Source organism: Pseudomonas sp. TE31087 (genome assembly GCF_057284075.1).
On record NZ_JBXVNN010000001.1, the window covers coordinates 5,045,172 to 5,160,514 of the forward strand.

At 65.2% G+C, this 115,343-nt stretch carries 89 protein-coding genes, 2 tRNA genes, 3 rRNA genes and 7 pseudogenes (1 of these 101 only partly in view); 56 read left to right on the forward strand and 45 right to left on the reverse strand.

The genetic code is table 11. The features are described 5' to 3' along the window. From ACZ899_RS22775 to ACZ899_RS22805, 7 genes are all read left to right on the forward strand, one after another. Positions 1–1,076 carry the 3' portion of a type II and III secretion system protein family protein gene (locus tag ACZ899_RS22775; RefSeq protein WP_234562283.1) on the forward strand. The gene continues 214 nt to the left of window position 1, outside the view, so the window shows 1,076 of its 1,290 coding nt (coding positions 215–1,290); the start codon falls outside the window, past its left edge; it ends in the stop codon at positions 1,074–1,076. Then, on the forward strand, positions 1,073–2,263 hold the full coding sequence (locus ACZ899_RS22780) for a CpaE/TadZ family protein (protein WP_234562284.1): 1,191 nt from the start codon (positions 1,073–1,075) through the stop codon (positions 2,261–2,263). Before ACZ899_RS22775 ends, ACZ899_RS22780 begins: the two co-directional genes overlap by 4 nt. After that, positions 2,260–3,516, forward strand: coding sequence for a TadA family conjugal transfer-associated ATPase (locus tag ACZ899_RS22785; protein ID WP_110739121.1), 1,257 nt, complete (start codon positions 2,260–2,262; stop codon positions 3,514–3,516). Before ACZ899_RS22780 ends, ACZ899_RS22785 begins: the two co-directional genes overlap by 4 nt. Further along, a complete protein-coding gene (locus ACZ899_RS22790) occupies positions 3,513–4,394 on the forward strand; it encodes a type II secretion system F family protein (RefSeq protein WP_232857070.1) in 882 nt (293 codons plus the stop codon). Before ACZ899_RS22785 ends, ACZ899_RS22790 begins: the two co-directional genes overlap by 4 nt. A 2-nt stretch (positions 4,395–4,396) precedes the next feature. Then, complete coding sequence (locus tag ACZ899_RS22795) at positions 4,397–5,284, forward strand: type II secretion system F family protein (protein ID WP_203650365.1); 888 nt, start codon at positions 4,397–4,399, stop codon at positions 5,282–5,284. A gap of 151 nt (positions 5,285–5,435) precedes the next feature. After that, entirely contained in the window at positions 5,436–6,137 is a 702-nt protein-coding gene (locus tag ACZ899_RS22800; protein WP_232857069.1) for a tetratricopeptide repeat protein, read from the forward strand. A gap of 13 nt (positions 6,138–6,150) precedes the next feature. Further along, the gene (locus ACZ899_RS22805) at positions 6,151–6,411 is read left to right on the forward strand and encodes a DUF3613 domain-containing protein (RefSeq protein ID WP_232857068.1); all 261 of its coding nucleotides are present in this window, start codon (positions 6,151–6,153) and stop codon (positions 6,409–6,411) included. A gap of 214 nt (positions 6,412–6,625) precedes the next feature. Here the strand turns inward: ACZ899_RS22805 and ACZ899_RS22810 are convergent, their stop codons facing one another. Both ACZ899_RS22810 and ACZ899_RS22815 read right to left on the reverse strand, forming a co-directional pair. Next, the gene (locus tag ACZ899_RS22810; RefSeq protein WP_267967213.1) at positions 6,626–7,408 is read right to left on the reverse strand and encodes a response regulator; all 783 of its coding nucleotides are present in this window, start codon (positions 7,406–7,408) and stop codon (positions 6,626–6,628) included. A gap of 113 nt (positions 7,409–7,521) precedes the next feature. Continuing rightward, on the reverse strand, positions 7,522–7,992 hold the full coding sequence (locus tag ACZ899_RS22815) for an A24 family peptidase (protein WP_028691368.1): 471 nt from the start codon (positions 7,990–7,992) through the stop codon (positions 7,522–7,524). A 75-nt stretch (positions 7,993–8,067) separates the two neighbouring features. Between ACZ899_RS22815 and ACZ899_RS22820 the strand changes: the two genes are divergently transcribed. Together ACZ899_RS22820 and ACZ899_RS22825 are read left to right on the forward strand one after the other, a co-directional pair. Beyond that, complete coding sequence (locus ACZ899_RS22820) at positions 8,068–8,511, forward strand: TadE/TadG family type IV pilus assembly protein (protein ID WP_234562285.1); 444 nt, start codon at positions 8,068–8,070, stop codon at positions 8,509–8,511. Beyond that, positions 8,508–11,144: a PAS domain-containing sensor histidine kinase gene (locus ACZ899_RS22825; RefSeq protein WP_234562286.1), complete on the forward strand. Its 2,637-nt coding sequence runs from the start codon at positions 8,508–8,510 to the stop codon at positions 11,142–11,144. The genes ACZ899_RS22820 and ACZ899_RS22825 overlap by 4 nt, the downstream gene beginning before the upstream one ends. Here ACZ899_RS22825 and ACZ899_RS22830 read toward each other — a convergent pair. From ACZ899_RS22830 to ACZ899_RS22860, 7 genes are all read right to left on the reverse strand, one after another. Then, positions 11,129–13,081: a pilus assembly protein TadG-related protein gene (locus ACZ899_RS22830; RefSeq protein ID WP_234562287.1), complete on the reverse strand. Its 1,953-nt coding sequence runs from the start codon at positions 13,079–13,081 to the stop codon at positions 11,129–11,131. The genes ACZ899_RS22825 and ACZ899_RS22830 overlap by 16 nt on opposite strands. Positions 13,082–13,264: 183 nt before the next feature. Continuing rightward, positions 13,265–13,825, reverse strand: coding sequence for a DUF4136 domain-containing protein (locus ACZ899_RS22835; protein WP_234562288.1), 561 nt, complete (start codon positions 13,823–13,825; stop codon positions 13,265–13,267). Positions 13,826–13,844: 19 nt separating this feature from the next. Next, complete coding sequence (locus tag ACZ899_RS22840; protein ID WP_234562289.1) at positions 13,845–14,477, reverse strand: DUF4136 domain-containing protein; 633 nt, start codon at positions 14,475–14,477, stop codon at positions 13,845–13,847. A 20-nt stretch (positions 14,478–14,497) separates the two neighbouring features. Beyond that, positions 14,498–15,247, reverse strand: coding sequence for a methyltransferase domain-containing protein (locus tag ACZ899_RS22845; RefSeq protein ID WP_110739130.1), 750 nt, complete (start codon positions 15,245–15,247; stop codon positions 14,498–14,500). After that, a complete protein-coding gene (locus ACZ899_RS22850; protein ID WP_234562290.1) occupies positions 15,244–15,549 on the reverse strand; it encodes a MazG-like family protein in 306 nt (101 codons plus the stop codon). Before ACZ899_RS22850 ends, ACZ899_RS22845 begins: the two co-directional genes overlap by 4 nt. Before the next feature lie 56 nt (positions 15,550–15,605). Continuing rightward, positions 15,606–16,457, reverse strand: a complete 852-nt coding sequence (locus ACZ899_RS22855) for a MaoC family dehydratase (protein ID WP_234562291.1) — start codon at positions 16,455–16,457, stop codon at positions 15,606–15,608. A 2-nt stretch (positions 16,458–16,459) separates the two neighbouring features. After that, the gene (locus tag ACZ899_RS22860; protein WP_234562292.1) at positions 16,460–17,812 is read right to left on the reverse strand and encodes a 3-oxoacyl-ACP reductase; all 1,353 of its coding nucleotides are present in this window, start codon (positions 17,810–17,812) and stop codon (positions 16,460–16,462) included. Positions 17,813–17,927: 115 nt separating this feature from the next. On the opposite strand from ACZ899_RS22860, the gene ACZ899_RS22865 reads away from it, so the two are divergent. After that, on the forward strand, positions 17,928–19,205 hold the full coding sequence (locus ACZ899_RS22865; RefSeq protein WP_234562293.1) for an acetyl-CoA C-acetyltransferase: 1,278 nt from the start codon (positions 17,928–17,930) through the stop codon (positions 19,203–19,205). 191 nt (positions 19,206–19,396) lie between these two features. Further along, positions 19,397–20,173 carry an AraC family transcriptional regulator gene (locus tag ACZ899_RS22870; protein ID WP_050703629.1) on the forward strand — a complete coding sequence of 259 codons (777 nt, stop codon included), beginning with the start codon at positions 19,397–19,399 and terminating at the stop codon, positions 20,171–20,173. 158 nt (positions 20,174–20,331) lie between these two features. Here the strand turns inward: ACZ899_RS22870 and cueR are convergent, their stop codons facing one another. From cueR to ACZ899_RS22885, 3 genes are read right to left on the reverse strand one after another with little or no spacing between them, the layout of a single operon-like run. Continuing rightward, a complete protein-coding gene (gene cueR, locus ACZ899_RS22875) occupies positions 20,332–20,736 on the reverse strand; it encodes a Cu(I)-responsive transcriptional regulator (protein ID WP_186734472.1) in 405 nt (134 codons plus the stop codon). Then, entirely contained in the window at positions 20,733–23,132 is a 2,400-nt protein-coding gene (locus ACZ899_RS22880; RefSeq protein WP_234562997.1) for a heavy metal translocating P-type ATPase, read from the reverse strand. Before ACZ899_RS22880 ends, cueR begins: the two co-directional genes overlap by 4 nt. A gap of 54 nt (positions 23,133–23,186) precedes the next feature. Next, positions 23,187–23,573: a hypothetical protein gene (locus tag ACZ899_RS22885; protein WP_203650397.1), complete on the reverse strand. Its 387-nt coding sequence runs from the start codon at positions 23,571–23,573 to the stop codon at positions 23,187–23,189. Between the two features lie 146 nt (positions 23,574–23,719). Between ACZ899_RS22885 and ACZ899_RS22890 the strand changes: the two genes are divergently transcribed. Further along, positions 23,720–23,917 carry a heavy-metal-associated domain-containing protein gene (locus tag ACZ899_RS22890; protein ID WP_028691383.1) on the forward strand — a complete coding sequence of 66 codons (198 nt, stop codon included), beginning with the start codon at positions 23,720–23,722 and terminating at the stop codon, positions 23,915–23,917. Between the two features lie 248 nt (positions 23,918–24,165). Continuing rightward, positions 24,166–25,347: a multidrug effflux MFS transporter gene (locus tag ACZ899_RS22895; protein ID WP_198744452.1), complete on the forward strand. Its 1,182-nt coding sequence runs from the start codon at positions 24,166–24,168 to the stop codon at positions 25,345–25,347. Here ACZ899_RS22895 and ACZ899_RS22900 read toward each other — a convergent pair. Next, on the reverse strand, positions 25,298–25,495 hold the full coding sequence (locus ACZ899_RS22900; RefSeq protein ID WP_082337625.1) for a hypothetical protein: 198 nt from the start codon (positions 25,493–25,495) through the stop codon (positions 25,298–25,300). The two genes, ACZ899_RS22895 and ACZ899_RS22900, sit on opposite strands and share 50 nt — an antisense overlap. 491 nt (positions 25,496–25,986) lie before the next feature. On the opposite strand from ACZ899_RS22900, the gene ACZ899_RS22905 reads away from it, so the two are divergent. Continuing rightward, complete coding sequence (locus ACZ899_RS22905; RefSeq protein WP_203650400.1) at positions 25,987–26,697, forward strand: ArsR/SmtB family transcription factor; 711 nt, start codon at positions 25,987–25,989, stop codon at positions 26,695–26,697. Here ACZ899_RS22905 and ACZ899_RS22910 read toward each other — a convergent pair. The 5 genes from ACZ899_RS22910 to ACZ899_RS22930 all read right to left on the reverse strand — a co-directional run bounded on the left by ACZ899_RS22910 (position 26,694) and on the right by ACZ899_RS22930 (position 31,115). Next, positions 26,694–27,644 carry an adenosine deaminase gene (locus ACZ899_RS22910; RefSeq protein ID WP_234562996.1) on the reverse strand — a complete coding sequence of 317 codons (951 nt, stop codon included), beginning with the start codon at positions 27,642–27,644 and terminating at the stop codon, positions 26,694–26,696. The genes ACZ899_RS22905 and ACZ899_RS22910 overlap by 4 nt on opposite strands. A gap of 89 nt (positions 27,645–27,733) precedes the next feature. Continuing rightward, a complete protein-coding gene (locus ACZ899_RS22915; RefSeq protein WP_234562995.1) occupies positions 27,734–28,420 on the reverse strand; it encodes an SDR family oxidoreductase in 687 nt (228 codons plus the stop codon). 435 nt (positions 28,421–28,855) lie between these two features. Next, positions 28,856–29,440 carry an IMPACT family protein gene (locus ACZ899_RS22920; protein ID WP_234562994.1) on the reverse strand — a complete coding sequence of 195 codons (585 nt, stop codon included), beginning with the start codon at positions 29,438–29,440 and terminating at the stop codon, positions 28,856–28,858. Positions 29,441–29,449: 9 nt separating this feature from the next. Next, positions 29,450–30,112, reverse strand: coding sequence for a TetR/AcrR family transcriptional regulator (locus ACZ899_RS22925; protein WP_023629633.1), 663 nt, complete (start codon positions 30,110–30,112; stop codon positions 29,450–29,452). Between the two features lie 85 nt (positions 30,113–30,197). Then, complete coding sequence (locus ACZ899_RS22930; protein WP_234562993.1) at positions 30,198–31,115, reverse strand: LysR family transcriptional regulator; 918 nt, start codon at positions 31,113–31,115, stop codon at positions 30,198–30,200. Between the two features lie 119 nt (positions 31,116–31,234). Between ACZ899_RS22930 and aptA the strand changes: the two genes are divergently transcribed. The 13 genes from aptA to yfiB all read left to right on the forward strand — a co-directional run bounded on the left by aptA (position 31,235) and on the right by yfiB (position 51,976). Further along, entirely contained in the window at positions 31,235–32,581 is a 1,347-nt protein-coding gene (aptA, locus tag ACZ899_RS22935; RefSeq protein WP_234562992.1) for an omega-aminotransferase AptA, read from the forward strand. A 71-nt stretch (positions 32,582–32,652) separates the two neighbouring features. After that, positions 32,653–34,146, forward strand: a complete 1,494-nt coding sequence (locus tag ACZ899_RS22940; RefSeq protein ID WP_234562991.1) for a CoA-acylating methylmalonate-semialdehyde dehydrogenase — start codon at positions 32,653–32,655, stop codon at positions 34,144–34,146. A 767-nt stretch (positions 34,147–34,913) separates the two neighbouring features. Then, a 16S ribosomal RNA gene (locus ACZ899_RS22945) occupies positions 34,914–36,450 on the forward strand. Positions 36,451–36,536: 86 nt separating this feature from the next. After that, positions 36,537–36,613: transfer RNA gene (locus tag ACZ899_RS22950), tRNA-Ile, on the forward strand. A gap of 24 nt (positions 36,614–36,637) precedes the next feature. Next, positions 36,638–36,713: transfer RNA gene (locus tag ACZ899_RS22955), tRNA-Ala, on the forward strand. Between the two features lie 245 nt (positions 36,714–36,958). Continuing rightward, positions 36,959–39,851: ribosomal RNA gene (locus tag ACZ899_RS22960) — 23S ribosomal RNA — on the forward strand. A 136-nt stretch (positions 39,852–39,987) separates the two neighbouring features. Next, positions 39,988–40,103, forward strand: a 5S ribosomal RNA gene (gene rrf, locus ACZ899_RS22965). The 16S, 23S and 5S rRNA genes sit together here with 2 tRNA genes alongside, the layout of an rRNA operon. Positions 40,104–40,339: 236 nt before the next feature. Further along, complete coding sequence (gene recC, locus ACZ899_RS22970) at positions 40,340–43,819, forward strand: exodeoxyribonuclease V subunit gamma (RefSeq protein WP_234562699.1); 3,480 nt, start codon at positions 40,340–40,342, stop codon at positions 43,817–43,819. Next, the gene (gene recB / locus ACZ899_RS22975) at positions 43,816–47,487 is read left to right on the forward strand and encodes an exodeoxyribonuclease V subunit beta (protein WP_234562700.1); all 3,672 of its coding nucleotides are present in this window, start codon (positions 43,816–43,818) and stop codon (positions 47,485–47,487) included. The genes recC and recB overlap by 4 nt, the downstream gene beginning before the upstream one ends. After that, positions 47,484–49,559 carry an exodeoxyribonuclease V subunit alpha gene (gene recD, locus ACZ899_RS22980; protein ID WP_232855755.1) on the forward strand — a complete coding sequence of 692 codons (2,076 nt, stop codon included), beginning with the start codon at positions 47,484–47,486 and terminating at the stop codon, positions 49,557–49,559. The genes recB and recD overlap by 4 nt, the downstream gene beginning before the upstream one ends. A gap of 69 nt (positions 49,560–49,628) precedes the next feature. Next, a complete protein-coding gene (yfiR, locus tag ACZ899_RS22985) occupies positions 49,629–50,204 on the forward strand; it encodes a regulatory sequestration protein YfiR (protein ID WP_203650418.1) in 576 nt (191 codons plus the stop codon). Continuing rightward, on the forward strand, positions 50,201–51,472 hold the full coding sequence (dgcN, locus tag ACZ899_RS22990; protein ID WP_234562701.1) for a diguanylate cyclase DgcN/YfiN: 1,272 nt from the start codon (positions 50,201–50,203) through the stop codon (positions 51,470–51,472). Before yfiR ends, dgcN begins: the two co-directional genes overlap by 4 nt. A gap of 6 nt (positions 51,473–51,478) precedes the next feature. Next, complete coding sequence (yfiB, locus tag ACZ899_RS22995; protein ID WP_420713674.1) at positions 51,479–51,976, forward strand: outer membrane lipoprotein YfiB; 498 nt, start codon at positions 51,479–51,481, stop codon at positions 51,974–51,976. 110 nt (positions 51,977–52,086) lie between these two features. Here yfiB and ACZ899_RS23000 read toward each other — a convergent pair whose 3' ends face one another. Continuing rightward, the gene (locus ACZ899_RS23000; RefSeq protein WP_234562702.1) at positions 52,087–53,037 is read right to left on the reverse strand and encodes a LysR family transcriptional regulator; all 951 of its coding nucleotides are present in this window, start codon (positions 53,035–53,037) and stop codon (positions 52,087–52,089) included. A 131-nt stretch (positions 53,038–53,168) separates the two neighbouring features. Between ACZ899_RS23000 and ACZ899_RS23005 the strand changes: the two genes are divergently transcribed. Together ACZ899_RS23005 and mmsB are read left to right on the forward strand one after the other, a co-directional pair. Next, the gene (locus ACZ899_RS23005; RefSeq protein ID WP_234562703.1) at positions 53,169–54,695 is read left to right on the forward strand and encodes a CoA-acylating methylmalonate-semialdehyde dehydrogenase; all 1,527 of its coding nucleotides are present in this window, start codon (positions 53,169–53,171) and stop codon (positions 54,693–54,695) included. A 10-nt stretch (positions 54,696–54,705) separates the two neighbouring features. Beyond that, entirely contained in the window at positions 54,706–55,596 is an 891-nt protein-coding gene (gene mmsB, locus ACZ899_RS23010; protein WP_234562704.1) for a 3-hydroxyisobutyrate dehydrogenase, read from the forward strand. Positions 55,597–55,794: 198 nt separating this feature from the next. Here the strand turns inward: mmsB and ACZ899_RS23015 are convergent, their stop codons facing one another. The 8 genes and pseudogenes from ACZ899_RS23015 to ACZ899_RS23050 form a co-directional block, all read right to left on the reverse strand. Further along, positions 55,795–56,139 (reverse strand): cupin domain-containing protein, encoded by a 345-nt coding sequence (locus ACZ899_RS23015; RefSeq protein WP_023631693.1) that lies wholly within the window; start codon positions 56,137–56,139, stop codon positions 55,795–55,797. A 96-nt stretch (positions 56,140–56,235) separates the two neighbouring features. Continuing rightward, entirely contained in the window at positions 56,236–56,994 is a 759-nt protein-coding gene (locus ACZ899_RS23020; protein ID WP_203650439.1) for an aminoglycoside adenylyltransferase family protein, read from the reverse strand. 10 nt (positions 56,995–57,004) lie between these two features. Continuing rightward, on the reverse strand, positions 57,005–57,937 hold the full coding sequence (locus ACZ899_RS23025) for a phosphatidate cytidylyltransferase (RefSeq protein WP_232855751.1): 933 nt from the start codon (positions 57,935–57,937) through the stop codon (positions 57,005–57,007). Position 57,938: 1 nt separating this feature from the next. Beyond that, positions 57,939–58,562, reverse strand: a complete 624-nt coding sequence (locus ACZ899_RS23030) for a lysophospholipid acyltransferase family protein (RefSeq protein WP_203650441.1) — start codon at positions 58,560–58,562, stop codon at positions 57,939–57,941. A gap of 10 nt (positions 58,563–58,572) precedes the next feature. Continuing rightward, positions 58,573–58,993: pseudogene (locus ACZ899_RS23035) on the reverse strand (hypothetical protein). After that, positions 58,990–60,366 (reverse strand): phosphatase PAP2/dual specificity phosphatase family protein, encoded by a 1,377-nt coding sequence (locus ACZ899_RS23040; protein ID WP_234562705.1) that lies wholly within the window; start codon positions 60,364–60,366, stop codon positions 58,990–58,992. Before ACZ899_RS23040 ends, ACZ899_RS23035 begins: the two are co-directional and overlap by 4 nt. Next, positions 60,366–62,120: a bifunctional alpha/beta hydrolase/class I SAM-dependent methyltransferase gene (locus tag ACZ899_RS23045; RefSeq protein ID WP_234562706.1), complete on the reverse strand. Its 1,755-nt coding sequence runs from the start codon at positions 62,118–62,120 to the stop codon at positions 60,366–60,368. The genes ACZ899_RS23040 and ACZ899_RS23045 overlap by 1 nt, the downstream gene beginning before the upstream one ends. 30 nt (positions 62,121–62,150) lie before the next feature. After that, the gene (locus ACZ899_RS23050) at positions 62,151–62,756 is read right to left on the reverse strand and encodes a CDP-alcohol phosphatidyltransferase family protein (RefSeq protein WP_203650449.1); all 606 of its coding nucleotides are present in this window, start codon (positions 62,754–62,756) and stop codon (positions 62,151–62,153) included. Positions 62,757–63,274: 518 nt separating this feature from the next. On the opposite strand from ACZ899_RS23050, the gene ACZ899_RS23055 reads away from it, so the two are divergent. Further along, positions 63,275–63,682: a type II toxin-antitoxin system HicB family antitoxin gene (locus tag ACZ899_RS23055; RefSeq protein WP_234562707.1), complete on the forward strand. Its 408-nt coding sequence runs from the start codon at positions 63,275–63,277 to the stop codon at positions 63,680–63,682. Between the two features lie 21 nt (positions 63,683–63,703). On the opposite strand, the gene ACZ899_RS23060 is transcribed toward ACZ899_RS23055, so the two are convergent. Next, positions 63,704–64,591, reverse strand: coding sequence for a LysR substrate-binding domain-containing protein (locus ACZ899_RS23060; protein WP_234562708.1), 888 nt, complete (start codon positions 64,589–64,591; stop codon positions 63,704–63,706). A gap of 77 nt (positions 64,592–64,668) precedes the next feature. Between ACZ899_RS23060 and ACZ899_RS23065 the strand changes: the two genes are divergently transcribed. Next, positions 64,669–65,433, forward strand: a complete 765-nt coding sequence (locus ACZ899_RS23065) for a sulfite exporter TauE/SafE family protein (protein WP_232855745.1) — start codon at positions 64,669–64,671, stop codon at positions 65,431–65,433. On the opposite strand, the gene ACZ899_RS23070 is transcribed toward ACZ899_RS23065, so the two are convergent. Next, positions 65,423–65,737, reverse strand: a complete 315-nt coding sequence (locus ACZ899_RS23070; protein WP_232855744.1) for a putative quinol monooxygenase — start codon at positions 65,735–65,737, stop codon at positions 65,423–65,425. The genes ACZ899_RS23065 and ACZ899_RS23070 overlap by 11 nt on opposite strands. Before the next feature lie 160 nt (positions 65,738–65,897). Between ACZ899_RS23070 and mdaB the strand changes: the two genes are divergently transcribed. The 3 genes and pseudogenes from mdaB to ggt all read left to right on the forward strand — a co-directional run bounded on the left by mdaB (position 65,898) and on the right by ggt (position 69,365). Further along, the gene (gene mdaB, locus ACZ899_RS23075; RefSeq protein WP_203650465.1) at positions 65,898–66,485 is read left to right on the forward strand and encodes an NADPH:quinone oxidoreductase MdaB; all 588 of its coding nucleotides are present in this window, start codon (positions 65,898–65,900) and stop codon (positions 66,483–66,485) included. A 196-nt stretch (positions 66,486–66,681) separates the two neighbouring features. Continuing rightward, positions 66,682–67,578 carry a LysR family transcriptional regulator gene (locus ACZ899_RS23080; RefSeq protein WP_203650468.1) on the forward strand — a complete coding sequence of 299 codons (897 nt, stop codon included), beginning with the start codon at positions 66,682–66,684 and terminating at the stop codon, positions 67,576–67,578. 118 nt (positions 67,579–67,696) lie between these two features. Then, positions 67,697–69,365, forward strand: a pseudogene (gene ggt / locus ACZ899_RS23085) (gamma-glutamyltransferase). A 79-nt stretch (positions 69,366–69,444) separates the two neighbouring features. Here the strand turns inward: ggt and ACZ899_RS23090 are convergent. From ACZ899_RS23090 to ypfJ, 3 genes and pseudogenes are all read right to left on the reverse strand, one after another. Then, positions 69,445–70,308, reverse strand: a complete 864-nt coding sequence (locus ACZ899_RS23090; RefSeq protein WP_371877790.1) for a methyl-accepting chemotaxis protein — start codon at positions 70,306–70,308, stop codon at positions 69,445–69,447. A 39-nt stretch (positions 70,309–70,347) separates the two neighbouring features. Beyond that, positions 70,348–71,229, reverse strand: a pseudogene (locus ACZ899_RS23095) (methyl-accepting chemotaxis protein); the annotation flags it as partial. A gap of 362 nt (positions 71,230–71,591) precedes the next feature. Continuing rightward, positions 71,592–72,476: a KPN_02809 family neutral zinc metallopeptidase gene (gene ypfJ, locus ACZ899_RS23100; RefSeq protein ID WP_232855741.1), complete on the reverse strand. Its 885-nt coding sequence runs from the start codon at positions 72,474–72,476 to the stop codon at positions 71,592–71,594. A gap of 200 nt (positions 72,477–72,676) precedes the next feature. Between ypfJ and pcaH the strand changes: the two are divergent. Together pcaH and pcaG are read left to right on the forward strand one after the other, a co-directional pair. Continuing rightward, positions 72,677–73,398, forward strand: a pseudogene (gene pcaH / locus ACZ899_RS23105) (protocatechuate 3,4-dioxygenase subunit beta). 11 nt (positions 73,399–73,409) lie between these two features. Beyond that, positions 73,410–74,015 (forward strand): protocatechuate 3,4-dioxygenase subunit alpha, encoded by a 606-nt coding sequence (gene pcaG / locus ACZ899_RS23110; protein ID WP_234561956.1) that lies wholly within the window; start codon positions 73,410–73,412, stop codon positions 74,013–74,015. Positions 74,016–74,184: 169 nt separating this feature from the next. Here the strand turns inward: pcaG and trmA are convergent, their stop codons facing one another. From trmA to ACZ899_RS23125, 3 genes are all read right to left on the reverse strand, one after another. Continuing rightward, positions 74,185–75,270 carry a tRNA (uridine(54)-C5)-methyltransferase TrmA gene (gene trmA, locus ACZ899_RS23115; RefSeq protein WP_234561958.1) on the reverse strand — a complete coding sequence of 362 codons (1,086 nt, stop codon included), beginning with the start codon at positions 75,268–75,270 and terminating at the stop codon, positions 74,185–74,187. Then, positions 75,267–76,562: an NCS2 family permease gene (locus ACZ899_RS23120; RefSeq protein WP_203650481.1), complete on the reverse strand. Its 1,296-nt coding sequence runs from the start codon at positions 76,560–76,562 to the stop codon at positions 75,267–75,269. The genes trmA and ACZ899_RS23120 overlap by 4 nt, the downstream gene beginning before the upstream one ends. 413 nt (positions 76,563–76,975) lie before the next feature. Continuing rightward, positions 76,976–78,196, reverse strand: coding sequence for an MFS transporter (locus ACZ899_RS23125; protein ID WP_234561959.1), 1,221 nt, complete (start codon positions 78,194–78,196; stop codon positions 76,976–76,978). A gap of 343 nt (positions 78,197–78,539) precedes the next feature. On the opposite strand from ACZ899_RS23125, the gene ACZ899_RS23130 reads away from it, so the two are divergent. The 3 genes from ACZ899_RS23130 to ACZ899_RS23140 are packed head-to-tail and all read left to right on the forward strand — an operon-like array spanning position 78,540 to position 81,138. Next, on the forward strand, positions 78,540–79,976 hold the full coding sequence (locus ACZ899_RS23130; RefSeq protein WP_110739371.1) for a cytochrome ubiquinol oxidase subunit I: 1,437 nt from the start codon (positions 78,540–78,542) through the stop codon (positions 79,974–79,976). 1 nt (position 79,977) lies between these two features. Further along, positions 79,978–80,985: a cytochrome d ubiquinol oxidase subunit II gene (gene cydB / locus ACZ899_RS23135; protein ID WP_110739372.1), complete on the forward strand. Its 1,008-nt coding sequence runs from the start codon at positions 79,978–79,980 to the stop codon at positions 80,983–80,985. A gap of 12 nt (positions 80,986–80,997) precedes the next feature. Next, positions 80,998–81,138, forward strand: coding sequence for a DUF2474 domain-containing protein (locus tag ACZ899_RS23140; protein ID WP_036986195.1), 141 nt, complete (start codon positions 80,998–81,000; stop codon positions 81,136–81,138). A gap of 91 nt (positions 81,139–81,229) precedes the next feature. Here ACZ899_RS23140 and ACZ899_RS23145 read toward each other — a convergent pair whose 3' ends face one another. Both ACZ899_RS23145 and ACZ899_RS23150 read right to left on the reverse strand, forming a co-directional pair. Continuing rightward, positions 81,230–82,354, reverse strand: coding sequence for a methyltransferase (locus ACZ899_RS23145; RefSeq protein ID WP_234561981.1), 1,125 nt, complete (start codon positions 82,352–82,354; stop codon positions 81,230–81,232). A 78-nt stretch (positions 82,355–82,432) separates the two neighbouring features. Beyond that, a complete protein-coding gene (locus ACZ899_RS23150) occupies positions 82,433–83,137 on the reverse strand; it encodes an autoinducer binding domain-containing protein (RefSeq protein ID WP_234561961.1) in 705 nt (234 codons plus the stop codon). 216 nt (positions 83,138–83,353) lie between these two features. Between ACZ899_RS23150 and ACZ899_RS23155 the strand changes: the two genes are divergently transcribed. After that, positions 83,354–84,130 (forward strand): ferredoxin--NADP reductase, encoded by a 777-nt coding sequence (locus tag ACZ899_RS23155; RefSeq protein WP_232855737.1) that lies wholly within the window; start codon positions 83,354–83,356, stop codon positions 84,128–84,130. A gap of 68 nt (positions 84,131–84,198) precedes the next feature. Here ACZ899_RS23155 and mscL read toward each other — a convergent pair whose 3' ends face one another. Further along, positions 84,199–84,612, reverse strand: a complete 414-nt coding sequence (mscL, locus tag ACZ899_RS23160) for a large-conductance mechanosensitive channel protein MscL (protein ID WP_110739376.1) — start codon at positions 84,610–84,612, stop codon at positions 84,199–84,201. Positions 84,613–84,789: 177 nt separating this feature from the next. On the opposite strand from mscL, the gene radA reads away from it, so the two are divergent. The 8 genes from radA to ACZ899_RS23200 all read left to right on the forward strand — a co-directional run bounded on the left by radA (position 84,790) and on the right by ACZ899_RS23200 (position 95,979). Next, positions 84,790–86,157: a DNA repair protein RadA gene (radA, locus tag ACZ899_RS23165; RefSeq protein WP_203650487.1), complete on the forward strand. Its 1,368-nt coding sequence runs from the start codon at positions 84,790–84,792 to the stop codon at positions 86,155–86,157. Between the two features lie 72 nt (positions 86,158–86,229). Continuing rightward, complete coding sequence (locus ACZ899_RS23170) at positions 86,230–86,733, forward strand: RNA polymerase sigma factor (protein ID WP_203650489.1); 504 nt, start codon at positions 86,230–86,232, stop codon at positions 86,731–86,733. Positions 86,734–86,801: 68 nt separating this feature from the next. After that, positions 86,802–87,791 carry a FecR family protein gene (locus tag ACZ899_RS23175; RefSeq protein WP_234561962.1) on the forward strand — a complete coding sequence of 330 codons (990 nt, stop codon included), beginning with the start codon at positions 86,802–86,804 and terminating at the stop codon, positions 87,789–87,791. A 204-nt stretch (positions 87,792–87,995) separates the two neighbouring features. Continuing rightward, positions 87,996–90,665 (forward strand): TonB-dependent receptor, encoded by a 2,670-nt coding sequence (locus ACZ899_RS23180; RefSeq protein WP_234561983.1) that lies wholly within the window; start codon positions 87,996–87,998, stop codon positions 90,663–90,665. Between the two features lie 82 nt (positions 90,666–90,747). After that, complete coding sequence (locus ACZ899_RS23185) at positions 90,748–91,365, forward strand: heme acquisition protein HasA (RefSeq protein ID WP_203650496.1); 618 nt, start codon at positions 90,748–90,750, stop codon at positions 91,363–91,365. Positions 91,366–91,534: 169 nt separating this feature from the next. After that, on the forward strand, positions 91,535–93,301 hold the full coding sequence (locus ACZ899_RS23190) for a type I secretion system permease/ATPase (RefSeq protein WP_234561965.1): 1,767 nt from the start codon (positions 91,535–91,537) through the stop codon (positions 93,299–93,301). 4 nt (positions 93,302–93,305) lie between these two features. After that, entirely contained in the window at positions 93,306–94,637 is a 1,332-nt protein-coding gene (locus ACZ899_RS23195) for an HlyD family type I secretion periplasmic adaptor subunit (protein WP_234561967.1), read from the forward strand. 4 nt (positions 94,638–94,641) lie between these two features. Then, a complete protein-coding gene (locus tag ACZ899_RS23200; RefSeq protein WP_234561970.1) occupies positions 94,642–95,979 on the forward strand; it encodes a TolC family outer membrane protein in 1,338 nt (445 codons plus the stop codon). A 210-nt stretch (positions 95,980–96,189) separates the two neighbouring features. Here the strand turns inward: ACZ899_RS23200 and ACZ899_RS23205 are convergent, their stop codons facing one another. Both ACZ899_RS23205 and ACZ899_RS23210 read right to left on the reverse strand, forming a co-directional pair. Next, positions 96,190–97,707, reverse strand: coding sequence for a nucleobase:cation symporter-2 family protein (locus ACZ899_RS23205; RefSeq protein ID WP_050706911.1), 1,518 nt, complete (start codon positions 97,705–97,707; stop codon positions 96,190–96,192). A 261-nt stretch (positions 97,708–97,968) separates the two neighbouring features. Then, complete coding sequence (locus tag ACZ899_RS23210; RefSeq protein WP_028691346.1) at positions 97,969–98,337, reverse strand: PilZ domain-containing protein; 369 nt, start codon at positions 98,335–98,337, stop codon at positions 97,969–97,971. A 166-nt stretch (positions 98,338–98,503) separates the two neighbouring features. On the opposite strand from ACZ899_RS23210, the pseudogene ACZ899_RS23215 reads away from it, so the two are divergent. The 5 genes and pseudogenes from ACZ899_RS23215 to ACZ899_RS23235 all read left to right on the forward strand — a co-directional run bounded on the left by ACZ899_RS23215 (position 98,504) and on the right by ACZ899_RS23235 (position 102,710). Beyond that, positions 98,504–100,571 (forward strand): annotated as a pseudogene (locus ACZ899_RS23215) (carbon starvation CstA family protein). Between the two features lie 13 nt (positions 100,572–100,584). Then, the gene (locus ACZ899_RS23220; RefSeq protein ID WP_050706909.1) at positions 100,585–100,782 is read left to right on the forward strand and encodes a YbdD/YjiX family protein; all 198 of its coding nucleotides are present in this window, start codon (positions 100,585–100,587) and stop codon (positions 100,780–100,782) included. A gap of 183 nt (positions 100,783–100,965) precedes the next feature. Beyond that, complete coding sequence (gene yjiA / locus ACZ899_RS23225; RefSeq protein ID WP_234561972.1) at positions 100,966–101,943, forward strand: GTPase; 978 nt, start codon at positions 100,966–100,968, stop codon at positions 101,941–101,943. A gap of 77 nt (positions 101,944–102,020) precedes the next feature. Beyond that, positions 102,021–102,414 (forward strand): annotated as a pseudogene (locus ACZ899_RS23230) (type II toxin-antitoxin system RelE/ParE family toxin). Then, positions 102,411–102,710, forward strand: a complete 300-nt coding sequence (locus tag ACZ899_RS23235; protein WP_110739110.1) for a helix-turn-helix domain-containing protein — start codon at positions 102,411–102,413, stop codon at positions 102,708–102,710. Before ACZ899_RS23230 ends, ACZ899_RS23235 begins: the two are co-directional and overlap by 4 nt. 59 nt (positions 102,711–102,769) lie before the next feature. Here ACZ899_RS23235 and glyA read toward each other — a convergent pair whose 3' ends face one another. Both glyA and ACZ899_RS23245 read right to left on the reverse strand, forming a co-directional pair. Continuing rightward, on the reverse strand, positions 102,770–104,023 hold the full coding sequence (gene glyA, locus ACZ899_RS23240; RefSeq protein WP_232855732.1) for a serine hydroxymethyltransferase: 1,254 nt from the start codon (positions 104,021–104,023) through the stop codon (positions 102,770–102,772). Between the two features lie 281 nt (positions 104,024–104,304). After that, positions 104,305–107,289: pseudogene (locus ACZ899_RS23245) on the reverse strand (sensor domain-containing protein); the annotation flags it as partial. Positions 107,290–108,385: 1,096 nt separating this feature from the next. On the opposite strand from ACZ899_RS23245, the gene ACZ899_RS23250 reads away from it, so the two are divergent. The 3 genes from ACZ899_RS23250 (at position 108,386) to gdhA (ending at position 112,304) form a co-directional block, all read left to right on the forward strand. Then, on the forward strand, positions 108,386–108,781 hold the full coding sequence (locus tag ACZ899_RS23250) for a hypothetical protein (RefSeq protein WP_203650514.1): 396 nt from the start codon (positions 108,386–108,388) through the stop codon (positions 108,779–108,781). 227 nt (positions 108,782–109,008) lie between these two features. After that, a complete protein-coding gene (gene ettA / locus ACZ899_RS23255) occupies positions 109,009–110,676 on the forward strand; it encodes an energy-dependent translational throttle protein EttA (protein WP_186734197.1) in 1,668 nt (555 codons plus the stop codon). Positions 110,677–110,963: 287 nt separating this feature from the next. Continuing rightward, the gene (gene gdhA / locus ACZ899_RS23260; protein WP_203650517.1) at positions 110,964–112,304 is read left to right on the forward strand and encodes an NADP-specific glutamate dehydrogenase; all 1,341 of its coding nucleotides are present in this window, start codon (positions 110,964–110,966) and stop codon (positions 112,302–112,304) included. Positions 112,305–112,421: 117 nt separating this feature from the next. Here the strand turns inward: gdhA and ACZ899_RS23265 are convergent, their stop codons facing one another. The 3 genes from ACZ899_RS23265 to ACZ899_RS23275 all read right to left on the reverse strand — a co-directional run bounded on the left by ACZ899_RS23265 (position 112,422) and on the right by ACZ899_RS23275 (position 115,310). Then, complete coding sequence (locus ACZ899_RS23265) at positions 112,422–112,919, reverse strand: GreA/GreB family elongation factor (RefSeq protein ID WP_234561975.1); 498 nt, start codon at positions 112,917–112,919, stop codon at positions 112,422–112,424. Positions 112,920–112,988: 69 nt separating this feature from the next. Next, positions 112,989–113,345 (reverse strand): hypothetical protein, encoded by a 357-nt coding sequence (locus tag ACZ899_RS23270; protein WP_234561977.1) that lies wholly within the window; start codon positions 113,343–113,345, stop codon positions 112,989–112,991. A 111-nt stretch (positions 113,346–113,456) separates the two neighbouring features. Continuing rightward, positions 113,457–115,310, reverse strand: a complete 1,854-nt coding sequence (locus ACZ899_RS23275; protein ID WP_234561979.1) for an Lnb N-terminal periplasmic domain-containing protein — start codon at positions 115,308–115,310, stop codon at positions 113,457–113,459. Between the last annotated feature and the right edge of the window lie 33 nt (positions 115,311–115,343).

Genomic DNA, 115,343 nt, shown 5'->3' on the forward strand with positions numbered 1-115,343 from the left:
ATGTGCAGCCCAGCGGCGAGCGCGCCGTGCTGCTGACGGCGGTGGGGCAGGGCACCACCAGCATCATGCTGTGGACCGACTGCGCCGCGCAGCCGCACCGGGCGATGTTGTTCGTCAAGGGCCGGGCCAGCGCCGACATGACGGAAGCGGCGCAGCTGCCCTCCGCCCAGGAGGACCTGCCGGTGCAGGTGCAGGCCGATATCCGCTTCGTCGAAGTGCGCCGCCTCAAGTACAAGGAGGCCGGGGCGCGATTGTTCTTCAAGGGCTCGAACAACAGCCTGATCGGCTCACCCGGCACCGTGCCCGACACGGTGGTGCGCCCAGGCTACGTGCCGAGCACCGCCAGCGTGCCGAGCTCGGCCAACTATGCCGACGCACGGCCCGGCATCCCCCTCGACAACAGCGTCTTCAATATCGTCTGGGGCGGCGGCAGCAGCCGCTTCCTGGCGATGATCAACGCCCTGGAGAACAGCGGCTTCGCCTACACCCTGGCGCGTCCCAGCCTCACCGTGCTGAGCGGGCTGACCGCAAGCTTCCTGGCCGGTGGCGAGATCCCCATCCCGGTCCCCAGCAGCGGTAGCGACAACGTGTCGATCGAGTACAAGGAATTCGGTGTGCGCCTGGCCTTGACGCCCACCGTGGTCAGCCGCAACCGCATCACCCTGAAGGTCGCCCCCGAGGTCAGCGAGCTGGACTTCAACAATTCGGTGGTCATCGCCGGCACCCGGGTGCCGGGGCTGAGCGTGCGCCGTACCGACACCAGCATCTCCCTGGCCGATGGCGAGAGCTTCATCATCAGCGGCCTGATCAGCAGCAACGTGCGTTCGAACGTGGACAAGATGCCGGGCCTGGGCAACCTGCCGATCATTGGCGCGTTCTTTCGCCAGTCGGCGCTCAACCGCGAGGAGACCGAGCTGCTGATGATCGTCACCCCGCACCTGGTCCAGCCGCTGGCCGCCAATGCGCGCCTGCCGGAACTGCCGGGTGAGACGCTGCGCACCTACGACCCCAGCTGGGGCCGCCTGTTCTTCATGGAAAACGGCAACTTCGAAGGCCGTGGCGGGTTGTCCCAATGAACGAAAGCCTGAACCAGACCTACCTGGCCCTGACCCGCACCGACGAGGACCTGAACTGGCTGCAGGGCGCGCTGGCGCCGCTGGGGCAGGTGATCGGCGCCAGCAGCCCGAACCTCGACGAGTTGCTGGCGCTGGTCGACATGACCTTCAGCAACCTGGTGTTCATCGGCCTGGACCGCGAGCAGTTGATCGGCCAGTGTGCGCTGATCGAGGGCATGCTCGAAGCCAAGCCGATGCTGGCCATCGTCGCCCTCGGCGACGGCATGGACAACCAGCTGGTGCTGCACGCCATGCGCGCCGGCGCCCGCGACTTCGTCGCCTACGGCTCGCGGGCCAGCGAGGTGGCGGGGCTGGTGCGGCGCCTGGGCAAGCGCCTGCCGGCGGTCACCAGCAACCCCAGCCTGGGCGGCCTGACCGTGCTCTTCGGCACCCAGCGCGGCGCCGACGGCGCGCTGCTCACCACGCACCTGGCGCGGGTGGTGCAGGACAGCGGCCAGCAGACCCTGTTGCTCGACCTGGGTTTGCCCCGGGGCGACAGCCTGGCCCTGCTGGGCCTTGAGGCGTCGTTTCATTTCGGCGATGCGCTGCGTCACCTGCGCCGGCTCGACGCGACCCTGATCGACAGCGCCTTCACCCGCGACAAGGGCGGCCTGCGCATCCTTGCCTATGCCGACAACGACGAGGCCCTGGAACAATCCAGCGCCGCCGAGCTGTACATGCTGCTCAGCGCCTTGCGCCAGCACTTTCAGCACATCGTCGTGAACCTCACCGGGCAGGTCGACAGCGAGGCCCTGCGCACCATCGTCAGCCATTGCGACAAGCTGATCGTCTACACCGACCAGAACATCCTCGACTGCCGGCGCAACCTGGATGTGCTCGAACAGTGGCGCGACCGCGGCATCAAGCTGGAGCACGCCAGCCTGCTGGTGGACCGCTACCTGCGCCATGTGGCGCCGGATGCCGACGCCCTGGCCAAGCGCTACGGGCTGGCCCTGCTCAAGGTCATGCCCTACAGCCCGGAGGTGAGGCTGAACGCCAAGAACCAGGGCCTGAGCCTGTTCGAGCTGGCCCCGCGCGAAGGCCTGACCCAGGCCCTGCGCGGCCTGGGCGAACGCCTGGCGCAGCGTTCGGAAAACCTGGCGCCGGCAGGCCAGGGCTGGCTCAACCGGCTATGGGGCAACCGATGAGCAACGAAGAACCCTTTGGCGGGCCGCGCCATGCGGCCAGCGATCCGCAGGTGCTCAAGCGCGCCCTGCACCGGCATGTCATCGACGCCATCGAGGACAGCGGCCGCAACCTGCTCGAAGGCGCGCGTCCGGTACTGGCGCAGTTCGTATTGGAACAGGTGGGCGACTATGTGGCGCGCCTGCGCCTGGCTTTGTCGCGCTACGAGATGGAGCGCCTGGCCGAGGAGATCGTCGACGAGCTGACCGGCTATGGGCCGCTGGAGGTGCTGCTGCGCGACCCGAGCGTTACCGAGATCCTGGTCAACGGCCCGTACCGGGTGTTCGTCGAGCGGGCGGGGCTGTTGCAACAGACCGACCTGCGTTTCATCGACGCCCACCATGTCGAGCGAGTGATGCAGCGCATCCTCGCGCCCCTCGGGCGGCGCCTGGACGAGTCGTCGCCGATGGTCGACGCGCGCATGCCCGACGGCAGCCGGGTCAACGCGATCATCCCGCCGGTGGCCCTGGACGGGCCTTGCCTGTCGATCCGCAAGTTCCGCCAGGACATGCTCAAGAGCGCCGACCTGCTGGCCACCCGGGCCATCGACCAGCCGATCTACGACTTCCTCGAGCGCGCCGTGGGCCGGCGCTGCAACATCCTGGTCAGCGGCGGCACCGGTACCGGCAAGACCACCCTGCTCAATATCCTCAGCCAGATGATCGCGCCCCAGGAGCGGCTGGTGACCATCGAGGACGTGGCCGAACTGCAACTGCACCACCCGCATGTGGTGCGCCTGGAGACCCGCCCGCCAAATGCCGAGGGCCATGGCGAGATCAAGGCCAGCGAGCTGATCCGCAACGCCCTGCGCATGCGCCCCGACCGCATCATCCTCGGCGAGATCCGCGGCGCCGAGGTACTGGATGTGATGACCGCGATGAACACCGGCCACGACGGCTCGATGAGCACGGTGCACGCCAACACCGCCCAGGACGCGCTGTTGCGCCTGGAGACCCTGGTCGGCCTGACGGGCCGCCAGGTGGCCGAGAAGACCCTGCGGCAGATGATCTGCGCGGCGCTGGACGTGGTGATCCAGCTGACCCGCCTGGCCGATGGCCGGCGCTGCGTCAGCGAGGTGCTGGAAGTGGTCGGCGTGCGCGACGATGTGTACGTGACCAACACCCTGTTCCGCCTGGACCGGCGCAGCGGCGATGGCTTTCTGCGTGAGGCGCCGAACCCGGCGGGGAGCAAGCTGCGCCACGAGGGCGTGCTGTGATGGGCCCGCTGCTGCTGGCGCTGTCGCCGCTGTGCCTGGGCATGGCGCTGCTGCTGTTGCGCCTGGGCCTGTACAAGCGCGGCGAGGAACGCATCCTCGAGCGCCTGGGCCGGGCCTACCGCGCTGTGCGCAGCGCCAATGCCCGGCGCGACTGGCTTGACCCGCTGCTGCAAAGGGCGGGCCTGGCCCATGCCGATTTTTCCCCGCGGCCGTGGCTACTCGGCTGGCTGACGCTGGCCCTGCTCGCCGGCCTGCTGGCGGGCTGGGTGGCAGCGTTGATGGTGTTGTTCGGCCTGCCCTTGCTCGGCCACTTCTACCTGGCCTGGCGCTGCCGGCGGCGCCTGCAGCAGATCGTCCAGCAACTGCCCGGCCTGCTCGACTACAGCGTGCGCAGCCTCAAGGCCGGTCGCACCCTGAACGAGGCGGTGCTCGGTGGCGTCGACAGCACCCGCGAGCCGCTGCGCTCGGCGATGCTGCGGGTGCGGCGCAACGTGCAGTTGGGCGTGCCGCTGGAGGACGCGGTCAACGAATTCGCCGAACTGTATGGCCAGGCCGAACTGCGCATGTTCGCCCTGGGGCTGCGCATCAACCAGCGCCACGGCGGCAATGCCAGCGAGCTGATGGAGAACCTGATCAAGCTGATCCGTGAGCATGAGCAGGGTGATCGGCAGCTGCGCGCCATGACCGGCGAGACTCGCATTACCGCGTGGATCCTCGGCGCGCTGCCGCTGGCCATGGTGGGTTACTTCCTGTTCGCCAATCCCACCTACCTGTTGGCGATGTGGCACGACCGCAGCGGGCAGCTGATGCTGCTGTTCGCCTTTGCCCTGCAGGCCGTCGGCTGCCTGGTGTTGTGGCGCATGATGAGGAGCCTGTGAGCATGGCCATGTTGCTCTGCGCGCTGTTCCTGTTCGCCGCGTTCGTGCTGCTGGCCTTGCAGGCCGCGCAGCAGTGGCGGGCCCGTCAGCGGGTGGCGCGGCGGCTGCAGGGACGGTTGGCCCGTGACGAGCGGCTCGGCGACTGGTTGCAGTGGTTGGGCAGCAGTCCGCTGGGGCGGCGCCTGCAACGACTGGATGGCGAGACCCAGACGCTGCTCGACCGCCTGGGCTGGCGGCGCAGCCGACAACGGGCACTGTTCGCCGCCGTGCAGCTGGGCCTGCCGCTGCTGGCGGTGAGCGTGGCGCTGCTGTTGGCCCATGGCCTGCCCGGGGAAAACCGCGGGCACTGGGGCGTGCTGGTGCTCTGCGCGATGGGCGCGGGTTACCTGCTGCCCAAGCGCCTGCTGGTGCTGGCGGCGGCGCGGCGCCAGCGGCAGATCGCCCAGGAGGTGAGCCTGCTGATCCCGTTGCTGCGCATCCTCTTCGAAACCGGGTTGGCGGTGGAGCAGGCCCTGCGGGTGCTGGCCCATGAAGGCCGCAGCCTGGTGCCGAACATCAGTGAAGAATTGCGCCTGGTCCTGCAGCGGGTCGATTCCGGCCTGGCCCTGGGCCCTGAGCTGGAAAAGACCGCGCGCCTGCTGGCGGTGGATGAGCTGATCGACACCTGCGTCATTCTCCAGCAGCTGCTGGTGCAGGGCAGTGGGTCGATGAAATCGCTGCTGGCGCTCAAGGAACTGCTCGACGACCGACGCCTGACTGGCCTGCAGGAGCGGGTGTCGAAGATGTCGGCGAAGATGTCGGCGGTGATGATGGTGTTCCTGTTCCCGGCGTTGCTGATCGTCCTGGCCGGGCCAGGTTTTTCCGCGCTGGCGCGGGCCTTGGGCTCATGAACATGGAATGTAGGAGCGGCCTTGTGCCGCGAAAGGGCCGCAACGCGGCCCCAGGTTCTCGACCATGGCGAAAATGGCTGGGGCTGCTTTGCAGCCCTTTCGCGGCACAAGGCCGCTCCTACAGAGGTGGCATTGGAGAGGGGGAAATGCAATGAAAACGATTCTGCTGCTAAGCACCCTGTTGCTGCTCACCGGTTGCGCCGGCCAGCCCCCCGAAGGCCTGGCCCGTCTGCTCGGTGGCGGCACCTGCGGCAAGCCCGACGCCGACCAGCAACTGAGCCTGGACATGGCCGACCAGATGATCAGCGAGGGTCGCCCGCACGCGGGCCTGGCCCACCTCGAACAGCTGCCCGACACCCTCGACCAGGTCCGCCTGCGCAAGGCCAAGGTGCTGCGCCAGCTCGGGCGCGGCGAGGCCGAGCCGCTCTACCGCAGCCTGCTTGGCGGCTGCCTGGCCGCCGAGGGCGAGCACGGCCTGGGCCAGCTTGCCTCGGCCCGTGGTGATGACGTCCAGGCCCTGCGCAACCTGCAGCGTGCGGCACGCCTGGCACCCACCGACGAGAAGGTGCGCAACGACCTGGGTGTGGTGCAGATGAACCTGGGCAACCACGAACAGGCGCGCTTCGAGTTTCTCACCGCCATCGAGCTCAAGGACGACAACCCGCTGCCGGCGGTGAACCTGGTGACCCTGTCGCTGGTGCAGGACAACTGGCGCCAGGCGGAGGATCTGGTCAATCGCCTGCGCCTGAAGCCCGAGCAGTTCGCCGAGGCCCAGGCCCGGGCCCAGCGCATCAGGTCCAACGGGCGTGGCCCGCTGGCGGCGACCGAATCCTCGGCCGCGGCCATCAACTGATCGGGAGGTGATCATGTTCAAGCCCTGGATCGTCCTGGCCTGCCTGGCCACACCGCTGCTGGCGCAGGCCGAAGAACCACCGCGCCAACCGCGTCCGCAAACCGCCACCGAGGCCCTGCTGCAGGTGCAGGCGAGCAATCGCCAGGCCTCCAGCGTGCGCCAGGAACAGACCGACAAGGAGCGCGACCAGGCGATGCAGCGCTGGCTGGACAGCTACAAGTACGCGATTCCTGACTTCTATCGCTGGACCAAGATCAGTTCGTCGAACAATTGAGCACTTAAAGCTGTGGCACGATCGTGTAGGAGCGGCCTTGTGTCGCGAAAGGGCTGCGAAGCAGCCCCGGCAATTTCGAGGGTGGCTCAGAACCTGGGGCCGCTGCGCGCCCCTTTCGCGACACAAGGCCGCTCCTACAGGGAGATAGTTCCCTGCGCGACAGCGTAGTCCAAAGGGCTGGGCGATCTCCTACAGAGGTGTGGTTGTCAGAAAGTCAGTGCGTGGTAAACCGCTGATGCACCGGCGACGAACGCGGGGTCAACGCCAGCGCCAGCTGCGTGCGGTTGTGCATGTGGGTCAGGCGCAGCACCTGCGACACGTAGAGCTTCACCGTGTTCTCGGTGATGCCCAGTTCGCAGGCGATCTGGTAGTTGGTCTTGCCCTTGCTTACCAGCCGGGCCACCTCAAGCTGGCGCGGTGACAGCTTCTCGAAGGCGGCAGGCAGCTCCGCCTCGCCGTCCTCGGCGTCGCTGGCGCGGCGGTGGGTGCCCTGGCCCCGGGCTTTTTCCAGGTCCTGGTAGAGGTCGTCGATGGACTCGGCCAGCTCCTGCAGGCGCTGGTTGAGGCTGCCCAGCTCGCGGAAGTTGCGGCGCCGTTCGAGCAGCGCCGCTTCCTGGCGGCGTACCCCTTCGAGCAGTTCGTCGAGGTCCATGGGTTTCTGGTAGTAGTCGGCGAAGCCCTCGCGCAGGGCGCGGATCACGTCCTGCTTGTCGGCGCGACCGGTCAGCATGATCGCCTCGAACATACGCTGCGGCCCGGCGATCTGCTTGAGGGTGCGGACCAGCTCGATGCCATCGCGCTCGGGCATGTGCAGGTCGCACAGGATCAAACCGATGGTCTCGTCGGCTTTGAAGCAGTCGATGGCCTGGCCGGTGGAATGGGCGGGGACGCAACGGTAGCCCTCGCTTTCGAGAAACTCGCACAACTCTTCGACGATCACTGGCTGGTCGTCGACCACCAGCACTTTCACCTCACTGACAGATTTATTCACGATCAACTCCCTGTTGTATCGGCTCTGCTCCCGGGCCAGAGGCTCTGGCAGGTAGAAAAGTAGTCGCACTTTGCAATTATGTACATGCATCTAGCTCATGGAAGCGACCCAGCGGTCGGTTATTGGATCCAGACGGCCGTCAACAGGAAGCCGGCCAGCACATACGGGGCAAAGGGCTGCTTGTCGCCGACCTGTTCGGCCAGCGCCTGCAGGCGCTTTTTCACCTTGGGATTGAGCAGGGTCCACAGGCGCCGCCGGCCGAACATCCAGGCCAGTACGGTGACCCCGGCGCCGATGAAGGTGCCGAGCACGTACTGCGGGCTGGTGGCCAGGGCCAGGGCGCCCATCAGCTTGACGTCGCCGGCGCCGAAGCGGCCGAGCATGTAGCCGGGCAGGGTGAGCAGCATGACGATGGCCAGGGCCCAGCCGGCCTCGCTGGCGTCGGCGCCAATCCAGCTGCGTCCGGTGGCGAACAGCCAGGCCAGGGCGCACGCCGCGACCCCGAGGGTCAGGGCGTTGGAGATTTGCCGTTCACGGACATCTTGTTCAGTGCACAAGGCAAGCCACATCAGGAGAACAATGCTTTGCATTGGCAAATTGCCATCCCTATTCGTTGAACGGTTCTATGCTTTCAGACAGGTCTCACAGTCAGGGTAGACGCGATCATGAAAGCAAGCCCGGCGGGACGGCAAAAAGGCGCGGCAGCCATCGAGTTTGTCGCGGTATTCATGGTGTTTTTCGCGGTGTTCTACGGGTTGGTCAGCTACGCCCTGCCGATGCTGATGCTGCAGTCGTTCAACCAGGCCAGCAGCGAGGCGGTGCGCCGCTGCGTGGCCGTGGACCCGACCAGCCAGACCTTTGAGCTGGACGTGCAGGGGCTGGCCCGCCAGGTGATCGGCCAGCAGTTGGCGTGGATGCCCGACGCGCTGGGCTTCAACGTGCTCACCGACACCCGGGTCACGGTTGGAGTGGACAAGGTGCTAACCGTGGTGATCGACTACCCGCGCTCGCGCCTGACGCGGGTGCTGCCGACCCTGGTGCTGCCGGTGGTGGGTGACGTACCTAAGCTGCCCGCGCGGCTGCAGGCCCAGGCGAGCCTGCAACTGTGAGTGGTAGCCTGTTCGATCGCTGGTTTGCCGCGCCTGCCCCGTCCCAGACGCCCGAGGTAACGCCGGCCATTGGCCTGCAACTGTGGCTCGACGATCAGGCGCGGGTGCTGCGCCTGGCCGGCCCGCTGCGCAGCCTGCTGGCGCTGCCCGGCCAGGCAGGCGCGCAGGTGCATGACTATCTGGAACGCCACAGCTGGCTGGTGCTCGAAGGGCAGCCCGCCGACTGGCAGGGCCAGCCCCTGGACCTGGACTTTCACACCGTCATGGGCCATGCGTTGCACACCCGTGGCTGGCTGCAGCGCCATGAACAGGGCTGGATGCTGCAGCTGTTCGATATCGGCGACCTGTTGCGCGAACAGCGCTGGGATCGTCAGCGCCCCCTGCTCAGCGAGATCGGCCACGCCCTGCGCGAATGCGGCAGCGAGCGTCTGCTGCAGACGACCCGCGAACAGCTGCACAGCCTGGCCGAGCACTGGCAGGCGGCCGCGCTGCGGCTGATGCTGCGCGAGCCGGGTGGCTGGCGCCATTACGCCAGCAGCGACGAGACCTGGCCCTGGCCTGACGATACCAGGCTGCGTGAGCGCCTGGACCGCTGGCCGGCCCATACCCTGATCGATGTTGATGACGACCCCGAACTGCTCGCCCTGTGCGGTGGTACGTCGCTGTTCCTGGTGCCCTACCGCCAGGGCCTGGAGGCCGAGGCTTGGGTGCTGTGCGCCGGGGCGCGGCAGGCGCCCCCGGTCGACATGGCCCTGGCGCTGGTGCGGACCTTGACCGAGCCACTGCTGGTGCGCCATCGCCGCCAGCAACTGCAGCATCAGGCCCATCACCTTGATGATCTGCAGCGCCAGCTGGGCGCAGGTTGGTGGGAATGGCCGGCGCACGGCGAGCTGCAGCTGGACCCGGCCCTGGCCGCGACCCTCGGGCTGGCGAACCGGATCAGCCTTGACCAATGGCTCGCCCGCCTGCACCCGGCGGACCGCGAGCCGGCGCAACTGGCCCTGGACCAGGCCCGTGACGGGCAAGCGCTGAGCCTCAGCGTGCGTTTGCCGGACCCCGATCCCCTGGCGCCGCCGCGCTGGTTCCATTGGGCCGGCCAGGGCCGGGGCGACCAGTTGCGCGGCTTCCTGCTCGATATCAGCGCCCTCAAGGCCCAGGAGCAGCAGGCCGGCGCGGCCCGTGCGCGCCTGGAGAACCTCATCGCCCGCTCACCCGCGGTGATCTACGTGCAGCGCTATGCCGAAGGCGCACTGCACAGCGACTTCTACAGCGCCAGTCTGGCGCCGTTGCTGGGTTGGGCGGCCGACAGCGAGCAGGCGCGCCAGCCGGGCCTGGCGGTGCATCCGGACGACCGCCCGCTGTGGCTGGAGCGCACCCGCAGCCTGTTGCGTGATGGCCAAGTGCGTTGCCGCTATCGCCTGCGCGATCACCTTGGTGGTTATCACTGGATGCTCGACGAGGCCCGCCTGTTGCGTGACGACCTCGGCCAGCCGCTGGAGGTGGTCGGCCTGTGGCTGGACGTCAGCGAAGCCACCGAGGCCGCCGAGCGCATGCGCCAGAGCGAGGAGCGCTACCGCGTACTGGTGGAGGACTCGCCGGCGATGATCTGCCGCTATCGCCCGGACCTGACCGTATTGTTCGGCAACCGACCCTTGGGCGATTACCTGGGCTGCACGCCTGAGCAGTTGCAGGGTGCCGACCTTGGGCAGTGGCTGTCTGCCGGCCAGCGCGAGGCCTTTCTCCTGCGCCTGCGGGCGCTGACCCCGGAGCAGCCGGTGAGCAGCGCGGAGATCTGCCTGCAACTGCCCGGCCGCGAGCACGCCTGGTGGGTCTGGGCCGACCGTGGCTTGTTCGACGCCGACGGCAACCTGCTGGAGGTCCAGGCCGTGGGGCGCGACAACACCGAGGTGCGGCGCAGCCAGCAGCAATTGCTGCAGGGCGCGAAGATGGCGACCCTCGGCGAGCTGGCCACCGGCCTGCTGCACGAGATCAACCAGCCGCTCAACGTGATGCGCATGGCGGTGGCCAACACCCTCAAGCGCCTGGAGAACGGCGCCGCCGATCAGGCCTACCTGCAGGACAAGCTGCGCCGTATCGAGGCCCAGGTCGAGCGCGCCGCCCGACTGGTCGACCATATGCGGGTGTATGGCCGGCGCTCGGCGGTCGAGCGCGAGTGCTTCGCCGCCTGGGCCGCGGTGGAAGGCGCCGGGGCGTTGCTCGAGGAAGGCCTGCGCGGCAAGGGCGTGACGCTGCGTCTGGAACCGCCGGAGGCCTTGGCGCAGGTGCTCGGGCACCAGGACCAGCTGGAACAGGTGCTGATCAACCTGATGGTCAACGCACGTGACGCCTTGCTGGAAAAGCAGGTGGCACAGCCGTGGATCCGGGTACGCCAGGCGCTGCATGGCGGATGCTTATGGCTGCTGGTGGAGGACAACGCCGGCGGGATCGATCCGCAGTTGCACGAGCGGATCTTCGAACCCTTCTTCACCACCAAGCCGGCCGGGGTCGGCACCGGGCTGGGCCTGTCGGTCAGCCATGGCATCGTCAGCCAGATGGGAGGCCGCCTGAGCGTGGACAACGGCGCCGACGGCGCGTGCTTGCGGGTCGAGCTGCCCCTTCACAGCACCAGTTGAGCGTGGCCGCTGGCGCAACTGAGGTTGGTGCCGACCTGGGCGTCGAGCAGGTCGATGCCGAGCACCTTGAGCAAGCCGTTGACCAGGGGATCGAGCAGGGGGCCGAGCAGGTTCTTGATGACCGGTTCGAGGATGTTCTTCACCCCGTCCAGCAGTCCGGCGGTGAGCACCAGCACCTGGCCGAGGCCGCCATTGCCGGTGGGCTTGTAGGCTTCCAGGTGGATGCCCGCCAGGGTGTCGGACAGGCTCGCCACCACCTGGGCCTGGTCGCTGTCCATGGGTTGGTAGGCAGGTTCCTGGCCGATTTCGGTCGGGGCGTGGGCGCCGCTGAACAGCAGTGTCTTTTCGACCGGGCCATTGCCCAGCAGCTTGCTGTCCACCCGCAGGCCTATGCCACCGCCGGCATAGGGCACCCGTGTGCCGCAGGACGGCGGCAGGATCAGCAGGCGGCTGCAGACATTGGTGCCGATATCGATGACCGGCAGGGCCTTGACCACGGTGGTGCCGTTGCTGAGGAAGTCCGCCGGGGAATCGAACCTGCCGATGGCGATCTTCGCCGCCGAGCGCTGGGTGAGGGTGGTCAGGCTTTTCGGGGTGCAGGTGTAGTTGTCGGGGGGGGCCGGGCGCAGGCGGCTGCTGCCTTCGGCCACTTCGATGCCGATATCGATATGCACCTGGCCGTCCAGCAGCTTGATGTCGCTGACCTTGCACGGAATGCCCAGGGCGCAGGTCAGCGACTGCACGGTGCCCAGCAGGTTCAGGCTGAGCAGGTTGTTGAGCACATTGGTCAGTGGCGCGGCCAGGTCCAGCACGGCGTTGAGCAGCCCGGCGATGCCGCTCAGCAGGGGCAGGTCGAGTGACACCAACGCGCGGATCTGGGCGGTATGAATGCGCAGCTCGTCCGTGCGTGGGTCGCCCACCGCCGAGATCTGCGGGGGCTCGATCACCCGCAGTTGCACGCGGCCATTGACCAGCCCGAGCACATTGATCGGCAGGTCGGCGTTGACCGCGTGCTCGCTGGCCGCCAGCTGGATCACCCCTTGCACCAGTTGCAGCAGCTGGATGCTGGCATCCAGGCCGGCCTGGGCCGTGCCGTTCTGCAGGTCGAGCAGCTCGCCCAGTTGCAGGCCGCCCACCGGCAGGTCCGCTGCCAGCTTGCCCAGGTTGGTGATCACATCGACGGCGGCGCCGCTTTGCTGCAGCACCTTGACCGCGGCCTGCAGCAGCACGGTGGCGCTGGTGTCGGCATTGAGCAGTTGCTGGTAGTCGCCGATATCCAGGTGCAGGTCCACGGCCAGCTGGTCGAGGTACTTCAACAGGTCGAGCTGGGTGTTGGCGATGCCCTGCCAGCCCAGCACATCGAGCTGCGCCGAGCCGCCCAGGGCCTTGAGCAGGGCGTTGAGCACCGAACCCTGGGTCGAGTTGACGGTGGCCAGGGTGGTGCGGATGCTCAGCCGCGCCTGGGGCGTCCCGGGGCTGCCGGCCACCGCGCTGGCGCGCAGGGTGGTGGTGCGGGCGATGGCGCCGCCCTGGACCAGCGCGTACACCCCGCCGGCGACGCTGGTGACCACCACGTTGCTGACTTCGACCTTGATCGCCTCGTTGCGCGCGTTATCGGCGTTGAAGGTACGCAGGTTGTCGATGCCGGTGCGCAGGTAGCCGCAGCTGGCGATCAGTGGATTGAAGGGCGAGTGGCCGTTGCGGGTGGCCGCGGTGCGGGCCAGGGTGGAGGCCTGTGGGCCGCTGCCGCTGCAGACGCCGCCGTGTTCGGCGGCTTCCAGGGCGGCCATGTCGGCGATGCGCTGCAGCTTGCGTTGTTCGAGGTAGAGGCGGCCGCTGTCGACGGTCAGGAGCATGAACACCAGGGCCAGGCCCATGGTCAGCGCGGCCATCAGGCCGATCGCGCCGCGTTGGCGCACAGCGGAACGGGGAACCACGGGCACTCCTTTGCCGGCCTGTGGCCCGGCAGCACGGCGGCGGTGCAAGGAGTGTAGTCAAGGTGATGGCAAGTTGCCTTGCCTGCTGTTACGCCCTTATGGAACATACCGAAATTCTTTGATTTGGCTGGAGCCGCGTGGGAGCGGGCTTGCAACGCTGTCCTCCACGCGACAGCACAAGGTTCAATGCGGCGGGTAGTTGCTCAGCACCTGGGTCACGGTCTTCTGGATCGCCGCGTTGCGCTCCTGCGGGCTGGGCGGGTAGTTGTTCATGATCTGCTCGGCGCTGCCGCGCCATACCAGTTTGCCGTCACGTCCGTCGAACAGGTCGACCTGGATGGTCGCCACCTTGTAGTCGACGCTGCGCGTCTCGTTGTACATCGGTCCGCCCCAGTAACCGCCCCAGTAGCCACCCCAGGCCCCGCCGTAGTTGGTGGTGATCTGCTGCTGGCGGTCCTCGACGATCAGGTAGGCGCGCACCTTCACATCCGCCCGGGCATTGCCCTGGACCGGGCGCAGGCCGCGCTGGTCGAGCTGGCCGGCGACCGCCTGGCGAATGCGTTGCTCGGTCAGGTCGCTCTTGATCCGCGGGTCGTCCGGGCGATATTGCAGGCCCGGCTCCAGCCAGGCCCAACTGCGGTAAGCGGCGAAATCGCGGCTGGCATCGAAGTCGTGCTGCACGTTGTTGCTCGAACAGGCGGCCAGCAGCAGGGCGAAGGACAGTAGAACGAGACGGCGCAACATGGTGGTTCTCCGTTGAACGTTAGCTTGGAGGATAGCCGTTCATCGCCTTGCTCACCGACTCGCGCAGGGCGCCTTCGCGTTCACGCGGCGAGTCCTTGTCGCTGCCGCTTTCGGCGCTGGCGCTCCACACCGGCTGGCCGTTGCGGGCATCGAACAGGTCGATGCGCACCACCATCACTTCGACTTCGTAGGTGCGCACGATCGGCACGCTGGCGTAGCCGCCATAGCCGTTGCGGTAGCCACCGTAGCCGACGCTACCGTAGGGGTAGGGGCCGTAGTAGGGATCGTAGTCGTAGTCGCGCACCTGGCGCAGGCGCCGTTCCAGGCGTACGTCGGCGCTGACCAGCAGGTCGGCGGGGGCATTGTGGGCCGGGCGCAGGCCGTGCTGGTCGAGGGCGCCGCTCACCGCGTCGGCCAGCTGGCCCGGCGTCGAGTTGACCAGGCCTGCGGGTGGCTGGTTGTTGCGCCAGCTCCAGCTGCGATAACGGCCGTAATCGCGTACCGGCGCGGGATAGGCGCTGGCATCGAAGGTCCTGGCGGCCTGGTGCGGCGCTGGTGGCAGCGGCTTGCCGCTGGCGACATAGGGGTTGCTGCCCTGGCAGGCGGCCAGGGCGAGGGGGAGCAAGGCCAGGCAGAGCAGACGATACGGCATGGATCCTCCTGGCAAGCGGGTCAGTGGGGGCGGCACATCCAGTGCAGGTAGCGGCCCAGGCCGGCGAAGCTGGGATGGCGGCGGTGCGCCAGTTCCATCTCCAGCAGATCGAGCAGCTCGGCCTTGTCCTGGAACTCCTTGGGCATGTAGTCGTGGAATACCCGTACGCCGCTCTCGCTTTCGACCTTCCACAGAGCTTCAAGTTGCGCCTTGAGCTCGCGCGGATCAAGTGGTTTCTGTGGCGTGAGACTCTGCTTTTCACCGGCCAGGCGATTGTGCCGCAGCTTGCGGAAATGCCCCTTGAGCAGGTTGCGGTAGACCAGCGCGTCGCGGTTGTAGAAGGCCAGCGACAACCAGCCTCCCGGCGCGGTCAGTTGATGCAGGACCGGCAGGATGCTCTCGGGCTCGGCCAGCCATTCGAGCACCGCGTGGCACAGCACCAGGTCGTACGGCTCGGTGAGCTGGCCGAGCAGGTCCTGCCAGGGCGCCTGGATGAAGGTCGCCTGCTGGCCGGCCTCGGCAAAGCGCGCGCGGGCGCCGTCGAGCATCGGCGCGGCGGGTTCGGCAAGGGTCACCTGGTGGCCGCGCTGGGCCAGCCACAGGGCCATGTGACCGAGCCCCGCGCCGATATCGAGCACCCGCAGTGGACGGTCGGGCAGGGCTTCGGCCAGGTCGGCCTGGAGCACCGCCAGGCGGATGGCGCCCTTGGCGCCGCCGTAGATCTTCTCGGCGAAGCGGCTGGCCAGTTCATCGAAGTGACGGTCGTTCATTTGCCGAAGCGCCTCTCGCTGTCGGTGAGCTTGGCCCGCACCACCTCGTCCATGCCCAGGCCCAGTTCGCTGCACAGCAACAACAGGTAAAGGACGATATCGCCCACTTCCTGGCCGGCATGGGCGAGTTTGTCGGCGGGCAGCTGGCGGGACTGGTCCTCGCTCAGCCACTGGAAGATCTCTACCAGTTCAGCCATTTCGACGCTGGCGGCCATGGCCAGGTTCTTCGGGCTGTGGAACACCCGCCAGTCGTTGGTGTCGCGGATGCGGTGCAGGCGTTCGGTCAGTTCTTGCAGGTTCATCGGGGTCTCCTCGTGGCGCATAGCTTCCGGCGAGGTGCCTTGCAAAGCAAGCCCGATCAGAGCGTGCGCCAGCTGCCGAGCATATGCAGCAGCCCGCCGTGGCCATCCAGGCGCAGCTCGCCGCTCGGCCCCGCCTCGCTGGCGCTCAGTATCACCTCCGAAGGCAGGCGCACCGGCTTGTGGAAGTCCACCGCGAAGGCATACCCGGTCTTGGGCAGGTGCCCCTGCAAGGCCGCCAGCGCCATGGCCTTGCTCCACATGCCGTGGGCGATGGCCCTGGGGAAGCCGAACAGGCGTGCCGTGAGGCTGCTCAGGTGAATCGGGTTGTAGTCGCCGCAGACCCTGGCGTAGCGCCGGCCGATATCGCCGTCGGCATACCAGCGGGTCGCCTCGGGCAGCGCGGCGGGCGTCGTTTCGGTCAGGTCGGCCACTGGCGCGTCAAGCTTGAGGCCGCGCACCAGCATGCGGCTGGTCTCGCGCCAGAGCAGGCCGAGGCCGTCCTCGGCCTCGGTCACCAGGTCGAAGGTGCCGCCCTTTTCATGGGGCTGCAGGTTGTCGGCATACACCGCGAAGCGCAGCCCGTCGATGCCGCCCAGGGGGCGCAGCACCTGCAGGCTGTTGTGCAGGTGCACCAGCCCCAGCAGCGGGAAGGGAAACGCCTCGGCGGTGAGCAGCTGCAGTTGCAAGCTGAAGGCCATGATGTGCGGGTAGGTACCCGGCAGGCGGCCGTCGTCGGCGAAGTGGCAGAGCCGGCGGTAGGCCGCCAGGTTGGCGGGATCGACCCGCAGGAAGCAGCGCAGGCCCTGCTCCGGCAGCTGGCTGCCACGGATCTTGCGTTTGCCGAGGGCGCGCAGGTACAGGCTTAGCCGTGAGTCGGGGCTGTGCAGGTCGTGCCAGGGTCGGGTCATGGTCAGGCTCCCATCAAGGCCTGGCCGCAGACCCGCAGGGCCTGGCCATTGACCGCGCCCGAGCCTGGCTGGCTGAGCCAGGCGATGGCTTCGGCGACGTCCTGCGGCAAGCCGCCCTGGCCCAGCGAGCTCAGGCGCCGGCCGGCCTCGCGCAGGCCCATGGGCATGGCCGCGGTCATGTGCGTCTCGATGAAGCCCGGCGCCACGGCGTTGATGCTGGCGCCCTGTTCGGCCAGGCGTGGCGCCCAGGCCTGGGCGAAGCCGATCAGCCCGGCCTTGCTGGCCGCATAGTTGGACTGGCCACGGTTGCCGGCGATGCCGCTGACCGAGGTGAGCAGGGTGATGCGCGCATCCGCGTGCAGCTTGCCGCCCTCGAACAGCGCCTCGGTCAGCACCTGGGGCGCCTTGAGGTTGACGGCCAGCACCGCGTCCCAGTATTCCGGGGTCATGTTGGCGAGGGTCTTGTCGCGGGTGATGCCGGCGTTGTGCACGACGATATCCAGGCCCTGGGGCAGGGCTTCGAGCAACTGCGCGGCGGCATCGGCGGCGCAGATGTCCAGCGCCAGGGCACGGCCACCCAGGCGCGCGGCGAGGGCGTCAAGGTCGCGCTGGGCCTGGGGCACATCGAGCAGCGTCACCTCGGCGCCGTCCCGGGCCAGGGTCTCGGCAATCGCCGCACCGATACCCCGGGCGGCGCCGGTGACCAGCGCGTGACGGCCGGCCAGCGGCCGAGTCCAGTCCTGTACCTGGGCGGCGCAGGGCGCCAGGCGCAGGACCTGGCCGGAAACAAACGCGCTCTTGGGCGAAAGGAAGAAGCGCAGCGCGCCCTCGAGCTGGCTTTCGGCGCCTTCGGCGACATACAGCAGGTTGGCCGTGGCGCCATTACGCAGCTCCTTGGCCAGCGAGCGGCTGAAGCCTTCGAGGGCGCGCTGGGCGACGCTGGCCTGCGCATCGACCACGGCTTCTGGCGCACGCCCGAGGATCACCACGTGGGCGCTGGAGGCCAGGCTGCGCAGCAGGGGTTGGAAAAATTCGCGCAACTGCTTGAGGCCATCGCTGTCGGACAGGTGACTGGCATCGAACACCACCGCCTTGAGCTTCGGCCCGAGACCCGCGACCCAGGCGGGGGCCTCGAGCGCTTGGCTGCCGAAGCCGTAGCAGTCGGCCGTCAGACGCGGGGCGATCGCCGCCACCTGGCCTGCCAGCGGCCCGCCGCCCAGCACCAGCGCGCCCTCGATGGGGCGCAGGCGTCCGGCCTGCCAGCGCTCCAGCGGCACCGGGCGGGGCAGGCCGAGGGCATCGACCAGTTTTCGTCCGAGGGTGGAGTTGGCAAAGCCCAGATAGCGGTCGCTCATGTACGGTTCTCCCTGAAGGCAAGCATGCAAGTGTGGACCAAGTTTGTGGCAGGGTCGTTCGGATGCGTGAAAAGAACCTAGGCTTAAGGCTCAAATTGTTTCAGGAGGAACAGGCATGCAGTCAATTCGCCGGGTCGCAATCCTGGGGGGCAACCGGATTCCCTTCGCCCGCTCCAACGGCGCCTACGCCAAGGCCAGCAACCAGGCGATGCTCACGGCGGCCCTCGAAGGCCTGGTGGAGCGTTACCGGCTGCACGGCCTGCGCCTGGGCGAGGTGGCGGCCGGCGCGGTGCTCAAGCATTCGCGTGACATGAACCTGACCCGCGAGTGCGTGCTCGGCTCAAGGCTGTCGCCGCAGACGCCGGCCTACGACATCCAGCAGGCCTGCGGCACCGGCCTGGAAGCCGCGTTGCTGGTGGCCAACAAGATTGCCCTGGGGCAAATCGACAGTGGCATTGCCGGGGGCGTCGACACCACCTCGGACGCGCCCATCGCCGTGAGCGAAGGGCTGCGGCAGATCCTGCTGCAGGCCAACCGCGGCAAGAGCCTCGGCGAACGTCTCAAGCCCTTTTTGAAACTGCGCCCGGGCCTGCTCAAGCCCGAGCTGCCGCGCAATGGCGAGCCGCGCACAGGGCTGTCGATGGGCGAGCATTGCGAGCGCATGGCGCAGACCTGGCAGATCAGCCGCGAGGAGCAGGATGAACTGGCACTGCTCAGCCACAAGCACCTGGCGGCGTCCTACCGCGACGGCTGGCACGACGATCTGCTCACGCCCTACCTTGGCCTGACCCGGGACAACAACCTGCGCGCCGACCTGACCCTGGAGCAGTTGGCCAAGCTCAAGCCGGTGTTCGAGCGCAGCGGCCTGGGCACGCTCACGCCGGGCAATTCCACGCCGTTGACCGATGGCGCCTCGCTGGTGTTGCTCGGCAGCGAGGCCTGGGCCGAGGCGCAGGGCTTGAAGGTGCAGGCCTACCTGGTGGACGGCGAGGCGGCGGCGGTCGATTTCGTCCATGGCCAGGAAGGCCTGCTGATGGCGCCGGTGTACGCGGTGCCGCGGCTGCTGGCGCGCAATGGCCTGACCTTGCAGGATTTCGACTTCTACGAGATCCACGAAGCTTTCGCCGCCCAGGTGCTGTGCACCCTCAAGGCCTGGGAGGATACCGACTACTGCCGCACGCGCCTGGGGCTCGAAGGGCCGCTGGGGTCGATCGATCGCGCCAGGCTGAACGTGAAGGGCAGCTCGCTGGCTGCGGGGCATCCATTCGCGGCGACGGGAGGGCGGATACTGGCGAACATGGCCAAGCTGCTGGGCGAGCGTGGCAAGGGACGTGGGCTGATCTCGATCTGCGCGGCGGGCGGGCAGGGAGTGACGGCGATCGTCGAGCGCTAGTGCCCTGTCTCGGAGATAAGCTGGCTTCGCTTTCGCACCGGCAAGCATCACCAGCGTGGGAGCGGGCTTGCCCCGCGATACGGATCGCGGGGCAAGCCCGCTCCCACGCCGTTCCGATTAAATCCTTGCGTCTTGTGTTGTTCCATCAGTTGGCTGGTACCCTTGTCCGACCCGAGACACCAGGCCTCAACATGTCGATCACCGGACCACGTCCCATCCCCGCCCTGGACCACCTGCCCAGACCGCTCTACGCCCGTGCCGAGAGCCTGGGCGCCGGGTCCTGGACTACTCGTCACCAGCACGACTGGGTGCAGTTTTCCTACGCCATCAGCGGCGTGCTTGGCGTCTACACCAGCGATGGCAGCTACTTCGCCCCGCCACAGTGGGGCGTGTGGATCCCCGCCGGCACCGAACATGAAGTGCTGACCTCGATGCAGGCCGAGATGCGCAGCCTGTACGTGCGCCGCGACGCCTGCCCCTGGGCGCCGGGCGAATGCCGGGTACTGGAGGTCACGCCGCTGGCGCGGGAGCTGATCAAGCAGTTCTGCACCTTCGCGGTGAACTACCCGGAAGGCGACAGTGCCGAGGCGCGGCTGGTGGCTGTGTTGCTGGACCAGTTGCGCACCCTGCCGCAGGTGGGATTCTCGCTGCCGCTGCCGCGCCACCCGGGCCTGCTGGCGTTGTGCAACGGCTTGATCGCCGCCCCCGACCAGCCCCAGACCCTGCAGCAGTGGGCGGTGCAACTCGGGGTGTCGGAAAAGACCCTGATGCGCCTGTTCCAGCGCGAGACAGGCCTGAGCTTTCGCAACTGGCGCCAGCGCATGCGCCTGCTGTCGTCGCTGGCGCTGCTGGAGGCCGGGGAGAGCGTCACCCAGGCCGCGCTGGGCTGCGGGTATGACTCGACCTCGGCCTATATCGCCGCATTCCGCCAGCTGTTCGGCGCGACCCCGGGGGAGCTGCGCCTGTAGGTGGTGCTGGGAAAAACACCCCGTTGAACTGGCACCACCTCGTTGCAGCATCACCAGCGTGGGAGCGGGCTGGCCCCGCGATCACCGGCAAAGCCGGTGCCATGCAGCGCATCGCGGGGCAAGCCCGCTCCCACGAGGTCCATGAGATGGTTGGGCCATCAGTGACAACACCCGCTGCCATTGGCCAGGTCCTTGAGGATCGGACAATCCGGCCGGTCATCGCCCTGGCAGTGGGCCACCAATTCGCCGAGGGTGTCGCGCAGGCTCACCAACTCCTCGATACGCTTGTTCAGCGCCTCGATATGCTGCGTGGCCAGGGCCTTCACGTCGGCGCTGGCGCGCTGGCGGTCCTGCCACAGGGTCAGCAGCCTGGCGACTTCCTCCAGGGAAAAACCCAGGTCGCGCGAGCGCTTGATGAACGCCAGGCTGTGCAGGTCCTCCTGCTGGTACAGCCGGTAGCCGCTTTCGCTGCGCGTGGCGGGACGCAGCAGGCCGATGGACTCGTAGTAGCGGATCATCTTGGCGCTGAGCCCGCTGCGGCGGGCGGCCTGGCCGATGTTCATGGGGCCTCCTGGTCGATGGCGGTGGGTTTCCAGGTCTTCAGCCACAGGGCATTGCTCACCACGCTGACGCTGGACAGCGCCATGGCGGCGCCGGCCAGCACCGGATTGAGGTAGCCCAGCGCGGCCAGGGGGATGCCGATCAGGTTGTAGATGAATGCCCAGAACAGGTTCTGGCGGATCTTCGCGTAGGTCTTGCGGCTGATCTCCAGGGCGGCGGGCACCAGGCGCGGGTCGCCGCGCATCAGGGTGATGCCGGCCGCCTGCATGGCCACGTCGGTGCCACCGCCCATGGCGATGCCGATATCGGCGGCCGCCAGCGCCGGGGCATCGTTGATGCCGTCGCCGACCATGGCCACCACGCCCTGCTGCTTGAGTGCGGCCACCGTGGCCGCCTTGTCCGCCGGCAGCACTTCGGCGTGCACGTCGTCGATGCCGAGGGCCTCGGCCACCACCTTGGCGCTGCCGCGGTTGTCGCCAGTCAGCAGGTGGCTGCTGATGTGGCGGGCATGCAAGGCGGCGATGGCCTGGTCGGCACCGGGCTTGAGGCTGTCGCCAAAGGCGAACAGGCCCAGCACGCGGGGCTGGCTGCCACGCTCGATCAACCAGGACAAGGTACGGCCCTCGGCCTCCCAGGCCTGGGCGCTGGCCGCCAATTCGCCCGGCACCAACCGGCTCTCGTCGAGCAGGCGGCGGTTGCCCAGGGCCAGCTCGCGGCCATCCACCTGGCCGGCGATGCCACGGCCGGTGAGGGACTGGCTGTCGGCCACTTGCGGTACGTCAAGATCGCGTTCGGCGCAGGCATCGAGCACCGCCTTGGCCAAGGGGTGTTCGCTGCCACGTTGTAGGGCACCGGCCAGGCGCAGCAGTTCGTTGTCGTCGCCGCTGCTGGCCTGTTGATGGACGATGCGCGGGCTGCCGGAGGTGAGGGTGCCGGTCTTGTCGAACACCACGCGGTTGACCGCATGCGCGCGCTCCAGCGCTTCGGCGTCCTTGATCAGGATACCGTGGCGGGCGGCGACGCCGGTGCCGGCCATGATCGCGGCGGGCGTGGCCAAGCCCAGGGCGCAGGGGCAGGCGATCACCAGCACGGCGACGGCGTTGATCAGCGCGGTTTCCAGCGGTGCGCCGGCCAGCCACCAGCCGACCAGGGTGACCAGGGCCAGTACCAGCACCGCGGGGACGAACACCTGGCTGACCCGGTCGACCAGCTTCTGGATCGGCGCCTTGGCCGCCTGGGCGTCCTCGACCAGGCGGATGATGCGGGCGAGCACGGTCTCGGTGCCCAGCGCCAGGGTCTTCACCAGCAAACGGCCTTCGCCGTTGATGGCGCCACCGGTCACCGCGTCGCCGGGCTGCTTGGGCACCGGCAGGCTTTCGCCACTGATCAGGGCTTCATCGGCATGGCTGCTGCCTTCGAGCACCTGGCCATCGACCGGGAAGCGCTCGCCGGGCTTGACCAGCACCACATCGTCCAGGCGCAGCTGGCTGATGGCGACGTCTTCCTCGCGCCCCTCGACCACCCGCACGGCGCGTTCCGGGCGCAGGGCTTCCAGTGCCCGGATGGCGCTGGCGGTCTGGCGCTTGGCGCGGCTTTCCAGGTACTTGCCCAGCAGCACCAGGGCGATCACCACCGCCGAGGCTTCGAAATACAGGTGCGGTTCCATGCCGGTGTGGGCATTGGCCCATTGGTACAGGCTCAGGCCGTAGCCGGCGCTGGTGCCCAGGGCGACCAGCAGGTCCATGTTGCCGGCACCGGCGCGCACGGCCTTCCAGGCGGCGACATAAAAGCGCGCGCCAAGGATGAACTGCACCGGGGTGGCCAGCAGGAACTGCGCCCAGGCCGGCAGCATCCAGTGCAGGCCGAAGGGTTGCACCAGCATCGGCAGCACCAGTGGCAGGGCCAGCAGCAGGGCGGCGCCGACCGCCAGGCGTTCGTTGCGCAGGCGGCGTCGGGCCTGGGCCTGGTCATCGTGGGGAGTACGCGGCAGGGTGGCGCTGTAGCCGGCCTTCTCGACCGCGGCGATCAGCGCGCCGTCGTCGACGCCCTCGAGCACTTCGAGGTGGGCGCGTTCGCTGGCCAGGTTGACGCTGACTTGCTCGACCCCCGGCAGCTTGCCGAGGGCGCGCTCGACCCGGCCGGCGCAACTGGCGCAGGTCATGCCGCCGATCTGCAGTTCGAGGGTGCGGGTGGGGACGCTGTAACCGGCGTCGCGCACCGCGCCGACCAGTGCCGGCAGGCTGTCGGCCGGGGCCTGGACCCGGGCCTGCTCGGTGGCGAGGTTGACGCTGACGTGTTCGGTACCGGTGACCTTGCGCAGGGCGCGTTCGACCCGACCTGCGCAACTGGCGCAGGTCATGCCGGCGATCGGCAGGTCGAAGGTGGTGGATGCGGGCATGGCTCTCTCCTCCGTGGACTGGCCTCCAGCATCAACCTTGCCATGCGGGCAAGGTCAATAGCCCAGGCCGGCTCGCTTCAGCACCAGGCCATTTTGCCCCATCGCAATGCGGTACTTGTTGATCTGGCCCGCCTGCAGGGTCAGGCGCGTGCTGCGTTGGTCCTCGACGCCCGGCGCGCAGCCGGGTACCTGCCCTGGCAGCAGGCGCAGGCGTACATCCACCGGGCCCGGCGGCAGGTTGAACGAAGTCGCCTGCTCCTGGAACAGGCGACCGGACAACTGGTCGTTGAGGTAGATGCCGATCTCGCAGCTGGTGGCCACTTCCAGGCGTTCCCGGGAAATGATCAGCACGCTGTAGTCCGAATTGCCCTCGGCGCTGACCGGTGGCACGACGGCCAGTGCGCCCAGCAATCCGACGAGGCCCAATGCTGCCCTGATCATGAAAAATCTCCTGCTTGCCAAAATCGTCAAAGGCGCAGCTTGGCCGAGCCGCGCGCGGATTTCCAGCCCGGCCGTTTTCCGCGGAACTTGACCTTGCCCCGATGGCAAGGCTGAGACTGGGCAAAACCCACAAGGAGGCAACCTCGATGCAAGTGTTCAATGTGCAAGGCATGACCTGTGGCCATTGCGTGAAGGGCGTGACCCGGGCGGTGCAGGAGCAGGATGCGGCGGCGCGGGTGGAAGTGGACCTGGCGGCGCGGCAGGTGCGGGTGGAAAGTGCCCTGGCGGCGGATCAGATCCTGGCGGCGATTCGTGAAGAGGGGTATCAAGCCGAAGTGGCCTGAAAAGGCGACCTCTGTAGGAGCGGGCTTGCCCCGCGATAGCGCCAGAACAGGCAATGATGTTGGCCTGGGTGGCCTCATCGCGGGGCAAGCCCGCTCCCACGCAGATCCTCCCACGCCGATCCTGCTGCAACCCTGTTTTCTGCCTTTTCCTACAGGACACGCAGGATCAATTATTACAAAGGTTTTCAACGCCGGGCGATCCAGTACAGGTAGACTAGCAAACTTGCTTAGCCTGCTATGGATTCTCCATGAACCTGCGAACCTTGCTGATTCTCGGCGCCCTCAGTGCGTTCGGGCCTCTGGCGATCGACTTCTATCTGCCGGCCTTCCCGGCCATGGCGCATGCCTTCGGCACCGACGAAAAGCATGTGCAGGCCACCCTGGCCGCCTACTTCCTCGGCCTGTCCCTGGGCCAGCTCGCCTACGGGCCGGTGGCCGACCGTTTCGGCCGGCGCCTGCCGCTGCTGTTCGGGGTCGGCCTGTTCACCGTGGCATCGCTGGCCTGCGCCTATGCGCCCAATCTCGACAGCCTGATCCTGGCGCGTTTCGTCCAGGCTCTGGGCGGTTGCGCCGGGATGGTGCTGTCGCGGGCGATCGTCAGCGACAAGTGCGACGCGGTGGCCTCGGCCAAGGTGTTCTCGCAGTTGATGCTGGTGATGGGCCTGGCGCCGATCCTCGCGCCGATGCTCGGTGGCGTGCTGGTCAACGTGGCCGGCTGGCAATCGATCTTCCTCGCCCTGGGCCTGTTCAGCGCCGCGTGCCTGCTGGCGGTCGGCCTGGGCTTGCCGGAGAGCCTGCCGGCCCATATTCCACGCCAGCCGCTGTCGGGCGCGCTGCGCCAGTACCTGAGCCTGCTCGGCGACCGAGTGTTCGTCGGCCATGCGCTGACCGGCGGCATCGCCATCGCCGGGATGTTCGCCTACATCGCCGGTTCGCCGTTCGTATTCATCAAGCTTTACGGCGTGCCGCCCGAGCACTACGGTTGGCTGTTCGGCACCAACGCCGCCGGCTTCATCCTGATGGCCCAGGTCAATGCGCGGCTGCTGGCCAAGCGCGGCCCGGCATTCCTGCTGGCGCGGGCGGTATGGTTGTACCTGGTGGCGGCGCTGGCGCTGCTGGTGGTCGCGGCGTTGCGCCCGGCACAGCTCTGGCCATTACTGGTGCCGCTGTTCGTGTGCATCGCCAGCCTCGGCTGCATCATCCCCAATGCCTCGGCCTGTGCCATGAGCGGGCAAGGTACGCGGGCGGGCAGCGCCTCGGCCCTGATGGGCTGCCTGCAGTTCAGCGTCGCCGCGGGCGCGGCGGCGCTGGTCGGGGTGCTGCACGACGGCAGCGCGGTGCCCATGGCGCTGGTGATCAGCCTGTGCGGCGCGTTGGTGGTCAGTGTCGCAATGCTGACCCGGCGCCTGCAGGCCAGCCGGCCTGCGTGAGCGGGTGGGGCGCGTTGAGACGCGCCTCCAGCAGGGCGACGAACGATCGCGCCTCGGCCTCGCTACGGAAACTCACCACATGCTGGTCGAGCTGGACCTGCCAGGGGCAGGCGGGATTCCGGTTCGACGCACTGACGACAATCTTCATCGCGATCCACCTCCAGTGAGCGGGAGCGGATCTAGTGTAGCGCCGCCCCCGGCCCGTGCCATGACCGGGATCAGTCCCCTGACTGACGGTCATGACGGTCTGAAGTAGGGAGACGTTCTGTTTTGCAAGACGGAAATTTTCCCCCTCCTTGTCAGATGCATCGCCCCCCCCTGATAGCGACTGTCAGCCTCGTTCCCGCTAGAGCCACGGTAGTACGGGGGATGAGCAGAATCAGCCGTCTGTCACTCTGACAGACGCATCTTTCAGAACGTTTTTGGGGAGGCAAATCCCGACCCATCCGGGGCATGCCTCCCTCACGGCGAGCACCCTCCAGCGGCTTATACTGCCTCCGGCGACCAGCGCGGGATGAGCGTTTCCCGGGGCTGGCGTCCACCCTCCGGCACACGAACCATCCCGCGCTTGCCCACACCGGAGGCAGGGCATCTGCAGCGTTCGCCAGCAGGCGGGATTCATCAGGGAGCTTCAGGTTCATGAACGCAGTCCGCAGCATCAGTCAGGTCGCCAACCTGATGGCCGATCCCAAGCGCAGCGCCATGTTGTGGGCGTTGATCGATGGCACCCCGCGTGCGGCGGACGAGCTTGCCGTACTCACCGGGCTGAGCACCTCGTCGGCCTGCGCGCATCTGTCATTGTTGTCCAGTGCCGGGCTGCTCAGGCACGAGGCGCGTGGCCGCAAGCGCTTCTTCCGCCTGGCCGCGCCGGAAGTCGGCACTGCGGTGGAGGCGCTGGCCAGCGTTCAACTGGCGACCCGCTTACCTGCAGAGCAGGGCACGACGCTGCAGATTCCCCTGTCGATGCGCAAAGCGCGCCTGTGTGGCGACCACCTGGGCGGCGAAGTGGCCGCCGCGCTGCTCCACCGCCTGCATGTGGCCGGTTGGCTGGAAGGTAACGAGCAGTACCTGTCAGTGAGCCAGGAGGGCAAGGAGCACCTGGAGGCGCTGGGGGTGTTCATCGACGCGTTGGCCGCCGGTGACCGGCACGGCTGCGTGATCTGCCATTGCAGCAAATGGAACGATCAGGGCCCGCACCTGGGCGGTTGCCTGGGCAAGGCCCTGCTCCGGTTGTTCACCCAGTCGGGTTGGGTGCGTGAGCAGGAAGGCAGCCGGGCGGTGCAGCTCACACCGCTCGGCCAGCAGCAGATCAACGCGATCGCCTGCCTCCCGGCCCGGCAGGTCGGCTAACGGACCAGCCGTGCGTCCAGGCTGTTCTGCGCCAGGCGGCGTGCCTGGTCCTGGGTCATGCCCAGGTGCTGGTGCAGGGCGTGGAAGTTCTCGGTGACATAGCCACCGAAGTAGGCCGGATCATCGGAGTTGACCGTGACCTTCACCCCACGCTCGAGCATGTCGAGGATGTTGTGCTGGCCCATGTGTTCGAACACGCACAGCTTGGTGTTGGACAGCGGGCAGACGGTCAGCGGGATCTGCTCATCGATGATGCGCTGCATCAGGCGCTCGTCCTCGATGGCGCGCACGCCGTGGTCGATCCGCTGGATCTTCAGCAGGTCGAGGGCTTCCCAGATGTACTCGGGCGGGCCTTCCTCGCCGGCATGGGCCACGGTCAGGAAGCCTTCGCTGCGGGCACGGTCGAAGACACGCTGGAACTTGCTCGGCGGATGGCCTTTTTCCGAGCTGTCCAGGCCCACGGCGATGAAGGCGTCGCGGAAGGGCAGGGCCTGGTCCAGGGTCTTGTGCGCTTCGTCTTCACTCAGGTGGCGCAGGAAGCTGAGGATCAGGCCGCTGCTGATGCCCAGGTGCTCGCGGCCATCCTTCAAGGCCCGGTTGATGCCATCGAGTACCACCTCGAACGGAATGCCCCGGTCGGTATGGGTCTGCGGGTCGAAGAACGGCTCGGTGTGGATAACGTTCTGCGCCTTGCAGCGTTGCAGGTAGGCCCAGGTCAGGTCATAGAAGTCCTGCTCGGTGCGCAGGACATCGGCGCCCTGGTAGTAGAGATCGAGAAACTCCTGCAGGTTGTTGAAGGCGTAGGCGCTGCGCAGGGTCTCGACGTCGGCCCAGGGCAGGGCGATCTTGTTGCGTTCGGCCAGGGCGAACAGCAGTTCGGGCTCCAGCGAGCCCTCCAGGTGCATGTGCAGTTCCGCCTTGGGCAAGGCGTTCAGCCATTCATACATGTGTGCAATCTCGATCAGGTACGGTTGGCCGCCATTCTACAGGGCCTGGCCGGGCAATGCGCCCACCCGGGCCCGTATCGCCCCGGGGTTTACCAGGTGAGCGTCTCGCCCTTGTAGTTGATGAAGCGCAGGCCGCCTTTGCCGCTCTGGGCCTTGACCTGCTCGAGCATGCCACGGGTGCTGGTGAGCACGTCGATCTCGGCGTTCTCGCCGCCCATGTCGGTCTTCACCCAGCCCGGGTGCATGGCCAGCACGGCCAGGTCGGGGCGCTGCAGCTCGACCACGAAGCTGTTGATCATCGAGTTGAGCGCGGCCTTGCTGGCCTTGTACAGGCAGACTTCGCCACCGTCGGGGATGGTCACGCTGCCCAGGATCGAGCTCATGAACGCCAGTACGCCGCTGCCTTCGCGTACCTGGCCGGCGAGGCGGCGGGCCACACGGATCGGCGCCACGGCGTTGGTCATGAACAGCTCGCCGATCTGTTGTACCTGCACGCTTTCCAGGTCTTGCGGCAGCGGGCCCATCACCCCGGCGTTGACGAACACCAGGTCGAACACTTCACCTTGCAGGCGCTGCTTGAGCCCGTCGAGCTGGGCAGTGTCGTTCATCTCCAGGCGCTCGATGCGCACCCCGGAGACTTCGCCCAGCGCACCCGGATTTTGCGGATCGCGCACGGTGGCGATTACGTTCCAGCCACCTTCGCGCAGGCGTTGCACCAGGCCCAGGCCAAGGCCTCGGGAGGCCCCGATGATCAGGGCGTTCTTGTTGGCGGTCATAGCGATACTCCATATCAAGGGCGGGGCGAGCGGTTTCGCTCACCGCGCGACAGCGGGGGAGATTGCCCTCCGCAGGGGAAGGCCTGGGTGACGAGCATAAACCAGCTTCCGGTCGGTTGCCCCGTCACCACTGATCAAAAAATGATCGATGGTATGAAAGGCCGGTGGCGCCGGGGTCTGGCAGGGTGGTTCACGGGTTATCCACAGGCTGCTCCACAGTAATTGTGTGCAAGCGCAGCGGCCTGGAAATACTCGCTCCAGGGCATGATGGCGCTGACGCCTGGGGATAACTCATCGGCTTTCAGTGACTTGGGTCTGTGTCACACAATTGTGATCAAAATATGCTCAATGCTCTACAGGCCTTGCCGCACAAGGCCTGTATCGGAATACCCCAAGCTTATCCACAGGCAGGCCCACAGTAGTTGTGGGCAATGCTCAGGCCCGTTCCAGCAGGATGCGCCCGCGGCTCAGGTCGGCGAGCTGTTGCTGCAGCACCTCGAGGTGGCTGTCACCCAGGGCGATGCGCAGATCGACGCCGTTGGCGGTGAACTGCTCGTCCAGCACCAGGCCGTCGACTTCGCCCAGGCGCAGCTTGACCAGCACCAGTTCGCTGAAGGTGCAGCTGCAGGTGAACTCGCTGCGCTGTACCAGCAAGCGCTTGGGCGCCTGCTGCAGGCACTTGTTGGCGCCGCCGCCATAGGCCCGGGCCAGGCCGCCGGTGCCCAGTTGGATGCCGCCGTACCAGCGGATCACCAGGACCACCACCTGGTCGCAGTCCTGGGCCTCGATGGCGGCCAGGATCGGGCGCCCGGCCGTGCCACCAGGCTCGCCGTCGTCGCTGCTGCGGTATTGGCCGCCGAGCTTCCAGGCCCAGCAGTTGTGGGTGGCCGCCAGGTCGCTGTGGCGTTCGATGAAGGCCATGGCCTCGGCCGGGCTGCTGATCGGGCCGGCGAGGGTGATGAAGCGGCTCTTGCGGATGTCCTCGCGGAACTCGCAGAGCTCGAGCAGGGTAGAAGGCATAAGTCCGGGTCAGGCGGGCGTGCTGATGCCGCAGCCTTTGAGAATGATGTGGATAAGGTTGTTGCTGGCGTCTTCCATGTCCTGCTTGGTCAGTCGGCTGCGGCCGGTCACCTGGCAGATCTGGGTGGCGAAGTCGGCGTAGTGCTGGGTGCTGCCCCAGAGCAGGAAGATCAGGTGCACGGGGTCCACCCGGTCCATCTTGCCGGCGTCCATCCAGGCCTGGAACACCGCGGCGCGACCGCGGAACCATTCGCGGTAGTCGGCGCTGAAGTACTCGCTCAGGCATTCGCCGCCGCTGATCACTTCCATGGCGAAGATCCGCGAGGCCTGTGGGTTGCGCCGGGAGAACTCCATCTTGGTGCGGATGTACTGGCTGAGCGCTTCGGCCGGGTCGTCCTCCACGCTCAGGGCGTTGAAGGTGCTGTCCCACAGCTCGATGATGTTACTCAGCACCGCGATGTACAGTCCCAGCTTGTTGGTGAAGTAGTAGTGCAGGTTGGCCTTGGGCAGCCCGGCCTTGAGCGCGATGGTGTTCATGCTCGTGCCCTTGTAGCCGTGCCGGGCGAACTCGTCTTCGGCGGCCTGGATGATGGCCTGTTCGTTCTTCTGGCGAATGCGGCCGGCGGGCTTGCCCGAGGCGGGGGAGCGATGCGCAGGGACTTCTAGGGTCATGGACGATTCCGGGCGGGTCGTTACGGATGTCCGACAGATTACCTGCCTGTGCCGAAGTGACAAGCATTAGCGGTACAGATGCGTATCAACGTGTCGCAGCCAGGCTCTCGAGGAAGCTTTCCAGCACCAGGTTCGGCCGGCGGCCCTTGCGGGTCACCCAACTCAGGCCCAGGTCATAGAAGCGCTGGGCGGGCTTGAGCGCACGCAGGCGTCCCTGCTGCACCCAGAACATCGCATAATGGTCGGGCAGGTAGCCGATGTAGCGTCCGGTCAGGATAAGAAAGGCCATGCCTTCGCGGTCCGAGGCACTGGCGGTGCAGCGCAGGGCCTGGTAATGGGCCTGGATGTCGGCCGGCAGGCGGAAGGTCGGGGCGATCGCGTCCTGGCCATTGAGGCGATCGTCGTCGATCTGCTGGTCGTCGGCATAGAACAGTGGATGGCCGACCGCGCAGTAGAGCAGCGAGCGTTCGCTGTACAGCGGCTGGTACTCAAGCCCCGAGAGCGGGCTGGTCTGCGGCACCACGCCGACATGCAGGCTGCCGTCGAGCACGCCCTGCTCGACCTGGCTCGGCGCGATCATGCGGATCTGGATGCGCACGTCCGGGCCGCGGTCCTTCAGTTCGGCCAGGGCATGGGTGATGCGCATGTGCGGCAGGGTCACCAGGTTGTCGGTGAGGCCGATGTTCAGTTCGCCGCGCAGGTGCTGGTGCAGGCCGTTCACTTCGGTGCGAAAGGTTTCCAGGGCGCTGAGCAGTTGCAGCGCCGAATGGTAGACCTCGCGGCCTTCCTCGGTCAGCGAAAAACCGGCGCGGCCGCGTTGGCACAGACGCAGACCCAGGCGTTGCTCGAGGTCGTTCATCTGCTGGCTGATCGCCGAGCGGCCGATCCCCAGTACGTTTTCCGCTGCCGAGAAACCGCCGCATTCGACGACGCTGCGGTAGATTTTCAGCAGGCGGATGTCGAAATCGCTGACCTGGGCGAGGGGATCGGGGCGTCGGCTCATTAGTTTAGTTATCCGCTGACTGAAGATTAGAAATGCTGGGTTTTTCGAACTTTATCGCCGTGACAATTTAGCTGCAACAACACCCATCGTTGCCTAATCGTCTTCCGAGGAATCGCCCGATGAACATGCCCGAAACCGCCCAGGCCGGTCTGGCCAGCCAGCTCAAGCTGGACGCCCACTGGATGCCGTACACCGCCAACCGCAACTTCCAGCGCGACCCGCGGCTGATCGTGGCAGCTGAAGGCAACTACCTGGTCGATGACAAGGGCCGCAAGATCTTCGACGCTTTGTCGGGGCTGTGGACCTGCGGCGCCGGGCATACCCGCAAGGAAATCAGCGAAGCGGTGGCCCGCCAGGTCGCCACGCTCGACTACTCGCCGGCCTTCCAGTTCGGCCACCCGCTGTCGTTCCAGCTGGCCGAGAAGATCGTCGACCTGGTGCCAGGTGACCTGAACCACGTGTTCTTCACCAACTCCGGCTCCGAGTGCGCCGACACCGCGCTGAAGATGGTCCGTGCCTACTGGCGCCTGAAGGGCCAGGCCACCAAGACCAAGATCATCGGCCGTGCCCGTGGTTACCACGGTGTGAACATCGCCGGCACCAGCCTGGGCGGCGTCAACGGCAACCGCAAGATGTTCGGCCAGCTGCTGGACGTCGACCACCTGCCTCATACCGTGCTGCCGGTCAACGCCTTCAGCAAGGGCATGCCGGAAGAGGGCGGTATCGCCCTGGCCGACGAGATGCTCAAACTGATCGAACTGCACGATGCCTCGAACATCGCCGCAGTGATCGTCGAGCCACTGGCCGGTTCCGCCGGCGTGCTGCCGCCGCCGAAGGGTTACCTGAAGCGTCTGCGTGAGATCTGCACGCAGCACAACATCCTGCTGATCTTCGACGAAGTGATCACCGGCTTCGGTCGCATGGGCGCGATGACCGGCGCCGAAGCCTTCGGCGTCACCCCGGACCTGATGTGCATCGCCAAGCAGGTCACCAACGGCGCCATCCCGATGGGCGCGGTGATCGCCACCAGCGAGATCTACCAGACCTTCATGAACCAGCCGACCCCCGAGTACGCGGTGGAATTCCCCCACGGCTACACCTACTCGGCGCACCCGGTCGCCTGCGCCGCCGGCATCGCCGCACTGGACCTGCTGCAGAAGGAAAACCTGGTGCAGTCCGCCGCCGACCTGGCGCCGCACTTCGAGAAGCTGCTGCACGGCGTGAAGGGGACGAAGAACGTCGTCGACATCCGCAACTACGGCCTGGCCGGCGCCATCCAGATCGCCGCGCGCGACGGTGACGCCATCGTCCGCCCGTACGAGGCGGCCATGAAGCTGTGGCAAGCCGGCTTCTATGTGCGCTTCGGTGGCGACACCCTGCAGTTCGGGCCGACCTTCAACACCCAGCCGCAGGAACTGGATCGCCTGTTCGACGCGGTGGGCGAAGCCCTGAACAAGGTCGACTGACTTTTCTGAATTCGATGTCGGGCGCGTGAGTACCACGCGCCTGTTTCTACCTTCTTTATCTGGAGTTCTGCATGAGCATTGTTCAGCACCTGATCCACGGCGAGCTGGTCACCAAGGGCGAGCGCACCGCCGATGTCTTCAACCCGTCCACCGGCCAGGCCGTGCGCAAGGTCGAACTGGCCAGCCGCGCCACCGTCCAGCAGGCCATCGATTCGGCCAAGGCCGCCTTCCCGGCCTGGCGCAACACCCCACCGGCCAAGCGTGCCCAGGTGATGTTCCGCTTCAAGCAGTTGCTGGAGCAGAACGAGGCGAAGATCTCGCAGATGATCAGCGAGGAGCACGGCAAGACCGTGGAAGACGCCGCTGGCGAGCTCAAGCGTGGCATCGAGAACGTCGAGTTCGCCTGCGCCGCCCCTGAACTGCTCAAGGGTGAGTACAGCCGCAACGTCGGCCCGAACATCGACGCCTGGTCCGACTTCCAGCCGCTGGGCATCGTCGCCGGTATCACCCCGTTCAACTTCCCGGCCATGGTGCCGCTGTGGATGTACCCGCTGGCCATCGCCTGCGGCAACGCCTTCATCCTCAAGCCGTCCGAGCGCGATCCGAGCTCGACCCTGTATATCGCCCAGCTGCTGCTGGAGGCCGGCCTGCCGAAGGGCATCCTCAACGTCGTGCATGGCGACAAGGAAGCGGTCGATGCGCTGATCGAGGCGCCAGAGGTCAAGGCCCTGAGTTTCGTCGGTTCGACCCCGATCGCCGAGTACATCTATGCCGAGGGCACCAAGCGCGGCAAGCGCGTCCAGGCCCTGGGTGGCGCGAAGAACCATGCGGTGCTGATGCCCGACGCCGACCTGGACAACGCCGTCAGCGCGCTGATGGGCGCGGCCTACGGTTCCTGTGGCGAACGCTGCATGGCCATTTCGGTGGCTGTGTGTGTCGGCGACCAGGTGGCCGATGCGCTGATCGCCAAGCTGGAACCGCAGATCAAGGCGCTGAAGATCGGTGCCGGCACTTCCTGTGGCCTGGACATGGGGCCGCTGGTGACCGCCGCCGCGCGTGACAAGGTGGTGGGTTACATCGATGACGGCGTTGCTGCTGGCGCCAAGCTGGTGGTCGATGGTCGTGGCTACCGTGTGGCCGGTAACGAGGATGGCTATTTTGTCGGCGGCACCCTGTTCGACAAGGTCACCCCCGAGATGCGCATCTATAAGGAAGAGATCTTCGGCCCGGTGCTGTGCGTGGTGCGGGTGAACAGCCTGGAACAGGCCATGCAGCTGATCAACGAGCATGAGTACGGCAACGGTACCTGCATCTTCACCCGTGACGGTGAGGCTGCGCGGCTGTTCTGCGACGAGATTGAAGTGGGCATGGTCGGGGTCAACGTACCGCTGCCGGTGCCGGTGGCCTACCACAGCTTCGGTGGCTGGAAGCGTTCGCTGTTCGGCGACCTGCATGCCTATGGCCCGGACGGTGTGCGCTTCTATACCCGTCGCAAGGCGATCACCCAGCGCTGGCCACAGCGGGCCAGCCATGAGGCTTCGCAGTTTGCGTTCCCGAGCTTGTAAGGCGCAGGGGTGAAAGCGGGGCGGCCGAGAGGCCGCCCCGCTTTGTTTTTGGGGGCTGCTTTATATAGGTGTTGGGAATGGCAGGTGCCTGTCTTGGAGTTGTGTTGTGTGGGTGAAGTGTTCGCCTTGGGATTGCGTTGTGTCTCAGAGGTGTTCGCCGAGGGTTTTCTGGCGCCTATGAGATCGAGCGCCGCCCGCGCGGCGCTCGATCTCACAGGCGCTGCAAGGGTCGTGGCGAACACCTTGAGGCCCTGACGCGGTCTTTTTCCCCGATATTTCAATTTGATGAAATTAACGGTTGACGCCCTCTCAGATCCCCTTATAATGCGCCCCACTTCCGACGTAGTCGAAACGAAAAATCTTTTGTTAATCAAAAGGTTGAATGTTTCAGGTGGTATCGGAGGTGCTTCGATCACCTGATCGGCAGCGGTGAAAAAGGCAGTTGACAGCAAGTTGTAACGCTGTATGATTCGCCTCCCGCTACGAGAGATCGCAGCGAGTCAAGTGTTTGAAGTGAAACGAAAAACTTCAAAATAAACGCTTGACACGAAATGAGGAAAGCGTAGAATGCGCGCCTCGGTTGAGACGAAAAGCTCTTAACCAAACGCTCTTTAACAAATTGAATCAAGCAATTCGTGTGGGTGCTTGTGAGTATGGACTGATAGTCGCCAAGATTATCAGCATCACAAGTGGCCATGCGAGAAATCACATAGTCATTTGAGATTGCTGAGCCAAGTTTAGGGTTTCTTAAAAACCCAAGCAGTATTGAACTGAAGAGTTTGATCATGGCTCAGATTGAACGCTGGCGGCAGGCCTAACACATGCAAGTCGAGCGGATGACGGGAGCTTGCTCCTTGATTCAGCGGCGGACGGGTGAGTAATGCCTAGGAATCTGCCTGGTAGTGGGGGACAACGTTTCGAAAGGAACGCTAATACCGCATACGTCCTACGGGAGAAAGCAGGGGACCTTCGGGCCTTGCGCTATCAGATGAGCCTAGGTCGGATTAGCTAGTAGGTGAGGTAATGGCTCACCTAGGCGACGATCCGTAACTGGTCTGAGAGGATGATCAGTCACACTGGAACTGAGACACGGTCCAGACTCCTACGGGAGGCAGCAGTGGGGAATATTGGACAATGGGCGAAAGCCTGATCCAGCCATGCCGCGTGTGTGAAGAAGGTCTTCGGATTGTAAAGCACTTTAAGTTGGGAGGAAGGGTTGTACGTTAATACCGTGCAATTTTGACGTTACCGACAGAATAAGCACCGGCTAACTCTGTGCCAGCAGCCGCGGTAATACAGAGGGTGCAAGCGTTAATCGGAATTACTGGGCGTAAAGCGCGCGTAGGTGGTTTGTTAAGTTGGATGTGAAAGCCCCGGGCTCAACCTGGGAACTGCATCCAAAACTGGCAAGCTAGAGTACGGTAGAGGGTGGTGGAATTTCCTGTGTAGCGGTGAAATGCGTAGATATAGGAAGGAACACCAGTGGCGAAGGCGACCACCTGGACTGATACTGACACTGAGGTGCGAAAGCGTGGGGAGCAAACAGGATTAGATACCCTGGTAGTCCACGCCGTAAACGATGTCAACTAGCCGTTGGAATCCTTGAGATTTTAGTGGCGCAGCTAACGCATTAAGTTGACCGCCTGGGGAGTACGGCCGCAAGGTTAAAACTCAAATGAATTGACGGGGGCCCGCACAAGCGGTGGAGCATGTGGTTTAATTCGAAGCAACGCGAAGAACCTTACCAGGCCTTGACATGCAGAGAACTTTCCAGAGATGGATTGGTGCCTTCGGGAGCTCTGACACAGGTGCTGCATGGCTGTCGTCAGCTCGTGTCGTGAGATGTTGGGTTAAGTCCCGTAACGAGCGCAACCCTTGTCCTTAGTTACCAGCACGTTATGGTGGGCACTCTAAGGAGACTGCCGGTGACAAACCGGAGGAAGGTGGGGATGACGTCAAGTCATCATGGCCCTTACGGCCTGGGCTACACACGTGCTACAATGGTCGGTACAGAGGGTTGCCAAGCCGCGAGGTGGAGCTAATCTCACAAAACCGATCGTAGTCCGGATCGCAGTCTGCAACTCGACTGCGTGAAGTCGGAATCGCTAGTAATCGCAAATCAGAATGTTGCGGTGAATACGTTCCCGGGCCTTGTACACACCGCCCGTCACACCATGGGAGTGGGTTGCACCAGAAGTAGCTAGTCTAACCTTCGGGAGGACGGTTACCACGGTGTGATTCATGACTGGGGTGAAGTCGTAACAAGGTAGCCGTAGGGGAACCTGCGGCTGGATCACCTCCTTAATCGAAGACATCAGCCTGCTGATGAGCTCCCACACGAATTGCTTGATTCATTGTGTAAAGACGATGCTGTAACGCGACCCTGTTATAGGTCTGTAGCTCAGTTGGTTAGAGCGCACCCCTGATAAGGGTGAGGTCGGCAGTTCAAATCTGCCCAGACCTACCAATTACTTGGTGCGGCTGGTCAAATGGGGCCATAGCTCAGCTGGGAGAGCGCCTGCCTTGCACGCAGGAGGTCAGCGGTTCGATCCCGCTTGGCTCCACCACTCTTTCAGGTTTCGCAGCACTGCTCAGAACTTAGAAATGAACATTCGTTGATGAATGTTGATTTCTGACTTTTGTCAGATCGTTCTTTAAAAATTCGGATATGTGATAGAAATAGACTGAACACCAGTTTCACTGCTGGTGGATCAGGCTAAGGTAAAATTTGTGAGTTCTGCTCGAAAGAGCGACGTGCGAATTTTCGGCGAATGTCGTCTTCACAGTATAACCAGATTGCTTGGGGTTATATGGTCAAGTGAAGAAGCGCATACGGTGGATGCCTTGGCAGTCAGAGGCGATGAAAGACGTGGTAGCCTGCGATAAGCTTTGGGGAGTCGGCAAACAGACTGTGATCCAGAGATCTCTGAATGGGGGAACCCAGCCAGCATAAGCTGGTTATCTTGTACTGAATACATAGGTGCAAGAGGCGAACCAGGGGAACTGAAACATCTAAGTACCCTGAGGAAAAGAAATCAACCGAGATTCCCTTAGTAGTGGCGAGCGAACGGGGACCAGCCCTTAAGCTGGTTTGAGATTAGTGGAACGCTCTGGAAAGTGCGGCCATAGTGGGTGATAGCCCCGTACACGAAAATCTCTTGCCAGTGAAATCGAGTAGGACGGAGCACGAGAAACTTTGTCTGAACATGGGGGGACCATCCTCCAAGGCTAAATACTACTGACTGACCGATAGTGAACCAGTACCGTGAGGGAAAGGCGAAAAGAACCCCGGAGAGGGGAGTGAAATAGAACCTGAAACCGTATGCGTACAAGCAGTGGGAGCCTACTTTGTTAGGTGACTGCGTACCTTTTGTATAATGGGTCAGCGACTTATATTCAGTGGCGAGCTTAACCGAATAGGGGAGGCGTAGCGAAAGCGAGTCTTAATAGGGCGCTTTAGTCGCTGGGTATAGACCCGAAACCGGGCGATCTATCCATGGGCAGGTTGAAGGTTAGGTAACACTGACTGGAGGACCGAACCGACTACCGTTGAAAAGTTAGCGGATGACCTGTGGATCGGAGTGAAAGGCTAATCAAGCTCGGAGATAGCTGGTTCTCCTCGAAAGCTATTTAGGTAGCGCCTCATGTATCACTGTAGGGGGTAGAGCACTGTTTCGGCTAGGGGGTCATCCCGACTTACCAAACCGATGCAAACTCCGAATACCTACAAGTGCCGAGCATGGGAGACACACGGCGGGTGCTAACGTCCGTCGTGAAAAGGGAAACAACCCAGACCGTCAGCTAAGGTCCCAAAGTCATGGTTAAGTGGGAAACGATGTGGGAAGGCTTAGACAGCTAGGAGGTTGGCTTAGAAGCAGCCACCCTTTAAAGAAAGCGTAATAGCTCACTAGTCGAGTCGGCCTGCGCGGAAGATGTAACGGGGCTCAAACCATGCACCGAAGCTACGGGTATCACCTTTGGTGATGCGGTAGAGGAGCGTTCTGTAAGCCTGTGAAGGTGAGTTGAGAAGCTTGCTGGAGGTATCAGAAGTGCGAATGCTGACATGAGTAACGACAATGCGAGTGAAAAACTCGCACGCCGAAAGACCAAGGTTTCCTGCGCAACGTTAATCGACGCAGGGTTAGTCGGTCCCTAAGGCGAGGCTGAAAAGCGTAGTCGATGGAAAACAGGTTAATATTCCTGTACTTCCAGTTATTGCGATGGAGGGACGGAGAAGGCTAGGCCAGCTTGGCGTTGGTTGTCCAAGTTTAAGGTGGTAGGCTGAGATCTTAGGCAAATCCGGGATCTCAAGGCCGAGAGCTGATGACGAGTGCTCATTAGAGCGCGAAGTGGTTGATGCCATGCTTCCAAGAAAAGCTCCTAAGCTTCAGATAACTGGGAACCGTACCCCAAACCGACACAGGTGGTTAGGTAGAGAATACCAAGGCGCTTGAGAGAACTCGGGTGAAGGAACTAGGCAAAATGGCACCGTAACTTCGGGAGAAGGTGCGCCGGTGAGGGTGAAGCACTTGCTGCGTAAGCCCACGCCGGTCGAAGATACCAGGCCGCTGCGACTGTTTATTAAAAACACAGCACTCTGCAAACACGAAAGTGGACGTATAGGGTGTGACGCCTGCCCGGTGCCGGAAGGTTAATTGATGGGGTTAGCGCAAGCGAAGCTCTTGATCGAAGCCCCGGTAAACGGCGGCCGTAACTATAACGGTCCTAAGGTAGCGAAATTCCTTGTCGGGTAAGTTCCGACCTGCACGAATGGCGTAACGATGGCGGCGCTGTCTCCACCCGAGACTCAGTGAAATTGAAATCGCTGTGAAGATGCAGTGTATCCGCGGCTAGACGGAAAGACCCCGTGAACCTTTACTATAGCTTTGCACTGGACTTTGAGCTTGCTTGTGTAGGATAGGTGGGAGGCTTTGAAGTGGGGACGCCAGTTCTCATGGAGCCATCCTTGAAATACCACCCTGGCAACCTTGAGGTTCTAACTCAGGTCCGTTATCCGGATCGAGGACAGTGTATGGTGGGTAGTTTGACTGGGGCGGTCTCCTCCCAAAGAGTAACGGAGGAGTACGAAGGTGCGCTCAGACCGGTCGGAAATCGGTCGTAGAGTATAAAGGCAAAAGCGCGCTTGACTGCGAGACACACACGTCGAGCAGGTACGAAAGTAGGTCTTAGTGATCCGGTGGTTCTGTATGGAAGGGCCATCGCTCAACGGATAAAAGGTACTCCGGGGATAACAGGCTGATACCGCCCAAGAGTTCATATCGACGGCGGTGTTTGGCACCTCGATGTCGGCTCATCACATCCTGGGGCTGAAGCCGGTCCCAAGGGTATGGCTGTTCGCCATTTAAAGTGGTACGCGAGCTGGGTTTAGAACGTCGTGAGACAGTTCGGTCCCTATCTGCCGTGGACGTTTGAGATTTGAGAGGGGCTGCTCCTAGTACGAGAGGACCGGAGTGGACGAACCTCTGGTGTTCCGGTTGTCACGCCAGTGGCATTGCCGGGTAGCTATGTTCGGAAGAGATAACCGCTGAAAGCATCTAAGCGGGAAACTTGCCTCAAGATGAGATCTCACTGGAGCCTTGAGCTCCCTGAAGGGCCGTCGAAGACTACGACGTTGATAGGTTGGGTGTGTAAGCGCTGTGAGGCGTTGAGCTAACCAATACTAATTGCCCGTGAGGCTTGACCATATAACACCCAAGCAATTTGCGCCGAGACCAAATTGTGGTGGTGAAGACGAAAGAACCGAAAGTTCGCGACGAACCACAAAGATCACATATCCGAATTGGCTGGAGTATCCATCTGGATGTTCTGGCAACAGAATTTCTTGACGACCATAGAGCATTGGAACCACCTGATCCCATCCCGAACTCAGCAGTGAAACGATGCATCGCCGATGGTAGTGTGGGGTTTCCCCATGTGAGAGTAGGTCATCGTCAAGATTCATTTCGCAAAACCCCTATCTGCGCGAGCAGGTAGGGGTTTTGTCTTTTCTGTCCTGGCAAAGAAATCTGGCGTGGGAGCGGGCTTGCCCCGCGATGACGCACACCCGGATAACATCACTGCCTGATCTGGCCAAATCGCGGGGCAAGCCCGCTCCCACGATGGCTCTCGACCGCGTCGGCTGCCTCCGTGATAAGGTTTCCCCTCTGCACCAACTGCTCCCCGAGACCACCCAATGCCCCAGACCACCTCACTTCACCCAGGCTTCATGATCGTCCAGGGCAACCGCCTGGACGACCTGCGCAATCTGGTGGTGAGCGTGATGCGCCGTTACCCCCTGGCACCGTTGGAAAACGAAATCGCCCTGGTGCAGAGCAACGGTATCGCCCAATGGTTGAAACTGGCCCTGGCCGAGGACCCGCAGGACGACGACCAGGGCGGTTGCGGGATCGCCGCCGCCATCGATGTGCAGCTTCCGGGCAGCTTCATGTGGCAGCTGTATCGCCGCGTGCTGGGGCGCGATGAAATCCCCGAGGTCTCACTGCTGGACAAGGCGCCCCTGACCTGGCGCCTGATGCGCCTGCTCCCGGAAGTGATCGAGCGACCGCACTTCGAGCCCCTGCGCCGCTTCCTCACCGATGACAGCGACCTGCGCAAGCGCTACCAGCTGGCCGAGCGCCTTGCCGACCTGTTCGACCAGTACCAGGTCTACCGTGCCGACTGGCTGAAGGACTGGGCAAGTGGAGCCCATGTGCTCAACACCGCACGCGGCGAGCGCAAGCCACTGGCCGCCGGCAATCGTTGGCAGGCCGAGCTGTGGCGGATCCTGCTCGAGGATGTGGGCGAGGCGGGCATGGCCCAGAGCCGTGCCGGCGTGCACCAACGTTTCATCGAGCGGATCAACGCCCTGGAGCAGGCGCCCGCCGGGCTACCGGCACGGCTGATCGTGTTTGGTATCTCGTCGTTGCCCGCCCAGATCCTCGAGGCCCTGGCAGGCCTGGCCCGCTTCAGCCAGGTGCTGCTGTGCGTGCACAACCCCTGCCGCCATCACTGGGGCGATATCGTCGCCGACAAGGACCTGTTGCGACACCAGTACAAGCGTCAGCAACGCAAGCAGGGCATGCCCCTGCAGCTGGACGACGAGCTGCTGCACCAGCATGCGCATCCGCTGTTGGCGGCCTGGGGCAAGCAGGGGCGCGACTATATCAACCTGCTCGACAGCTACGACGATCCCGGCAGTTACCAGGGCGTGTTCAGCGACGGACGCATCGACCTGTTCAGCGAAGGTGAGCCCAAGACCCTGCTCAACCAGCTGCAGGATGACATCCTCGAGCTGCGCCCGCTGGCCGAGACCCGCGAGCAATGGCCGGCGGTTGACCCGGCCAAGGACCGTTCCGTACGTTTCCATCTGGCCCACAGTCCACAACGCGAAGTGGAGATCCTGCACGATCAGTTGCTGGCCCGCTTCAGTGCCGACCCCACGCTGCGGCCCCGCGACGTCATCGTCATGTTGCCGGCCATCGACACCTACGCACCGCATATCCGCGCGGTGTTCGGCCAGCTCGACCGCAACGATCCGCGTTATATCCCGTTCACCCTGACCGACCAGGGCCAGCGTGGTCGCGACCCGCTGCTGATCGCCCTGGAACATCTGCTCAAGCTGCCCGACAGCCGTTTCGCCGTCAGCGAAGTGCTCGACCTGCTGGACGTGCCGGCAGTGCGTGCCCGCTTCGCCATCCAGGAAAGTGACCTGCCAACCCTGCACCGTTGGATCGAAGGCGCTGGTATCCGCTGGGGACTGAGCGCCGAGCAACGTGCCAGCCTTGGCCTGCCGGAGGGGCTTGAGCAGAACAGTTGGCGCTTCGGCCTGCGGCGCATGCTGCTGGGTTACGCCGTCGGCGTGGGCGAAAGCTGTGACGGTATCGAGCCGTACGATGAGATTGGGGGGCTCGACGCCGCGCTGATCGGCCCGTTGGTGGCGTTGCTCGATGCTCTGGACATTGCCTGCCAGGCCCTCTCGCAACCCGCCTCGGCGACGGAGTGGGGGGCACGGCTGCATGCGCTGCTGCAGATCTTCTTCCTGGCCGAGAACGAGCACGACGAGTTGCTCCTGGTCCAGCTGCAAGACCTGCGCGACACCTGGCTGGAAACCTGCGACGCGGTTGGCCTGCACGACTTGCTGCCACTGACCGTGGTGCGCGAAGCCTGGCTGTCCGGGCTGGACCAGGGCAAGTTGTCCCAGCGCTTCCTGGCCGGCTCGGTGAACTTCTGCACCCTGATGCCCATGCGCGCCATCCCGTTCAGGGTGGTCTGCCTGCTGGGCATGAACGATGGCGACTACCCGCGTGCCCAGCCGCCCCTCGACTTCGACCTGATGGCCAGCGACTACCGGCCAGGGGATCGTTCCCGTCGGGAGGATGACCGTTACCTGTTGCTCGAGGCCTTGCTCTCGGCACGCGACCAGCTCTATGTGAGCTGGGTCGGGCGCAGCATCCGCGACAACAGCGAGCGCCCGTCCTCGGTGCTGATCGGGCAGTTGCGCGATCACTTGGCCGCCGGCTGGCAGCTCGCCGGCGCCAGGACCGGCCAACGCGACGACCCTGGGCAGCAGTTGCTGCATGCCCTGACCCAAGAGCATCCATTACAGCCGTTCAGCCAGCGCTACTTCCAGAAGGGCAGCCCGTTTTTCAGCTTCGCCCATGAATGGTTGGCCTTGCACCAGGCCGGGGATGAAGCGCAAGCGCCTACCGCCCTGTCGCCCTACGCCAGCGATGAGCCGCTCAACCTGGTGCAGCTCCAGGACTTCCTGCGCCATCCGGTGCGGCATTTCTTCAGTCAGCGCCTGAAAGTGTTCTTCGAGGCGCTGGAGGCACCGACCCCGGACGAAGAGCCCTTCGTGCTGGACGCCCTGCAACGCTATGGCCTGAGCGAAAGCCTGCTCGGCGCCGCGCTGGCCGATCCGGACAACGCCGAGCGGGCGCTGCAGGCCCAGGCCCGACGCCTCCAGGCCTGTGGGATGCTGCCGCTGGCAGGCTTCGGCGAAGCCTTGCAGGCCGAGTTGATCCAGCCGCTGCCGGACTTGCTGCAACGCCATCGGCAACTGCTGCAACGCTGGCCGACCCTGGTCGAGGGGGCCCTGCCGGTCCATTTCGAACACGGGCCGTTGCGCCTGGAGGGCTGGCTCGGCCGGGTGTACCAGTCCGAGGACCAGAGCCTGCTGAGCATCGCCACCGTGCCCAATACCCTCAGTGCCGGGCGCAACAGCCTGAAGTGGCACCGGCTGGTGCCGGCCTGGGTCATGCACCTTGCCGCCTGCGCCTCGGGCTATCCGCTGCACAGCGCGCTGGTGGCCAGCGACCTGACCTTGTTGCTGGCACCGCTACCCCAGGGCGAGGCGGCAGAGCGCCTGGGCGAACTGCTGGTGGCACGCCAGGCGGCAATGAACGCCCCTTTGCCCGTGGCGGCCAAGACGGCCTTCGCCTGGCTGGCCCAGGAGGATCCGGACAAGGCCGTGGCCGCCGCGATCCGCGCCTATGAGGGTGACGGCCAGAACAGCTTCGGCGAGCGCAGCGAAAGCCTGGCCCTGGCCCGCCAGTACCGTGACTTCGCCGCGCTGGCCCTCGACGAGACCTTCGAAGGCTGGTGCGAAGCCCTTTATCGCCCCTTGTTCGCAGCGCCCTGGCAGACCCTGGGTAACCCGGAGAACGCCCAATGACCCAAGCCCGTCCCCTGGCGCTGAGTTTCCCCCTGCACGGCAGCCAGCTGATCGAAGCCAGCGCCGGTACCGGCAAGACGTTCACCATTTCGGCCCTGTACCTGCGGCTGATCCTCGGCCATGGCGGTGAGCAGGGTTTCAGTCGCGAGCTGCTGCCACCGCAGATCCTCGTGGTGACCTTTACCGACGCGGCCACCAAGGAGCTGCGCGAGCGTATTCGCACGCGCCTGGCCGAAGCAGCGCGCTTCTTCCGCGGTGAGCTGGACGATGCCGACCCGCTGCTGCACCTGCTGCGCGACGATTATCCACAGGAACATTGGCCACGCTGCGCCAGCCGCCTGGAGATCGCCGTGCAGTGGATGGACGAGGCCGCCGTCTCGACCATCCATGGCTGGTGCCAGCGCATGCTGCGCGAGCACGCCTTCGACAGCGGCAGCCTGTTCACCCAGAGCCTGGAGACCGATCACAGCGAACTGCTGGGCCAGGTCATGCGCGACTACTGGCGGCGCTTCTGCTACGGCATGCGCGGCGAGTCGCTGGCCTGGGTGCGCGGCAACTGGGGCAGCCCCGATGCCTTGTTGCCGAGGATCAGGCCGCTGTTTGGCCGTGTCCGTGGCCAGGAGGACGAGCAAGACCCGCAGTCGTTGATCGAGGCGACCCTGCGCCAGCGCACCGAGCAATTGGCGCAACTCAAGGCGCCCTGGGGCGCCTGGGCCGACGAGCTGCAGCAGATCTGCCGCGATGCCGTGGCCGCCAAGCAGGCCGACGGGCGCAAGCTACAGGCACGCTTTTTCGAGCCCTGGTTCGACAAGCTGCGGGCCTGGGCCGGTGATGAGCAGGCCATGGAACTGGACCTGGGCACCGGCTTCACCCGCCTGACACCCGCTGGCCTGGCCGAGGCCTGGAAGTCCGGCGAGCCGCCGCAGCACCCGGCACTGCGGGCCATGGAATCCTTGCGCGAGCAGTTGCAGGGGCTGGCCAGCCCCGATGCACGGTTGCTGGAGCATGCCGCCGCCTGGGTTTCGGCGCGCTTCGAGGTGGAGAAACGCCGCCGCGCCGAGATGGGCTTCGACGACATGCTGCTGCGCCTGGAGCATGCCCTGGGCAGCGACTCGGGTGAGCGCCTGGCCGCGTTGATCCGCGAGCAGTTCCCGGTCGCGTTGATCGACGAATTCCAGGACACCGACCCCGTTCAGTACGGCATCTTCGAGCGCATCTACCGCATCACCGAGAACAACCCGGACACCGGCCTGTTCATGATCGGCGACCCCAAACAGGCGATCTACGCCTTCCGTGGCGCCGACATCTTCACCTACCTGGCCGCGCGCCGCGCCACCGCCGGGCGCCTGCACAGCCTGGACACCAACTACCGCTCCAGCCAGGCCATGGTCGCGGCAGTGAACCGCGTGTTCCTGCAGGCCGAGGAACGTATCGAGGGCCGTGGCGCCTTCCTGTTCCGGAGCCAGGGCGACAATCCATTGCCATTCGTCGAAGTGCGCGCCAAGGGTCGTGGCGAGCAACTGTTGATCGCCGGACAGCCCAGCGCGGCCCTGCATTGCTGGCAGCTGGAGAGCGACGAGCCGGTATCCAGCACAGCGTATCGCCAGCAGCTGGCCGCCAGTTGCGCCAGCCATATCGTCGAGCTGCTCGAGGGTGGGCAGCAGGGCGTCAGCGGTTTCGCCGATGCCGCCGACAAGCTGCGACCCTGCCTGCCTTCCGATATCGCCATCCTGGTGCGCGACGGTCGCGAGGCCCAGCTGGTCCGCGCCGAACTGGCCGCCCGCGATGTGCGCAGCGTGTACCTGTCGGACAAGGACTCGGTATTCGCCGCCCAGGAGGCCCATGACCTGCTGGCCTGGCTCAAGGCCTGCGCCGAGCCGGACTCGGAGCGTATGCTCAAGGCCGCCCTGGCCAGCCTGACCCTCGACCTGCCGCTTATCGAACTGGAACGCCTGAACCAGGACGAGCGGGTCTGGGAAAGCTGGGTGATGCGCTTTCGCCGTTACCGCGACACCTGGCAGCGCCAGGGCGTGCTGCCCATGCTGCGCCGCCTGCTGCACGACTTCCAGCTGCCGCGGGCGCTGATGGGCCGCAGCGACGGCGAACGGGTGCTGACCAACCTGCTGCACCTGGCTGAACTGTTGCAGCAGGCCGCGGGCGAGCTGGATGGCGAGCAGGCGCTGATCCGCCATCTCACCGAGCACTTGGCCAACGCCGGGCAGGCCGGAGAAGAGCAGATCCTGCGCCTGGAAAGCGATGAGCAACTGGTCAAGGTGGTGACCATCCACAAGTCCAAGGGCCTGGAATACCCCTTGGTGTACCTGCCGTTCATCTGTACCAGCAAGCCGGTGGATGGCCAGCGCCTGCCCCTGGGCTGGCACGACGACCAGGGTGTGGCGCACCTGACCCTGACCCCGAATGCCGAGCAGATCGAGCGCGCCGACGATGAACGCCTGGCCGAGGACCTGCGCCTGCTCTACGTCGCCTTGACCCGTGCCCAGCATGCCTGCTGGCTGGGTGTTGCCGACCTCAAGCGCGGCACCCAGCGCAGTTCGCAGCTGCACCGTTCGGCCTTGGGCTACCTGCTGGGCGGCGGCTTGCCGTTGGCGGCTTCCAGCCAATTGGGCGAATGGCTCACTACCCTGGCGGCCGGCAATCCGGCCATCACCCATGGTCCGCTGCCCGAGGTCCAGGCCCTGTGCTACCGCATGCCGGACAGCCAGCGCGAACTGCTGCCGCCGCGTAAGCCACGGCGGGCCGCTGCGGAGAATTGGTGGATCGCCTCGTACAGCGCCTTGCGGGTGGGTGACCAGACCCTGGTCGCCGACAGCTCCCAGGCCCAGCAACTGCTGGACGACGAGGTGCTGGACAGCCAGGCGCTGCGCGAGGTGCCGGCCGAGGCGGGCGATATCCACCGCTTCCCCCGTGGGCCGAATCCGGGCACCTTCCTCCACGGCCTGCTCGAATGGGCGGGGCGCGAAGGGTTCGCCGAGGTCGCCGCCCAAGGGCCGGTGATCGAACGCACCGTGGGCCAGCGCTGCAACCGACGCGACTGGACCGGCTGGATTCCCACGCTGACCCAGTGGCTGCAGCAACTGCTGGTCCAGCCCATGCCGTTGCAAGGGGCCACCTTGACCCTCGCAGGCCTTGAGCGCTACCAGGTCGAAATGGAGTTCTGGTTCGCCAGCCATCAGGTCGATGCGGTGCGCCTCGACCACCTGGTGGCGCGCCACACGCACGTTGGCATGACGCGGGCGGCCGCCCAGCCGACCGTGCTTAACGGCATGTTCAAGGGCTTCATCGACCTGGCCTTCGAGCTCGACGGGCGCTACTACGTGGCCGACTACAAGTCCAACTGGCTCGGCCCCGACGCCGAGGCCTACGGCGCCCTGGCCATGGAGCAGGCAATTCTCGAGCACCGCTACGACCTGCAGTACGTGCTCTACCTGCTGGCCCTGCATCGCCAGCTGCGCGCGCGCCTGCCCGACTACGACTACGACCGGCATGTCGGCGGTGCCGTGTTCATCTTCCTGCGTGGCGTCACCTCGGCCGGTCACGGGCTGTATCATGCGCGGCCTCCCCGGGCGCTGATCGAACAGCTCGACGCGATGTTCCGGGGTGAGCAAGAACCTGCCCAACAGGACCTGTTTGCCGGAGCCACGCCATGAGCCGCAACCTCGACGACCTGCTGCCCACGCCCTTGCAGGCCGAGCACCTGAGCGCCCTGGCGCCGCTGCGCCATAGCCAGGACTTGCTGGCGCTGCTCGATCGCTGGGTCGAGCGTGGCTGGCTGCGCGCACTGGACCGGGCCTTCGTGAGTTTCCTCGAGGAGCGGGCGCCGGGCAGCGATCCGCTGGTGCTGCTGGCCGCCGCCCTGGCCAGCCACCAGCTGGGTCATGGCCATGTCTGCCTCGACCTGCAACAGACCCTTGCCGAGCCGGACTTCGCCCTGTCGCTGCCGCCGGAAGGCGATGCCCTGGCCGGGCCGTTGCTGCTGCCCTCGCAGCTGCTGGCCAGCCTCGAGCTGGGCACCTGGTTGCAGCGGATCGCCGAGAGCCCCCTGGTTGCCACTGGCGATACCGTCGAGCAGCGTGCCCGACCACTGGTGGTCAGCGGTGAGCGCCTGTATCTGCGCCGCTATTGGACCTACGAGCGACGCATCGACAACGCCCTGCATGAGCGCCTGGCACGCCTTCAGCCTCAGCCGGCCGACCTGGCACTACGCCTGGCGCAACTGTTCGAAGGTGGCTCGGTTGCAGGCGAAGTGGACTGGCAGAAGCTGGCCTGCGCCCTGGCCACCCGTGCCGGCTTCAGTGTCATCACCGGCGGCCCCGGAACCGGCAAGACCACCACTGTGGTACGTCTGCTGGCGTTATTGCAGGGGCCTGCTGTCGAGCAAGGCCGGCCGCTGCGCATCCGCCTGGCGGCGCCGACCGGCAAGGCCGCGGCGCGCCTCACCGAGTCCATCGGTCAGCAGGTGGAACGCTTGCAGGTGGATGGCGCGGTGCGGGCGCAGATCCCCACCGAGGTCAGCACCGTGCACCGCCTGCTGGGCAGCCGCCCGGGGTCGCGGCACTTCCGCCATCATGCCGGCAACCCGTTGCCCCTGGATGTGCTGGTGGTCGACGAAGCCTCGATGATCGACCTGGAGATGATGGCCAACCTGCTCGATGCCCTGCCGGCCAATGCGCGTCTGGTGTTGCTGGGCGACAAGGACCAGCTCGCCTCGGTGGAGGCCGGGGCGGTGCTGGGCGACCTGTGCCGTGACGCCGAGGACGGCTGCTACTGGCCGCAGACCCTGGCCTGGCTGGAGCAGGTGGGCGGGCAATCGCTGGCCGACATCGGCCTGAAGACGGGCGACGGTCAGCGCAACCCGCTGGCCCAGCAGATCGTGATGCTGCGCCACTCACGGCGTTTCGGCGAAGGCAGCGGCATCGGCCAGTTGGCGCGCCTGGTCAATCGCCAGCAAGCCCTGGAGGCGCGTGCGCTGCTGGCGACCCGACCGGCGGATGTCCATTGCCTGACCCTGGGCGGCGAGCATGACAAACGCTTCGACCGCCTGCTGCTCGATGGCCTCAACCAGGGTGCCGAAGGACCACAGGGCTATCGCGGTTACCTGCGTACCATCGGTCGCCTGCGCCCGCCGCCAGGTACGCCAGGCGACGATCCGCGCTGGGAGCGCTGGGCGGCCGAGGTGCTGCAGAGCTTCGAGGCGTTCCAGTTGCTCTGCGCCGTGCGCAAGGGCGCCTGGGGTGTCGAAGGCCTCAACGAGCGGGTCGCCCGGGTGCTGCACAACGCTGGGCTGATCGACAGCCAGCAACCCTGGTACGAGGGCCGTCCGGTACTGGTGACCCGCAACGACTATGGCCTCGGCCTGATGAACGGCGATATCGGCATCGCTCTGCGCCTGCCGGACGATCAGGGTGAGGCGCTGTTGCGCGTGGCTTTCCCGCGCAACGATGGCAGCGGTGGGGTTCGTTTCGTCCTGCCCAGCCGCCTCAGCGAGGTGGAAACAGTATTCGCCATGACCGTGCACAAGTCCCAGGGCTCGGAATTCAGCCATACCACGCTGGTGCTGCCCGACGCGCTGAACCCGGTGCTGACCAAGGAGCTGGTGTACACCGGCATCACCCGCGCCAAGCATTGTTTCAGCCTGATCGAGCCGCGCGCCGGGGTGTTCGAGGAGGCCGTGGGGCGCAAGGTCCGGCGGGTCTCGGGGCTGATGCTGGAGCAAGTCTGACTCTGGAGTTTGCCGCCGATATGCTATCGTTGCGGCATTATCCGCAAACATTTTGTGAGATTTCCCCCCATGACAGTGGCTGTCTCGGCCCTGGGACGCGTGAAGGGCTGTGCGCTCTCGTTGCTGATGGCCACGCTGTTGTCGAACGGCGCGCCCGCCTGGGCGGGTAATGCCGTGTCGGATGCGCAGGTGCAGCAACGGGCCAGGGCCGTGACCCAGGTCGTGCTGGGCATCCTCAGCTACGCCCGCTGGCCCGCCGACCCCAATCCCCTGCGCCTGTGCCTGGTCGGCCCGACCGAATATGCCGACGACCTGATCAAGGGCAATCTGCAGCAGTCCGGGCAACCCCTGCAGGTGCGCCGCCTGCTCGCCGACGATCCGAGCGTGGCCAGTGCCTGCGATGCCATCTACCTCGGCAAGCTCGACAAGCTGCAACGTGAACGGCTGTTCCAGCGGGTCAACGGCCACCCGGTGCTGAGCATCAGCGAGGCCGACGATCCGTGCACGGTGGGGAGCCTGTTCTGCCTACGGGTCGGCGACCAGCAGGTGGCGTTCGACGTCAACCTCGACTCGGTGGCGCGCAGCGGCGTGCGCATCCATCCCAGCGTGCTGCAGTTGTCGCGACGGCGGGCGGGGCAGCCATGAAACGTTCAGCCAGGCGCTTCAGCCGGCCGACCCTGCGCGCGGTGCTCGGGCGTGGTCATCTGGGCGTGGCCTTGCTCGCCGCAGGCCTGGCCGGTGTGCTGGTGACCCTGCTCGGGGTGGCGGCGTTGCGCGTGTATGCCAACCACAACCTGCACCTGATCGCCCGCTCCATCAACTACACCGTCGAAGCCGCCGTGGTCTTCGACGACAGTGCCGCGGCCAACGAGGCCCTGGCGCTGATCGCCTCCACCGAGGAGGTGGCCGACGCCAAGGTCTACGACAACGATGGTGACCTGCTTGCCCATTGGCAGCGTGACGAGCAGGGCGTAATGGCGCAGTTGCAGTCCCACGTGGCGCGCAGCCTGCTGGAAGAGCCGATCAACATGCCGGTGCAGCACATGGGTCAGCGGGTCGGCCATATAGAGCTGACCGGACAGGGCGGCAGCCTGGTGCGCTTCCTGTTCAGCGGCCTGGTGGGCATCCTGGTGTGCACGGTGCTCAGCGCGGTGCTGGCGCTGTACCTGTCGCGACGCCTGTTCGGCGACATCATCCGTCCCTTGCGCAACCTGGCCAGCGTCGCCCATGCCGCGCGACGCGAGCGCAGCTTCGACCGGCGGGTACCGCAAACCCAGATCGCCGAACTCAACGAGCTGGGCAACGACTTCAATGCCCTGCTCGACGAGCTGGAGGTCTGGCAGAGCCACCTGCAGAGCGAGAACGAAAGCCTTGCCCACCAGGCCAGCCATGACAGCCTCACCGGCCTGCCCAACCGTGCCTTCTTCGAAGGGCGGTTAAGCCGCAGCCTGCGCAATGCCGCCCGTAGCGAAGACCACCTGGCGCTGTTGTTCCTCGACAGCGACCACTTCAAGCAGATCAACGACAGCCTCGGCCATGCGGTGGGGGACGAAGTGCTGATCAGCGTGGCCAACCGCGTGCGTGCGCAACTGCGCGAGCACGACCTGGTGGCGCGCCTGGGGGGGGACGAGTTCGCCGTGTTGCTGACCCCACTGCACTCGCGCGAGGATGCCCAGCGCATCGCCGAGAAGATCGTCGCCAGCATGAAGCTGCCGGTGCAGCTGGAGGATGGCAACAGCCTCGTCACCTCGCTGAGCGTCGGTATCGCCTATTACCCGGACGACGGCCGCGACCCGGCCAGTCTGCTCAATGCCGCCGATGCGGCGATGTACAAGGCCAAGCGCAATCGCCGTGGCCATTGGCAAGTGGCGCAGACGGAACGCTGCGCCCCTGATGCAAAAAACAGGAGCTGAACCGTGATAAAGCGTTTTTCCGTGCTGCGTTTCCCGTTATTCACCCTGCTGCTGGCGTTGTTCGCCCTGGCCGGCTGCCAGAGCGTGCCGCCCAAGGGACTGACCCCCGAGCAGGTTGCTGTGCTCAAGCGCGAGGGTTTTGCCCCGACCGACGAGGGCTGGGCGTTCGACCTGTCCGGCAAGGTGCTGTTCGGCAGTGACCTGGACAGCCTCAACAGCGCCAGCGAGTCGATTGTCGAGCGCATCGGCAAGGCGCTGCTGTCGGTGGATATCCAGCGCGTGCGCATCGACGGCCACACCGACGCCTCGGGCAAGACCGCCTACAACCAGCAGCTCTCCGAGCGCCGTGCCCAGAGCGTGGCCAAGGCCTTGATCGGCATCGGCATGCAGCCGCAGAACATCCAGACTCGCGGCATGGGCAGCAGCCAGCCGGTGGCGGATAACCGCACCGCGGCAGGGCGCATGGAGAATCGGCGGGTGTCGATCGTGGTGGCGTCGGACTGAGTGCTGCATGCCATCCATCGCGGGGCAAGTCGCATCGGCGCACCGCCGCTCCCACGTTGAATTGCCAATACCTGCGTGGGAGCGGGCTTGCCCCGCGATGGCCCTCAAGTTCAACCTTGAGCGAACTTCATCTCCCGCGTTTCCCCCATCAACAACGGCGCATTGGCCTCGGTCACCTCGCGGATGTAATCCCACAGCAGGGTGATCCGCTTCAACTTGCGCAGGTCCTCCCGGCAGTACATCCAGAACTGCCGCGTCACCTCGATCTGCTCTGGTAGCACTGTCACCAGTCGCGGGTCCTGCGCCGCCAGGAAGCACGGCAGGATCGCCAGCCCGCGCCCCTGCAAGGCCGCGGTGTACTGGGCGATCACGCTGGTGCTGCGCAGGTGCGCGTTGGCGCTGGGGATCAGGTTGGCCAGGTACAGCAGCTCCGAGCTGAACGCCAGGTCGTCCACGTAGCTGATGAACGGATGGCGCCCCAGGTCGGCGATCTCGCGGATCGGCTCGTGACTGTCCAGGTAGTCCTGGGTGGCATACAGGCGCAGGCGGTAGTCGCACAGCTTGCAGCACACATAAGGGCCATGCTCCGGGCGCTCCAGGGCGATGACGATATCGGCCTCGCGCTTGGACAGGCTGATGAAGTGCGGCAGCGGCAGGATATCCACCGAGATCGCCGGCCAGGCATCGACGAAATGGCTCAGCTGCGGGGTGACGAAGAAGCTGCCGAAGCCTTCGGTGCAGCCCATGCGCACATGCCCCGACAACGCGACGCCCGACCCCGAGACCTGCTCGCAGGCCATGTGCAGGGTGCTCTCGATCGACTCCGCATAACCCAGCAGGCGCTGGCCCTCGGCGGTGAGGACGAAGCCGTTGGTCCGTGACTTCTCGAACAGCAAAGTGCCCAGCGCCCCTTCCAGTGAACCGATGCGCCGCGACACCGTGGTGTAGTCCACGGCCAGGCGCTTGGCCGCACTGCTGGCCTTGCGGGTGCGCGCCACCTCAAGAAAGAACTTGAGGTCGTCCCAGTTCAGCGCGCTCAGGGAGGTGAGGTCTTTTTGCATGATGATCCGGTTTTTTTGTGCATTCTTGTTGGATGTTTGCACATCTATACTCGAACTCAGCCCCTGAGCGCCACCCCGTTCGCTGCGGCGTAGGCGTCCTCGTTCCGACAATAATTCCAAGGAGAGCGCAGATGAACGCACCCCAGACGCCCGACCAGACCAAGGTCGAGCAGGTCAAGCTGCTGATCGACGGCCAATGGGTCGAGTCCAAGACCACCGAATGGCGTGACATCGTCAATCCAGCGACCCAGCAAGTGCTGGCGCGGGTGCCGTTCGCCACCGTCGAGGAAGTCAACGCCGCCGTGGCTGCGGCCGAGCGCGCCTTCAAGACCTGGCGCGACACCCCGATCGGCGCGCGCATGCGCATCATGCTCAAGCTGCAGGCGCTGATCCGTGAACACAGCAAGCGCATCGCCGTGACCCTCAGCGCCGAACAGGGCAAGACTATCGCCGACGCCGAGGGCGATATCTTCCGTGGCCTGGAAGTGGTCGAGCACGCCGCTTCCATCGGCACCCTGCAGATGGGCGAGTTCGCCGAGAACGTCGCCGGCGGTGTCGACACCTACACCCTGCGCCAGCCGATCGGCGTGTGTGCCGGCATCACCCCGTTCAACTTCCCGGCGATGATCCCGCTGTGGATGTTCCCGATGGCCATCGTCTGCGGCAACACCTTCGTGCTCAAACCGTCCGAGCAGGACCCGCTGTCGACCATGATGCTGGTCGAGCTGGCGCTGCAAGCCGGCATCCCGGCCGGCGTGCTCAACGTGGTGCACGGTGGCAAGCAGGTGGTCGACACGATCTGCACCCACCAGGACATCAAGGCGATCTCGTTCGTCGGCTCGACCGAGGTCGGCACCCACGTCTACAACCTGGGCAGCCAGCATGGCAAGCGCGTGCAATCGATGATGGGCGCCAAGAACCACGCCGTGGTGCTGCCTGACGCCAACCGCACCCAGACCATCAATGCCCTGGTCGGCGCCGCTTTCGGCGCGGCCGGCCAGCGCTGCATGGCCACCTCGGTGGCGGTGCTGGTGGGCAAGGCCCGCGAATGGCTGCCGGATATCAAGGACGCGGCGAGCAAGCTCAAGGTCAACGCCGGCAACGAGCCGGGCACCGATGTCGGCCCGGTGGTCTCCAAACGCGCCAAGGAGCGTGTGCTGGGCCTGATCGAAAGCGGTATCAAGGAAGGCGCCAAGCTCGAACTGGACGGCCGCGATGTGAAGGTGCCGGGCTACGAGCAGGGCAACTTCATCGGCCCGACCCTGTTCTCCGGGGTGAAGACCGACATGCAGGTCTACACCCAGGAAATCTTCGGCCCGGTACTGGTGACCCTGGAGGTCGATACCCTCGACGAGGCCATCGCCCTGGTCAACGCCAACCCGTTCGGCAACGGCACCGGCCTGTTCACCCAGAGCGGCGCGGCGGCGCGCAAGTTCCAGAGCGAGATCGATATCGGCCAGGTCGGCATCAACATCCCGATCCCGGTGCCGGTGCCGTTCTTCAGCTTCACCGGCTCGCGTGGCTCCAAGCTCGGCGACCTCGGCCCGTACGGCAAGCAGGTGGTGCAGTTCTACACTCAGACCAAGACCGTCACCGCTCGCTGGTTCGACGATGACAGCGCGGGTGACGGTGTGAACACCACCATCAGCCTGCGCTAAGGAGAACGCCATGCGTATCGCTTTCATCGGCCTGGGCAACATGGGCGCGCCCATGGCCCGCAACCTGATCAAGGCCGGGCACCAGCTCAACCTGTTCGACCTGAACAAGGCCGTGCTGGCAGAACTTGCCGAGCTGGGCGGCCAGGTCAGCACCTCGCCCAAGGACGCTGCCGCCAACAGCGAGCTGGTGATCACCATGCTGCCGGCCGCCGCCCATGTGCGCGGCGTGTACCTGGATGAAGAAACCGGCGTGCTGGCCGGCATCCGCCCCGGCACCCCGACCGTGGACTGCAGCACCATCGACCCGCAGACCGCCCGTGAGGTCTCCAAGGCCGCGGCGGCCAAGGGCATCGACATGGGCGATGCGCCGGTTTCCGGCGGGACCGGCGGCGCGGCAGCCGGCACCCTGACCTTCATGGTCGGCGCCAGCGCCGAGCTGTTCGCCACGCTCAAGCCGGTGTTGGAGCAGATGGGGCGTAATATCGTGCACTGTGGTGAGGTCGGGACCGGGCAGATCGCCAAAATCTGCAACAACCTGCTGCTGGGCATCTCGATGATCGGCGTGTCCGAGGCCATGGCCCTGGGCAATGCGCTGGGCATCGACACCAAGGTGCTGGCCGGGATCATCAACAGTTCCACCGGGCGTTGCTGGAGTTCGGACACCTACAACCCGTGGCCGGGCATCATCGAGACCGCCCCGGCTTCGCGTGGCTACACCGGCGGCTTCGGCGCCGAGCTGATGCTCAAGGACCTGGGGTTGGCCACCGAGGCTGCGCGCCAGGCGCACCAGCCGGTGATCCTGGGGGCCGTGGCCCAGCAGCTGTACCAGGCCATGAGCCTGCGCGGCGAGGGTGGCAAGGATTTCTCGGCGATCGTCGAGGGGTACCGCAAGAAGGATTGACGAGCGAGTGGACTTGATCGCGGGCCGGGTGGCCCTTCCCCTTGTAACTGCGCACCTTGGGGAAGGGTCATCAGGTTCGCGATTTTTTTATGACCAGCTGTGGGGGGCGTGGGAGCGGGCTTGCCCCGCGATGGCATCTGCTCGAGCAGTGATGTCTTGTGGCAGTACGCATCGCGGGGCAAGCCCGCTCCCACCGAGTCAGGCGAAGACGAAGTATTTACGCACCGTCTCGACCACTTCCCAGGTCCCCTTCATCCCCGGTTCGATCACAAACACATCGCCCGCCTTCAGATGCTTCGGCTCTTCACCCTCAGGCGTGACGATGCAGTAGCCATCGAGGAAATGGCAGTACTCCCACTTCTCATAGTTGACCTCGAACTTGCCTGGCGTGCAGATCCAGGTGCCCATGATCTTGCTGCCGTCAGCGGACAGGTAGGCGTTGAGGTTGACGGTGTGCGGGTCGCCGCCGATGCGCTTCCACTTGGTCGCGTCGACCACCGGGGTCGGGCAGGTTTCGCGCAGGACGGTGATGAAATCGGACATGGCGTGGCTCCAGGCAACAGGTGAGATGACGCATCACCATAGGGCCATTGCCAGGCGGGCAGTTGCCTGGGCTCGACGCCCAGCTGTCTGCCTGCGCTATGCCGGGATATGGGCCTTGCAGTAGTGAATAAATGCAGCCACCGGCTCAGGCCAGGCCGTCAATTGCTCCGTGGTCTCGCCCCGGTAGGCGTCCCGGGCATTGGCCAGCACGGGCCGGTGGACCTTGGGCAGCTGCGGTAACAGCCAGTCGGCAGCGACATCCTTGGCCGCGATTTCACCGGTCGTCAGGCTGTACCAGATACGCGCAAGGGCCAGGACCACGGTGCGCTCGTCGCCGCTCCAGTCCTCGGGGCTGTTCCATTGCGCGAGGGTGTCGTGGAAGGCCCGGGCCAGGTCGGCAGCCGGAACGGGGTCGAACCATTGCGCGGCGGCCGGGCCAAGCAGGTTGATGCTGTGCTGGCGGGCCTTGGTCAGCAGGATGGCCAGGTCGGGGTCGAGTTGTGCAGGTTCCAACTCACCTGCCAGCAACGCCTCGCGCAGCCATTCGCCGAATTGCAGTTCACGCCGGGCCGGATAGTGCCAGGGGTGAGTGTGGTCACGAGCCAGCACTGTCACCTCGAGCGCCCGCAGATCAGGGCGACTACCGGGACGGGCCGAGACCGTGAGCAGATCGAGCATCAGTGCTTGACGCGTCGCAGGGGGCAGGGGACTTGCCACGGTTACCAGCAGGTCCAGGTCGCTCTCCGGTTTCAAGCCACCGGAGACCGCAGACCCGTAAAGATGGATGGCCAGCAGTTGATCGCCCAGGTGCCGTGTGAGGATCTGCCGGGCGGCGGACAATTGCGCGTCGATCATGCTGTATGCCTCACGCCCACCAGTAACGCACGAAGTGGAAGAATACCGGCGCGGCGAAACACACCGAGTCCATGCGGTCGAGCATGCCGCCGTGGCCTTCGATCATGTGGCCCCAGTCCTTCACGCCGCGGTCGCGCTTGATTGCCGACATCACCAGCCCGCCGAAGAAACCCATGGCGTTGACGGTCAAGGCCATCAGCGCCGCCTGCCAGAAGGTGAACGGGGTGATCCAGCACAACAGGGCGCCGACCAGGGTGGCCAGCGCCACGCCGCCGAGCAGCCCTTCGAGGGTTTTCGACGGCGACAGGTTCGGCGCCACCTTGCGTTTGCCGAACAGCTTGCCGCACACGTACTGCAGCACGTCGCTGATCTGCACCACCAGGATCAGCCAGGCGATCAGCAGCAGGTTGCGGCCTTCGTAGCCGGGGATGTCCAGGGTCATCAGCGCCGGCACCGACGACACGCAGTACACCGCGATCATCAGCCCCCACTGCACCTTGGAGGCGCGTTCGAGGAAGCGCGTGGTGTCGCCGCCGAAGCTGGCCAGGATCGGCAGCAACAGGAACAGGTAGACCGGGATGAAGATGCTGAACAGCCCGTACCAGTCCATGGCGATCAGCAGGTACTGCACCGGCAGCGCCACATAGAACGCCGCCACCAGCGCCGGGTAGTCGCTGCGTCGGGTCGGGGTGAGGGTCATGAACTCGCGCAGGGCATAGAACGACACGCCGTAGAACAGCACGATCACGCCGTACTTGCCGAACAGGAAGGCGATGCCGATCACCAGCACCATCACCCACCAGGCGTTGATGCGCGCGTTGAGGTTGTCGATCACCGCATGCGGGGCGGGGCCGGCGCGCCATTTGAGCAGGCGGCCGATCAGGCTGGCGAGCAGCAGCAGGGCGCCGATGCCGGCGAACAGCGACAGGGTGTTGTGATCCATCTCAGGCTTCCTTCGGGGCCAGGTTCAGCAGGGCCTGGCGGGCCCGCTCGAGAAAGGCGTGCTTGCCCTCGTCCGGCTGCAGGTGCAGCGGCTCGCCGAAGCTCAGGGTGCACAGCAGCGGCAGCGGCAGGGCGCGGCCCTTGGGCATGACCCGGTTGAGGTTGGCGATCCACACCGGCACCAGCTCGACCTGCGGGTTGGCCGAGGCCAGGTGGAACAGGCCGCTCTTGAATGGCAGCAACGGGTCGTCGGTCAGGTTGCGCGTGCCCTCCGGGAAGAAGATCAGCGAATCGCCCTGGGCGAAGGCCTCGAGCACCGGTTGCAGCGGGTTGCCCTCGCTTGCGCCGTGCTGGCGGTCGATCAGCACGCCGTTGAACACCCGGCGGATCAGGAAGTCGCGGATGCCCGGTTTGCACCAGTAGTCGGCGCCTGCCACGGGGCGAGTGCGGCGACGCAGCGGCTCGGGCAGCGCCGCCCACAGCAGCACGAAGTCGCCATGGCTGCTGTGGTTGGCGAAGTACAGGCGCTGCACCGGTTGCGGTGTGCAGCCCAGCCACAAGGCGCGGGCGCCGGTGATCAGGCGGGCGGCGGAGGTGATGACGAAGGCGGTCAGGCTGGCGAGCATGGCATTGGTCTTATCCGGTGAAGGGGAGGGTCAGCAGCAGCGCGACCTGCAGCGCCAGGCACAGGGCCTGGCGACGCAGCAGGGCCAGGGCGGCCCGACTGCGGGTCGGCCAGTCGCGCGGGTCGCTGGGCGCAGGTTTGAGGCGCAGGTCGAACAGGGCGTGGTCCAGGGCCTGGGTATCGGCAGGCAGGTCGCCGCTGGCGCCGAGGCGGGCGAACAGGTCGGCATCCAGGGCGACGCGTATAGCCCAATACTTGTGGACCCAGGCCGAGCAGCAGCAACAGGCCGCAGAGCAGATGGGGCAGTGGCGCCAATGGCAAGCCGAGCAGCGGTGCCAGGGTGCAGGCCAGGGCCAGCAGGGTCAGGCCGTCCGACAGGCGCTCCAGCTGACGGCCTCGGGCGAGCAGGCTGGCGACGAGAAACAGCCTCATGGCTGGGCCTCCAGATGATGCAATGCCAGGCGGTGGGCCGGGTGCAGGACCACGCCGGGGCGCGCCTGGCGAATCAGCGCCTCGGCTTGTTCGGCACTGGCACAGCGGCCACTGAGCAGCAGCCAGGCGGCGACGGCGCTGGCGCTGCGCGAGTAACCCAAGGCGCAGCAGACCAGCACCAGGCCTTGTTGCTGGAGGTGTTCGATGGCCTTGGCGGCCTGTTGCAGGATTTCCCGGTCTGGGGCAATCAGGTCCAGGGTCGGCAGACTCTGGTAGTCCTGTGGTGTTTTCAGCGTCGTCATCGCGGGGCAAGCTGCGTTGTGGGAGCGGGCTTGCCCCGCGATGTACTGGTGAGGGACTGCAAGGCAGGGCAGCTCCGCGCTCAGGTCGACAATCGCCGCGAACGCAGACGCTTCAGTGCGCCCCGGCAATCTGCCGAGATATACGCCATCGACCACCTCATCTGCCTGCGGATGCCGCCAGGTCCATAGCCGAGAATTGGCCCATGCGCCCAGCAGGTATGGCGCCAGCAGCCAGGTGGCGGCCACAGACAGCCGCCCGTCGGCGCCTTTCTGGAAACCTGCGGCGCCGAACAGGGCATAGTTCAGCGCCACCAGCAGTAACGACAGCGCCGGCCACAGCAACCACAACCCGCCACCGCCGATCTTCATTGCCAGTAGCCCCAGCACGGCCGCGCCCAGGCCATAGCGCAGCGCCAGGCGCCAACGTTTCGGATCCTGCGCCAGACGTGCCTGTCGCCAGGGCAACGGACCGCTGTGCGGCCACAGCCAAAGGCAGAAAAGTCCCGCCAGCGCCCCGGTCGGCACATCGATGAAATGATGCTGCCAGGTGGTCAGCACCGACAGCCCGATCAGCCCCATCCAGCCGTGCACCACCCAGCGCCAGGCAGGATGCCGCGTATGTCGGGCGACCATCGTCCAGATGATCACCAGCAACGCGATGTGCAACGACGGCGCCTGGTTGTAGGGCTTGTCGAAGCCCATCAGCACATCGAACAGCCAGCCGAACAGCCCCGACAGCTCGGGGCGCTCGAAGGTGAAGCGCAGCGGCCAGAGCAGGAAGCTGGCCACGCAGATCAATTGTGCCGTCAGCAGCGCCAGGGCATGACGGTCCATCTCCGAACGCGAGCGCGGCAGCAGGAACGACAACCCGTACAGCAGGTCGATCGACCAGTACGGGATGATCGTCCAGGGCCACAGCGGCACCTGCCGCTCCCAGGCGAAAACCAGGCTGCCGATATCATCGCGGCCGGCGGTATAGGTGTTGGCCAGGCCGTAGCTGAGAAAGAAGAACGGCCCGAGCAGCAACAGCCACAGGACACCACGACGGACCAGCCCGGTTTCACGGACCATCAGCGCACCCGCTGCGCCAGGCTGACGCTGAAGATGCCCCACTCGTCGATGCGCTGGGTGATCTTGCGAAACCCTGCCGCTTCCACCAACTGGTCCATCTCCGCCTGGCTGCGCCGACGCATCACCCAGGCCTGGCCGCCACGGTGGCTGGTCAGGGCGCGGGCGATCATTTCCAGCTGCGGGTGCCAGGGCTGCCCGGTGTAGACCAGATAGCCGCCGTCCTCTACCGCGTCGGCGAGTCCCGCCAGCGAGTTGCCGACCAGCTCGTTGCTGGGGAACAGTTCGTAGAGGCCCGAGACCACCGCCAGTGTCGGATGCGGGGTGAGAGCGGCCAGGCTCTGGCGGTCGAAGGCATCGCCCTGGACGAAACGAGCGATCTCGGCCAGGCCCTTTTCGCTGATCAAGGCATTGCCCTGTTGCACGTTCAGTTCGCTGTAGTCGCGCAGCAGGATCGAGTCGGGCAGCTGTTGCAGGCCCTGCAGCGCCTCGAGGATGTAGCGTCCATGGCCGGCGGCGATATCGACGATATGCACCGGGCGCTGCTGTTCACGCAGGCGGGCGATGGCCAGGCGCAGCAGTTCCTCGACATTCAGCTTGCGCTGGCGGATGCCACGCCAGCCGATGGCATCCAGGTAGTTGCGGTCGATCAGCTCGCCCAGCTTGCCCTTGCCGGTCGGGGTGTTGCGGTAGATGTAGTCGAGGGTGGAGCCTGAGTCGAAACCGGTGTCGAAGCCCAGCTTCACCCCTTCGGAAAGGCCTTTGCCCAAGCGCAGGCTGGCGCGGGTGGCACGCCAGTAGAGGTCGCGTGGCGAATGGCGCGGCAATGGCGCGGCCAGGCTCTCGGCCTCGGCGCAACTGGCGCCGCTCTTGTCGGCATCGAGCAGCGAGGGCTGCGCTTGCGGAGCGTCGAAGCAGTGCGCGACGAAGCGCTCGATCCGCGCCAGGGCATGGGCGCGGTCGCGTTCGCCGAGGGTGTCGTGGAAGAAGCCGGGGAGGATGTGCTTCTCTTTGCGTGCGCTGCCCAGGCGATCGAAGAACTGCTCCTGCGGCTTGCGCTCGACCACCAGGTCGGCGCCGGAAATCAACAGCTGCGTCGGCACCTGGATCGCCTGGGCATCGGCGACCACGCGGTCGGCGGCGTCGTACAGGCCCAGCAGCATGGTGACGGAGATGGGCCGGCTGATCAGTGGGTCGGCGACATAGGACATGACCCGTTCCGGGTCGTGGGTCAGCAGGCGCGGCTTGACGTAGCTGTTGACGAAGAAGTTGCCGCGCAGGGCCTTCATAAGTTTCAGCCCGGGGCGGGCGAAAGGTACATAGAGCTTGACCTTGAAGGCCGGCGAGGCGAGCACCAGGCAGCGTACCCGAGGCGCATAATCGTGGGCCCAGGTGGCGATCAGTACCGCGCCGACGCTCTGTGCCAGCACCACCATGTCGGCCTCGGCAATGCCGTGCTGCGCCTGGATGTGCTCGATGAAGGTCTGCACGTCGCGCACGCTGGTGGCGAAGCCCGGACTGTCGCCGCGAGCCCCCGGTGACTGCCCATGACCACGGGCGTCCCAGGCGAAGAAGTCGTAGCCGGGCATGTCCAGTTCATCGGCCAGGTGGGCCATGCGCCCGCCGTGCTCGTGGCCGCGGTGGAACATCACCACGGCCCGGCGCGGTTGGTGTTCGTTACGCGTGGCGGGCCAGTGGCGATAGTGCAGCTCGACGCCGTCATGGGTGCAGAAGTGCAGCGATTGCGCTTGGCGCATGGCGAATATCCTTGTCCGGCAGCGAGGGGCTCAGCGGGTTTCGGCCAGGCCGTGGCGAACCCGGTTGTAGAGGGTATAGAGCGAGAGCAGCAGGATGACCAGCAGCAGGCCGTTGATCCAGGTCGCGGCCAGCAGCCCGAACCCCACGCCGGTGCCCAGCACGCCGAAGGCAAAGGCTCGGTCGCTCTTGCCCATCGGCCCGTCGTAGCGGCGCGATGCGCCGGCCAGCGGGCCCATCACTCCGGCGTACTCGCTGATCACGGCGAACACCACCACCAGCACTACCAGCGTCGGCGAAACGCCTGGCAGCAGGGCGAAGGGCAAGTAGAGGGCGGAGTCGGCGATCACGTCGCACAGTTCATTGAGGTAGGCGCCGAGTTTGGACTGCTGGCCGAACTCCCGGGCGAGCATGCCGTCGACCGCGTTCAGCGCCATGCGCAGCAGCATCCACACCGGGATCAGCAGGAACAGCCAGGTGACCTGGGGCAGCCAGGCCAGCAACAGGCCCAGCAGGACGGAAACCGCAGCGGCGGTGACCGTGACCTGGTTGGCGGTGATGCCGCGATCGAACAGGCGCTGGACGGCAGGGCGCAGCAACGCCTGGAAGCGGGGTTTGAGCTGGTAGATCGATGGCACGGTGAATTCCCTGTCGTGGTGCGGCATGGACGCGATTGTGGGGAATCAGGCCCAGGGGCGGCAAGGGGGGCGTAGCGGAGTTGTGAGGAGAGCGAGGTAATCGAGGTGGCCTTTGTCGGCGTTGATCGCGGGGCAAGCCCGCTCCCACACTGTTCCCCGCGAAGGCAGGGTAGTGCAATAGGCAGGGCAATTTCCTAAGGAACAACACGCAACCCATTGATTTGGCTTGGCCCTGTGGGAGCGGGTTTACCCGCGAAGAATCCAGCGCGGTGTATGGCCCCGGCTTCGCCGGGCGATCTCCTACAGACTTGGCGCAATTGTTGTAGGAGCGGGCTTGCCCCGCGAGGGGCCGCACAGCGAGTTTAGGTACTCGGCTGTAGTTCATTTCCGAAACTTGTTTCACTGCCGCCTGGCACATTGCGAGGGTGCGGCTGAACGTTCTAGTTTCGCGGTTCACCGACCGGAAACGCTGCCCGGCAGATGCCCAACCATGGCAGCTCGACAAAACGAGAGAGCCGATGAACCTACTTGTTGTCCTGCACAAGTCCCGTGAGACCTATTACGGTGTCACCATCCCCGATGTACCTGGCTGTTTTTCCGCAGGCGCCACGGTCCCCCAGGCACTGGAGAACGTTCAGGAGGCGCTGGCGCTGCATTATGAAGGGCTGGTGGCCGATGGCGCGCCCCTGCCACAGGTGCAGGAAATGGATGCGCATGTGGACAATCCAGAGTATGTAGGCGGCCTCTGGGCGTTGGTGGACTTCGACGCAACGCCGTACCTGGGGACGGCGGTACGTTTTAGTGCGACGTTGCCCAGGAACTTGTTGCAACGTATCGACGATAAGGTGAAGCAGGATAATCGCTACGCTTCACGCTCGGCATTTCTGGCTTCGGCGGCGCTGCGCGAACTGGCTGTGGTGTACTGAGCCTGCGCGGCCCGGTCAGATTCAGACACGCTCGGCCAAGCGATCGACCAGCACGGCGGCGTACCCCGGCAATGCGCTGAAATCCCGCGAGCAGAGGAGCAAATGGCGATTGGCCCAGTCCTCTCGCAGGGCAACCCAACGCAGCGGCAGGACGCCTGCCCAGCGCCGAACCGAGGCCAGTGGTACCACTGCCACGCCGGCCCCACCCGAGACCATGCGGATCACCCCATCGAACCCTTCCGCACGAACCCGCACCTGCATGCGCCTTCCCTGGCGTAGCGCCTGTTCCTCAAGGTGTAACGCGAGGGCGCTGTTGGTGCCAAGCCCCACATGCCCATGGTCCAGACTCGCGTTGAAACCTGCCTCATCATGGGCGTCCAGCGGATGTCCCTGGGGCATCACCAGCACCAGCGGATCATCGCGAAACGGCCGTGTCTGCAGATGCTCGCAAGGCGCGGCGCTGGAAATGATGCCCAGGTCCGCCATGCCCTGGGTGATCGCCTGGACGATGCCAAGGCTCGGCAACTCCTGGATATCTACACTCACGCCCGGGTGCTCGACCAGATAGCTGGCCAGCAACTCCGGCAGGTACTCGGTCAGTGCAGCCGTGTTGCACAGCAGGCGTACCTGTCCTTGCAGGCCTTGGGCGTACTGTCCCAGGTCGTATTGCAGGCGTTCCAATTGCCGGGCAATCAGCCGCGCATGCTGCAGGAGCGCCTGGCCGGCAGGTGTGGGCTGTACACCGCGGCGATTGCGGGTGAGCAGGGGGATGCCCAACGAAGCTTCCATGGCGCGAATGCGGGCACTGGCCGCTGGCAGCGACAGGTGACTGCGTCGGGCACCTTCGGTGATGTTGCCGCTCTCGAGGGTATGCTGGAACAGCTTGAGATCGATCAGGTCGAAATGCATCTGCCTCTGTCCTGGAAAGAGTCTGCCTGAGTATATGGCAGATTTTCAGCGCGCCGGCCGCACGGCAGGATGACGCCATGAATACCTTCCTGGCGTTTTATCAGAGTATCGGGCCTGCAATTTCACTGCTGGTGATCATGACCTTCTTCCTGGCTGGCGCGGTCAAGGGGGTGATCGGCCTGGGGCTGCCTACCATTGCCATGGGCTTGCTGGGCCTGGCTATGTCTCCGGCGCAGGCAGCGGCGCTGCTGATCGTGCCGTCGACCGTGACCAACCTGTGGCAGCTGGCGGCAGGCGGTCACTTGCTGGCGCTGCTGCGGCGCCTGGGAGGGATGTTGTCGATGATCTTCATCGGCACCCTGTTGGGCAGCGCCTGGTCAGGTATCGACAGTGGCCCGTGGGCAGCCCATGGCTTGGGCGCTGCGTTGCTGATCTATGCCCTTTACGGCCTGGCCGGCCCGGGCTTGCGGGTGGCGCCTGGGCGGGAGCGTTGGCTGGGCCCCGCCTGCGGGTTGCTGACGGGCGTGGTGACGGCGGCCACCGGGGTGTTCGTGATGCCCGCAGTGCCCTATTTGCAAGGTCTTGGCCTGAGCCGTGAGGAGATGGTCCAGGCATTGGGGCTGTCATTCACCGTCTCGACCCTGGCGCTGGCGGTTGGCCTGGCCGGTCAGGATGCCTTGGGTGGCCAGGCCTTGGGTGCTTCGTTGCTGATGCTGGCGCCCGCCTTGCTGGGCATGTTCGCCGGTCAGTGGCTGCGCGGGCGGATCAGCGCAGCGCTGTTCAAGCGCTGCTTCTTCATCGGCCTGGCGCTGCTGGGCACGCACCTGTTGATCAACGGTTAGCGGACGAAGCGCTGAGCATGTCGATCATCTGGATATCAAAGTCGCGCTCCAGGTAATCCATGCGCTTTTCGAAGAACGCGGCCATATGCGGCAGCGCCGAGTGCACGTCCAGGGCCGTCTTGCTGGCCCAGACCTCGAAGAACACGAACAGGCTCGGGTCTTCCTTGTCGCGCAGCATGTGGTACTCGATGCAGCCCGGCTCCTGGCGGCTGGGCTCGACGTAGGGACGGAACAACTGCTCGAAGGATTCGGCCTGTTCCGGGCGGGTCTTGGCTTTGAGGATGAAGGCGTATTGCTCGCTCATGGCAGATCTCGGTGAGTGAAGAGGGTGAGCAGATTCTAAATCAACAATATGTTTGCCATTCGTGATTAACAGGCAAATGTATTTTGCCCTGAACCCGCTGTTTCCCCGCCCCGTGAGTGCCTAACCTGCCGGCAACTTCACTTACAGGGCTGACCCTCCCATGAAAAAGATCCTCCTGCTCAACGGTGGCAAACGCTTCGCCCACTCCGACGGCCGCCTCAACCAGACCTTGCACGATGCCGCGCTGGCTCACCTGGACCGTGCCGGTTTCGATGTGCGGGAAACTTTCATCGACGGTGGCTACGACGTCCAGGCCGAGGTGGAGAAATTCCTCTGGGCCGACGTGGTGATCTACCAGATGCCCGGTTGGTGGATGGGCGCGCCCTGGACGGTGAAGAAATACATCGACGAGGTGTTCACCGCCGGGCACGGCAGCCTGTACGCCAACGATGGCCGCACCCGCTCCGACGCCTCGCAGAAGTACGGCAGCGGTGGCCTGGTCCAGGGCAAGCAGTACATGCTGTCGCTGACCTGGAACGCGCCGCAGCAGGCGTTCGACGATCCGAGCGATTTCTTCGAGGGCAAGGGCGTGGATGCGGTGTACTTCCCGTTCCACAAGGCCAACCAGTTCCTCGGCATGAGCGGGTTGCCGACCTTCCTCGCCGTCGATGTGATGAAGCGGCCGGATGTGCCGGCGGCGCTGGCGGCGTACGAGCAGCACCTGGATGAGGTGTTCGGCAAGGCCTGATCGCTCGCCTCTGTAGGAGCGGCCTTGTGCCGCGAAAGGGCCGCAGTGCGGCCCCAGGTTTTCGTATACCTGACAACTTCAATGGCGCAGCGTAGCCCTTTCGCGGCACAAGGCCGCTCCTACACGGGGCAAGTTGCTTGCACGTACGTTGATCAACAGCTATCAATCACGGCATTCTCCAATCAGGTCCTTTCGTGTGAAAACTCGCTCCGAAGAACTCCAGGTCTTCGTCGCCGTCATCGACAGCGGCTCGATCTCCGCCGCCGCCGAGCAGATCGGCCAGACCCCATCGGCCGTCAGCCGCACCCTGTCGCGGCTGGAGGGCAAGCTGGGCACCACCTTGGTCAACCGCACCACCCGGCGCATGGACCTGACCGAGGAAGGGCGCTTCTTCCTCGAACGCGCACGGTTGATCCTCGAGCAGATGGACGACATGGAAGAGCGCCTGTCGATGAACCGCCAGACCCCGTCCGGGCGCCTGCGCATCAACGCTGCCGCGCCGTTCATGCTGCACGCGATCCTGCCGTGGATCGGTGAGTTCCGTCGGCAATACCCCGGCATCGAGCTGGAACTGAACACCGACGACCTGATCATCGACCTGCTGGAGCAGAGCACCGACGTGGCCATTCGCATCGGCGAGCTGTCCGACTCCAGCCTGCATGCCCGCTCGCTGGGCTGCAGCCCGGTGCAGGTACTCGCCAGCCCCGATTACCTGGCGCGGCACGGTACGCCGCAGAAGGTCGAGGATCTCGACCAGCATTGCCTGCTCGGTTTCAGCTCCCTGGAATCGCTCAACCGCTGGCCATTGCGCCACGCCCAGGGCGACCATTGGGCGATCCGCCCGCAGCTGCTCGCCTCCAGTGGCGAAACCCTGCGCCAGCTGGCCATCGCCGGTGAAGGCATCGTCAGCCTGTCGCACTTCATGACCCACGAGGATATCCGCGCCGGCCGCCTGCAGGTACTGCTCGGCGAGCACAACAACGGCTATCGCCAGCCGATCCACGCGGTCTACTACCGCAACACCCAGCTGGCCCTGCGCATCCAGTGCTTCCTCGATTTCATCCAGAAAAAGCTGGCCGCCTACGCCTGCTGAGTTGCCTGAACGCGACAGTGTCTGCCCATCGGCGGCGCGATCCTGCAATGGTGTTTGCTTAGTCGGAGGGCTTCGGCCTTAATGACTGATCAACAAAAACAACACCAAGGAAGTGCGCATGCGTATCGTCATGTTCCAGCCGCTGGCCCTCGGGGTCGCGATCCTGAGCTGTTCCTCCGCCTTTGCCGTGACGCTGGAAGGCGGCGCGGTGGCCGCGCCTGATCAATATGGCGCACAGGTGGCCGCGCGACATCCTCAAGAAGGGCGGCAACGCGGTGGACGCCGCCGTCGCCACCGCCTTCACCCTGGCCGTGACCTACCCCGAGGCCGGCAACATCGGCGGCGGTGGTTTCATGACCCTGTTCGTCGACGGCAAGCCCTACTTCCTCGACTACCGCGAAGTGGCGCCCAAGGCCGCGACCAAGACCATGTACCTGGACGACAAGGGCGAGGTGATCGAGAACCTCAGCCTGGTCGGCGTACGCGCCGCCGGCGTGCCGGGCACGGTGATGGGGCTGTGGGAGGCGCACCAGAAGTTCGGCAAGCTCAAGTGGAGCGAGTTGCTGACGCCGGCCATCGGCTACGCGCAGAACGGCTTCAAGATCGCCCAGAAGCAGTACCAGTACCGTGACGACGCCCAGGGTCTGTTCAAGACCGCCACCAACTTCAACGACTACTTCGGCCACATGAAGGTCGGCGAGCTGTTCAAGCAGCCGGAACTGGCGCAGACCCTGGAGCGCATCGCCGACAAGGGCGTCAGCGAGTTCTACCAGGGCAAGACCGCCGACCTGCTGGTGGCGCAGATGCAGGCCGACAAGGGCCTGATCACCAAGGATGACCTCAAGGACTACAAGGCCGTGTGGCGCGACCCGATCGCCATTGGCTGGCGCGGCAACGTGGTCTACACCGCGCCGCCGCCAAGCTCCGGCGGCGTCGCCCTGGCCCAGCTGCTGGGCATCAAGGAAGACCGCGCCGCGGACTTCAAGGGCGTCGAGCACAATTCGGCCAAGTACATTCACCTGCTGGCCGAGATCGAGAAACGCGTGTTCGCCGACCGTGCCGATTACCTCGGTGACCCGGCCTTCACCAAGGTCCCGGTCGACCAGCTGGTGGCCAAGGACTACCTGGCCAAGCGCGCCGCCCAGGTCAACCCGAACGCGATCTCCGAGACCGACAAGGTCAAGCCAGGGCTGGAACCGCACCAGACCACGCACTTCTCCATCGTCGACAAGCAGGGTAACGCGGTGAGCAACACCTACACCCTCAACCTCGACTACGGCAGTGGCGTGGTGGTCAAGGGCGCGGGCTTCCTGCTCAACGACGAGATGGACGACTTCAGCGCCAAGCCGGGGGCGGCCAATGCCTTTGGCGTGGTCGGCGGCGACGCCAATGCCATCGCGCCGGGCAAGCGCATGCTCTCGTCGATGAGCCCGAGCCTGGTGACCCGCGATGGCAAGGTGGCGCTGGTGCTGGGCACGCCGGGCGGTTCGCGGATCTTCACCTCGATCTTCCAGGTGATGAACAACCTGTATGACTACGGCATGCCGCTGGAGAAGGCGGTGGCGGCGCAGCGTGTGCATCACCAGTTGCTGCCCAAGGACACGATCTACTTCGACAGCTATGCGCCGCTCACCGGCAAGGTGGCGGACGATCTGAAGAAGATGGGCTACGTGCTGGAAGACCAGGGCTGGGAGATGGGCGATATCCAGGCGATCCGGGTCACCGGGGAGAAGCTGGAGACCGCTTCCGATCCGCGTGGGCGTGGGGTGGGGATGATCGTCAAATAAGGCTGGGGTGAAATGATCGCGGGGCCAGCCCGCTCCCACGACCGGTGGGAGCGGGCTGGCCCCGCGATGCGTTACAGGGTCAGACGCGGAACTGGCTGACCAAGGTCTGCAGGTGACCACCCAGGCGCGCCAGCTCGACGCTGGAGGCGGCGGTCTCGTCGCTGGCCGCGGCGGTCTGCTCCGACACGTCGCGCACGTTGAGGATGCTGCGGCTGATCTCTTCGGCCACGGCGCTCTGCTGCTCGGCGGCGGCGGCGATCTGCTGGTTCATCGACTGGATGTTCGACACCGTGCGGGTGATGCTCTCCAGCGAACCACCGGCCTTGCGTGCCAGCTCGACGCTGCTGTCGGTCAGGCTGCGGCTGCCGTTCATCACTTCGGCGACCTGCTGGGTGCCGTGCTGCAGGCTGGCGATCAGGCCTTCGATCTCTTCGGTGGACTGCTGGGTGCGCTGGGCCAGGCCGCGGACCTCGTCGGCCACCACGGCGAAGCCACGGCCGGCCTCGCCGGCACGGGCCGCCTCGATGGCGGCGTTGAGCGCCAGCAGGTTGGTCTGCTCGGCCACCGACTTGATCACATCCATGACGCTGCCGATCTTCTGGCTTTCCTGCTGCAGCAGGGTCATCGCCTCGGTGGAGCGGTGCACTTCGTGGGCCAGGCGTTCGATCTGGCTGATGGCTTCACCCACCACCTTGTCGCCGACCCGGGCTTCGTCGTCGGCGTTGGTTGCCGCGTGGGAGGCCTGCTCGGCGTTACGCGCGACTTCCTGGACGGTGGCGGCCATCTCGTGCATGGCGGTGGCCACCTGGTCGGTCTCGACCTTCTGGCTGTTGGCGCCGGCGCTGGTCTGTTCGGTCACCGCCGACAGCTCCTCGGCGGCGCTGGCGATCTGGGTGACGCCGTCGCGGATGCCGGTGATCAGGTCGCGCAGGGTGGTGCCCATGCGGGCGATGCCCTGCTGCAGGGCGCCCAGTTCGTCGCGGCGGGTGACGCGCAGTTCCTGGGTGAGGTCGCCGCTGGCGATGCGGTTGACCACGTCCATGGTCTCGCGCAGCGGGCGGGTGATCTGGCGGGTGATGATGAACGCGGCGAGCACGCCGACCAGCAGCGCCAGGAGGGTGGCGGTAGTCTGCAGGCTGCGGGCCTGGACGCTTTCGGCGTCACGGCGCTCGATCTGGATCTTGTACAGCTCGTCGCTGCGCTTGACGATGTCGGCGCCCTGCACGGTCATTTCGGCGCGGGCCACGCCGATGGCGGCGGTGGCGTCGCGGAACTGGCGCACGGCGTCGCGGTAGGCCAGCACGGCGTTTTCGAACTGCTGGATGCGCGAGGCTTCGCCCGGCAGTTGGCGCTTGAGGCTGTCGATTTCGCTCAGGGCGTTTTCCAGCTGGCGCAGGGCGGCCTGCTCGGCTTCGTTGGTCAGGTCGGCGATGTAGCTGCGCACGTCCAGGCGAACCTGCACCAGTTGCTGCTTGGCCTTGCTGATGACCAGGTATTGCGCCAGGCGGCTGGCATCGCCTTCGGAACTGGACAGCACGGCGTTGCTGATGGCCTCGATCGCCTCATTGGCACGGCCGGCGGCCTGGTTCATCGACTCGCGGGCGGCGAGGGTGGTCTTGTAGCCCTGGCGCATCTTTTCCAGCGAGACGCGATATTCGCTGATGCTCTGGCCCTGCTCGCGCAGCAGCTTGACGTTTTCCGGGCTCTTGAAGGAGTTGACCAGGTGCTGCTGCTGGCTGCCGAAGGCGTCGAGCTTGGCCTGGACATTGGCCGCCGAGGCGTCGTCGCCGTTGGTCAGCATCCACTGCAGGCGGGCCACGCGCAGGTTGGTCAGGTCACTGTTGAGCTGGGTGATGTCGCTCATCCAGTTGCTGCGGTCGATGAGGCTGCCCAGGCTGTTCCAGCCGGTCAGGGCCAGCAGGCCGGTCAGGACCAGGACCAGGCCGAAGCCCAGGCCGAGTTTGAGGTTGACGCTGATATTGGCGAACCAACTGTTCATGCACGCTCTCCCAGAGAATGATTTCGCTCACTTGATCTCAAAAGCTGGGCGTTGTTGTTGTCAGATAGCCCGCAGATTTGTGTAGGACTTATCGGCAAACAGGGGAGAAGCTGAAACGCTTTTTCAGCAAATTTGTAACTTGTTGAATACGTTTGTGTTTTTGATGTGGTCAATCGCGGGTACACCCGCCATGCGCACCTGTAGGCGCGCACTGGGGGATCGCGATCTCAAAGGCTACGTGCGCTGAAGGTGTCGCACTGGTTCACGTCGCCACTGGAAAACCCAGCCTTGAACCAACGCTCGCGCTGTTGCGAGGTGCCATGGGTGAACGAGTCGGGCACCACCCGCCCTTGCCCCTGCTGTTGCAGGCGATCATCACCGATGGCATTGGCGGCGTTCAGCGCCTCTTGCACATCACCCGGCTCCAGCCAGTTCAGGCGTTTCTGCGCCTGGTAGGCCCACACGCCGGCCAGGCAGTCGGCCTGCAGTTCCTGGCGCACCAGCAGGCCGTTGTCACCTTCCATGCGTTGGCCATTGCGGCGCGCGGCGTCGACCTTGGCCGAGACGCCGAGCAGGGTCTGCACGTGGTGGCCGATTTCGTGGGCGATCACGTAGGCCTGGGCGAAGTCGCCGGCGGCCTTGAAGCGGGTTTCCATTTCCCGGAAGAACGTCATGTCCAGGTACACGCGCTGGTCGCCGGGGCAGTAGAACGGCCCGACCGCCGCCGAGGCGAAGCCGCAGGCGGAGTTGACCTGGCCACTGAACAGCACCAGCTGGGGATCGCGGTACTGCTTGCCCGCCTGGGCAAAGAGTGCCTTCCAGGTGTCCTCGGTGTCGCCGAGGATCGAGGCGACGAACTCGGCCTGCTCGTCGTTGGCCGGCGGCGCCTTGCTGCCGACGTTGGCCGGAGCGGTCTGCTGCTGCTCCATCTGCCCGGCCAACTGGCCGAGGATCTGCAGCGGGTCCTGACCGGTGAGCCAGCCGATGCCAACGATCAACAGGATGGCGCCGAGCCCGAGGCCCTTGCCGCCGCCGAAGCGCATGCCGCCGCCACCCCCTTCGCCGCGGGCATCGACCACGTTGTCGCTGCGTCGACCTTTTCGCCATTCCATATGGAGCTCTCCGGTTTGTGAAACATGAAGTCTAAAGATTAGTTCAGCGCTGCCCAGGGCGTCGCCCTGGTCGCTGATGCATAACCAAATGGTTATGTCTAAGACCGCTGAATTCAATATTCATCCCGACTGGCCTGCCGGAAACTGCAAGTCCGCCTGCCACGCCCAGGCGTTCGACAATTCCAAGAGAGGAAACCGGCATGCCCGCCCAGGACACCAGCCGCTTCGTGATCCGTGATCGCAACTGGCACCCCAAGGCCGTCACCCCCGACTACAAGACCTCGGTGGCGCGCTCGCCGCGCCAGGCGTTGGTCAGCATCCCGCAGTCGATCAGCGAAAGTACCGGCCCGGACTTTTCCCATCTGCGCTTCGGTGAGCACGACCACGACCTGCTGCTCAACTTCAACCAGGGCGGCCTGCCGATTGGCGAGCGCATCATCGTCGCCGGCCGTGTTGTCGACCAGTACGGCAAGCCGGTGCCCAATACCCTGGTCGAGATGTGGCAGGCCAACGCCGGCGGTCGCTACCGGCACAAGAACGACCGCTACCTGGCCCCGCTGGACCCGAACTTTGGCGGCGTTGGTCGTTGCCTGACCGACCGCGACGGCTACTACAGCTTCCGCACCATCAAGCCCGGTCCGTACCCGTGGCGCAACGGCCCCAACGACTGGCGCCCGGCGCATATCCACTTCTCCATCAGCGGGCCGTCGATCGCCACCAAGCTGATCACCCAGCTGTACTTCGAGGGCGATCCACTGATTCCGCTGTGCCCGATCGTCAAGTCGATCGCCAATCCTGAGGCGGTCCAGCGGCTGATCGCCAGGCTCGACATGGGCCATGCCAACCCCACTTGGATTGCCTGGCCTACCGCTTCGACATCGTCCTGCGCGGCCAGCGCCAGACCCACTTCGAAAATCGCTGAGGAGGCCCGTCATGCCTATCGAACTGCTGCCGGAAACCCCTTCGCAGACCGCCGGCCCCTACGTGCACATCGGCCTGGCCCTGGAGGCGGCGGGCAACCCGACCCGCGACCAGGAAATCTGGAACCGCCTGGCCCGGCCCGATGCGCCGGGCGAACATATCCTCTTGCTCGGCCAGGTGTACGACGGCAACGGCCACCTGGTGCGCGATTCGTTCCTGGAAATCTGGCAAGCCGATGCCAATGGCCAATATCAGGATGAATTCAACCTGGAGAACGCTTTCAACAGCTTCGGCCGCACCGCGACCACCTTCGATGTCGGTGAATGGACGCTGCACACGGTCAAGCCGGGGGTGGTGAACAACGCCGCGGGCGTGCCGATGGCGCCGCACATCAACATCAGCCTGTTTGCCCGGGGGATCAATATCCACCTGCATACCCGGCTGTACTTCGATGACGAGGGCGAGGCGAACGCCCGGTGCCCGGTGCTCAACCTGATCGAGCAGCCGCAGCGGCGCGAGACGCTGATCGCCAGACGTTGTGAGGTAGAGGGAAAGACGGCGTATCGGTTCGATATCCGTATCCAGGGGGAAGGGGAGACGGTGTTCTTCGATTTCTGAAGGCGTTTACGCGATCCCTGTAGGAGCGGCCTTGTGCCGCGAAAGGGCCGCAGAGCGGCCCCGGTGATTGATGTGTAAACGCTGGAATCCAGGGGTCGCTACGCGACCCTTTCGCGGCACAAGGCCGCTCCTACACACACAGCGTGCAGGAGCCTGCCCTGCGAGCGTTTCAGCGCCGAACCAGCAGGACGCCGCTTTCCATATGGTGGGTATACGGGAACTGGTCGAACAGCGCGCAGCGTTCGATACGGTGGGTATCGTGCAGCTGGGCGATGTTCTGCGCCAGGGTCTCTGGGTTGCACGAGATATACAGGATGCGCTCGAAGCGGCGGGTCAGCTCGCAGGTGTCCGGGTCCATGCCGGCGCGTGGCGGGTCGACGAACACGGTGCCGAAGTCGTAGCTTTTCAGGTCGATGCCTTCCAGGCGGCGGAACGGGCGGACCTCGTTCAGCGCCTGGGTCAGCTCTTCGGCCGACAGGCGTACCAGGCGCACGTTGTCCACGCCGTTCTCGTCGAGGTTGTGCAACGCGGCATTGACCGAGGTCTTGCTGATCTCGGTGGCCAGCACCTTGCGCGCGCGGGTGGCCAGCGGCAGGGTGAAGTTGCCGTTGCCGCAGTACAGCTCCAGCAGGTCGTCCTGGCGCTCGCCCATGGCCTCGAAGGCCCAGCCGAGCATCTTCTGGTTCACCGCGCCATTGGGCTGGGTGAAGGCACCTTCGGGCTGGCGATAGCTGAAGGTGCGCCCGGCGATGTCGAGCTTCTCCACCGCATAGTCGCGGCCGATCACCACGCGCTTGCCCTTGGAACGACCGATCACGCTGACGTTCAGGTCGCTGGCCAGTTGTTGCGCGGCGGTTTCCCAGGCGTCGTCCAGCGGACGGTGGTAGCACAGGGTGACCATCGCATCGCCGGCCAGGGTGGTGAGGAACTCGACCTGGAACAGGCGATTGTCGAGCGCCTCGTTGCCCTGCCAGGCGGCCTTCAGGCGTGGCATCAGTTCATTGATGCGCTCGCTGGCGATGGGGAAATCGTCGATCAGGATCGCCTTGTGCTTATCGCCCGGGGCAAACATTGCGTAATGGCGCTGCCCGCCTTCGCGCCACAGGCGGAACTCGGCGCGCAGGCGATAGTGCTCGCGAGGCGAGTCGAACAGCGCCGGCTCCGGCGCGCCGAACGGTGCCAGCAGCTCGCGCAGGCGGTCGGCCTTGGCCGCCAGCTGCGCATCGTATTGGGAAGGATCCAGGACAGCACTCATGCGGGGAACCAGCCCAGCTTGATGACGAACAGGATCGACAGGATCACCAGCGCCGGGTTCAGGTCGCGGTGACGACCGGAGATCAGCTTGATGGCGGTCCAGGCGATGAAGCCGAAGGCGATGCCGTTGGCAATCGAATAGGTCAGCGGCATGGCCAGGGCGGTCACCACCACCGGCGCGGCTTCGGTGACATCGTCCCAGTTGATCTCGGCCAGGCCCGAGGCCATCAGCACGGCGACGAACAGCAGCGCTGGCGCGGTGGCGAAGGCTGGCACGCTGCCGGCCAGCGGGGCGAAGAACAGCGCCAGCAGGAACAGCACGGCGACCACGATGGCGGTCAGGCCGGTGCGCCCGCCCGCGCTCACGCCCGCCGCCGACTCGATGTAGCTGGTGGTGGTCGAGGTGCCCAGCAGGGAACCGGCCATGGCGGCGGTACTGTCGGCGATCAGGGCGCGGCCCATCTTCGGCATGTGGCCGTCCTTGCCCATCAGGCCGGCGCGCTTGGCCACGCCGATCAGGGTGCCGGAGTTATCGAACAGGTCGACGAACAGGAAGGCGAAGATTACGCTGATCAGGCCGACGTCGAGGGCGCCGGCGATGTCCAGTTGCAGGAAGGTCGGGGCCAGTGACGGCGGCATCGACACCACGCCATTGAACGGAGTGACGCCCATCGCGATCGAGGCCACGGTCACCGCCAGGATACCGATCAGCACCGCGCCGCGGACCTTCAGCGACTCGAGGGCGACAATCAGGAAGAAGCCGAGGATGGCGAGGATCGGCGCCGGCTTGCTGAGGTCGCCCAGGCCCACCAGAGTGGCCGGGTTATCGACGACGATACCTGCGTTATGCAGGGCGATCAGTGCCAGGAACAGGCCGATGCCGGCAGCGATGGCCGAGCGCAGCGGCAGCGGGATGCTGTTCACGATCCACTCGCGGATGCGGAAGATCGACAGCAGGAAGAACAGCACGGCGGAAATGAATACCGCGCCCAGCGCCACCTGCCAGGTGTGGCCCATGTGCAGGACCACGGTGTAGGTGAAGAAGGCGTTCAGGCCCATGCCCGGCGCCAGGGCGATCGGGTAGTTGGCGATGATGCCCATGGTCACCGAACCGATGGCCGCGGCCAGGCACGTGGCGACGAACAGCGCGCCCTTGTCCATGCCGGTCTCGCCGAGGATGCTCGGGTTGACGAACAGGATGTAGGCCATGGCCAGGAAGGTGGTGACGCCCGCGAGAATCTCGGTGCGCACATTGGTGTCGTGTGCTTTTAGTTGAAACAGCCTTTCCAGCATGCCTGCTCCCCGGGCGCCCTCGCGCCGTGAATGTATCGACCCCAACAGCAAAGCACAGACCGTACCGGATACCGTGGTTTTATGTGGGGCGGAAAAAAGCCGCGCATCATACCAGCATGGATGGCGGGGGCCTATGGCCATTGGGGAGAGGGTTTTCTCCAGCCTGTGTCGGCCCTTTCGCGGGCAAGCCCGCTCCCACAGGTATTTCACAGGGCCTGAGGGCGGCGCGATCCCTGTGGAAGCGGGTTTATCGGACCGCCGCACCGCCGCGAAGCAGGCGACGCGGTGCCTGGCACTGGCTATGCCGGTGTTCGCGGCTGAAGCCGCTCCCACAGTGACCGTGCAGCCCTCAAGCCACGCGCCACGCCTGTGGGAGCGGGTTTACCCGCGGAGAGGCCGGCACAGGCAACCGATCAGCTGTTGTGCATCCGGTCCCGATGGGTCAGCGTCGGGAACAGCTTCATCCACACCCCGGTCACCACCAGCGTGCCCACGCCACCGAGCACCACCGCCGGCACTGTGCCAAACCAGTGCGCGGTAACGCCCGACTCGAACTCGCCGAGCTGGTTCGAGGCACCGATGAACAGCCCGTTCACCGCGCTCACCCGGCCGCGCATCTCGTCCGGCGTCTCCAACTGCACGAAAGCGCTGCGGATGACCATGCTGATCATGTCCGCCGCGCCCAGCACCACCAGCACTGCTAGGGAGAACCAGAACGAAGTGGACAGGCCGAAGGCGATGGTCGCGACGCCAAATATGCCCACTGCGGTGAACATGGTCAGACCCACCTTGCGTTCCACCGGGAAACGCGCCAGCCACAGCGACATCAACAATGCACCGACGGCGGGCGCCGAGCGCAACAGACCCAGGCCCCAGGCGCCGGTGAGCAGGATGTCCTTGGCGAACACCGGCAGCAGGGCGGTGGCACCGCCCAGCAGCACGGCGAACAGGTCCAGCGAGATCGCGCCGAGGATATCCGGACGGCTGCGGATGAAGCGGATCCCGGCCAGCAGCGAGTCGAGGTTGGCCCTGCCTGGCTGCGGCTGCTGCCGACGGGCATCGAGGCTCAGGGTCAAAAGGCAGGCGATGAGATAGAGGACTACGGTCGGACCGTAAACCCAGGTGCTGCCGAAGGCGTAGAGCAGGCCGCCCACCGCCGGGGCGACGATGGTCGCCGCCTGGGACGCCGAAGCAGAGGCCGCCACCGCGCGCGGGAACAGCCCGGGGGGTACCACGTTGGGCAGCAGGGCCTGGGTCGCCGGCATCTCGAAGGAGCGGGCGGCACCTAGCAGGAAGGCCAGCACGAAGATCAGCTCTCGGCTGACGTTGTCGGTAAAACTGCCCACGGCCAGCGCCAGGGCGATCAGCGCCTGCAGGGTCTGGCACAGGGCGGCGACCTTGCGCCGGTCGTAGCGGTCGGCGACATGCCCGGTGTGCAGCATGAACAGCACCCGCGGGGCGAACTCGACCAGCCCGACCAGGCCCAGGTCGAGGACATTGCCGGTCAGTTGGTAGAGATGCCAGCCGATGGCCACGGTGAGCATCTGGAAGCCGCTGGCGGTGAACACGCGGGCCAGCCAGAAGGCGAGGAACGGGCGGTGATGGCGCAGCAATTTCGGGGCGGAATCGGACATCGGGGAGCCTGCGACCTCGGTACCAGAGGGGGCTGAAGAGTAACATCTGTTTGTAACAAATAGTTGCTGAAAGCCGCGTGGATCAACTTTTCACACGCAAAAAAAGAGGGTGAGGCAACCGGTCACGCGGCAATCAACCACACATCCGGATGGGTCATTCGGGACTATGCTTCCATTCAGTCGTTGACCTGGATCAATCGTTCCAGATGCAACGATCTTGGCCCTCGGGCCGGAATCCCCGCGATCGAACAGAACAATTCCAACGCGCCGCACTCGATACCCGTGGGGGCAGTGGGCGACAGGCCATGAGCCCGGTCGCCGGATTACCTGAAGAGGAAGCACCATGTTCGGATTGGAAGCCCTAGAGCTCGCCCGAATCCAGTTTGCCTTTACCGTGTCCTTTCACATCCTGTTCCCGGCCATCACCATTGGCCTGGCGAGCTACCTGGCGGTCCTCGAAGGCCTTTGGCTGAAGACCGGCGACAATACCTACCGTGACCTCTACCACTTCTGGTCGAAGATCTTCGCCGTCAACTTCGGCATGGGCGTGGTCTCGGGCCTGGTCATGGCCTACCAGTTCGGCACCAACTGGAGCCAGTTCTCCGACTTTGCCGGGTCCATCACCGGTCCATTACTGACTTACGAGGTCTTGACCGCCTTCTTCCTCGAGGCCGGTTTCCTCGGCGTCATGCTGTTCGGCTGGAACCGTGTCGGGCGTGGCCTGCACTTCTTCGCCACGTGCATGGTGGCGCTCGGCACGCTGGTGTCGACGTTCTGGATCCTCGCCTCCAACAGCTGGATGCAGACGCCCCAGGGCTACGAGATCGTCAATGGCCAGGTGATCCCGGTGGACTGGTTCGCGGTGATCTTCAACCCGTCCTTCCCCTACCGGCTGATGCACATGGCCACCGCGGCCTTCGTCGCCACCGCGTTCTTCGTCGGCGCCTCGGCGGCCTGGCACCTGCTGCGCGGGCGCGACAACCCGGCGGTGCGCAAGATGCTGTCGATGGCCATGTGGATGGCGCTGATCGTCGCGCCGGTACAGGCGGTGATCGGTGACTTCCATGGCTTGAACACCCTCAAGCACCAGCCGGTGAAGATCGCCGCCATCGAAGGCCACTGGGAGAACAAGCCCGGCGAGCCGACCCCGCTGATCCTGTTCGGCATTCCCGACATGCAGGCCGAGACCACGCGCTTCAAGATCGAGATCCCGGCGCTCGGCAGCCTGATCCTCACCCACAGCCTGGACAAGCAGGTCCCGGCGATGAAGGACTTCCCGCCCGAGGATCGACCCAATTCGACCATCGTGTTCTGGTCGTTCCGGATCATGGTCGGGCTGGGCATGCTGATGATCTTCGTCGGCCTGTGGAGCCTGTGGCTGCGCAAGCGCGGCACGCTGTACAGCTCGCGTCCGTTCCTCTACCTGACCTTGTGGATGGGCCCGTCCGGGTTGATCGCCATCCTCGCCGGCTGGTTCACCACCGAGGTCGGTCGCCAGCCCTGGGTGGTCTATGGGCTGATGCGCACCGCCGATGGGGTGTCCAACCATAGCTACGCGCAACTTGGTTTCACCCTGGTGATGTTCGTGGTGGTCTACTTCGCCCTGTTCGGCACCGGCATCGGCTACATGATGCGCCTGGTGCGCAAAGGGCCTAAGACCGGCGAAGGCGAGGAGCACACCCCGGGTGGCCCTGGCCAGAAACGCACGCCGGCGCGGCCACTGTCCGCCGCCGATGAAGGCCATGAGGCCGACTCCGCCAGCCTGAGCAAGGGGAACTGAGATGGGTATCGATCTTCCGCTGATCTGGGCCGTGATCATCATCTTCGGCGTCATGATGTACGTGGTGATGGATGGTTTCGACCTGGGAATCGGCATGCTCTTCCCCTTCGTCAAGGACGAGCGTGACCGCGATGTGATGATGAACACCGTCGCCCCGGTATGGGACGGCAACGAAACCTGGCTGGTGCTGGGCGGCGCGGCGCTGTTCGGCGCCTTCCCGCTGGCCTACTCGGTGGTGCTGGAGGCGCTGTACCTGCCGTTGATCCTGATGCTGGTGGGCCTGATCTTCCGTGGCGTGGCCTTCGAGTTCCGTTTCAAGGCCCGGGCCAACAAGCGGCACATCTGGGACAAGGCGTTCATCTGGGGCTCGCTGGTGGCGACCTTCTTCCAGGGCGTGGCCCTGGGCGCGTTCATCGAGGGCTTCAAGGTGGTCGACCGCAAGTTCGTCGGCGGCACCCTGGACTGGCTGACGCCGTTCACGCTGTTCTCCGGCCTGGGCCTGATCGTCGCCTACACCCTGCTGGGCTGCACCTGGCTGATCATGAAGACCGAAGGGCCGCTGCAGAAGCAGATGCATGACATCGCTCGGCCACTGGCGCTGGTGCTGCTGGCGGTCATCGGCGTGGTCAGCCTGTGGACGCCGATCGCCTATCCGCAGATCGCCGAACGCTGGTTCAGCATGCCCAACCTGGTCTGGTTCATGCCGGTGCCGATCCTGGTGCTGGTGACCTTCTACGGCCTGCTGCGGGCGGTGGCGCGCAATGCCCACTACACGCCGTTCCTGCTGACCCTGGTGCTGATCTTCCTGGGCTACAGCGGGCTGGGTATCAGCCTGTGGCCGAACATCATCCCGCCGTCGATCAGCATCTGGGACGCCGCGGCGCCACCGCAGAGCCAGGGCTTCATGCTGGTGGGCACGCTGTTCATCCTGCCGTTCATCCTTGGCTACACCTACTGGAGCTACTACGTGTTCCGCGGCAAGGTGACCCATGAAGATGGCTATCACTAGGAGCGTATCGTGATGAACGTCGAAGAGAAAAAGCCGCTGTGGCAACGCCTGGGTTGGCTGGTGCTGATCTGGGGGCTGAGCGTGGCGGCGCTTGGGGTGGTGGCTTATGGCATGCGCATGTTCATGAGTGCGGCAGGCCTGAGTACCCACTAGGTTGTGAGGGCTGCGGTGCAGCCCGATCGCGGGACAAGCCCGCTCCTACAGAACCAGTAGGGGCGGGCTTTTCTCGTTTTCTATCGGGTGTTTATTTACGGGCTTTCAACACCACGAACTTCGGCGTCGCAGCCACCTGCTCGACCCCTCGGAACAATCGCGCCAGCTTGCTGTGGTAGCCCAGGTGGCGGTTGCCGACGATGTACAGCGCGCCACCGACCTCCAGCGCCTCCCGGGCCTGCTGGAACATGCGCCAGGCGAGGAAGTCGCCGACCACCTGCTGCTGGTGGAACGGCGGGTTGCACAGCACCACGTCCAGCGATTGTTTCTCCTGACCGGCCAGGCCATCCGCGGCCCTGATTGTCACTTCGCGTTCACCCAGCGCCGCCTGCCAGTTTTCCCGCGCCGACTGCACCGCCATGTACGACTCGTCGACCAGGGTGAACTGCGCATCCGGGTTGGCCAGGGCGCAGGCGATCGCCAGCACGCCATTGCCACAACCGAGATCGGCGACACGGGCATGGCCCAGGTCGCGTGGCAGGTGTGGCAGGAAAGCGCGGGTGCCGATGTCCAGGCCTTCGCGGCAGAACACGTTGGCGTGATTGACCAGCTCCAGGGCCGGGCTGTCCAGGCGGTAGCGGCTGGGGTAGGGCGAGCGTGCGGTCGGGCGTTCGCCGACGGTGGTAATCAGCAGGCGGGCCTTCTTCTGCGCCAGCGAAGCCTGGACCGGGCCGATGTACTTCTCCATCAGGTCGCCGGCGGCGCGGGGCAGGTGCTTGATCATGGCCCCGGCGATCACCTGGGCGCCGGGCGCCAACTGGCCCTGCAGGCGGATCAGCTGTTCCTCGAGCAGGGCCAGGGTCTTGGGCACGCGCACCAGCACGCGATCGAACGGGCCCTGGAAGGTCTCGCTGGCCGGGATGAAGGGCACGCTGTCGAATGGCTTGCCGTTACCCGCCAGGTTCTTCTCCAGGGCCAGGTGCGCCAGGTGCGAGTCGCCACTGCTGCTCACCTGCACATGCCCCGCGAGGCTCGCGGCCAGGGCGCCGAAGCTGTCGTTGAGCACCAGCACCTTGCAGCTCGCCTGCGGCGCCTGGGCCGCCAGGTGCTCCAGCAGGTACTGGTCGGCGGCATCGAAGGCCAGCAACGGGTCGTTGGCCTGGGCCGGCTGGCGGATCAGGTCGAGGTCGGCGAAGGGGCTGTTGAACAGGGGCATGGCGTACGACTCAAGGTGGTGCTGGTCATCGCGGGGCGCGATGGACATGAGGTACGCGATTCTACAGATTCCGAGCCTTTACCTGGGACTGATCTGCTTGGCTTCGACGAGCTTGGCGACCGCCGCTGTCTTGTTGGGAGCATTGGTCTTGTCGATGGCGCTGCGGATATGAAAGTTCACTGTGCTGGTCGATAAGCGCAGGATCTTGGCAATATCCTCGGCAATCTTGCCTTTGGCGCACCAGTCCATCACCTCCAGTTCCCGCACGCTGAGCCCGTAGAGATGGGTCAGGTGATATTCACTGAGCAACGTGTGCAAGGTGTTGCATAGCCACATCGTTGCAGCGCACTTTTCGTAATGTTCGTCTTCGTCGATGGTGCGGGAGCGCCGGGACACGCTCAAGTGGCTTTCGTTATGCCGCAGGTCATGCGTTGACTGGGTCCAGCCGTAGGTCAGCCCGTGCGCATGGGCTTCCTCGCGCAGCTGTGGTACGTCGCGGAAGAGATCGTCGCTCCAGACAAAAGGCAGCTCGCCGAGGTGGCACTTTAATATTGTCGGATCCATACTGATGAAATTCTCGTTCTGGTAACGATCATTCCAGCTTTTGGGATAGTTGTTGTAGAGAATCACCTGCGGAACCTTTGCACAGGTATGCAGATGCAGCGTCAAACCCAGATACTCCATGTCGAGCTTCTGTATCAGGTCTACGGCGCATGCGAAAATCTGTTTGGGCTCGCGCTCGTCCAGCAGTTGCTGGAGATCTTCAGTCTTCCAGTGTGGCATCGATGAAGCTCCCTTCTGCTTCTCGCTGGATCCAATGTAGGAAACGCACGAAGCGAAGTGTAGGAAATCTCCTAACTCTGTGCTGGGTTTTTTTGTTATAGCTGTCACGCTTCCTTAGCTGATTGTGAGCAGGCCCAGACGATACCTTACAAACCGACGGTGTTTATCTCCGCTGCTTTGCGCGACACTACGCGCATCTGTTCCATGGAGTCCGTCATGACCGCCAGCGCCGACAAATTTACCCGCCAGACCCTGCTCGACGTCCAGCCCCTGACGCCCAACCTGTTTTCCCTGCGTGTCACTCGCGATGCCGGTTTCCGTTTCCGCGCCGGGCAGTTCGCTCGCCTTGGGGTGAGCAAGGCCGATGGCAGCGTCGCCTGGCGCGCCTATTCCATGGTCAGCGCACCCCATGACGAGTTCCTCGACTTCTTCTCCATCGTGGTGCCGGGAGGCGAGTTCACCAGCGAGCTGAGCCGCCTGGGCGAGGGCGACACCCTGCTGATCGACCGCCAGGCCTTCGGCTACCTGACCCTCGACCGTTTCGTCGGTGGTCGCGACCTGTGGCTGTTGGCCACCGGCACCGGCATTGCGCCGTTCATGTCGATCCTGCAGGACTTCGAAGCCTGGGAGCGCTTCGACAACATCAAGCTGGTCTACTCGGTGCGCGAGGCGAAGGAACTGGCGTATGTGGATGAGATCGCCGCGCTGGAGCAGCGCGACTACCTGGCGGAGTTCGCGGGCAAGCTGCAGTTCATTCCGGTGGTGACCCGAGAGCCGCATCCGGGTGCGTTGAATGCGCGAATCACCACGCTGATCGAGAACGGTGAGCTGGAAAAGGCGGCGGGGCTGGCGCTGTCGCCGGAGCATTCTCGGATCATGCTGTGCGGCAACCCGCAGATGATCGACGAGACGCGCAAGGTGCTCAAGGCGCGTGACCTGCAGTTGAGCCTGAGCAAGCGGCCGGGGCAGGTGGCGGTGGAGAACTACTGGTAAGGCACAACAGCGCCTGTTGGATCGTCGTCACTGGGGCCGCCGAAAAGCGGCCCCAGTCGTTTTGTGCTTCAGGGCTGGCGGTTCTGCGCCTTGAGCAGGTCGCGAATCTCGGTCAGCAGGGTTTCCTCGGCGCTTGGCACTGGCGGTGCGGTCGGTGCCACGGCCTCTTCGCGCTTGAGGCGGTTGATCACCTTCACGCCCATGAAGATGGCGAAGGCGACGATGATGAAGTCGAGGATGGTCTGGATGAACTTGCCATAGGCCATTACCACGGCTGGCACATCGCCTTCGGCGGCCTTGAGCGTGATCGCCAGGTCGCTGAAATCCACTCCGCCGATCAGCATACCGATAGGGGGCATGATCACGTCGCCGACAAAGGACGAGACGATCTTGCCGAACGCCGCGCCGATGATGATACCTACCGCCATGTCGACGACATTTCCCTTGACCGCGAAGGCCTTGAATTCACTGAGCATGCCCATGCTGTATTCCTTTGTTACGAATGGAGAGGTAAACGCAGTGTAAGCCACTAAAACGCTTCATGCGTGACGTTCGCAGCTACAGACTGTGTTTAGCGCGAATAGTTTTGTCGCCTGCCGCAGCCTCCGGGACACGTCCGTGTTCGGCTATCATGGCGGTTTTTTCCAGGAGACCCGCCCATGGCCAAGGCCAAGCGCTTGTATGGCTGCACAGAGTGCGGCGCGACCTTCCCCAAATGGGCCGGCCAGTGCGGTGACTGCGGGGCCTGGAACACCCTGGTCGAGACCATGATCGAGAGCGGCGGCGCCGCGGCGCCGAGCGGGCGTGCCGGCTGGACCGGGCAGCAGGCGCAGATCAAGACCCTGGCCGAAGTCAGCGTCGAGGAGATCCCGCGTTTCACCACCAGCAGCACCGAGCTCGATCGCGTGCTCGGCGGGGGCCTGGTGGACGGCTCGGTGGTGCTGATCGGCGGTGATCCGGGGATCGGCAAGTCCACCATCCTCCTGCAGACCCTGTGCAACATCGCCACGCAGATGCCGGCGCTGTATGTCACCGGCGAGGAGTCGCAGCAGCAGGTGGCCATGCGCTCCCGGCGCCTGGGCCTGCCCCAGGAGCAGCTCAAGGTCATGACCGAAACCTGCATCGAGACCATCATCGCCACCGCCCGCCAGGAAAAGCCGCGGGTGATGGTCATCGACTCGATCCAGACCATCTTCACCGAGCAGTTGCAGTCAGCCCCCGGCGGCGTGGCCCAGGTGCGCGAGAGCACGGCATTGCTGGTGCGCTACGCCAAGCAGAGCGGCACGGCGATCTTCCTGGTCGGCCATGTCACCAAGGAGGGTTCGCTGGCCGGGCCCCGGGTGCTCGAGCACATGGTCGACACCGTGCTGTATTTCGAGGGTGAGTCCGACGGCCGCCTGCGCCTGTTGCGGGCGGTGAAGAACCGCTTCGGCGCGGTCAACGAACTGGGCGTGTTCGGCATGACCGACCGTGGCCTCAAGGAAGTCTCCAACCCCTCGGCGATCTTCCTCAACCGTACCCAGGAGGAAGTGCCGGGCAGCGTGGTCATGGCCACCTGGGAAGGTACCCGGCCGATGCTGGTGGAGGTCCAGGCGCTGGTCGACGACAGCCACCTGGCCAACCCGCGACGGGTGACCCTGGGGCTGGACCAGAACCGCCTGGCCATGCTGCTGGCGGTGCTGCACCGGCACGGCGGCATCCCCACCCACGACCAGGACGTGTTCCTCAACGTCGTTGGTGGCGTGAAGGTGCTCGAAACCGCCTCGGACCTGGCGTTGCTGGCCGCGGTGATGTCGAGCCTGCGCAACCGCCCGCTGGCCCATGGCCTGCTGGTGTTCGGCGAGATTGGCCTGTCCGGTGAGGTGCGCCCGGTGCCCAGCGGCCAGGAGCGTCTGAAAGAGGCGGCCAAGCATGGCTTCAAGCGCGCCATCGTGCCCAAGGGCAACGCGCCGAAGGAAGCGCCCGTCGGGTTGCAGGTGATTGCCGTGACCCGTCTGGAACAGGCGCTGGATGCACTCTTCGAGTAATGCTGTTTCTTGCAAGTGATTCTCAATAACCAGTAGCATACCGCCACCTTGCGACCACCCCATGGAGAGCGTGTGGCGGAGTTCGACCTCAAGCGGCTGTTCACAAAGCACGCGAAAAACCTTCAGGGCCTGCTCTCGCGCAAGGTGCGCGACCCGCAGCTGGCGGCCGACCTGGTGCAGGACAGCTTCCTGCGCCTGGCCGAGCAGCAACGTCACGAGCCGATCGACAACGCCCAGGCCTACCTGTACCGCACCGCGCACAACCTGATGATCGATCACGTGCGCCAGCAGCAGCGGCGCAAGACCGACACGGTGCCCCACGAAGCCTTCGAGGCGATCGTCGAGGATGGCCCCGGGCTCGAGGAGCAGGCCGTGCGTGAGCAGCACCTGCGTCGCCTGCAGGCGATCCTCGGCGAGCTGCCCGAACGTACCCGGGAAATCTTTCGCCTCAACCGCCTGGAAGGCATGACCCACGCCGAGGTTGCCCGGCACCTGGGGATCTCCGACAGCTCGGTGCAAAAGCATCTGGCCAAGGCCCTGGCCTATGTGATGCAGTGCCTGCAGGAAACCGAATGACCAACGGTTTACTGACAAATGCCGCTTCAGACGTCAGCCCAGACATAACCAGATCACGAGAGAACCGTGTGAGCAGCCAGAACGAGCAAGCCATCCGCGAGCAGGCCGCCGAGTGGGTGGTGCTGCAGCAGGCCGGTCCCCTGAGCCCGGCGCAGCAGCACGCATTGGACCAGTGGTGCGCCAGCGATCCCCGGCACGCCCAGGCCTATGGTTTCGCCCAGGCCACCTGGGCTGACCTTGGGCAATTGGCAAGCTTGCCCGCCGTCTCGGCCGTTCGCCCCACGACTCCCCTTCAGGGCAGCCCGGTACTGCGACGGCGACCTCGGTTGCGCCGGGCTGTCGCCAGCGCGGCGGCGCTGTTGCTGGCCGTGCTCGCTGTGCAGCAAGGGCCGCAGGCATGGCTAGGCTGGCGTGCGGACTACCTCACGGGTATCGGCGAGGTGCGCCGGGTGACCCTGCCCGATGGCAGCCAGGTCGAACTGGACAGCCGTAGCGCCGTCCAGCTTGCCTTCGACGATCAGGAGCGCCGCGTGCGCCTGTTGTCCGGTGAAGCCATCTTCACTGCCGCACCGGTCACGTCCCGGGACGCACGCCCGTTCGTGGTCGAATACGCCGGGGCTACCAGTCGCGCCCTCGGTACACGCTTCGTGGTTGGCGCGGCGGGCGAGGGGGGCTGGGTCGGCATGCTGGAGCACAGCGTCGCGGTCGACCTGCAGGTGCCGCCGTTGCAGGGGCAGGCCAGTCAGTTATTGGAGCAGGGCGAGAGCCTGCGCTATGACCAGCACAAGGGGGTACGACCCTGGCCGGGTCACGATCTGCGGCGAGCCACGGACTGGCAGCGCGGAGTGCTGGTGTTCGAACGCCAGCCGCTCGCCGAGGTGGTCGCCCGGCTCAATCGCTACCGTGCTGGCCAGCTGGTAGTCGCCAGTGACGCACTGGCCCGGCGTGAGGTCAGCGGCGTATTCCGCCTCGACCAGCTAGGCACCGCCCCGGTGGTGCTCGGTGACGAGCTCAAGGCCCGGCTGATCGAGCTTCCAGGCCTGGCCGTGCTCTACTGAACGCGGCTTCGGCAAAAAACTTTCTATTTTAGTTACTGACTTTTCCTGCGTTGCTCGTCTGATTGTTGAGATTGATTTTCATTACTAGAAAACGCCAACAACGGACGAGCAACCGCAGTGAGCACGCCACGACAACAACCCTTGCGCCCTCTGGGCCGCCTCGCCCTGGCCGGCAGCCTGGTCCTGGGCTGCTGTGCTTTGCCGATGGGGATCGGCATGGCACAAGCCGCCGATTCGCCAAGCACCGCCAGCCGCAATCTGGTGCGTTTCGATATTCCGGCCCAGTCGCTCGACAGCGCGGTACTGGCCTACGCCGAGCAGTCCGGTGTGCAGGTGTTCTTCGACAGCCGCAAGCTGGCCGGCCTGCGCAGCGAGGGGCTGCGCGGCAGCTACCCGGCTGAAGAGGGCCTGCGCCAACTGCTGCGCGGCACGCCGGTGCGCTACCACTTCAGCGCCGCCGGACAGGTCGGCCTGGAGCGTGTCGCCCAGGACGGCGAGGTCCTGGAGCTGGGCGCGACCCATGTCGATTCTCAGCGCGATGGCGATTGGGTGTACCAGACCCCGCGATCGGTCAGTGTGATTACCCGCGAGCAGATCGAGCAGCGTGCCCCTCGTCATGCCGCCGACCTGCTCGAACAGACCCCGGGCGTGTACACCGCGGTCAACCAGCGTGACCCAGGACTGTCGGTGAACATCCGCGGCGTGCAGGACTATGGCCGGGTCAACATGAACATCGACGGCATGCGCCAGAACTTCAACGTCAACGGCCACCAGCAGCGCAACGGCGTGATGTTCATCGACCCCGAGTTCATCCAGGGCGTCGAGATCGACAAGGGCACCTCGGCCGGCATGGGCGGTGCCGGAGTGATCGGCGGCATCGCCAGCTTCAACACCGTCGATGCCCGCGACCTGCTCGGCCAGGGCAAGGAGATCGGTGGTCGCCTGCGCGCCGGCCACGGTATCGGCGAGTTGGGCAACGGCACCTACTTCAATGGCAGTGCGCTGTTCGCCGTCGGCAATGAAGCCGGCGATATCCTGCTTGGCCACAGCGAGCGGCATTTCGGCAACTACCGCAGCGGTACGCAGAACGCCGACAACCTGGGCACGCAGATCCGCGGCAAGCTGGAGAATCGCGAGGCCTGGAAGAGCTGGCTGCATGGCGAAGTGGGGGCGATGGACAGCGTGACCCGCTCCCAGCTGTTCAAGTTCGGCCTCAACTTCGCCGACGACCAGCGCCTGCAGTTCAGCTACATCGAGACCGACACCGACAGCAAGGACGCCTGGACCTACAACGACAGCAACGCCAACCGCTATTACTACCGGGTCACCGGCACCAACGACATCAATGCGAAGAATGCCGCGCTGGACTACAGCTTCACCCCGGACAATGACCTGATCGACTTCAAGGCCAAGCTGTACTACGTGACCACCCGCCAGGACCGCTGGAACGCCGACAACCTGTCCAGCGCCGCCACCGGCAACCGCGTCGAGGCCTACACCGACCGCTTCCAGACCGACACCTGGGGCCTGCAGCTGCAGAACACCTCGCGCTGGCACCTGGGACAGGCCGACACCCTGAGCTTCAACTACGGCACCGAGTTGTTCCAGGACAGCTTCCGCCCCAGCACCGAGCGCGTCGCCGCAGTCAACGAGGTGGAATCGCTACCCTACGTGCAGGGCGCCAACCCCAAGGGCAAGCGAGTGATGGCCAGCCTGTTCGGCAAGCTCACCTACGAGCATGACGACTGGCTCACCCTGGATGCCGGGCTGCGCTACGACCGTTATCGCCTGAGCGGCAAGACCGGTGTCACCACCTGGATGTACCCCGAAGGCGTCACCGAGGTCGGCCTTACCCGCCAGCAGACCCACATGATCTTCGACGAGGACACCGAGGAGGGGCGCTTCTCGCCGACCTTCGGCATCGCGCTCAAGCCCGGGCCGGACTGGTTGCAGGTCTATACCCGCTGGGGCCGTGGCTGGCGTCCGCCAGCGGTGACCGAAGTGTTCATGAGCGGCCGCCCGCATGCCGGCGGCAGTGCCGAGATGGTCTACCCCAACCCGTTCCTCAAGGCCGAGGAGTCGCACAACTGGGAGCTGGGGCTGAACATCTTCAAGGAGTCGCTGCTGCGCGACGGCGACCGCTTCGGCGCCAAGGTCGCCTACTTCGATACGCGCATCGACAACTTCTCGTTCCTCGACACCAATGTCTCGCTGCCCGGCAGTAGCGTGGCAGGCATCGCCCTGGGCCGTTCGGCCTACCAGAACAACCTGGAGACCACACGCTTTCGCGGCGTGGAATACAGCCTGGACTACGATGCCGGTGCCTACTACGGCCAGCTCAGCTACACCCACATGATCGGCAGCAACGAGTTCTGTTCCAACCAGTTCTACATGGGTGGCGCACAGCGTCTGGTCAGCGCCGGTACCGTCATGCGCCCGGTGCGGGTGGGCAGCCGCATCATCATGCTGCCGGTGCGCGTATCACGCGCCGAGGGCGCCGCAGACACCAACGCTATCGTCAGTTGCGGCGACATCATGGGCAACGCCTCGTACATGCCCGCCGACCGTGGCGCCCTGACCCTGGGCATGCGCCTGCTCGAGCGCACCCTGGATGTGGGCATGCGCGTGCGTTACAGCGAAGGCAACGGCGAGAACCTCAAGAGCCATACCTACAACCAGATCGATCAGGCCCAGTGGCCGCAGTACACGGTCTACGACCTCTACGCCAGCTACTGGATGACCCCCAGCCTGAACCTGGCCCTGTCGCTGGAGAACGCCACCGACGAGGCCTACTTCGTGGCCATGGGCGACGGCAACAACCTGTCGCTGGCCCGCGGCCGCACCTTGAGCGGCATGCTCGAGTACCGCTTCTGAACCAACCGGGTTTGCCCATTCCGGGCGACGCGAAGGCACGGAACGCGCCTTCGTCATCACTGTGCAACAACGAGGAACCGTTATGACCATCTCCGTTAACTATGACGCCGCCTTCGCCAGCTCGACCGTCGACGACTACCTGGCCTTCTGGAGTGCCGGCTTCGTCACCGCCGGCCATGGCTACAGCAACACCGGCGGCTTCAGCAACGGCACCTTCGATGGCGACCAGTACGCCACCCACGGTCGCAACAACTCGGACTACGCCTTCATTGCCGACAGCGACAGCGCCAACGGTCTGCACTATGTGTTCGACCCGTCCAAGGCCCCGGGCGACAACCTCAACCACTACCTGTGGGGCTCGCTGGACAACGTCTCCCTGGGTGAAGTGCTCGGTGGCGGCAGCGGCAGCGACTTCAGCCTGGGCAACTACGTGGTCAGCTTCAACGGCCTGGACCTGGATGCCGCGCAGGGTGCCGGGCGTGCCGGCAACGAAGTGCAGGGCGTGATCTACGGCCTGATGCAGGGCAACACCTCGGCCCTGGAAGGCGTGCTGGACAACCTGCTGGCCGGTTATGGCGTCTCCACCAACAGCACCTTCGCCGAGATCGGTGCGGCCCTGGCCGCCGGCCCGGCTCACGCCGCTGCTGCCGAAGCGGTCGGCGTGCAGGCGCTGCCCGAGGACCTGGCCCTGGCGGCCTGAGCGCAGGCATGAAAAAGCGAATGGAAGGTCACCCTGCCATTCGCTGATCTGATGCACTTACCCCGCAGCCCGTGTCTTTGCCGGGCCCAGGCTGCGGCGGTGCGAATTCTGTGGCGACGACAGGGCGAATGCAATCACCGGTCGGCGCCTTCTACGAGGTTTCCAACAAATGCGAACCGCTCCCGCCGCGGCCAACGAAGTGCTGCGGGCGCTCAGGGCCTGCCGTGCCGGGCTTGGCAACGTTGCGCTGTTCACTGCGGTGATCAACGTGCTGATGCTGGCCCCGGCGCTGTACATGCTGCAGGTCTACGACCGGGTCCTGTCGTCGCGCAACGAGATGACCCTGTTGATGCTCAGCCTCATGGTGCTCGGGGTGTTCGCCTTCATGGGCCTGCTGGAGTGGCTGCGCAGCCAGGTGGTGATCCGCCTGGGCACGCGCATGGACATGGACCTCAACCCACGGGTGTTCGAGGCCGCCTACGAGGCCAGCCTGGCCGGGCACAAAGGTGCCGCAGGGCAGATGCTCGCCGACCTGACCGCGCTGCGCCAGTTCGCCACCGGTCAGGCCCTGTTCGCGTTCTTCGACGCGCCGTGGTTCCCGGTGTACCTGCTGGTGATGTTCATGTTCAGCCCATGGCTCGGCCTGATGGCGCTGCTGGGGGCGGTGCTGCTGACGCTGCTGGCCTGGGTCAACGAGCGCCTGACCCAGGCGCCGTTCGCCGAGGCCGGGCAGCTGTCGCAGCAGGCCGGCCTGGAAGCCAGCGCCAACCTGCGCAACGCCGAGGTGATCGAGGCCATGGGCATGCTGGCGCCGGTGCGTCAGCGCTGGGCGCGTTTGCACCATGGATTCCTGGCTCGGCAGAACCTGGGCAGCGAGCGTACCGCGGCGGTCACCGCGCTGACCAAGACCGTGCGCCTGGCGCTGCAGTCGCTGGTGCTTGGCCTGGGCGCCTGGCTGGCCATCGAGCAACTGATCACGCCGGGGATGATGATCGCCGGCTCCATCCTCATGGCCCGGGTGCTGGCACCGATCGACCAGTTGATCGGCGCCTGGCGCCAATGGAGTGGCGCGCGCCTGGCCTATCAGCGCCTGAGCGAGCTGCTGCTGGCCCAGCCGCCGCGTCCGGCGGGCATGCCGCTGCCGGCACCGCTCGGCAAGCTGACGCTTGAGCAGGTGGCGGCGACGCAGCCGGGCAGCAGCCGTCTGTGCCTGAACAACCTGGGCTTCGAACTGCCAGCGGGCGAGTCACTGGGGATCATCGGCCCGTCCGGCTCGGGCAAGTCGACCCTGGCGCGGCTGCTGGTCGGCGCCGTTGCCCCGGCGAGCGGCAAGGTCCGCCTGGATGGCGCGGACCTGAGGGTCTGGGACCGTGGCGCACTGGGTCAGCATATCGGCTACCTGCCCCAGGACGTGCAGCTGTTCGCCGGCAGCATCGCCGACAACATCGCCCGGCTTGGCGCGGTGGATGCCCAGCAGGTGGTGGCCGCGGCGCAGCTGGCGGGGGTGCACGACATGATCCTCAAGCTGCCGGGCGGCTATGACACGCTGCTGGGCGAGGGCGGGCTGGGCCTGTCCGGCGGCCAGCGCCAGCGCATCGGCCTGGCGCGGGCGCTGTATGGGCTGCCGGCGCTGATCGTGCTCGACGAGCCCAATTCCAATCTCGATGAAGCCGGGGAGCAGGCGCTGGTCGAGGCCATTGCCAGGCTGCGCGAGCACAAGCGCACGTTGATCCTGATTACCCACAAGTCCTCGCTGCTGGCCGGCCTGGACAACTTGCTGATGCTCAAGGGCGGCCAGTTGCAGGCCTTCGGCCCCACCGCCCGGGTGCTGCAGGACGCACAACGGTCCGCCCGGCCGGCTCCCTCACCCGTCGCGCCACCCACCACACGCAATCCCATCGGCCTGAACGTCACCTTCGGCCAACCAAGAGCCTGACTTCATGAGCGTACACGCCCTCTCCACGCAAAAGACCGAGGCGAGCCTGCTCAGCCTCGACGAACACCGCCCGGGCCGGGTCGGCCGCTGGCTGGTGCTGGCAGGTTTTGGTGGCTTCCTCCTGTGGGCCGCGCTGGCGCCGCTGGACAAGGGTGTGCCGGTCAGCGGCAGCGTGATGGTCGCCGGTAGCCGGCAGGCCGTGCAGCACCCCACGGGCGGGGTGATCGAGCAGTTGCTGGTGCGTGACGGCGACACGGTGAGCGCCGGCCAGGTCGTGCTGCGCATGGACCCGACCCAGGCCCAGGCCCAGGTCGGCTCGCTGCGGGTGCAGTACGTCAACGCCCGCGCCGGCGAGGCGCGCCTGCTGGCTGAGCGCGATGGCAGGGCGTCGATCGAGTTCCCGCAGGGGCTGCGTGACCAGGCCGGCAGCGCCTGGGTGGCCACGGTGCTGGAGAGCCAGCGGCAACTGCGCAGCAGCCGCGCCCAGGCGCTGGACATGGAACTTGGCGGCCTGCGCGAGAGCATCGCCGGCGCCGAAGCCTCGCTGCAGGGCCTGCAAGGCTCGCTGGTCAGCAAACAGGCCCAGCGTGACGCGCTGGACGAGCAGTTGCGCGGCCTGCGCGAGCTGGCCCGGGACGGCTACATCGCCCGCAATCGCCTGCTCGACAGCGAGCGCCTGCTGGCCCAGGTCAACGGCTCGATCGCCGAGGACTTCGGCAGCATCGGCCGCACCCGGCGCCAGGTGCTGGAGCTCAAGCTGCGCATCGGCCAGCGCCAGCAGGAGTACCAGAACGAGGTGCGCCAGCAGCTCGCCGAACTGCAGGCCAGTGCCGAGGATCTGGACAACCGCCTGCGTAGCGCCGAATTCGAGCTGGCCCATACCCAGGTGCGGTCGCCCGTGGCCGGCACAGTGGTCGGCCTCAGCGTATTCACCAACGGCGGGGTCATCGCCAGGGGCCAGCAACTGATGGAGATCGTGCCGCGCGATGCGCCGTTGCTGGTCGACGCCCGCGCTTCGGTGGACATGGTCGACCGCCTGCGCCCAGGGCTGCCGGTGGAATTGATGTTCGTCGCCTTCAACCAGAGCACCACGCCGCGAGTGGATGGCGAGGTGACGTTGGTCTCGGCCGACCGCCTGCTCGACGAAAAGACCCAGCAGCCCTACTACCAGGTGCGCATCAAGGTCAGCGAGCAGGGCCTCGGCCAACTGGCCGGCCTGGATATCCGTCCGGGCATGCCGGTGGAGGCCTTCGTGCGGACCGGCGAACGCTCGATGCTCAACTACCTGTTCAAGCCACTGGCCGACCGGGTGCATGTCGCCCTGGCCGAGGAATAAAAGGATGTCAGTGTTTTTGCGTGCCGTTTGCCCGCTGCTGTTGTTCACCAGCCTGTCGGCGCAGGCCCTGGACCTGGGCGACGCCTATGCCCTGGCACTGCGCAACGATCCCACCTGGCAGGGTTCCATCGCCGAGCGCGAGGCCGGTCTCGAGAACCTGGCGATCGGTCGTGCCGGCCTGCTGCCCAGGCTGTCGTACCGCTACAACCGCGCCCGCAACGATTCCGAGGTGACCCAGCGCAGCCAGTTCGGCGACGTGACCACCCAGCGCGACTACCGCAGCTACAGTTCGACCCTGACCCTCGAGCAGCCGCTGTTCGACTATGGTGCCTGGAGCGACTACCGCCGTGGCGTGGCCCAGGCCGCCCTGGCCGACGAGCGCTATCGCGGCCGTGGCCAGGAGCTGATGGTGCGTTTGTTCGGCGCCTACAGCGAAGCGTTGTTCGCCAACGAACAGATCGCCCTGGCCCAGGCCCAGCGACGCACCTACGCCGAGCAGTTGACCCTCAATGAGCGCCTGCTCAAGGGCGGCGAGGGCACCCGTACCGATGTGCTGGAAACCCGCGCCCGCTACGAGCTGGCCCAGGCCCAGGAGATCGAGGCCGGCGACAATCTCGATGCGGCGTTGCGCGTCTTGCAGGCGATCATCGGCGAGCCGGTGGCAGTCGAGGACCTGGCGCCGATGACCGGCGATTTTCGCGTCCAGCCGCTCACCCCCACACGTTTCGAACCCTGGCGCGACCTGGCCGTCGCCCACAACGCCGAACTGGCCAGCCAGCGCCACGGGCTCGAGGTCGCCGAGCAGAACATCGAGCGGCAGCGGGCCGGGCACCTGCCTTCGTTGAGTGCCTATGCCAGCAAGGGCATTTCCAGTTCCAGCTCCGAGAGCAGCTACAACCAGCGTTACGACACCGACAGCATTGGCGTGCAGTTGAGCGTGCCGCTGTTTGCCGGAGGCGGTGTGCAGGCGTCGGTGCGTCAGGCCCGGGCCCAGCGCGATGCCGCGGGTTTCGAGCTGGATGCGCAGCTGCGCGACACGCTCAATCAGCTGCGCCGGCAGTTCAACCTGTGCGCCAGCGGCACGGCGAAGATCCGTGCCTACGACCTGGCGGTGAAGGCCGCCTCGGCCCTGGTGCAGGCCACGCGCAAGAGTGTGCGGGGAGGGGAGAGGGTCAACCTGGATGTGCTGGACGCCGAGCAGCAGCTGTTCGGTGCCCGGCGCGACCTGGCGCAGGCACGCCATGAGTACCTGCGGGCGTGGTTGCAGTTGCGCTATCTGGCGGGGGTGCTGGAGGCGGGGGATCTGAATGTGTTGAACCGGTACTTCGTGGCGCACGGCTAGGGCGACTCAGCGGATCGAACGTGGGAGCGGGCTTGCCCCGCGATGGCGTCCTGTCATGAAGTGATGTTGTACCGACAGACCGGATCGCGGGGCAAGCCCGCTCCCACAGTGCCCGCATCCCACAGTGCCTGCTTGCGCACATGCTCGAGACGAAAAAAAGGAGCCGACGATGCGCGTCGGCTCCCCCTCGATGACCGTCCTGGTCAGCGATCAGTGTTCGGCAACCGCCTTGCGCCTGGGCGCCTCGTTGCCGTGCTCGTCGAGTTCCAGCACCGGAACCTCGTTACCGTCGGCGTCGAACAGCTTGCCATCCTTGAAGTAATCGCCATCGCGCAGGGCCGAGATGTCCGAGTACTGGATGGTGCGCTCGTAGGCCGCGGCGAACACCGACTGGTTTTCCGAGTTGCCGGTGGTGAAGTGGTTGAAGATCAGGTTCAGCAGGATGGCCATGATCGCCGCCGAGCTGATGCCGGAGTGGAAGATGGTTTCGAACCAGCTCGGGAAGTTGTGGTAGAAGGTCGGCGCCGCGATCGGGATCATGCCGAAGCCCAGCGAGGCGGCGACGATGATCAGGTTGACGTTGTTCTTGTAGTTGACCTTGGACAGGGTACGGATGCCGCTGGCCGCCACGGTGCCGAACAGCACGATGCCCGCGCCGCCGAGGACCGGGGTTGGTACCGCGGCGATGACCCGGCCCATGATCGGCAGCAAGCCCAGCACCACCAGGATCACCCCGCCGGTGGCCACCACGTAGCGGCTCTTGACCCCGGTCACGGCCACCAGGCCGACGTTCTGGGCGAAGGCGCTCTGGGTGAACGAGCCGAAGATCGGCGCCAGGATGCTCGACGCCATGTCGGCGCGCAGGCCATTGCCCAGGCGCTTGGAGTCGACCTTGGTGTCGATGATCTCACCGACTGCGAGGATGTCCGCCGAGGTTTCCACCAGGGTCACCATGATCACGATGCACATCGACAGGATCGCGGCGATATGGAAGGTCGGCATGCCGAAGTGGAACGGCGTGGGGAAGGCGAAGATCGGGCCTTCGGTGACCTTGCTGAAGTCGGTCATGCCCAGCGCCCAGGCAATCAGGGTGCCGGCGACCATGGCCAGGAGGATCGACAGGCGCGAGATGCTCGCGCTGCCCAGCTTGCTCAGCAGCAGGACGATGGCGAAGGTCAGCCCGGCCAGACCGATGTTGGCCACGCTGCCGAACTCCGGCGAGGCGCTGTTGCCGCCCATCACCCAGCGTGCGGCCACGGGCATCAGGGTCAGGCCGATGGTGGTGATGACGATGCCGGTGACCAGCGGCGGGAAGAACTTGGTGATGCGTGAGAACACCGGGGTGATCAGGAATCCGATGAGCGAAGCCGCCATCACCGCGCCCAGCACCGAAGGCAAGCCGCCACCGCTCTGACTGCCGAGGATCGCGCCCATGGTCGCCACGCCGGCGAACGATACGCCCTGCACCAGTGGCAGCTGGCAACCGAAGAACGGCAGGCCGAGGGTCTGCAGCAGGGTGGCCAGGCCTCCCGCGAACAGCGAGGCGGCGATCAGCAGGCCGATTTCCGCCGGGGCCAGGCCGGCGGCCTGGCCGAGGATCAGGGGTACGGCGACGATCCCTCCATACATGGTCAGGACATGCTGCAGCCCGTAGGCCAGGTTGGCGCCAAGGCCGAGATTTTCGTCCTCGGGGCGCGGGGCGGGAGACGTGCTGGGGGACGTGGTCATTGGAGCAGGCTCTCTGTTTATTGTTGTGCCGCTACTGTAGACAACTACCACAAAAAATTGCCACAAAAATTGTATACAAAGTTTTGATCGTAGCGACGGAACGGGTGCGTCCAGGGTGCGTGAAACCTGGATGCAGGTTGTGTTCCAACATGCAGGAGGCTGTTCCAGAGGGGTGTGTACAAACAGGCTGGCGGGTGTAGGAAAGCTGTCTGGCTGGACAGGAAAGCCGTCACAGCCAGATAGATAGCAGGCTAAGAGATATCAATCTTCGATGAGTTCGCGCAGCTCGCGCATCATTTCGGTGCTGTCACCCACGTTCAGTTCCACCAGACGGTGCAGATGGGTCATCGAATCGATGTCGATGTGCAGGCAGATGAAACCCAGACGGCTCGGCTCCTCGTGGCGCAGTTCGACCTGCATCAGCACCTGGGTCTTCTTGTCGTTGAGGTGGATGATCGCTTCGAAGTCCTGGGTGAGGTCGGCATTCCAGGGATCGGGGCGCTCGATCAGCAAGCCCTTGAGCGACAGGTCGAGCAGTTTCACCGGCCAGCGCCGCTCGCCCTGGCGCAGTTCAGTGGGGGCATCGAAGGCGATGCGTTGAAAGCGGCGGCGTTCGTCGTGGTCGCTCATGGGAAAAGCCCTCGGGGGTTCAACCTGACTATAGTGGGTTATGTTGCCGTATCAGGTACCGCAATCTGGCCGCAGAGGCTCTAGACCAAAGCAAGTGTGGCAATGCGCTTTGACTCGCCCTAGACTCGATGGGCGGTCTTTCCAATCCACCAGCTGGAAGTAAACCATGAACAACAATAATAGCCTGCTACGCCACATTCCGTGGCTGGCGCTGGCAGTCATAGGGGCCTGCGCGCTGGGTGTGGTTGCCCTGCGTCGCGGTGAGGCAATCAACGCCTTGTGGATCGTGGTCGCGGCAGTGGCCCTCTACCTGGTCGCCTACCGTTACTACAGCCTGTTCATCGCCACCAAGGTGATGCAGCTCGACCCCCGCCGGGCCACGCCCGCGGTACTCAACAACGATGGCCTGGACTACGTCCCGACCAACAAGCACATTCTCTTCGGCCATCACTTCGCCGCCATCGCCGGCGCCGGCCCGCTCGTGGGCCCTGGTCCTCGCCGCACAGATGGGCTACCTGCCCGGCACGCTGTGGCTGATCGCTGGCGTGGTGCTGGCCGGCGCGGTGCAGGACTTCATGGTCCTGTTCCTCTCCACCCGCCGCAACGGCCGCTCGCTGGGCGACATGGTCCGCGAGGAAATGGGCCGCATCCCCGGTACCATCGCCCTGTTCGGCTGCTTCCTGATCATGATCATCATCCTCGCGGTGCTGGCGCTGATCGTGGTCAAGGCCCTGGCCGAGAGCCCGTGGGGCATGTTCACGGTGATGGCGACCATCCCGATCGCGATGTTCATGGGCATCTACATGCGCTACATCCGTCCGGGCCGTATCGGCGAGATCTCGGTCATCGGCGTGGTCCTGCTGCTGCTGTCGATCTGGCTGGGGGGCCAGATCGCCGCGGATCCGGTGTGGGGCCCGGCATTTACCTTCACCGGCGTGCAGATCACCTGGATGCTGGTCGGCTACGGTTTCGTCGCCGCCGTGCTGCCGGTGTGGCTGGTGCTGGCGCCGCGTGACTACCTGTCGACCTTCCTCAAGATCGGCACCATCGTCGGCCTTGCCATTGGCATCCTGATCATCGCGCCCGAACTGAAAATGCCGGCGCTGACCCAGTTCACCGACGGCACGGGCCCGGTGTGGAAGGGCACCCTGTTCCCGTTCCTGTTCATCACCATCGCCTGCGGCGCGGTGTCCGGCTTCCACGCGCTGATCTCCTCGGGGACCACGCCCAAGCTGCTGGACAACGAAACCAACGCCCGCTACATCGGCTACGGCGGCATGCTCATGGAGTCGTTCGTCGCCATCATGGCCATGGTCGCCGCCTCGGTGATCGAGCCGGGCGTGTACTTCGCCATGAACAGCCCGGCCGCAGTGGTCGGTGCCGACGTCGTCTCGGTGGCGCAGACCGTGAGCAGCTGGGGCTTCATGATCACCCCCGAGCAGCTCGAGGCCACCGCCCGCGACATCGGCGAGCACACCATCCTGGCCCGTGCCGGTGGCGCGCCGACCCTGGCGGTCGGTATCGCGCAGATCCTCCACCAGGTGCTGCCGGGCGAGAACACCATGGCGTTCTGGTACCACTTCGCCATTCTGTTCGAGGCACTGTTCATCCTGACCGCCGTGGACGCCGGTACCCGCGCCGGGCGCTTCATGTTGCAGGACCTGCTGGGCAGCTTCGTGCCGGCCCTGAAACGCACCGAGTCGTGGACCGCCAACCTGATCGGCACCGCCGGTTGCGTGGCGCTGTGGGGCTACCTGCTGTACCAGGGCGTGATCGACCCGCTGGGTGGCATCAACACCCTGTGGCCGCTGTTCGGCATCTCCAACCAGATGCTCGCCGGTATCGCCCTGATGCTGGGCACCGTGGTGCTGATCAAGATGAAGCGCCAGCGCTACGTCTGGGTCACCCTGCTGCCGGCCGTGTGGCTGCTGATCTGCACCACCACCGCGGGCCTGATCAAGCTGTTCGACCCGAACCCGGCGGTCGGCTTCCTGGCCCTGGCCAAGAAGTACAGCACCGCGCTGGACGCCGGCCAGGTGCTGGCCCCGGCCAAGGACATCGGCCAGATGCAGCACGTGATCTTCAACGCCTACACCAACGCCGGCCTGACCGTGCTGTTCCTGGTGGTGGTATTCAGCGTGCTGTTCTTTGCCGTCAAGGTCGGCCTCGCCGCCCTGGGTCGCAAGGAGCGCAGCGACAAGGAAACCCCGTTCCAGGCCCTGCCTGACGCTTGAGAGGACCGCCGCGATGTTCAACGACCTGGGTCGACTGGGTAAGTACCTGGGGCAGGCCGCCCGCCTGATGGTCGGCATGCCCGACTACGACAACTATGTCGAGCACATGCAGAAGAAGCACCCGGACAAGCCGGTAATGAGCTACGAGGCGTTCTTCCGCGAGCGCCAGGAAGCGCGCTATGGTGGCAAGTCCGGGCCCAAGTGCTGTTGAACCTGATGCCGGCGCGGTCCTTGTAGGAGCGGCCTTGTGCCGCGAAAGGGCCGCGCAGCGGCCCCGGCTATATCTGCTGCGAACCTGAAAATCTGGGGCCGCTTTGCGGCCCTGTCGCGACACAAGGCCGCTCCTGCAAGGGATCGCGGCCTTTCTTTTTTTTTCCGCACAGGAGATTTCCGCGTGCAAACGCCGATTCCCGTTACCGTGCTGACCGGCTTCCTTGGCGCCGGCAAGACCACATTGCTCAAGCACATGCTCAAGGCCGAGCATGGCCTGAAGCTCGCCGTGATCGAGAACGAGTTCAGCGAGGCCGGCATCGACAGCCAGCTGCTGGGCGATGCACCGGTGCAGGTCATGACCCTGGCCAACGGCTGCGTGTGCTGCAGCATCCATGGCGACCTGACCCGGGCCCTGTACCTGCTGCTCGAACGGCTGGATGCCGGTGAAATCGCCTTCGATCGCCTGGTCATCGAATGCACCGGCCTTGCCGACCCGGCACCGGTGGCGCAGACCTTCTTCATTGATGAAGAGCTGCGCGAGCGCTATATCCTCGACGGCATCATCACCCTGGTCGACACTGCCCACGCCGAGCTGCACCTGACCCAGGCCATCGCCCAGGCTCAGGTCGGCTTCGCTGACCGTCTGCTGCTGAGCAAGACCGACCTGGTCGAGCCGCAGGTGGTCGAAGCCCTGCGCGAGCGCCTGGCGCGCATCAATGGCCGGGCGGCGATCCGTGTGGTCGAGCACGGTCGCATCGACCTGGCCGAGCTACTCGATGTGCGCGGCTTCAACCTCAACCCGGACCTGGGCATCAGCCCAAAACCCACCTTGCGCCCGGTACTCAAGCCGGCCACCCCTGACCGTATCTCGACGCTGGTGCTGCGCACCGAAACGCCGTTGGACATCGATCGGCTCAGCGACTTCATGAACGAGCTGCTGGAAGAGCACGGCAAGCAATTGCTGCGCTACAAGGGGGTACTGAACATTGCCGGCGAGGACCGCCGTCTGGTGTTCCAAGGGGTGCTGAAGCTGTACGGCTTCGACTGGGACGCCGAGTGGAAGGAAGGCGAGATGCGCGAAAGCGTGATGGTGTTTATCGCCGATGAGTTGCCGGAGGAGAATATTCGGGCAGGGTTTGAGGCGTTGTATCACGCATGAGTGGGACGTAGCTGACTGGTTGATGCCGCCAAATGGCGGCATTTTTTTGCCTCATTCAATTCGTTGGGCCATACGCTATGGCCCCCTTGAAAGAGGTACCTTTTTTGGTGCACTTGGTCGAGTCACATCCACAGCTTCGGGTGTTTTTCTTTCGCAGTGACCTCGGTAATGAGCCAGTGCGGGAGTGGTTGAAAGCGTTGCCGCGTAACCAGCACAGGCTGATCGGAAACAAGATCAAGGCTGTGCAATTCGGTTGGCCACTTGGCATGCCTCTGGTTCGGAAGATGGAAAGCGGACTCTGGGAGATCCGTATCGACCTTGGGGGATAGCGTGGGACGGGTGATGTTCACGATCACCGATGGGGTGATGGTCTTGCTCCATGGATTTATCAAGAAAAGTCAAAAGACGCCCTCGGTCGACCTCGCTTTGGCCAGGCAGCGCAGGGCAAGCTTGCGGAGGCAAAACATATGAACCCGCACATCGGTTCGGATTTCGATGACTTTCTTGCCGAAGAAGGCATTCTGGAGGAGGTCACGGCCACAGCGCTCAAACGGGTGATTGCCTGGCAGCTGACTGAGGCGATGAAGCAGCAGAAGGTCAGCAAGAAGGCGCTTGCCGAGCGCATGCACACCAGCCGTACGGCGGTCGATCGAGCGCTTGATCAGACGGATGCCGGCATGACGCTGGCAACGCTGGCCAGTGCGGCGAGGGCGTTGGGGCAGCGCGTGGAAATACGTCTCGTGCCGGATGTCGCAACAACTCGCTGAGAAGAAGCACAAAAAAGCCCGGCACATGGCCGGGCTTTTTCACATCAGGCGTCTGCCAATCAGTTGCCGTACACCGGCAGCTTCTTGCAGATGGCCTTGACCTTCTCACGCACGGCGTCGATCACCGCTTCGTTGTTCAGGTCGGCCAGGATGTCGCAGATCCAGCCAGCCAGTTCGCGGCACTCGGCTTCCTTGAAGCCACGGGTGGTGACGGCTGGGGTGCCGAAACGCAGGCCCGAGGTGACGAAAGGCGAACGTGGGTCGTTCGGGACCGAGTTCTTGTTGACGGTGATGAAAGCCTTGCCCAGGGCGGCGTCGGCGTCCTTACCGGAGATTTCCTGCTTGATCAGCGACAGCAGGAACAGGTGGTTCTGGGTGCCGCCGGAAACGACGTCGAAACCACGCTCGATGAACACGCTGGCCATGGCCTGGGCGTTTTTCACGACTTGCTGCTGGTAGGCCTTGAACTCAGGCTGCAGCGCTTCCTTGAAGCAGATCGCCTTGGCGGCAATGACGTGCTCCAGCGGGCCGCCCTGGGCGCCCGGGAAGACCGCGGAATTCAGCTTCTTCTCGATGTCGGCGTTGGCACGGGCCAGGATCAGGCCGCCACGCGGACCGCGCAGGGTCTTGTGGGTGGTGGTGGTGACCACGTCGGCGAACGGAACCGGGTTCGGGTACACGCCAGCGGCAACCAGGCCAGCCACGTGGGCCATGTCGACGAACAGGTAGGCACCGACCTTGTCGGCGATTTCGCGGAAGCGTGGGAAGTCCAGGACTTGCGAGTAGGCGGAGAAGCCAGCGACGATCATCTTCGGCTTGTGCTCCAGGGCCAGTGCTTCGACTTCGTCGTAGTTGATCAGGCCGTTGGCGTCGATGCCGTACTGGATGGCGTTGTACAGCTTGCCCGAGGAGGAAACGCTGGCGCCGTGGGTCAGGTGACCGCCGTGGGCCAGGCTCATGCCCAGGATGGTATCACCGGCCGACAGCAGGGCCAGGTAGACAGCGGCGTTGGCCTGGGAACCGGCGTGCGGCTGGACGTTGGCGTAGTCGGCGCCGAACAGTTCCTTGGCGCGGTCGATGGCCAGTTGCTCGACGACGTCGACGTACTCGCAACCACCGTAGTAACGCTTGCCTGGGTAGCCTTCGGCGTACTTGTTGGTCAGAACCGAACCCTGGGCCTCCATGACCGCCGGGCTGGTGTAGTTTTCCGAAGCGATCAGCTCGATATGCTCTTCCTGGCGCAGGGCTTCTTGCTGCATGGCTTCGAAGAGCTCGGCGTCGTACTTGGCAATGGTCAAATCACGGCTGAACATGGCGGTCCTCAAGGATCGGGCAGAATTGGGGGTGCATTCTAACCGATTGATTCGCCGCTGGCATATGAAGTGGCATCAAGTCGCGGACCAATGGCCCTCATGTTGCAACCCGCGCCGTTTCTGGGCTGGAGTTGACTTTGGGGTCCGGTTTTCCAGGGTGTATGGGGTCTGCGTGGGAGCGGGCTTGCCCCGCGATTTGGCCGTCAAATGATGTGGCCAGGGCTGGCCCATCGCGGGGCAAGCCCGCTCCCACGACGTTCGCGAAGAAACCCGCGGAGCGATTACTGGAACATGAACAACGTCTCGTTGCTGAATTGCGCCTCGAACTGGTTGGCCGGCATCGGCCGGCCGAACAGGTAGCCCTGCACCTCGTCGCAGCCGTGCTCGCGCAGGAACTCCAGCTGCTCGTGGGTTTCCACGCCCTCGGCGATCACCGCCAGGTTGAGGCTGTGGGCCATGGCGATGATTGCCCGGGCGATCTGCGCGTCCTGCTCGCCCTCGGGCAGGCCGTCGACGAAGGTGCGGTCGATCTTGAGCACGTCGATGGGGAACTGCTTGAGGTAGTTGAGCGACGAGTAGCCGGTGCCGAAGTCATCGACCGCGATGCTCAGGCCGAGGTTCTTCAGGCTGTCGAGGATCTGCATGGCCTCGTTGACCTCGCGCATCAGGATGCTCTCGGTCAGCTCCAGCTCCAGGCAGGCCGGGGGCAGCCCGGTTTCCTCGAGGATGGTGGCGATGCGCGTGCCCAGCTGGCCGTCGGAGAACTGCCGGGCGGAAATGTTCACCGACACCTTCGGCACCCGCACCTTCTCCTTGTGCCAGGCCTTGAGCTGGCGGCACGCCTCGCGCAGCACCCAGTCGCCGACGTCGACCACCAGGCCCAGTTCCTCGATCACCGGGATGAAGTCGCCCGGCGGCACCAGGCCGCGGGTCGGGTGGCGCCAGCGCAGCAGTGCCTCGGCGCCGGTCAGGCGCTTGCCGTCGCCGCTGAACTGCGGCTGGTAGTAGAGGATGAACTCGTTCTGTTCCAGGGCATGGCGCAGGTCGCTTTCCAACTCCAGGCGCTCCAGGGCGCTGGCGTTCATGTCCGTCTGGTAGAACTGGAAGTTGTTCTTGCCGCGTTCCTTGGCGTGGTACATCGCCGTGTCGGCGTTCTTCATAAGCTGGCTGAGCTCGCTGCCGTCCTGCGGGCTCAGGGCGATGCCGATACTGGCGGTGACGAAGAACTCGCGGTTTTCCAGGACGAACGGCGTGACCAGCCCCTCGAGGATGTTCTCGGCGACATGGATGGCCCGGTTGAGCGCCTGCTCGCGGCTGGCCTTGGGCTGCAGCAGCAGGGTGAACTCGTCGCCGCCCATGCGCGCCACGGTGTCGTCGTCGTCGACGCAGGCCAGCAGGCGCTCGGCCATGTCCTTGAGCATGCGGTCGCCCGCGGCATGGCCGAGGGAGTCGTTGATCGGCTTGAATCGGTCGAGGTCGAGGAACATCAGCACCACCCAGGCCTTCTGCCGTTCGGCCTGTTGCAGGGCGGTGTACAGGCGGTCCTGGAACAGTGTGCGGTTGGGCAGGTGGGTCAGGGCATCGTAGTAGGCCAGGCGATGGATGCGCTGTTCACTGGCCTTGCGCTCGCTGATATCGGTGAAGAAGCACACGTAGCTGGCCAGGTCGCCCTCGTCGTCGAGCACTGCGGTGATGCCCACCCATGCCGGGTAGTGCTCGCCGTTGCGCCGCTTGAGCCACACTTCGCCTTCCCAGGTGCCGCGCTGGCTCAGTTGCTTGAGCACATAGCCCAGCTGGGCGCTCTGCTGCTGTTCGACGGTGAGCATGCCGGGCAGCTGGTCGAGCACTTCGGCCACGGCATAGCCGCTGACCCGGCTGAAGGCCTCGTTGGCCTGGACGATATAGCCGGCCGGGTCGGTGATAAGGATCGCCGAGGTGGAGTGTTCGAACACTGTCGCGGCCATGCGCAGGTCTTTTTCGGCGCGGCGCTGCTGGCTGATATCACGGCCCACGCCCAGCACGCCCTCGAAGCGCTCGTGTTCGTCCCACACCAGCACCAGGCGCAATTCGATGGGGATCTTGCGGCCATCGGCGCGCAGGCAGTCGAACAGGAACAGCTGGGTGGGCAGGGTGCTGCGCAACTGGGCCAGTTGCTCACTGTCGCCCAGCACCTTGCTGACCCGCTCCAGCAGGTTGTAGACGCCGCTGAGCTGGGCGGGGTTGGCGACGATCGACTGCCAGCCGTTGGCGAAGATCCAGTCGGCCTGGTAGCCCAGCACCGCTTGCACCGAGGGGCTGACGTAGTTCAGCTGCAGCTGGCTGTCGGTGGAGAAGATCACGTCGCTGATGCTCTCGGCGAGCATGCGGTAGCGCTGCTCGCTGTCGCGCAGGGACTCGCTGGCCTCGATCTGCACGGTGACGTCCTTGCCCACGCCGATGATGCGGGTGACCAGGCCCTCGCTGTCGCGGGTCAGCACCTGTTCGCGGATGTCGTAGCAGCGCCAGCCGCCATCGCGGTGGCGGAAACGCAATTGGCAGTGCAGCGACTGGCCGTAGCTGGTATCGCGCTGCTGCTGGCGAAGGGCGCGGTAGTGCTCGGCGTCGCCGGGGTGCAGGAGCATCTCCCAGAAACGGTCGCCCATCTGTGCCAGCTCCACGCGGTCGTAGCCCAGGGTCTGGCCGAGGTGGCGGTTGCTGAAGATCATCCGCTGGCTGTTGACGTCCTGCACGTAGAGCTGGTCGGGCACGGTGCGCACCACGTCCGACCAGAAACCTTCGCGCTCGAGCAGCGACAGCTCCACCTGCTTGCGACTGGTGATGTCACTGATGCTCAGGATCACCGCCTGGTAGTCGCGGCGCTGCTGGGGCAGGCGGGCCATCAGCCACAGGTGCAGCTCGCCGCCCAGCGGGGCGGGCAGGCGCACTTCCAGCTCAAGCTGCTGGCGCTCTTCGATCAGCGCGTCGAGCAACTGCATGCCGACACTGTCGCGGCTGTCGCCGCTGCCTTCGATCAGGCGCTGCCAGGCGCCTTCGTGGCAGTCGACGTTGAGCAACTGGCGGGCCACCTGGTTGATCTCGGTGATCTTCAGTTCCGCCAGCAGTGTGCGTCGCAGCCTGGTGTCCAGCGCCAGGCTCTGCTTGAGCGCGGCGCGGTTGCGCAGGTGATAGCGGTCGAGCTGGCCGGGCAGGCTGGAGAGGTCGAGCACGCACAGGGCCACGCCGGTGCCCTCGAAGATTTCCTGGTAGCGTCGGCGATCTTCCTGCAGGGCGCGCTGGCGCCGGCGCATGTTGATCAGCGCCAGCACCGGCAGCAGGGCGCAGAACAGCACCAGCACGCACTTGCCGATCAGCGCCGGCAGCAGTTTGTCGCGGGCAAGGCCGGCGTCGAACAGGCCGCGCAGTTGCCAGGTGCTGTTGTCGATGAACGCAAGCATCACGCTCTGCAGCGGTTCATCGCTGGTCTGGCGGTGGCCGTGGTGCTCGATGACCTCGCCGCTGCGGCTGTTTTCCAGCAGCCACAGGGGGTGGGTGGGGCCGTCCAGGTGACGGGTCAGCTCTGAGTAGTAGTCCGGGCTCAGGCGCAGCAGCCAGTAGCCGCGGTCCTGTTCGGTCGGCTGGCGCAGCAGCAGGTACACCTGTTTATTGTCGGGGCCGTTGCCATAGAAGAAGGCGCGGCCCTGATTCAGTTGCAGGAGGTCGTCAATCAGCTGACGGTCCGGGGTACCGTCGAGGCTGTCGCTGCGCACCTGCCCGGCGGCGTCCAGCCAGGCCAGGTCGCGCAGGGCCGGCAGGCGCGCCTGCAAGGTAGTGAGCAGGCTCGGCAGGGCGGCGGGCGCCGGTGGTTTGACGTAAGGCTGGACCAGGTTCAGCGATTGCTGGGCCTTGAGCGCCATGTTCAGGCTCAGGTGGTCGGCCAGTTCGGCGCTGGTCGCCAGGCTGTGCTGGCGCAGGTCGGCCTGGGTATGGCGGAATTGGGCGAACAGTTGCCACAGCAGCAAGCCCAGCAAAACCAGGGCGAGCAGGGCCAGCGCCCCCTTGAGCGAGCCACGCAGGTGTGCGCCGGCCGAGGTGTCGGCAGGCCGCAGGGATGACGGTTGCGTGAGATTGGTCAAGCGTTGGGTCCTGCGATTGGGCTGGCGATGGCAGGGGTTGGGTTCTCGCAGCATGCACGGCGCGTGCCGTGGTCGCTGCGCACTATAAGACGCAGGCGAGAAGCCGACTAGCATGCCTTCAAATATGGCAAAGTGCCAGTCCGTGTGTCCGCGGTCTGGTCAGCAGCCGGTCATGTCGGTTCGGCAAGCCCCTGCAACCTGTGCGAGAATGCCGCCCGCTTCATAGTCAACGCAACGGAGATGTACGGTTTTGGTTACCCACTATTCCTCCAACGGCCTCGATTCCGCCTGTGGGCGTAGCAGTCAGACCCTGGTCAGCACGGCCGTGGCCGAGGACGTATCCTGCAAGACCTGCCAGCGTTCGCTGGCCAAGCCGGACACGGCTGCCGTCAGTGCCAACAAGACGCCGTCGCTGGCCGAACTGCGCAAACAGGCCAAGCCTGCGGTCGAGCCCGTCGCCCCGGCGCCTGCCAAGCCTGTTGCCGCGCCCGCCAAGGTCGCGAGCAAGCCCGCCGCCGCCAAGGCTGCTGAAAAACCTGCTCGCAGCGGTGGCTTCAGCGTCAAGGCCGCCTGGGCCGCGCGTCTGTCCGAACAGTCGGACCGTTGCCGTTTGCCGCGTGGCAAGGTAAAGCAAGCTCACGTCTGAGCCTGCTCACCCTATCGCGGGTCAAGCCCGCTCCCACGAAACAATGCCGTGGCGTGGGAGCGGGCTTGACCCGCGATAGCCGCCGAGCGGCCCCGCCATCTACCCCATCTGTGCAACGCCGCGACTTGGCGTAGAATGGCCCACTTTGTTCAACGACACCCCGTAACTACATCCCCCTGGCCCATGCCGGGGCGCGTGTCTTTACCTATCTGATAGAGGGCTTGGTTTTGGCTCAATACGTCTACACCATGCATCGGCTGAGCAAGGTCGTGCCGCCGAAGCGGGAAATTCTCAAGAATATTTCCCTGTCGTTCTTCCCGGGCGCCAAGATCGGCGTGCTGGGCCTGAACGGCGCGGGTAAATCGACCCTGCTGCGGATCATGGCAGGCGTCGACAAGGAATTCGACGGCGAAGCCCGTCCGATGCCCGACATCAACGTCGGCTACCTGCCCCAGGAGCCGCAACTGGACCCGACCAAGACCGTGCGTGAAGTGGTCGAGGAAGCGGTCAGCGTGATCAAGGACGCCCAGGCTCGCCTGGACGAGGTCTACGCCGCCTACGCCGACCCGGATGCCGACTTCGACAAGCTGGCCGCCGAGCAGGCCAAGCTCGAGGCCATCCTGCAGGCCGCCGACGGCCACAACCTGGAGCGTCAGCTGGACGTCGCCGCCGACGCCCTGCGCCTGCCGGCCTGGGACGCCAGGATCGAGCACCTGTCCGGTGGCGAGAAGCGCCGCGTGGCCCTGTGCCGCCTGCTGCTGTCGGCTCCCGACATGCTGCTGCTGGACGAACCGACCAACCACCTGGACGCCGACTCGGTGGCCTGGCTTGAGCGTTTCCTCCACGACTTCCCCGGCACCGTGGTGGCGATCACCCACGACCGTTACTTCCTCGACAACGTCGCCGGCTGGATCCTCGAACTGGACCGCGGCGCCGGCATCCCGTACGAAGGCAACTACTCGGGCTGGCTGGAGGCCAAGTCGGATCGTCTGGCCCAGGAATCCAAGCAGCAGAGCGCCCACGAGAAGGCCATGAAAGAGGAACTGGAGTGGGTGCGCAAAGGCGCCAAGGCCCGCCAGTCCAAGTCCAAGGCCCGTCTGCAGCGCTTCGAAGAGATGCAGTCGCAGGAATTCCAGAAGCGCAGCGAGACCAACGAGATCTACATCCCGGCCGGTCCGCGCCTGGGCGACAAGGTCATCGAGTTCAAGAACGTCACCAAGGGCTACGGCGATCGCGTGCTGATCGACAACCTGTCGTTCGCCATGCCCAAGGGCGCCATCGTTGGCGTGATCGGCGGCAACGGTGCCGGTAAGTCGACCCTGTTCCGCATGCTGATGGGCAAGGAGCAACCGGACTCGGGCAGCATCGAGATCGGCGAAACCGTGCAGCTGGCCTGCGTCGACCAGAGCCGCGAGGACCTGGACGGCAGCAAGACCGTGTTCCAGCAAATCTCCGACGGTTCCGACCAAATTCGCATCGGCAGCTACGAGATCCCGTCGCGCACCTACGTCGGCCGCTTCAACTTCAAGGGCGGCGACCAGCAGAAGTTCGTCAAGGACCTCTCCGGTGGTGAGCGTGGCCGCCTGCACCTGGCCCTGACCCTGAAGGAGGGCGGCAACGTCCTGCTGCTCGACGAACCGTCCAACGACCTCGACGTCGAAACCCTGCGTTCCCTCGAGGAAGCCCTGCTGGACTTCCCGGGCGCCGCCATCGTGATTTCCCACGACCGTTGGTTCCTGGACCGTGTGGCCACTCACATCCTGGCGTACGAGGACGACTCGAGCGTGGTGTTCTTCGAGGGCAACTACACCGAGTACGAAGCCGACCGCAAGAAGCGCCTGGGCGACGCCGCTGCCCAGCCGCACCGTGTGCGTCACAAGAAACTGGCCCAGTAAGGCGGTTTCGGTTGCACAAGAATGGGGCCCTTCGGGGCCCCATTTTTGTGCCTGGAATATGCTGTTTGTTTTGTTTGCGTGGGAGCAGGCTTGCCCCGCGATGGCTCGCGCTCAGGCAATCGCGGGGCAAGCCCGCTCTCACGATTCAGTCATTGATTCTGTATACACTTATAGAAATTGCACTAAATAATTTCATAAAAACGACATCTCGCCCTGTTCCAGTGCGATTGGTTCTTGGTACATTCGGGAAAAAACCAAAAACAATCCCTCTTGGTGAGATGTCTACCATGATCGAATCTGTCGACGATTTCCTGGCCCGCCTGCAACAGCGCGACCCGGCCCAGCCCGAGTTCCACCAGGCCGTGGAGGAGGTGCTGCGCAGCCTGTGGCCTTTCCTCGAAGCCAATCCTCACTACCTGCAGGCGGGCATCCTCGAGCGCATGGTCGAGCCCGAGCGCGCCGTGCTGTTTCGTGTGTCGTGGGTCGATGATCAGGGCAAGGTCCAGGTCAACCGCGGCTACCGCATCCAGATGAGCAGCGCCATCGGCCCGTACAAGGGCGGCCTGCGCTTCCACCCGTCGGTGAACCTGGGCGTGCTCAAGTTCCTGGCCTTCGAGCAGGTGTTCAAGAACTCGCTGACCTCGCTGCCCATGGGCGGCGGCAAGGGCGGTTCGGACTTCGATCCGAAGGGCAAGAGCGACGCCGAAGTGATGCGCTTCTGCCAGGCGTTCATGAGCGAGCTGTACCGTCACATCGGCGCCGACCTTGACGTGCCGGCCGGTGACATCGGCGTTGGCGCCCGCGAGATCGGCTTCCTGTTCGGTCAGTACAAGCGCCTGGCCAACCAGTTCACCTCGGTGCTGACCGGCAAGGGCATGACCTACGGCGGCAGCCTGATCCGTCCGGAGGCCACCGGCTACGGCTGCGTGTATTTCGCCGAAGAGATGCTCAAGCGCCAGGACAAGCGCATCGACGGTCGCCGCGTGGCGATCTCTGGCTCCGGCAACGTTGCCCAGTACGCCGCGCGCAAGGTCATGGACCTGGGCGGCAAGGTCATCTCGCTGTCCGACTCCGAAGGCACGCTGTTCTGTGAAGCCGGGCTGAGCGACGCGCAATGGGATGCGCTGATGGAACTGAAGAACGTCAAGCGTGGCCGCCTCAGCGAGCTGGCCGGGCCGTTCGGCCTGGAGTTCCGCAAGGGGCAGACGCCGTGGAGCCTGCCGTGCGACATCGCCCTGCCGTGCGCCACCCAGAACGAGCTGAACGCCGAGGACGCCCGTACCCTGCTGCGCAACGGCTGCATCTGCGTGGCCGAAGGCGCCAACATGCCGACCACCCTGGAGGCTGTGGATATCTTCATCGAGGCCGGCATCCTTTATGCGCCGGGCAAGGCTTCCAACGCCGGCGGCGTGGCCGTGTCGGGCCTGGAGATGTCGCAGAATGCCATGCGCCTGCTGTGGACCGCGGGCGAGGTGGACAGCAAGCTGCACCACATCATGCAGTCGATCCACCATGCGTGTGTGCATTATGGGGAAGAGGCTGATGGGCGCATCAACTACGTGAAAGGCGCCAACATCGCGGGCTTTGTGAAGGTCGCCGATGCCATGCTGGCGCAGGGCGTAGTCTGATCTCGGATCGCAGGGGGCCGCTCTGCGGCCCTTTCGCGGCACAAGGCCGCTCCTACAGCAAAGCGCAATCCCCTGTAGGAGCGGCCTTGTGCCGCGAAAAGGCTGCAAAGCAGCCCCTCAACCCTCAACCTCGATTCCAATAATCTCGATCATCTGATCCCCCGCCGGCCTTCGCCACAACACTTCATCCCCAGGCCCGGCCCCCAGCAACGCCTGCCCCAGCGGCGAGCCCCAGTTGATCAGCCCATGCAGAGCATCTGCCTGGTCCTCGCCCACCAGTTGTACCTGATGCTCCCGGCCATCCTCATCGACGAAACGCACCCGACTGCCAATCTGTACCTTCTCCGTGGACGTGGCCGCAGGCACTACCTGTGCACTCTGCACGCGGGCGTTGAAGTAGCGCAGGTCGCGCTCGGTATCGGCCAATCGCTGTTGGTCGGCCGGCTCGCCCTGCGCCTGTAGTTCGCCGCGCAACGCATTGAGCGCGGCCAGCCGTTGCTGCAACTGGGCAAAGCCGGTGGCGGTGACATAGTTGGGCTGGTCGCTGACCCGGCGCTCCACCGGCTGGCTGGCCTGGGCGGCGGCCTGGTCCTCGTTGACGAATGCTCGGCTCATGCAGGGGCCTCCTTGTACTGGAGACCATGGTGGCAGGTTGTGGGTTGCAACGGATGTCCGTTTGCGACGTCACTTGCGGCGATAGGCGCGGGCGGCGTCCTGGTCCTTTTCCTGCTGCCAGTCGCGGTCGCGCTCGTCCCAGTAGCGTTCGCGGTATTCGCGCAGGTCTTCGTTGGACTGCATCGCCTGGCACTGGCGAAAGCCGTCATCCCAGCCGCTTTCGTACTGGCGATTGTGCAGGTAGCGCGGGACATCCTTGCGAAAGTCGCCGGCCATCAGCCCGGCGGCCTGGCGCCCGCTGCTGCAGCCGTCCTGGAAGCCGTCGGCGTAGGCGGGGGGATAGCCCTGGTTGACCATCTGTTCATGGGTGGTCTCGCATCCCGCCAGCAGCAATGCGACACACAGGCCCAACCAATACCGCGACATATCCACAAGACCTTTGACGTAATGATGGAAAGTCTAGGGGGTGAATTGTCGGCGCGATGTCAAAACGCTGTCGAAGGATCGCGACGCAGTCGTGGGAGCGGGCCACGTTGATCAGTATTGGTACCACTTGAGCTCCAGCATCACCTCGTTCTGCGCCGTGGCCAGATGACTGAACTGCCGCGAAGCGCTCAACCTCAGCCCCAGGTCCCGGCTGATTTCCCACTGCTGGTTCAGGCTGATGCTGCGCCTTACCTCGCCATTGGTGAAGTAGTCGCCCTTGGCCTCCAAGGTCAAGTTGCCCAGCCCATTGCGCCATAGCAGCCCGCCATTGAACCCGGTCGCGGGCGAAATGAACTCGGCGAAATCATTGTGGTGTTCCAACCGCACTGTGCCCAGGGCAAAGCCCAGCAGGTCGTCGCCCAGCTGCCAGGTACCGCCAGCGCCGCCATTGACATGACTGACCAGCACCTCGTCGTCGTGCTTGCCCGGCACCCGCTCCAGGCCCCCGGCAACCTGCCACGACCAGGGCTTGAGCAACTCATTGCGTGGGGTCAGTGAGCGGATGGTGGCCAGGTCCAGGCGCTGCACCTGCCAGTCGTTGCCCTCGTACTGGCGCAGCTTGAGCTGGAGGATCTCGATCTGCGCGCCCAGCGGGAAGCCGTACAGGTTGTCGTTGAGGTCGTGGTAGGCCATGCGCAGGCCGTACTCGGCATAGGCGCGGTCTTCGCGGCTGCCGACGCCCAGTTGCCAGGTGCGCGACTGATGGCCGTCCTCGGGCAGGCCTGGGCGCTCGATCGCCAGCGGTGGCGGCGGGTTGCGGTTGATCGCCCTGAGCAGCTCGAAACTGCGCGCGGCCTGGGCCGGGTCGCGTTCCTGGCCGTTGGCCCGGTAGCGCTCCAGGCGATAGGCGGCATCCTGCACCAGCGCCTGGCGCTCGCGGGGCAGGGCGGTGAAGTCGGGGCTCTGCAGGTGGGTGGTGTCGGCGCTGATGGCCAGCACCTGCTGTTTTTCCTCATGTGCCAGCGGCTCGGCGCGAGCCAGCAGCTCGCGCTCGCGGGAGGGGCGATAGCGCACGTCCGAGACCAACCCCGATTGCTTGACCGCCTTCACGGTGTCGGTGGGGATGGCGGTCAGCGGGAACTGCGAGGTCAGGTCCAGGCTCGGACGCGCCACCTGCAGCAGTTCCAGCAGGCGGTAGGAGCAGTTCTCGTCGAAGAAGAAGTAGTCGAACTTGACCTGCCTGAGCTCCCACACGTGCTCGACCATGCGCCCGGTTTCCTGCGGCGTCAGGTCCAGCTGGTATTCCCATAGGTCGCGGTTCTCAAGGCTGCGGTATTCGGAGAGTTTCTCCTGGTAGGGCATGATCGCGAACAATCCGGGGTAGCCGCCCATCAGGCCTTTCCAGGCGTAGAGGATGCTGTTGTCGCTGCCTTCGATGTAGGCACCGAAGTTGATCGCGTAGCTCAGCAACGTGGTGTCGTCGCGGCGGCTGCTGGACTGGTCGATGCGCAGCAGCGTGTGGCCGAACATCGACGACGGGCTGTTGAGGTAGGCCGCCGGGAAGATCAGCGTCGCGCTGTGCGGGTCGATGGACGTGTACCAGGTCTTGAACTCCTGGCAGTCCGGGCTCGGCAGGTCGGTCAGGCCCAGCTGCTCACTCAGCCAGCGGGTACGCGCGGGGAACACGCACTGGGCATGCTTGTCGCCCAGGCTGGCCGGGGCGTACAGGGCGGCGACCGTGGCCTGCAGCTCCTGGTCCGGGTGATGGGCACCATCTTCGGCGAGGAAGAAGCGTCGATCGTCCACATAGCTGCGCCAACCGCCGAGCTTGGCGGTTTCGTAGTGTCCGAGGGCGATCCAGTAGGGCGTGGCCGCCAACTGCTGGACGCGGGCCGGGTCGAGCTGTGGCGCGGCATGAATCGGTGCGCTGACGAGCAGCGCCAGGGAAGCGAGGCGTTTGAGCATGTCGGGCAACTACATCCTGATGATGCCGGAAGG

Coding starts and splice junctions, on each gene's coding strand:
- ACZ899_RS23185 (WP_203650496.1), top strand. CDS start 90,748: ATGACCATCTCCGTTAACTATGACGCCGCCTTCGCCAGCTCGACCGTC.
- mmsB (WP_234562704.1), top strand. CDS start 54,706: ATGCGTATCGCTTTCATCGGCCTGGGCAACATGGGCGCGCCCATGGCC.
- ACZ899_RS22885 (WP_203650397.1), bottom strand. CDS start 23,573: ATGATCAGGGCAGCATTGGGCCTCGTCGGATTGCTGGGCGCACTGGCC.
- ACZ899_RS23065 (WP_232855745.1), top strand. CDS start 64,669: ATGAATACCTTCCTGGCGTTTTATCAGAGTATCGGGCCTGCAATTTCA.
- ACZ899_RS23180 (WP_234561983.1), top strand. CDS start 87,996: ATGGGGATCGGCATGGCACAAGCCGCCGATTCGCCAAGCACCGCCAGC.
- glyA (WP_232855732.1), bottom strand. CDS start 104,023: ATGTTCAGCCGTGATTTGACCATTGCCAAGTACGACGCCGAGCTCTTC.
- ACZ899_RS23275 (WP_234561979.1), bottom strand. CDS start 115,310: ATGCTCAAACGCCTCGCTTCCCTGGCGCTGCTCGTCAGCGCACCGATT.
- ACZ899_RS23040 (WP_234562705.1), bottom strand. CDS start 60,366: ATGGTCCGTGAAACCGGGCTGGTCCGTCGTGGTGTCCTGTGGCTGTTG.
- ACZ899_RS22940 (WP_234562991.1), top strand. CDS start 32,653: ATGAGCATTGTTCAGCACCTGATCCACGGCGAGCTGGTCACCAAGGGC.
- ACZ899_RS22820 (WP_234562285.1), top strand. CDS start 8,068: ATGAAAGCAAGCCCGGCGGGACGGCAAAAAGGCGCGGCAGCCATCGAG.
- ACZ899_RS23060 (WP_234562708.1), bottom strand. CDS start 64,591: ATGCATTTCGACCTGATCGATCTCAAGCTGTTCCAGCATACCCTCGAG.
- mdaB (WP_203650465.1), top strand. CDS start 65,898: ATGAAAAAGATCCTCCTGCTCAACGGTGGCAAACGCTTCGCCCACTCC.
- ACZ899_RS23000 (WP_234562702.1), bottom strand. CDS start 53,037: ATGCAAAAAGACCTCACCTCCCTGAGCGCGCTGAACTGGGACGACCTC.
- trmA (WP_234561958.1), bottom strand. CDS start 75,270: ATGAGTGCTGTCCTGGATCCTTCCCAATACGATGCGCAGCTGGCGGCC.
- ACZ899_RS23045 (WP_234562706.1), bottom strand. CDS start 62,120: ATGCGCCAAGCGCAATCGCTGCACTTCTGCACCCATGACGGCGTCGAG.
- recC (WP_234562699.1), top strand. CDS start 40,340: ATGCCCCAGACCACCTCACTTCACCCAGGCTTCATGATCGTCCAGGGC.
- ACZ899_RS22800 (WP_232857069.1), top strand. CDS start 5,436: ATGAAAACGATTCTGCTGCTAAGCACCCTGTTGCTGCTCACCGGTTGC.
- radA (WP_203650487.1), top strand. CDS start 84,790: ATGGCCAAGGCCAAGCGCTTGTATGGCTGCACAGAGTGCGGCGCGACC.
- ACZ899_RS22795 (WP_203650365.1), top strand. CDS start 4,397: ATGGCCATGTTGCTCTGCGCGCTGTTCCTGTTCGCCGCGTTCGTGCTG.
- pcaG (WP_234561956.1), top strand. CDS start 73,410: ATGCCTATCGAACTGCTGCCGGAAACCCCTTCGCAGACCGCCGGCCCC.
- recB (WP_234562700.1), top strand. CDS start 43,816: ATGACCCAAGCCCGTCCCCTGGCGCTGAGTTTCCCCCTGCACGGCAGC.
- ACZ899_RS22925 (WP_023629633.1), bottom strand. CDS start 30,112: ATGACCCTAGAAGTCCCTGCGCATCGCTCCCCCGCCTCGGGCAAGCCC.
- ACZ899_RS23020 (WP_203650439.1), bottom strand. CDS start 56,994: ATGATCGACGCGCAATTGTCCGCCGCCCGGCAGATCCTCACACGGCAC.
- ACZ899_RS22840 (WP_234562289.1), bottom strand. CDS start 14,477: ATGCCGTATCGTCTGCTCTGCCTGGCCTTGCTCCCCCTCGCCCTGGCC.
- ACZ899_RS23155 (WP_232855737.1), top strand. CDS start 83,354: ATGACCGCCAGCGCCGACAAATTTACCCGCCAGACCCTGCTCGACGTC.
- ACZ899_RS23150 (WP_234561961.1), bottom strand. CDS start 83,137: ATGCCACACTGGAAGACTGAAGATCTCCAGCAACTGCTGGACGAGCGC.
- ACZ899_RS22780 (WP_234562284.1), top strand. CDS start 1,073: ATGAACGAAAGCCTGAACCAGACCTACCTGGCCCTGACCCGCACCGAC.
- ACZ899_RS23190 (WP_234561965.1), top strand. CDS start 91,535: ATGCGAACCGCTCCCGCCGCGGCCAACGAAGTGCTGCGGGCGCTCAGG.
- ACZ899_RS23005 (WP_234562703.1), top strand. CDS start 53,169: ATGAACGCACCCCAGACGCCCGACCAGACCAAGGTCGAGCAGGTCAAG.
- mscL (WP_110739376.1), bottom strand. CDS start 84,612: ATGGGCATGCTCAGTGAATTCAAGGCCTTCGCGGTCAAGGGAAATGTC.
- ACZ899_RS23220 (WP_050706909.1), top strand. CDS start 100,585: ATGTTCAACGACCTGGGTCGACTGGGTAAGTACCTGGGGCAGGCCGCC.
- ACZ899_RS22850 (WP_234562290.1), bottom strand. CDS start 15,549: ATGAACCTGCAAGAACTGACCGAACGCCTGCACCGCATCCGCGACACC.
- ACZ899_RS23055 (WP_234562707.1), top strand. CDS start 63,275: ATGAACCTACTTGTTGTCCTGCACAAGTCCCGTGAGACCTATTACGGT.
- recD (WP_232855755.1), top strand. CDS start 47,484: ATGAGCCGCAACCTCGACGACCTGCTGCCCACGCCCTTGCAGGCCGAG.
- ACZ899_RS23125 (WP_234561959.1), bottom strand. CDS start 78,196: ATGTCCGATTCCGCCCCGAAATTGCTGCGCCATCACCGCCCGTTCCTC.
- ACZ899_RS23130 (WP_110739371.1), top strand. CDS start 78,540: ATGTTCGGATTGGAAGCCCTAGAGCTCGCCCGAATCCAGTTTGCCTTT.
- ACZ899_RS22865 (WP_234562293.1), top strand. CDS start 17,928: ATGCAGTCAATTCGCCGGGTCGCAATCCTGGGGGGCAACCGGATTCCC.
- ACZ899_RS22930 (WP_234562993.1), bottom strand. CDS start 31,115: ATGAGCCGACGCCCCGATCCCCTCGCCCAGGTCAGCGATTTCGACATC.
- ACZ899_RS23030 (WP_203650441.1), bottom strand. CDS start 58,562: ATGCTCGCCAGCCTGACCGCCTTCGTCATCACCTCCGCCGCCCGCCTG.
- ACZ899_RS23200 (WP_234561970.1), top strand. CDS start 94,642: ATGTCAGTGTTTTTGCGTGCCGTTTGCCCGCTGCTGTTGTTCACCAGC.
- cydB (WP_110739372.1), top strand. CDS start 79,978: ATGGGTATCGATCTTCCGCTGATCTGGGCCGTGATCATCATCTTCGGC.
- dgcN (WP_234562701.1), top strand. CDS start 50,201: ATGAAACGTTCAGCCAGGCGCTTCAGCCGGCCGACCCTGCGCGCGGTG.
- ACZ899_RS22835 (WP_234562288.1), bottom strand. CDS start 13,825: ATGTTGCGCCGTCTCGTTCTACTGTCCTTCGCCCTGCTGCTGGCCGCC.
- ACZ899_RS23265 (WP_234561975.1), bottom strand. CDS start 112,919: ATGAGCCGAGCATTCGTCAACGAGGACCAGGCCGCCGCCCAGGCCAGC.
- ACZ899_RS22900 (WP_082337625.1), bottom strand. CDS start 25,495: ATGAAGATTGTCGTCAGTGCGTCGAACCGGAATCCCGCCTGCCCCTGG.
- aptA (WP_234562992.1), top strand. CDS start 31,235: ATGAACATGCCCGAAACCGCCCAGGCCGGTCTGGCCAGCCAGCTCAAG.
- ACZ899_RS22815 (WP_028691368.1), bottom strand. CDS start 7,992: ATGCAAAGCATTGTTCTCCTGATGTGGCTTGCCTTGTGCACTGAACAA.
- ACZ899_RS23090 (WP_371877790.1), bottom strand. CDS start 70,308: ATGGGCACCACCCTGCGCGACCTGATCACCGGCATCCGCGACGGCGTC.
- ACZ899_RS23015 (WP_023631693.1), bottom strand. CDS start 56,139: ATGTCCGATTTCATCACCGTCCTGCGCGAAACCTGCCCGACCCCGGTG.
- ACZ899_RS23140 (WP_036986195.1), top strand. CDS start 80,998: ATGAACGTCGAAGAGAAAAAGCCGCTGTGGCAACGCCTGGGTTGGCTG.
- ACZ899_RS23205 (WP_050706911.1), bottom strand. CDS start 97,707: ATGACCACGTCCCCCAGCACGTCTCCCGCCCCGCGCCCCGAGGACGAA.
- ACZ899_RS22880 (WP_234562997.1), bottom strand. CDS start 23,132: ATGCCCGCATCCACCACCTTCGACCTGCCGATCGCCGGCATGACCTGC.
- ACZ899_RS23195 (WP_234561967.1), top strand. CDS start 93,306: ATGAGCGTACACGCCCTCTCCACGCAAAAGACCGAGGCGAGCCTGCTC.
- ACZ899_RS23145 (WP_234561981.1), bottom strand. CDS start 82,354: ATGCCCCTGTTCAACAGCCCCTTCGCCGACCTCGACCTGATCCGCCAG.
- ACZ899_RS23025 (WP_232855751.1), bottom strand. CDS start 57,937: ATGGATCACAACACCCTGTCGCTGTTCGCCGGCATCGGCGCCCTGCTG.
- cueR (WP_186734472.1), bottom strand. CDS start 20,736: ATGAACATCGGCCAGGCCGCCCGCCGCAGCGGGCTCAGCGCCAAGATG.
- ACZ899_RS23210 (WP_028691346.1), bottom strand. CDS start 98,337: ATGAGCGACCACGACGAACGCCGCCGCTTTCAACGCATCGCCTTCGAT.
- ACZ899_RS22860 (WP_234562292.1), bottom strand. CDS start 17,812: ATGAGCGACCGCTATCTGGGCTTTGCCAACTCCACCCTCGGACGAAAA.
- ypfJ (WP_232855741.1), bottom strand. CDS start 72,476: ATGGAATGGCGAAAAGGTCGACGCAGCGACAACGTGGTCGATGCCCGC.
- ACZ899_RS23235 (WP_110739110.1), top strand. CDS start 102,411: ATGAACCCGCACATCGGTTCGGATTTCGATGACTTTCTTGCCGAAGAA.
- ACZ899_RS23070 (WP_232855744.1), bottom strand. CDS start 65,737: ATGAGCGAGCAATACGCCTTCATCCTCAAAGCCAAGACCCGCCCGGAA.
- ACZ899_RS22910 (WP_234562996.1), bottom strand. CDS start 27,644: ATGTATGAATGGCTGAACGCCTTGCCCAAGGCGGAACTGCACATGCAC.
- ACZ899_RS22785 (WP_110739121.1), top strand. CDS start 2,260: ATGAGCAACGAAGAACCCTTTGGCGGGCCGCGCCATGCGGCCAGCGAT.
- ACZ899_RS22905 (WP_203650400.1), top strand. CDS start 25,987: ATGAACGCAGTCCGCAGCATCAGTCAGGTCGCCAACCTGATGGCCGAT.
- ACZ899_RS22920 (WP_234562994.1), bottom strand. CDS start 29,440: ATGCCTTCTACCCTGCTCGAGCTCTGCGAGTTCCGCGAGGACATCCGC.
- ACZ899_RS23270 (WP_234561977.1), bottom strand. CDS start 113,345: ATGTCGCGGTATTGGTTGGGCCTGTGTGTCGCATTGCTGCTGGCGGGA.
- ACZ899_RS22855 (WP_234562291.1), bottom strand. CDS start 16,457: ATGACCCGACCCTGGCACGACCTGCACAGCCCCGACTCACGGCTAAGC.
- ACZ899_RS22895 (WP_198744452.1), top strand. CDS start 24,166: ATGAACCTGCGAACCTTGCTGATTCTCGGCGCCCTCAGTGCGTTCGGG.
- ACZ899_RS23120 (WP_203650481.1), bottom strand. CDS start 76,562: ATGCTGGAAAGGCTGTTTCAACTAAAAGCACACGACACCAATGTGCGC.
- ACZ899_RS22845 (WP_110739130.1), bottom strand. CDS start 15,247: ATGAACGACCGTCACTTCGATGAACTGGCCAGCCGCTTCGCCGAGAAG.
- ACZ899_RS22870 (WP_050703629.1), top strand. CDS start 19,397: ATGTCGATCACCGGACCACGTCCCATCCCCGCCCTGGACCACCTGCCC.
- yfiR (WP_203650418.1), top strand. CDS start 49,629: ATGACAGTGGCTGTCTCGGCCCTGGGACGCGTGAAGGGCTGTGCGCTC.
- gdhA (WP_203650517.1), top strand. CDS start 110,964: ATGATCGAATCTGTCGACGATTTCCTGGCCCGCCTGCAACAGCGCGAC.
- ACZ899_RS22915 (WP_234562995.1), bottom strand. CDS start 28,420: ATGACCGCCAACAAGAACGCCCTGATCATCGGGGCCTCCCGAGGCCTT.
- ACZ899_RS22890 (WP_028691383.1), top strand. CDS start 23,720: ATGCAAGTGTTCAATGTGCAAGGCATGACCTGTGGCCATTGCGTGAAG.
- ACZ899_RS22805 (WP_232857068.1), top strand. CDS start 6,151: ATGTTCAAGCCCTGGATCGTCCTGGCCTGCCTGGCCACACCGCTGCTG.